This is a genomic window from Paenibacillus glufosinatiresistens, from assembly GCF_031470375.1.
GTDB classification, from domain to species: Bacteria; Bacillota; Bacilli; order Paenibacillales; family Paenibacillaceae; genus Paenibacillus_AQ; species Paenibacillus_AQ glufosinatiresistens.
The window spans coordinates 1-115,343 of sequence record NZ_JAVFHT010000006.1 but is presented as its reverse complement, the minus strand read 5'-3'; the positions used below and the strand labels follow the sequence as shown (position 1 = coordinate 115,343).

Below are 115,343 nucleotides of genomic sequence, written 5' to 3'. Positions count from 1 at the left end.
CCTATATCGTCAGCGGCAGTCTGGACAGCGGACAGATTGCGGTCAGCGCAGCCGATAAGGACAAGGTGCATCTAATCCTGAACGGCGCTTCCATTACGAACAAGAACAGCGCCCCGATCTATATTCAGCAAGCGGACAAGGTTACCCTGACGCTGGCGGAAGGCACGGAGAACACCTTGACCGACGGCGCCTCCTACATTCTGGCGGACGGTTCGGACGAACCGAGCGCAGCGCTGTTCAGCAAGGCGGATCTGACGATCAACGGTACGGGCGAACTGACGGTCAAGGCCAGCTACAACGACGGCATTGCGGGCAAGGACGATGTCAAAATCGTATCCGGCACGATCTCCGTGACGGCAAAGGATGACGGTATTGTCGGCAAGGACCTGGTGGCCGTCAAGGACGGAAGCATCTCGATTCAAGCCGGGGGCGACGGCATCAAATCGACCAATGACAAGGACGCGGACAAAGGACAGGTTGCCCTTGCTTCGGGCACCTTCGAGATTACGGCAGAGAAGGACGCGATCCAGAGCGAGACGCAGCTTGTCATCGACGGCGGGACGTATAAGCTGACAGCCGGTGGAGGCAGCGCGAACGCGCCGGCAAGGGCGCAGGAGGAAGGCTTCGGCGGCAAAGGCGGATTCCCGGGAGGCATGCCAAACGGCGAACTCCCGCAGGACGGTTCGATGCCGGCGCCTCCGGAGGGAGGCATGGGTCCCGGGCAAGACGGAGAGGCCATGTCCGGCGCTTCAGAGAAGGAATCCGCTGCGGGGGCGGACAAGACCACCGGCCAGGCGTCAACCGGCGAATCGGAAGAGACCGAGACGGCCAGCACGAAAGCTTTGAAATCCGGGGGCGATCTGAATATCAACGGCGGCACCTTCACCCTCGACTCCGCAGACGATGCCGTTCACAGCAACGGCAATGCGACGATCCGGGAAGGCAAGCTGGACATCGCTGCCGGCGACGACGGCATCCATGCCGACAATCTGGCAACGCTTGCGGGAGGAACCATCCGGGTCAGCAAGAGCTATGAAGCTATAGAAGGAGCCACCATTGACATTACCGGTGGAGATCTGGAGGTGAATGCTTCGGACGACGGCGTGAATGCCGGATCGCAGCTTAACATCAGCGGAGGGACACTGAAGGTCAACGCAGAAGGCGACGGTATGGATTCCAACGGTTCGGTGGCGATGAGCGGCGGTACCGTCATCGTGAACGGACCGACCGGAGACGGCAACGGATCGCTGGATTATGACCAGACCTTCAATATGACAGGCGGCTTCCTCGTGGCGGCGGGCAGCGCAGGCATGCTGCAGTCTGCATCGGACAGCTCCAGCCAGTATTCGATCGCCATGAGCTTCACCGAAACCCAGCAAGCCGGCCAGCTGGTTCATCTGGAGGATGCCGACGGCAATTCGGTCCTCACCTTCGCTCCGGCCAAGGCTTACCGCGCCGTAGTCATCAGTTCGCCGGAACTGAAGAAGGGCAGCTACACCCTGTATACCGGCGGAAGCGCGACAGGGACGGCGGTTGACGGCCTGTACCAGGACGGCACGTACAGCGGCGGAACCAAGGTGGTGGCGTTCGAAGTGACCGGCAGCGCTACCTGGGTCAATGAATCGGGAATTACAACGCCGAACCAGGGCTTTGGCGGAGGCGGAATGGGCCACGGCGGACGGCCGGGCAACCGTCAGGGCGGAATGACGCCTTCGGGGACTCAAGCGGCAGACAGCAGCAAACAGACACAGTAAGCAAATAAACCTTGTGAATGAAGACCTTCTAACCAAGACCAACCGGTCCGGGAATCCCCGGACCGGTTTTTTTTCGGAATTCGGCAGGTCTTTAGTCGCATTGTAAATTTTCATGAATTTTCATTCTCCATAAACTGCGGATAACTCCCTCGGGAGACGAGTCGAATTTAACCTTATGTAAAACGTTTGCCCTATGTAAAAAGGAAGGATTCGATACTTTGAAACGAAATGAATTGGTTGAAAATATAATTTAATCCCTTTTGACGACATGAAAAGTAAAAAAATATAAATCAATCATCATATTCGACAAAGTTCCCCTTACATTTTGGGGAACAGGTGGTAGTATTTTGAATTGTAATTCAGACAAACGTTTGCACAAATCCTTTGGGGAGAGGAAGATGTCGAGATGGAAGCAGCGACTAGCCGGCCGGAGACAGGTCGGCGGATGAGCGCGCTCGTCTGGAATGGCGACCGTCTGGAAGAGCAGGGGATGCCGGAGCCCGAGATCAAGAACCCGCACGAAGTGAAGGTCAGCATCAAGCTGTCGGGGATCTGCGGCACCGATCTGGCGGTGGTCGCCGGCAAGGAGCCGGGGGAAGCCGGCATTATTCGGGGACATGAAGCGGTAGGAATCGTAAGCGAGGTAGGCGAGGCGGTCCGGTCGCTTGCGCCCGGGGACCGGGTAGTCGTCGATCCCAACCAGAGCTGCGGACTTTGCCGGTTCTGCCGGTCAGGCAAAGTTCATCTGTGCATCGGCGAAGATAAAGCCGGCATGCCGATTGCCGGGCTGAACCGTCACGGAACGTTTGCCCCTTCGTTCGTTACGGAGGAGCGTTTCCTCCACCGTCTGAAGCCGGAGGTCAGCTGGGAAGCGGCCGTTCTGACAGAGCCGCTTGCCTGCGTGCTGCATCATTTCCGCGAAGCGGGCATCGGCGAGGGCGAGTCGGTGCTGATTCTCGGTTCGGGTCCGATGGGGCTTCTCTGCCAGTTCGCCGCCCGCCGCCTGGGCTGCTTCACGGTATCCACCGAGCTGCGCCAAGGCCGCCTCGCCGCAGCCCGGAGATATTCGGACTGCGCGCTGACACCGGAGGAGCTGACGGCAGAGCGGGTGCGGGAGCTGCTGGGCGACCGGGGCTTCGATACGGTAATCGACACGGTAGGGACGCAAATGGCGACGGCGGAACGCTGGGTGGACCGGGGCGGCACAATCGTGCCGATGGCGATCAACGGCGCCTACCGCTACCCGCTGTCGCCTACGATGTATGCGCAGCAGGCCATCCGGCTGATCGGTGCAGGCGAATACCTGAACACGTTCGGAGAAGCGCTGCGCCTTGTCGAAGAGGCGCCGGAGCTTGCAGGGCTGGTCAACCGCCGCTGCGCGCTCGGCGAGGCTCCTGCCGCGATAGCCGAACTGCTGGACGGAACGGCTTCTCCGGACGGAACGGAAGCGATCAAGACGGTATTTGCCTTCTCGTAAGACACGGAACCCATTTAAAGGAGGTTGCCGCATGGCTGGACAACACGCACGCGTCATGCGCATGCTGGAGTATTTCGCGAGCCGCCCCGCCGGGCAGGAAGAGCCGCTCTGGCTGCCGGAGTTATGGAATGAATGCGGATATGAAGACGTTCTGGAACGGAAGGAGGGAGAGATTCGGGTTGATCCGGCGGATTTCTTGCAGAAACATCTCCGTTATCTGCTGGAGCTGTCCCTGCAGCACGGTCCCGCCAGGGAGACCGATCTGGACAAGAGCATGATCTACTGCGCCCTGCCCCGCTATTCCGCCGCCTGGGATTATGACCACAGCGGGGGCATTCAATCCGGGACTTTTCTTCGCTTCATGATTCTGCTTCCTCTGCTGAAACGGATGGATGTGAATATCCTGTACCTGCTGCCGGTAACCCGGCCAAGCGATCTGAACCGCAAAGGGGATCTTGGTTCTCCCTATGCCGTCTACTCGCTCTATGAGCTGGACCCGAAGCTGCATGATCCGCTGCTCGACGAGATGAACGGCCTCACGCTGGATGAAGAGCTGGCTACGCTTGTAGAGGCCTGCCACCTGCTGGGGATGAAAGTGGTGTTCGACTTTATTCCGCGTGTCAGCGCCCGGGACAACAGCTTTCTTGCCGAGCACCCGGAATGGTTCTACTGGATCGATACCCGGGCGCTGGAAGGCTTTCGCCCGCCGGAGATTGAGGGTCTGGACTTCTTCACGGAGTGCACGCCGGACAAGCTGGAGACCGTCTATGCAAGCCCGGAGACCCGGCGGTTCCTGACCTTCTTCCGCAGACCGCCCCATGAGCTGAATCCGGATCTCTGGAACGAACTGAAAGAAAGGTCCCGCCTGACGGGTGAGCCGCTCCTGCGGCTGGCGGAAGCGGAGATGGGCGTTACAACGGCTCCCGCCCACTCGGACTGGATCAACGATGTGCAGCCGATCTGGACGGATGTCGCTTTTTTCCGGCTCTTTGAAGACCCTTCTCCCCTGGTGCTGCCGTATCTGAGCGAGGACCAAGCCCCGTATGCGCTGTTCGATACGATCAAATGCAATCTGTATCCCGGCAGCAAGCCGAACGAATCGCTGTGGGAAATGCTGACCGAAGCGGCCGCTTTTCAGATGCGGACCTACGGAATCGACGGATTCCGGATCGATATCGGGCATACGCTTCCGGTTCCGCTGCTTCAGGATATCTTCCGCACGATCCGCGGGCATGCCCCGGATGCGATTCTGATCAGCGAGGATCTGTTCAACCGCAACCACCGGGAAGCCGCGCGGACAGGCTATAACGTCATGCTGGGCAGCGGATGGAATGTCATGAGCGACATCCGGATTGAACGGCTGCGCGATTATGTGCAGGAGCTTCCCGAGCTTCAGCTTCATGTGTTCGCCTGCTCCGAGACGGCGGATACGCCGCGGATCACAAGCCGGGGCGGCAAGCCGCTCTCCCGGTTGATGACGGTATTCAATTATTTTCTGCCGAACGGGATTCCGTACCTGACGACCGGGATGGAAGTGTTCGAGGAGCAGCCCCTCAACTGCGGACTGGCGGACAACACGGACGGGGCGGATATTCCGCGCGCCTTCTTCAATACCATGAAGATCAACTGGCTGAGCCCGGCAACGCTGCTCCCCCTTCTGGAAGAGCTGGGACAGATCAAACGGCGCTACGTAAGCCTGCTGCAGCCCGCCAACTTCTACATGCCGGATGCGCAGGACCAGATTCTGATCTATTCCTATTACGCGGGAGACGAGCTGTTCTGCGCCTGCTTTAATCTGAATCCCGAGGAAGAGAGCATTCTGCGAACGCGCCGGATCGGCCCGGGACTCTCCCGAACCGAGCTGCTGCTGGAGAGCGATGCCGGCGAGCTGCGGACGGACGGGGACGGCGAAGAAATTTATGTGATGAGACCGTATCAGGCGGCGCTGCTGATGATCCGGCTGGTGCCCAAGATTAGAGAAGAGGGAGAGGAATCCATTGAACAGTTCCAAGAATACCGGCACGAAGCCGATCGTTGTCTGGCATGAATTTGACGGCAAAGGGGATACCTCGATCGAGGTGCTGGAGAGCATTTGCCGGGATTACTCGGCCGAGCGGGGGCTGTCCGTTGTTCCCGAGGTCATGAATATAACGGAGCTGGGCATCCGTCTGCGGGCGATCAGCGACGGCGGCCCGTCGCCGATGGCGGCGCTCGTTCCCGCCGATCTGGCCGGATACGGCGGCAGAGCCCAATATTCGCAGGTACCGGACTCCTTCTGGGAGCGGGCCGGAATTACCGATGACGAGGTGATCGCCTCGATGCGGCCTCACGGCTGCCAGTACGGGGTGCCGATTCTGCGCGGGAACCACCTGGTCCTCTATTTCAACCGGGAGATCTACCCGGAGGCGCCCGGTTCGTGGGAAGAGCTCACAGCCGCGGCAGAGGGACTCCGGGCCCGGGGAGTGGTTCCGCTGGGAGCAGACCTCAAGGACCCCTACTGCTTCATTCCGTTCCTGACGGCTTGCGGCGGCTGGCCGCTGAAGAACGGAGAGCCGGATTTGGCTTCCCCGGAAATGGCGAAGGCGCTGGAGCTGGTCCGCAGCGGCCTGGAGCAGGGGGTGGTGGAGAGTCTGCACGGTCCGACGGCGCTCCTGGACCGCTTCATCGCCGGGGAAGTCGGAGCAATCATCTGCGGCGAATGGATCTTCAACTATCTTCACCAGCACATGGAGAATCGGCTGGATGTTGCCTCGCTGCCTTCCATCGGCGGAAACCGGGCGCTCTCGATGACCTCCTCCATCGGGCTGGTCTTCCCGGGAGAGGCGCTGGCCTCGGAGCAGGGGGAGGAACTGCTGGAGCTGGCCGCTTATATGCTGAGCGAGGAGAAGCAGCGAGAATGGGCGACGCGCGTACAGCGTATTCCGGTCCATCCGGGCGTGCGGGCTGCCATGGAAGCCGAGGCGCCGCCGGTTCGCGCCCGGCTGATCCGGCAGATGGCGAATACGCGCAGCATGCCGGTGGAGCCGGTGATGGAGGCCGTCTGGGAGGCCATGAGAGAAGGCCTGCTGGGAATCGAAGAGCAGGAAGGGGTGGTGACGGCCCGGTTCATGCAGGAGCAAGCGGAAGGGAGACGGATTTCGGCGGCGGGGAACCGGGCACGCTGATGCCGGAGCGGTTCGGCGGCGAATAGACAAGGAAGAGATCAGGGGAGACCAGGGAACCAGAAGGGGAGAGGGATAATGAGAACGACAATATTCAGCCAAGTATCCATCGACGGCAAGATGACTCTGGGCGCGGGGCAATCCAGCAAGCCGCTGTTCAGTATGTTTGAACCGGAGGATGTGGAGTTCATTCACCGTTTTCGCGGGCAGGTTGACGGCATTATGGTCGGCAAAAATACGATTGTAACGGACAATCCGATGCTGACGAACCGTTACGAAGACAACCGCAATCCGCTGCGGATTATCCCGACCACCAGCCTGAACCTGTCGATGGACAGCCACGTGCTGTCCGACGGCGGACGGACGCTTATTGTCACCACCGAGCAGGGGCGGGATGAGGAGAAGATCGCGCAGCTGAAGGAACGGAATAAGGAAGTCATCGTCTGCGGGCAGGAGAAGGTCGATTTTGTAGAGCTGTTCCGGCGGCTGGAGTCGGAGTATGGGGTGCACAGTCTGATGATTGAGGGCGGCGGATTCCTGAACTGGAATGTGTTCGATCTGGATCTTGTCGATGAGATCATTCTGATGCAGCTTCCCGTCATTATCGGGGGAGGAACCAACATTACGCTCGTGGACGGCAAGGGATACAGTGACCTGGACTCGGCCAAGCGGTTCAGCGTAGCCGAGGTGCTCCCCAAGAAGAATTACACATTGCTGCACTATCGCAAAGCAGTCTAGCCGGGGGGAATGGAAATCAATGAAAGAGGCAAGGACGGATTTTTACCGGGATATCTATAAAATCGCCATACCGGTGACGCTGCAAAGTCTGATCATGGCGATTCTGACGCTGACCGACCAATTGATGGTCGGCCAGCTCGGAGATGTGGCGATCGCCTCGGTCGGCATCTCGAACAAAATTTATGCCGTGGTATCCGTGTCGCTGGCGGGTCTGGCAACCGGGGTCTCAATTTATGCCGCCCAGTTCTGGGGCAAAGGGGACAAGAAGAGCATCTCGGGACTGCTTGGGCTCGGACTGATGATCGGCCTGGGACTGTCTCTGCTGTTCACGGTACCGATTCACCTGTTCCCGGAAGCGGGCTTCCGCCTGTTCACTACAGACGAAGCGCTCGTGACGGAAGGGGCAGTGTTCCTGGGCATCGTCTCGCTCAGTTACATACCGGCGATGCTGACTATGATCTATTCGTCCATTCTGCGGGCTACCGGGTATGTGAAGCTGCCTTTGTTCGCCAGCACCGGCGCGGTCATCGTGAACGTCGTTCTGAATTACGGCCTGATCTTCGGCCACTTCGGCTTCCCGGAGCTGGGACTGAAGGGTTCGGCCGTCGCCACACTGATTGCCCGGCTGCTGGAATGCGGGTTCATCATCGGGGCTTCCTTCTGGCTGCGTCTGCCGGGAACGACCGATGTCCGGGGCTGGTTCACCGCTTCGGGCCCGTTCATCCGCCGTTTTCTCGGCACGACCTATCCGATCGTACTCAACGAGCTGATCTGGGTACTCGGCGAAACGGTCTATGCCGTCATTTACAGCCGGATGGGGACGGCGGAGATTACCGCCATGACCATTACGTATCCGCTGCAGGGCTTGAGCATCGGTCTCCTGTCCGGTCTGTCGAGCGCGGCCGGCATTATCATCGGCAACAAGCTCGGAGCCGATGAGCCGGACACGGCGCTGGATTATTCCAAGCGGTTCATCCGGCTCGGCATATCCGTCTCCATTGCGACGGGCGTGCTGATCGCCGTGCTGTCGCCGCTCTATGTCTCGCTCTTCAAAGTATCGGACGAGGCGCATACGCTCGGCATCCGTCTGGTCTGGGTGTTCGCCTTCTTCCTGTGGGTGAAGGTGTCGAATATGATCCTTGCCGGCGGCATTCTGAACAGCGGCGGAGACAGCCGCTTCGTGTTCGCGATGGAGTCCGCCGCCACCTGGCTGATTGGCGTTCCGTCCGGACTGTTGATGTCGCTGGTCTGGAAGCAGCCGATCTTCTGGGTCTATATGGTCCTGTCGGTGGAAGAGCTGGTCCGCTTCTTTATCGGGCTGGCGCGCATCTACTCGCGCAAATGGATGAAGAATCTGGTTGCCGACGTCTCGGCTTAACGGGAATATGTCCGTTAAGCGGAGACTGTGAAGGAATACGTGAATTCAGGCGCCGGCCGCCTCTAACACAAACAGCCCGCTCCCGTCGATGGCGACATCGACCGGGGCGGGCTGTCTGTGCTGCTTGTGCGATGGCGGAAGAAGGCGGTTCCTATTCCTCCAGGAAAATCAAACCGATAAAGTCCTCCGGCTCCACCCGGCCGAAGTAATGCTTCAGGTCGAGCGCGGACAACGCTTCGCGCACTTCCGCCTCTTCATAGCGCTTGCCGCGCAGCGCGTTCTCGACGTCCTCCACATCGCCGACGCCGAAGAAGTCGCCGTAGATTTTGATCTCCTCGATCCGGGCGTCCTTGATCTCCATTCGGATATCGACAATGCCGCCGGCGAACTTGCGGGCATGCTTCACATTGCTCTTCGGCGATTGTCCGTAGTTCCAGTCCCAGTTCCGGTAGCGTTCCTGCGAAATCTCGTTGATCTTCGCCCAGTCGGCGTCGCCGAGCTTGTACTGCGGCACTTCCTCCGGCTCCATGCCGAAGATGGAGCGCAGCAGTCCCGAGCGGAACTCTTCAATCGTCATTTCGGGATTGCCGAGCAGGTCCTTGATGTTGGCGACCCGGCTCCGTACCGACTTCGTGCTCTTGGATTTGAACTTCTCCGGGTTCGCGTTGAGCGAAGCCTGGACATCGTCCAGGTTGAGGTCGAACATGAGGGTGCCGTGGCTGAACATCCGGCCCCGCGTCGAGAACTGGGCATTGCCGGAGATCTTCTGTTCGCCGACCTGGAGATCGTTGCGGCCGCTCAGCTCGGCGTTGACGCCCATGCTGCGCAGGTAATCAATGACCGGCTGGGTGAACTTCAGGAAGTTGTGGAACGACTCGCCGTCGTCCTTGGTAATGAAGCTGAAATTGAGGTTCCCCAGATCGTGATAGACCGCTCCGCCCCCGGAGAGACGGCGAACGACCTTGATGTTGTGCTCCTTGACATATTCCTGGTTGATCTCTTCAATCGTATTCTGGTGCTTGCCGATGATGATGGACGGAGCGTTGATGTAGAAGAGCAGATAGCTGTCGTCCATGGGAAGATGCTTCAGGGCGTATTCCTCGATGGCGAGGTTGATGGACGCGTCCGTAATGCCCGCGTTGTCGATGAACAGCATGGATATTCCTCCATTATGTAACGAATTGATGTACGGTTATAATTGTAACCGAAAAGGCAATTCGGCACAAAAGCCCGGATGCGCCAAGGCCGGGAAGATGCCGTTGTCCCGCAACCGGGCGAAATGCCCGGCTGACGCAAGGGTACGGCACCGGACCGCGCCCGCCGGAAATCGGGCCGGCCGCGGTTCTGTCGCCAACGCCGCATTCATGGCAAGATAAGGATCAGAAACAGGAGGCATTTCATGTTCAACGATTTCGAGCTGTCGGCAGACCGTCCGGTCTATCAGCAGATCAAGGATTATATCAGAGGGCTTATTCTCCAGGGAGCGCTGCGCGGAGGGGAGCGGCTCCCGGCCACCCGGGAGCTGGCCGGACTGCTCGGGGTCAGCCGGGGCTCGGTCATCGCTGCCTTCGAGGCGCTGGAGGACGACGGCTTCGCCTATACGGTCAAGGGCCAAGGCACCTATGTGGCGCTTGATCTCGCAGACCGGGCAAATGACCGCGGCGAAGCGGCCTGGACGACCGACTGGAGCGGACGGCTGAGCCGGTACGCAGTCAGCGCCCGCGAGCTTGATCTCATGAAGCGCGGCATCCGGGCGGGCAAAGAGGTCATTTCGTTCACCAGCATCGCCCCCGACGAGCGGCTGTTCGGGATGAATGAAGTGAAGCGCGCCTTTCTCGACCGGATGGCGCTGGAAGGCGAAGTGCTGCTGAATTACGGCTATGCCAAAGGGTACCGGCCGCTGATCCGGTATTTGCTCGGCTATATGGCCCGCAAGGGCGTGGATACCGCCAATCAGGATCTGCTGATTACAAGCGGCTTCACGGAAGGGTTCGACATCGTGCTGTCGGCGATTGACCGCAAGGAAGGCGCCATTCTGTGCGAGAATCCCACGCATCATACGGCGATCAAGAACATGAAGCTGCACGGCTTCGACATCGAGGGCATTCCGATGGAGGACGACGGGTTATCGCTGGAAGCGCTGGAGGAGACGCTGGCGCGCCGAAGATTCGACTGCGCTTATCTTGTGCCGTCTTACCATAATCCCACGGGAATCGTCATGTCTTCGCACAAGCGGACCGAGGCGATGCGGCTGCTTGGACGGCACGGAGTGCCGGTCATCGAGGACGGCTTCAACGAGGAGCTGCGCTACTCCGGCGCGCATGTGGCGCCGCTGGCGGCGGTGGCGGGAAGCGGCAACGGCGTGGTGTACATCGGCAGCTTCTCCAAAATCCTTTTCCCCGGCATCCGGGTCGGCTGGGTGCTTGGAGACCGCGCGCTGATCGACACGCTGGAGAGCGTCAAGCGCGCCCGCAGCATTCATACCTCGACGCTGGACCAGTCGCTGCTCTATCAGTATCTGGCCACAGGCAATCTGGATAAATATCTGCGCAAGGCAAGAGCCGAATACCGGCGCAAATACGAGTGGACCTTGGACTGCTGCCGGGAGTTCATTCCGTACAGCCGGCTTACCGGCGACGGGGGGCTGCATCTGTTCCTGACTTTTCCGGATGGCTTCGGGACGCGGAAGCTGCTGGAGGCGACGCTGGCCCGGGGCGTGATCTTCACGCCGGGCGACCAGTTCTTCACGGACGGCGGGGGCGGCAACACGCTCCGGCTCGGCTTCTCCCGGGTGGACGATGAGCGGATCAGGGAAGGCATACGGATTATCGGAGAGGAAGCGGCCCGCCTGCTTGGCGGGACTTAGAGCAGCGGAACGGACGCTCCGCAGGGAGACGGACGCATGGACGAACGCATTCACTAACGCATTCACTAACGCATACAGGGAGAGGATCAGGATGAGAGTTGGCGTCATTATGGGCGGAGTGTCGGGAGAGCGGGAGGTCTCGCTGAAGACGGGGGCGGAAATGCTGGCAGCGCTGGACCCGCGCCGGTACGAGGCCGTGCCGGTCGTCATTGACCGCAAGGAGGAACTCGCGGAGAAGGTGAAGGGACTGGATGCGGCGTTGCTGGCGCTGCACGGCGCTTTTGGCGAGGACGGCACGGTGCAGGGGGCGCTGGAAGCGCTGGGGATTCCGTATACCGGCTGCGGCGTGCTGCCGAGCGCGCTCTGCATGGACAAAGACCTGTCCAAGACGCTGCTCCGCGCCGCCGGCGTGCCGACGCCCGATTGGGTGGTGTGGAGACGTCCCGGCGACGTCCGGGAAGAGTCGGTTCAGGAGCTTGGCGGGTATCCCGTCGTCGTCAAGCCGGTCTCGGGCGGCTCCAGCATCGGCACCTTCATTGTCCGGGGAGCGGAGGAACTTCGCGCAGCGGCGGCGGAAGCGTTCGCCTGCGGCGGACCGGTGATGGCGGAGCGCTGGATCAAGGGCGAGGAGATCACCTGCTCCGTCCTGGACGGCCGGCTGCTGCCGGTGATCGCCATCCGGCCGAAGTCGTCGGACTGGTTCGATTACCGGGCGAAGTATGAAGCGGGAGGGGCGGAGGAGCTGGCCGTGGAACTGCCGGAGCCCCTGGCCGGAAGCGTCGAGCGGACAGCGCTCGCCTGCTGGAAGACGCTGCGCTGTTCGGTCTACGGACGCATCGACATGATGATTGCCGGGGACGGAACGCCTTATGTGCTGGAGCTGAACACCCTGCCGGGCATGACCAAAGCCAGCCTGCTGCCCAAGAGCGCGGCGGCTGCGGGCATCCCCTTCCCGGAACTGCTGAACCGTATTCTTGACCTGTCGCTGGCAGAGAGAGGGGGACAGACCCATGCGGAGCCGATTGGACAACAATGAGGCCGCCCGTGCCGAAGGCGGCGTGATCTCCGGGCACACCCGGACGGCGGCGGACCCCGCAGACTCGGTCCGCCTCGCCAAGCGGGTCCGGGACCTTCCGCCCTCGGGCATCCGGGCGTTCTTCGAGGCCGGCTCGGGGAAGGATGTCGTCTCGCTCGGCGTTGGCGAGCCCGCGTTCCCGATGCCGGAGCCGGTGCGGAAGGCGGTCTGCGAATCGCTGGCCCGCGGCGAGACCGCCTATACGTCCAATGCCGGAATGCCGGAGCTTCGCGGCGAAATTGCCTCTTATCTGCGCCGCGGCTTCGGACTGGATTACGAACCGGGCAGCGAGCTGCTGGTAACGGTTGGCAGCAGCGAAGCGCTGGACCTGGCGCTGCGCTCGCTGCTGGAGCCGGGCGATGAAGTCGTCGTTCCCTCCCCCGGCTATGTCGCCTACGCCCCGCTGATCGAACTGGCCGGCGGAGTTGCCGTAGAAGCTTCCGGCTCGGCGGCGGATGGCTTCAAGCTGACGGAAGCGGCATTGGAGGCGGCTATTGGCCCGCGGACGCGGGCGATTCTGCTCAATTATCCAAGTAATCCGACCGGAGCAATCATGCGAGCCGAGGACCTGATGCCGATTGCCCGGCTGGTGCAGCGGCACGGTCTGGCGGTGCTCTCCGACGAGGTGTATGCCGAGCTGACCTATGAAGGGCGGCATGTCAGCATCGCTTCGCTGCCGGGAATGAAGGAGCGCACCGTGGTCGTCAGCGGCTTCTCCAAGGCATTCGCCATGACCGGCTGGCGGATCGGGTACGCCTGCGGTCCCCGGACGCTCATCGCCGCCATGCTGAAGGTGCACCAGTACACGGCGATGTGCGCGCCGACGACCGGGCAGGTTGCGGCGCTTGCCAGCCTCCGCCTGGGGCTGGAAGCGAAGGAGGCGATGCGGGAAGAGCTGGCCCGGCGGCGGACGTTCTTCGTCGAGGGGCTGCGGCGCATCGGGCTGCCGTGCCGGATGCCGGAAGGCGCCTTCTATGCCTTCCCGTCGATTGCCAGCACGGGGCTGACGTCGGCGGAATTCGCCCGCCGGCTGATGGAAGAGGGCGGCGTCGCGGCCGTTCCGGGCAGCGTATTCGGGGAAGGCGGCGAAGGCCATATCCGCTGTTCGTACGCCGCATCGCCGGAACAGCTGGCCGAAGCCCTGCGGCGGATGGAGCAGTTTCTGAGCCGTCTGCGGGAGGAACGAAAGGCAGAGACCAAGCAGACGGAGAGACGCCCGAGAGGTGCGGCGGAACGCGCCGCCTCCGGCTCCGCCGGCGGCCGTCCGCTTGTGATCTGAAGGCGCGCAAGGGAAGAGCTGCGCAGAAAGGCATGACACAAAAAGGATATCCCGTCAGAGCCGGTAACCGGTCTGGCGGGATATCCTTTTTGGCTTTGTGTAAACCGGCAACTCTGTGCCTTAAATCTTGAACTGCCGGACCGCTTCCTGAAGATGAAGCGCCTGTTCGTAGAGCTGGCTAACCGTCTGGGCGTTCGCCAGAAGCTCGCTGTTCTGCTGCTTGTAGGTCTCTTCCAGCATTTCCGAGCCTTCGAGGGAGTTGGACGTAATCTTGGCGGTCTCCTCTACGGAGGCGGTCACCTCCTCGGTCCCGGCGGAAATCTCCTGCGTCGCGGCGGATACGGACTGGATGCTGTGCGTCACGCTCTCCGTCAGGACTGCCAGATTGCCGAACGCTTCGCTGGCCGTCTTCGTCATATTTACGCCTTCGAGAATTCGCTCATTCGTCTGCATGACCTCCTCGACCGATTGCTGCATGCCGGATTGAAGACCGAAGAGGAACTCGCGGATCTTCTCCGTCGCTGAGCTGGACAATTCGGACAGCTTGCGGACTTCGCCGGCCACGACGGCGAAGCCGCGTCCATGCTCACCGGCGCGGGCCGCTTCGATCGAGGCGTTCAGCGACAGCATTTGAATCTGCTTGCCGATCTCGGCGATGCTCTGGACGATCTCGCCGATATGCTCGGAGCTCTGGTTCATGTGGCGGAACTGTTCCAGCGAGCGCTGGGACGCTTCGGCGAGCTGCTGCATCTGTTGCAGCGCATTCCGGGCCATTTCGTTGCCGCTGTTCGCTTCCTCTGCGGCGCGTCCGACCTGCTCGGTGACTTCGCCCGCCGCCGAAGCGATATGCTGGATGCCGTGGCTGATCTCTTCCATCGCCCGGGCGTTGTCGGCGGCGGCTTCGGCGATCGCCTGGCTGCCGAACCCGATCTCGGTCACGCAGGCTGCGGAGAGCTGGGCCATTTCCTTCAATCCGTCAACCCGCTGCTTCAAATCATTGGAGCTGCTCATGACGGTATCGGCCGTCTCCAGCACCTGGCCGATCGTCATCCGCAGACGGCTGGTCATATCGTCGAAGCTCTGGGCCAGACGGGAGATTTCATCATGGCCTTTGACTGGAATCGAGACCGTGAAGTCCCCTTCCGCCACACGGTTGCTAAATTCGGCCAGCTGGCGGATCGGCTTGGTGATCCGGCGGCTGATCAGGTAGCCGGCGGCCATGCTGAGGGCGAGCGCAATGAGGGTCGTGCCGATGCTGGTCCAGAGAATCCGGTTCATTTTATCCTTGACGAAATCCAGATCCGAACTCACGCCGAGGACAAGTCCCGTGCCCGGTATGCCAACAAAAGCGGTCTTATGTATGCCATGGCTGTCCGTGTACATGTCGCTGACCGAAGGCTTGCCGCCTGCGGCTTCCGCCAGAGCGGCCGAGATCGGGAAGCTCTCCTTGGCCTTATAGGCCGATTCCTGGTCCCCGGTGACGACAACCGGCTTGCCGTTCTGATAATCAATGAGGAGGATCGTCTCGGCGTCATGCGTCTTGGCCTGTTCCTGAAAGTAGAATTTCAAATTGGTCTTTGATTGGTCGTTGCCGACCGCCTGCTGGGCATTCGTGGTGTTCAAGCTTTTGAGAACATCCTGGGAAGCGATTTTCAGTGTTCTGTCGATCTGGGGAAGGACGTTGTCCTCGATCGTGTTGATCGAGATTTGGTAGAAGCTGATGCTCAGAGTGAGGGAGGTCAGGAGCAAGGCTACAAAGAGCAGAAACATAATCCTCCGTCCAACCGATCGCGTAATCATCCGAAACATGGGATTTCTCTCCTTTGGGAGCCGCCCTGCCGGGGGCCGCGAGAGGCAGTATCCAAGCCGCGGTGAAGGCGGAGAAACGAGGCTTGCGAACTAGAATCAGGGACCCGGCGGACAGGCAATACGGCCGATATGTATACTATTTCCTTCGGAGGGAGGCTGAAAAAAATGAAGAGTTTCGCGAAATTTTCAGAATTAATTCAGGACTTTTTGACCACTTTCTGTAACATAAAACGAATCTTCCATTAAAAAGAGATGGCCCTCGGGGTCCGCTTGTGATAAAGTGATACTGTTTTGCAGAATTGCCGCGGTTCGAAACCATCCCGCGTAACCAAAACTAGGAGGCTATTTGTGATGTTCAATTTGTTGTGGGGCGTCCTGTTCGTCGTCGTCCACTTCGGCCTGTTCCTGCTCTGCTACCGGCTGTTCGGTAAGAAGGGACTGTATGCCTGGGTGGGGGTCGCGACCGTTATCGCCAATATTCAGGTCGTCAAGACCATCGAGATGCCGCTGGGCATCGTGATGACACTGGGCAATACCATGTACGTTACGCTCTACATGACCAGTGATCTGCTGAATGAAAAATACGGCCGCGCCGAAGCGCGCCGCGCGGTCTGGTTCGGGTTCTTCACGCTGCTCATGACCACCGTGATTATGCAGATGGCTCTCGTCTTCGAGCCGCAGGGCGAGCAGATTGCGCTTGACGCGCAGGAATCGCTGAAGGCGATCTTCGGGCTTATGCCCCGTCTTGCGCTGGGCAGCCTTCTGGCCTATTTCATCAGCCAGTTCCTCGACGTTCGGCTGTACACGTGGATTCGCGGTTATTTCGGCTCCTACCGCCAGATGTGGATTCGCTCCAACGGGAGCACGATGATCAGTTCTTTTGTAGATACGCTGATCTTCTGCACCATCGCATTCGCGGGGCTCTACAGCATGGAGGTATGGATCGAAATTCTGCTGACGACGTATGTCGTCAAGTTCCTGCTCACGGCAGCGGGTACGCCGGTGCTGTACCTGGCCCGAAGCTTCCGGTTCCCGGAGGAGGAGACCTCTGCGGCGCCGGACAAGCGGTCTGACGCGGCTGCTTCGCCGATGGAACGATCCGTACAGAGCAGCGGCCGGGATTAAATAGATACGGGGTTAACCCAAAAAAGCAGCCACCTCGCAGGTGGCTGCTTTTTTGGGGTTGCTTGGCTTGCAGGAAGGGGACTTCCGGCTGCTGTCAGCCCAGCGTCAGCGCAGTCAGTTCCTTCGGGAAGGAAGTCAGCGTTACGCCGCGTCCGTTCTCGATGAAGACTTCGTCTTCGATCCGGACGCCGCCTATGCCCGGCACATAGATGCCCGGCTCGACGGTGAACACGTTGCCTTCGCCGATCCGGTCTTCGTTCATGCCGTGCAGCGACGGGTACTCGTGGGTATCCATGCCGAGCCCGTGCCCGACGCGGTGCATGAAGTACGGGCCGTATCCGGCTTCCTCGATGACCTGCCGCGCTGCCCGGTCCACGGAACCGTAGGCGGCTCCCGCCAGGGATGCCGCGATCCCGGCTTCATTGGCCGCCAGAACGGCGCCGTAGATGTCTCTCAGCTTGCCGTCAATCTCGCCGACCGCGAACGTTCGGGTAATGTCGGAAGCGTAGCCTTCGGCGAATACGCCGAGGTCGAACATCAGCAGATCGCCGGGCTGGATAACCCGGCTTCCCGGTACACCGTGCGGCAGCGCCGTATTGGGACCGGACAGCACCATCGTGTCGAAGGAAGGACCTTCCGCGCCGAGCTTCTTCATCAGATATTCCAGCTCGGCGACCAGATCGACCTCGGTTGTGCCGGGCGCAAGCTTGGCGAGGCCGCCGCGCAGCACCTCCTCGACCAGTTCCGCCGCGCGGCGCATCCGGCTGACCTCCTCCGGCGTCTTGACGGCGCGCATCGCCCGAAGAGCGGGTCCGATGTCTGCGGCGTCGAAGCCGGGCGCGGCGGCCTGTAGCCGTTCATACCGGGCCAGCGTAAGCTGCTCCTTCTCGATGCCGAGCCGGCCCCGGAACGTTCCGAGGCGCGCGGCAAGGAGCGCATAGGGATCGTCGGTATCGGCATGGGTGACGATATTGCCGACGGAAGAAGCCGCATGAGCCGCTTCGGCGTCCAGGGCGGGAACGATCAGCGCCGGCTTCTCGCCGCGGATCAGCAGCAGGCCGAGAAAGCGCTCGTGGGGATTGCTGGCAAAGCCGGTCAAATAATAGACATGCTTCGGATCGGTGACAAGCAGGGCATCCAGGCCGTCGCCGGCCATCCGGGATTCCAGTTGGTGCAGGGGGGTACTCATGAACGAACTCCATCTCCTTATTAAATAAATCGCCGGCTATCCGTTTATTATAGCCGATTGAACCGGCCGCAGCCTTCCGAATGCTCCGGTCTGCCGGGATACTCCGGTCAGGCGACCGGCGTTCCGTTCGGCACGGACGCGTCGGGACGCAGCAGGACGACATCGCCCTCTTCCGGGACGCCGCCGAGTATCAGCACCTCCGACCGGAAGCCGGCGATGCGGCGGGGCGGGAAGTTGACGACAGCGACCACCTGCCGCCCGATCAGGTCCTCTGCCGCATACCGCTGCGTGATCTGGGCGCTCGAAGCTTTGACGCCAAGCTCGCCGAAGTCTATTCCAAGCTTGATTGCCGGTCTGCGAGCTTCGGGAAACGGCTCGGCCGTAACAATCGTGCCGACTCTCAAGTCCAGCTGCATGAAATCGTCAATCGTTGCCATGGCTATCTCCTCCTTCTTAGCAGGCGGCGAGCGCTTCCCGAATCTGGGCGAGATGGCGTTCTTCGTGGACGCCGATAAAATCAACCCACTGGGCCACATCCATCGGTCCGAAGACCGGATGGGGATAGACCCGGTGCGCCCACAGGCTGGAGTCGCTCGCTTCCAGCAGCGCTCTGAGCTCGGCGCGCGACTGGTCCAGCCGGGCGCGGACGTCGGCCGGCAGCAGCAGCTCTTCGGTCGGCACGAACGCGGCCGGGGCGTCGATATACCGGCTGCGGTCCAGCGTCAGCCGGTAGGGCTTCGGGTCGGCCGCAGCTTCGCCGGATTTCAAGGCCGCCGCGATGCCGGCCGTAATGCCCCGTTCCATCAGGTATAAATGCTCCATGACCTGAATGGGAGACCATTTGCCTTCGGCCGGCTTCCGGTTCAGCGTCTCGGCCGACAGTCCGGCTACCGTCTTGTAGATTTCTTCCCGTATGGCATCATTGTGTTCCATCATCTGCATTCATTCTCCTCATAAGGGGATTTGACGAAAAGGCCGTGAATGGATTACGTTGTCCTATACAGAGTATCACCGCCTGCCGGGTTCATGCAAAGCGGGCGGCCAAATCGGGGGGATTGTCAATGAAATGGAAGCATGCGGCAATTGAAGACGCGCGGCTGGAGGATCTGCCGGCGATTGTGGATATTTATAATTCGACCGTGGCGGGCCGAATGGTGACCGCCGATCTGGAGCCGGTCTCGGTGGAGGGCCGGCTGAACTGGTTCCGGGAGCATAACAGCGACCACCGGCCGCTGTGGGTGCTGCGCCAGGACGGGGAAGTCGCCGCCTGGCTGAGCTTCCAGTCGTTCTACGGCCGTCCGGCCTATAACGGAACCGCTGAACTTAGCATCTATGTAGGCGAAGCGTGGCGGGGGACGGGAGCGGGCACGCTGCTGCTGGAGCGGGCGATCCAGGAATGCCCCCGGCTCGGGCTGACCAATCTGGTCGGCTTCGTCTTCGGCCACAACGGACCGAGCCTGGCGCTGCTTAAGCGGTTCGGCTTCGAGCGCTGGGGTCTGCTGCCCGAAGTCGCGGAGCTGGACGGGGTGAAGCGCGATCTCGTCATTATGGGACGCAAGGTGGGGCCGGAGAACCGGACGGCATCCTGACTTCTGATTCTTGACAGAAGCGGCAAGAACACGAATTTTGGTTCAGGGAGGAACTTAGACGATGGCGAAGAAGAAGACAGCCCCGGCTCCGAAGAAGCCGGGGGCGGATGCGGGTCCGGCAACACTGAAGGACCTGCTGAACCCGGAAGTGCTCGGCAAGCTGAAAGCGCAGGCCGACAGTCTCAAGGAGGAAGAGCGCAGCCGCCGCGAGGCGGAGCGGGAGCAGGCGGAAGCGGCGCGCCGGGCAGAGCAGAAGCGGCTTGACAATGACTTCGGGCACCTGCTGGAGAACAGCAAGCAGGACTGGCGCAATTTCAAATAGCCGGGAGGGAATGACGTTTTTGTTACCCTCGGCAGCTGCCTGAGTTCTATCATGAGGAGGATAACGCATTTGTAGGGAGGCGTTCCTCTTGAGAAGAATAGGGTTGGCGGTCCTGGCGGCCGCAGTGATCTTCATCCTGGTTCAGAGCCTGATGGACGGCTGGGGTCCGGAGCCGTACCGGTTCATCCGGGACGGGCGGCCGGTTGCTGCCGAAGGGCCTGTGCTCAGCCGGCACGGAGAGCTGATGGTCAGCCTGCCGTTCGCGGAGCGCCTGCTCCACTCCGACATCTCCTGGGCCAGTGACCGGAAGCTCCCGCCCGGCGTGTATTATCGGAATGAAGTCGCCGTTCTGATGTATCATCATCTCTCGGAAGGCTCGCAGCCCCGGCTGCCGGGAGTTCTGCCGGCGGACCGGTTCAAGGCGCAGATGGCCTTGCTGAAGTCGGAGGGCTACCGGGTAATCACCATGAAGCAGTACGAGCGCTTCATGCAGGGCGAAGGAGCCGTGCCGGATAACGCGGTGCTTCTGACTTTTGACGACGGGTATGAGAGCTTCTACAAGCTGGCCTATCCGGTTCTGCGCCGGTATGGCTACAGCGCGGTTAATTTTGTCATTGTCTCCGACGTCGACCATCCCTCCCGGGGGGGAGTACCGAAGCTGACCTGGGCGCAGATGCGGGAGATGAAGAAGCATGGCATGGGCTTCTATGACCATACGTATGATCTGCACCGCTATGAGCCGGTGGACGGCGACGGAGATCTGCGGCCGGCGTTGAGTTCGCTGCTGTATATCCAGGGCGAAGACCGGAACGAGACGAATGAAGAATATTACCAGAGGGTAGAAAAGGATCTGTCTCACGCCGAATCCCGGCTGAGACAGGAGCTGGGCAATACGGATTCGGCGATTGCCTATCCGTACGGATCGGCGGCAGCCCGGACGCTGCAAGCCGCAGAGGCGGTCGGCATCCGGCTGCATTTCACCATTCGGGAAGGTATGGCAACGCGGGGCGCAGTTAACGCTCCCCGCATCAATGCCGGCAGCGACCGCCGCTCCGCGCAGGAGGCCATCGACCGCATTCGCCGCTTGGTGCCGCAGAAGCAGCTGGAGGTCAACGGCTGGCCGGTTGCTCTCCCCGGCGCGCAGCCGGAGCTTAGGAAGGGGCAGTGGATGGTTCCGCTGCCGGAGCTCTGCCAGGCGCTGGGCTTCGCTCTGGACTATAGCCAAGGCGGCGGCGCCGTAACGCTGCGGACCGTGACGGATGGCCGTACTGCCACCCGATCAGGATAAGGAGGACAGGAATGAGGATCGGTGTTGTATCAGACACGCATATCAGCCGGACCGGACGGAAGCTGCCGGAGACGCTGATCCGCTCTCTGGAGGGAGCGGATCTGATTCTCCACCTCGGAGACTGGGTCATTCCCGAAGTGTACGACATGCTGGCGGAACTGGCTCCGGTGGAAGGGATCGCGGGCAACAATGACGGGCCCGGGATCGTGAGCCGGTTCGGAGAACGCAAGATTCTGGAGTTGGACGGGCTGCGTTTCGGGCTTGTTCACGGCCATTATCCCTACTCGGGTCAAGGCACGCCGGGCAATGCGCTGCTGGCCTTTCGGGGGGAGCCGCTGGACTGCATTCTGTTCGGTCATTCGCATCAGCCGCTGCTGCGGCGGGAGAACGGTCTGCTGCTGTTCAACCCCGGTTCTCCGACGGACAAGCGGAGGGAGAAAAGCTACTCCTTCGGTCTCCTGGAGACAGGCGGGAGAGAGATCAGGGCCGAGCATATCTTCTATGATTCCAGAGATTAGAAGGGGCCGGCCCGGGAAAGGAAGTCACGCTGTGGGAGAAGAGAGAAGAACCGCTGTATTCTGGGATTTGGACGATACCCTGTACGACCAGATGATTCCCTTTCGCAAGGCGATGGAGGAGGCCGGGGGACTGCGCGCCGGGGAGCAGGAGTGGATTCACCGGTTCCGGCGTTTCCGCTATTTCAGCGACCTGCTGTGGCCCGATTATCTCTCGGGTAGACTGGAGCTGACCCGTACCCGGGAGCTGCGCTGGGAACGGATGCTGGAGGAAGCCGGACTGCCGGGAGGCCCCGGGCTGGCGGCCCTTCTGCAGCAGGCCTACATCGACAGGCAGTACGATATCGAGCCGAACCCGGGCGCGATGGAGCTGCTGGAACGGCTGATCGAAGAGGGCCGGACCGTCGGGATTATTACGAATGGCCCCGAGACCCATCAGATGAAGAAGATTCGGGCTCTCGGTCTGGACCGGCTCCTGCCGGAGCGCCGGTTCTTCATCTCCGATGCCGTCGGTCTGGCGAAGCCGGACCCCAGGCTGTTCCGCCATGTCAATGCCGCTACGGGAACGGAAGCGGCGGATTCGGTGTATATCGGGGACAGCTGGGAGAATGACGTGGCGGGGGCGCTCGCAGCCGGCTGGAACGTCTGCTGGTACAATCCGCGCGGACGCAGACCCGAGCCCGGACCGGGCCCGACGCTGGCTTTTGCCGACTTCGGCGAGCTGGTTCCCCTGCTGCTTGGCTCTTCCGGCAGCGACGAATAGCGCTAGAGACGAATAACGCAGAGACGAATAACGCAGAGACAACAAGAGAGCAGCCGCTGGGTACGGCTGCTCTCTTGTCTTGCGCCTGACGGGTAAGCGGGGCGCGATAAGTTCAGTTCGCGAGGGAGTACGTGGAATCGGTCAGCACCAGCCGGTCGCGAATGCCCGGGGTTGCATAGATCCGGTTGTCCTCCGTAATGAAGAAGGCGTCGATCTTCTCGGGAAGCGACTGCAGGTACTTCATGCCTTCCTCGGCCCCCATCAGAAATACGCCGGTGGACAGAGCGTCGGCATCCGTAGCGTTCGGGCTCATGATGGTCAGGCTCTTGAGTCCGACCTGTCCCGGGTAGCCTGTCTGGGGGTCGAGGATGTGATGGTAGCGTACGCCGTCCTGCATGAAGAAGCGTTCATAGACGCCCGAGGCGTCGATGACTTCGCCGTTGCTGATCTTGATCGTGCCAAGCTGGGTGCCGCGGCTCTTGTCCGGGTCCTGAAGACCGATGTTCCACTCCGAGCCGTTCGGCTTGACGCCGAGCGCGATAATGCTGCTGCCTCCAAGATTAATCATGGCGCTGTCCAGACCTTCGCCGCGCAGATAGTCGGCGATCCGGTCGGCGGCGTAGCCTTTGCCGATACCGCCAAGATCAAGCACCATACCTTCGCGGGCGAGCTTGACGGTATTGGCCGCTTCGTCGATGATAACGTCCTTGTAGTTCGTCAGCGCTCGGGCCTTGTCGATCTCTTGCTTGGGCGGCACGCTCTCGCCGCCGCTGCCGATATTCCAGAGATCGACCAGCGGACCGATGGTCGGATCGAACAGCCCGTCCATCTCCCGGGCATACTTCACGGAGAGCTTCACGACGTCAAGCGTCTCGTCGGAGACTTTGACGGCTTCCTTGCCGGCGGCTTCGTTGATCTTGTACACATCGCCGTCCTTCTTCGTCCGGCTGAACTCCATATCCATCCGTTCCATCATCTCCTGGATATGGTCCATGTTCGCCTGCTGGACCTTGTCTCCGAACACCTTGATATTCACAACGGTGTCGTAGATGTAATAGGTCTGTGCCATCGCCCGGGCTCCGTTCTCTTCGGTCACCTCCGCATTGCCCGCGGCAGCCGAAGCGGCCGGAGCCCCGCCGTTGTTCTCCTTGCCGCAGCCTCCCAGCAGGGAAGCGCTCATCAGGACGGCGAGGGAGAGAAGCGCCGCCTTTCTTGTAATAGCCATAATTCACCTTCCATAAGCCTGGATTCATTCGTCACATCCATACTATCACACCGCAGGACACGGGACCAGAGAGGGCGGCGGTCCGGGCTGATCCCGCAGAAGTTGTGTGAACGTTTCATGAGAAATAGGGCGTCTACCCCTTTCGTCTACTGCGTCTTCCCCGCAAAGAACTATATAATACTGGAAAAGGATTGAAAATAATGGAGAAGGGATGTGATGCTGAATGCATGTAGGGATTTTTCTGTCGACCAATTGCTTCGAGGATTTCTATGTGCGGGGACTGGGGCTGACTGAAGAAGAGTACGCCGAGAGGTATTCCAATGATTTCTCGTTCGAATACGCGGCGATGTGGCAGCGCCAGGGTCACCGGGTTACGATCTATAACTTCACCGAGAAGGGCCGCTCGGTGCGTACAGCCGTTCACAGCCTTACCGGCTGCATCCTGAAGTTTATTCCGGCAGGCCGCTGGTCCCGGCTGTATGCCTCTCTTCCGCTGGCGGACCGGACGCCCTTCGGACGCTTTCTCTCCCAGTACACGGCAACGGTGCATCCCTTGCTGGACGAGCTTCTCCGGCAGGACGGTGTGGAGCTGATCTACGCCCAGGAGTATGCGTACGGCCGGTTCGAACGGCTCTCGCAATCGGCCCGGCGGCTGGGCATCCCGATTATTGCCGCCCATCACGGAGGGAGCATTCATCCCTGGCTTCTGCCGCTTAAGAGACGGACGCTGCGAAGGGCGGCTTATCTGACCGTGCTGAACGGAGAAGAGCTCGCCCGGATGCAGCGGGAGCTTCCGCATTTGCGGGACCGCATCCGCCTTGTTCCGAACTTTGTTCGTACCGGCATCTTCCGGCCGCAGGACCGCAGAGAAGCCATCCGGGAGCTCGGGCTGGACGAGAGTTGCCGCTATGTCATGACGGCCGGCCGCCTGTTCGAGCGGCAGAAAGGACATACCCTGCTGATCCGTGCTGCGGCGCTGCTGCGCCCGGAAATGCCGGAACTGCGTGTGCTGATCGCCGGAGGCGGGCCGGATGAGGAACTGCTGCGGCGGTGCATCGCGGAGAACGGGGCCGAGGACAGCGTTGCGCTGCTTGGAGCGGTTGCCGACAAGGAACGGCTCGCCCATTACTACGCGGCTTCGGAGCTGTTCGTTCTGCCTTCCCGCTATGAAGGCCTCCCGCTGGTGCTGCTGGAGGCGGGCGCCTGCGGCCTGCCCGCAGCGGGATTCGACGTGCCGGGGGTGAGGGGCCTTCTAAGGCACGGCGAGAATGGTCTGCTTGCGGGAGAGCCGGACGCCGAGGCGCTGGCCGGAGCCATGCGCACTCTTCTGAACGACGAGGTGCTGCGTGCGGCCATGGGCCGTGAAGCGCGGGAGCAGGTGCTGGCCCGCTACACGGAAGAGGCGGTTGCCGGGCAGCTCGGCGAACTGCTCCGCACGGCCGGGCGCCCGCTATCCGGCCGGCCGGACCTGCCGGGAACGGCGGCCGGCACGGCCGGACCGGAGCCGGAGAGGGCCATAGGCGAGTAAAGAAGCGGACCAGGGAGATTCCATTGTGTTTTGCGGCAAGTAACTATATAATAGTAAGCGTAATAGGCCTTAGAGCTGCACAAGCAAGAGGCGCACAAGCAAGAGCCGCACAAGCACATTGAACCTGGGAGGAAACGGCAATGAAGATAGATGTATGGTCGGACTATGCCTGTCCGTTCTGTTATATCGGCAAGCGAAGACTGGAGAGCGCGATGGAGCAGCTGGGGATGCAGACTGCTCCGGGTACGGAGACAGAAGTGGTCTACCGCAGCTTCCAGCTTGATCCGAAGGCGCCGGCGGAAGGAACCGTCGGCATTCATAAGGTGCTGGCCCGCAAGTACGGGATTGCCGAGGAGGAAGCGCTCCGGATGAACGAGAGCCTTGCCGAGCAGGCGAGAGGAGTCGGGCTGGACTTTCATTTTGAGCGGGTCGTCCACACGAATACGTATGACGCCCACCGGCTTGGCCAATATGCGGCGGAGCAGGGACGAGGGGCGGAGATGAACGAGCGTCTGCTTCGGGCCTACTTCACCGACGGGCTGAATCTCGGCGACCGCGGGGTGCTGGTCGGGCTGGCGGAAGAAACCGGTCTGGAGGCTGCGCCGGTCGCCGCGATACTGGAATCCGGCGCTTACGGCGACCGGGTGGAAGAGGACATCGCCAAGGCGGGAGCGCTCGGCGTGACCGGGGTGCCGTTCTTTGTCTTCAACGACAAGTATGCGATCTCCGGCGCTCAGCCGGGTCCTGTGTTCCTCGAGGTGCTGGAAATGGTTCGGGCGGAGGAGAAAGAAGCGCCTTCTCTCCGGATCGTGGGCAGCGGGGAGACCCGGGAAGCCGGGGGAGACGCCGATTGCTCGGACGGTTCCTGCCGCGTATAGAGCACGGCAAATGCCAATGAAGAAACGCCCCGCAGGCCAATTACGGCCGCGGGGCGTTTCCGGTTGCTTCGGGCCATTCGGATGAATGGCAGAGAGAGCGTGCAGAACGCAGCAGCAGAGCGCTGCGGACGGCAGCTCCGCCGCTGCCCGGCTCGCCGTGACGCTCTCAGCTCCGGGCAGCGCTGTCCGGAGCGGAATACTTCAGAAATGCCTTCGGGACGGGACTCTCGAAGGTCAGCAGTTCCCCGCTTGACGGGTGGACAAAGGACAGCGCCCGGGCGTGCAGGCCGAGGCGGCCGGCCGTCTTGGTAACGGCCCCGTATTTCTTGTCGCCGGCCACCGGATGCCCGATATCCGACATGTGAACGCGGATCTGGTTCTTGCGTCCGGTCTCCAGGTTGACCTGCAACAGCGAGAAATGGCGGTTGCTCTGCAGCAGCTTGTAATGGGTTACGGCATGCTGGCCGTCGCCCTGATGCGGAACGGAATACATCTTCAGCGTCGAGGTCTCCTTCAGCCAGGATTCGATCCGTCCTTCAGGTCTCTTGACCGCGCCTTCCACGAGCGCGACGTAGGTGCGTTCCTTGACCGATTCCTTCCAGCTATTCTGAAGCAGCTGCTGCACGCGCTCGCTCTTGGCGAACATCATGACGCCGGAGGTATCGCGGTCCAGCCGATGGACGATGAAGATCCGGGCTTTAGGATTCGACGCCCGGACGTGCTCCGTCAGCAGCCGGTATGCGGTAGGCTCGGTGTCGTCTCCGGCGGACATGGACAATAGTCCGGCTTCTTTGTCGATGACGATGATATCGTCGTCTTCATGCAGAATCGACAGACCGCTCAGCACCGGGGCGGGTTCCTGCTTCTCCCGGTCTACGGTTACGGTATCACCGCTCCGCAGCGGATGGTTATAGGCGGTAACGGCTCGTCCGTTCACGGACACCTGGCCCCGGGCCAGAATGCCCTTGACGGCATTGCGGCCTTTGCCTGTCAGGTTGGCCAGCAGAAAGGGCAGCAGCTCGTCCGCAGCGCCGCAGGTATAGACGAGCGGCGCAGCCGGACGGAAGGCGCCTGGCGCAGGGGGGCGCTTCTTGGGACCGGCAGGAGCCGGGCTGGTTCGGGCCGGCTTTTTGCGTTGCGGCCTGGAATCGGATGGTCCGGTACGCTTGCCGGCGGCCGGTTGGGAAGAGCGATGATTGGATTTGGTCATGGGAATTCTCCGTTCTTGTCCTTCGGTGGTTTCGCACTCCCCAATATAGCACAACGGAGGTTCGGAAGGTAGAACCGGCTGTCCTTAGGAACGCAGAATCAGGAAGGTGACGCAGCCCGCGAAGAGCGCCGCCAGACCCCAGCCGAACAGCCGGGCAACCCGGTATTCCCGTCTGCGCCCGCTGACCCGGTAGATCCGGCAGTCTACCGTGAGCAGGAGCAGGGCCGAGAAGAGACAGGAGAGGGCCATATAAGCATACGTATGGATCACCGCTTCATTCCTCCCTCGCTTCAGCGTTCCTTGAGTCCGACGCGCTTCATGGTTATCTGTATCCGGAAGGAGACCTTCACCTTCGGGAACTCCTCGTTCCACTTGTCTCTTCCGTCAATCTTCGTTCCCCAATAACCGGGATGGTGGGCGCGGATGAACTCCCCGGTTCCCCAGATATCGGAACGCTTCTTCTGGGTCTCCTCCATCAGAAGGGCAGCGCTTTCCAGGGCGTATTTCTCGAAGCAGGACTCGATCTTGTTCAGCGTCCCGGTATTGTTAATAAAAACCTCTTCGCTGTAGTGTTCGTCCACATTGCCCTCAAGATGAATATCGTAAGCGATATGGGGGACGCCGTTCACAATCTCCGATGTTCTCCGGCTGAACCGGCTGGTGACCCGGACCATGACGACGCCGACGCCGGGGACTTCCTGAAGAACCGAATAGCCTCCGGGATCCATCCCCATCACGGCCATGTAGATGCCGATGTCCAGCGGGGTCGTCGCCCCGACCATTTTTCCTTTGCGAAAATAAGCCAACCCCTTGATCAGAATATTCTCGTTCCGCCGCAGCGAAATATATGGCAGGATGCCGTCCTGTCCCTGGTGGGAAAGGGAAGACCAGAATTCGCCGCAATAGGCCGGCGGCAATTTGCCGGTGGCTACCGCCTTCTCCATCATGGAGAGGATATAGAGCGTGGGCACGCGCTGAAGGGGCGGATTGACGTCCATATATTTGGAGGCCCGGCCGTCGGAAGCGACGAGCAGCCAGGTGCTTCGCCGGATTTCCGGATTGCGTCTCAGGTAATCGTTTAAATCCTGAATGCCCTGCTTCGCAATGCTCTGGCTGATGACGATGACCCGCAGATGGATCAGATAACGGGGATCGGCTACCTGCTGCTGCAAGTTGTTCATGGCGTCATCGAGCGTCTTGCCCTCTACTTCCACGACCCAGACCGGGCTTTCCTTGCTTCCGCTGCCGGTGCCGGGACCGAGCGGGACGCGGCCCGGGACGGCGATCTGGGCCGTCACATGAATTCTCCGGGTAGGCAGCTTCTCTTCCGCCCGGTGGGTGACTCCTTCATCGGGGTGTTGATCTTTGCCGTCCGCCAGATCAATAGCCAGGCCGAGCACAAGCGCCCGGTCCTCGATTTCGACCTCGTCCCAGCAGCCGGACAGGAACAGCGAAGCCAGCACACCGGCGAGCAGCAGAGCGATGATCCGTACAGCCGGTGTTCTTTTTGCTGCGGCGCTGCTCATACGGAGTCCCCCTTTACTCGGCGAAGAAGAGCAAGAGCAAGCAGAAGAAGGGGATAACCGGTCAGCACGGCCAGGCCGGCGATAGCCAGGCGATTGGCGGCTGTATAGCTGATAAAGATGTTCTCCGGAACCATGGCCAGTGCGAACATGAACGGCAGCAGCGCGCTGGAAGCCAGCCGCTGGTCCTGGAGATGCAGCAGATGGCGAAGCAGATAGGAGCAGATATAATAAGTCGTGTAGACCGTCGTATAGACAGAGATCACCCAGATAATGATGAACAGCGCATCGAGCCGTTCCAGCAGACCTTCGCCCGCGGAGATCGATCGGGCTACCTCAAGGGTGGGGTAGAAGAGGAGTTTGACCTCCTCTACGCCTAGCATGCCGATGGCAGCCGCCGTGATCGAGAGATAGATCAGCCCGGTTATTCCGATTCCGAGCAGCCCGGCGCGCATTGCCTTCCCGGGCTTCTCCATGAACGGCACAATCAGCGTGAGCACGAACGAGCGGTCGAACAGGGCGGACGTTTCCAGCATCCCCTTCATAAATTTGCTGGCGGAGACATTGACGCCTCCCGGAGGCATAAGGTGAATAACGCTGATTTTGCGGATCGAGAACAACAGGATAAACGCAATAGAACCTATAATCAGAGGAAAGTAGAAGTAATGGATATAGGAGAATTTGACGATTCCCCGCCGGGAAGACAGGGTGGCCAGCACCAGCATAAGCAGAATAACCGCTTCAATGGGCGTCCGCTGGAACAGCACGGTTGAGGCCACTTCCCCGAACTGCCGGACGGTGAGCGAGGTCAGCATCAGGAAGAAGAACATCAATACGAGATTCATGACCCAGGCGGCGCGGCGGCCCAGCAGCCGGGAACTGAACTGGAACAGGTTTTCCCGGGGGAACCGGGCCGAGAGCAGGGCGACGATAACCAGATCAACCAGGGCCACACCTACTCCGGCCAGCGTTACCAGCGGAGCGGCGGTATTGCCGGCGTCTGCCATGTAGCGGGGGAAGCTGAGGATACCGACACCCGCGACGGCGCTAGCGATGACCGTGGTGGCCCGGATCGTCGAGATCTGCTGTGTCTTCATACAGTTCTCCCCTTTCCTCGAACAGATGATCAATGCTGCGCTGTGTCAGCGAAGGCAGGACCCGCACCCGGTTCTCGGGATGCAGGAAGCTTGGCCGCTTGCGCATCCACCATAACGGCACCCGAATCAGCGTATCCTTGAGGTCCCGCGCCTTGCCCGAGATGAACGGGGACATATACGGAACGCCGAATGACTCCAGCATCAGCAGGTGATTGCAGATCAGAATACTGCCGACCATCACCCCGTACAGGCCGAACAGTCCTGCCAGCAGCACCAGCGGGAACCTCAGCATCCGCAGGGCAATGGCCGCATTATAGGCGGGGGTGGCAAAAGAGCCGATTGTGGTCAGCGCCACAATCACGACCGTGATGGGACTGGCCAGCCCGGCCGATACGGCTGCTTCCCCGATGACCAGCACGCCGACAATCGAGAGCGCGCCGCCGATCATCTGCGGCATCCGAATCGTGGCCTCCCGGAGCACCTCCATAGCCACTTCCATAATCAGCACTTCAATGGCCGCCGGAAAAGGCACCCCGGCGCGCCCGCCCGAGATGGCCACGGCGAATTCAGTCGGAATCAGCTCCGGGTTGAAAGAGATGATCGACACGTACAGCGCCGGAAAGAACAGCGAGAAGAACAGGGCGATCAAGCGCACGAGCCGGATGAGGCTGCCCATCAGGAACCGCTCCGAATAATCGTCGATGGTCTGGAAGAACTGGTTGAAGAGCGCGGGAACAATCAGCGCAAAAGGGGAGCCGTCAACCAGGAGGGCGACCCTTCCTTCCAGAAGCGAAGCCGCCGTCTTGTCGGGACGCTCCGTAGACTGTACCTGGGGAAAAGGCGAGAGCGGCTGATCCTCGATGAACTGCTCGATATAGCCGGCGTCGATGATACCGTCCGTGGCGATCAGCGACAGGCGGCGCATGACTTCTTCGACCAGACCGGCATCCGTGAGCCCGTCGAGATAACAGACAGCCACCACCGAGGCGCTCCGGGTGCCGACAGGCGCGGTCTCGATCCGGAGCTCGCTTGTCTGTAGGCGGCTTCGGAGCAGAGTCAGGTTCGGCTCCAGCTTCTCGACAAAGCCCTCCCGCGCTCCCCGGATCACCTGCTCCGTCTGCGGCTGCTCAATCGAGCGGTATTCGATCCGCCGGATATCGAAGGCCAGCGCTTCCTCATGCCCGTCGATCAGCAGGGCGAGCCGGCCCTGCACGATTTCATTGGGGAGCTTGGCCAGATTGCCGGTCCGCACTCCTTGGCCGATATGGACGGTCCGGTTCCAGATCAGACCGATCAGCCCGTCGCCCCGGGCTGATTTCTCTTCCGCTCCTTCGGACAGCTCGGCCATCAGCGGCTTCAGGACATGATCCTGAAGCTGGTCGGTCTCGATCATGGAGGAGAAGAATACCGCAGCGGCCCGGCAGCGGCCGAAGAGATGGAATCGTCGAATCACCAGATCTCCGTTCATGCCGAGCATATCCGACATTTGGTCCAGATTCGCCTCCAGATCGGCCTTCACGGGCAGGCGGTCCGGCAGCGGGTTCGGCGAGCCGTCGCTTGGGTCGGAAGAGGCCGTCTTGCTGCCGGGGGAAGCAGCCTCGCCGCGCTCTCCGTCCGGTACGCTCCTGTCTGCGTTCTGTGCACTCCGTTCTTCGGTCTGCGGCTTCTCTTCCCTGCCGTCCAGATCCTCCTCGCTGCTGCCGCGGCCCGAATTCCGCCGTGACTTGAACGTGTCGTACCGCTGCTTCCAGTCCGGCGTAGACATGCCGACCCTCCTCCTTCTTCCGCGTTGCCGGGCAGGCGGTTTCCGCCGGCCCCGGCACAGCCCAAGCCCGGTCAAGGGCGAATATTCACGCTTAAGTGTTGGCCTTGGGGCTGGTTTTTATGTAAACTAAAGGTTGTATATTCGAGCGAGAGGTTAGGAGCAATTATGATCCATACACAAGGTCTCACGATGGAGCGGGCCCAGGCCGAACTGCAGAAGTATTACGGCTATCCCGACTTCCGCGAAGGACAAAAACATATCGTCGCCAGCCTTCTGCAAGGCGGCGACACCCTGGGCATCATGCCGACCGGCGGCGGCAAGTCGATCTGCTATCAGGTGCCGGCGCTGCTGCTGCCGGGTCTGACGCTGGTGGTCTCGCCGCTCATCTCCCTGATGAAGGATCAGGTGGACGCGCTGACAACCGCGGGCATCCCGGCAGCCTACATCAACAGCACCCTGAGCGGCAAGGAAGCGAACGACCGCCTCCGGGCTGCGCGGCGCGGCGAGCTCAAGCTGCTCTATGTCGCGCCGGAGCGGCTGGAACTGGACTGGTTCCGCATGGAAATGGCGGAGCTTCCGATTTCCCTGGTCGCCGTGGACGAAGCCCACTGCGTCTCGCAGTGGGGGCACGACTTCCGGACGAGCTATCTGTCGGTCTCGCCGTTCGTGGACGGACTGCCCGAGCGTCCGATCGTGGCGGCTTTTACCGCCACGGCGACGCCCGAAGTCATGGAAGACATCGTCCGGCTGCTTCGCCTGCGCGATCCCGGCGTCTTCGTGACCGGCCTTGGCCGGGACAACCTGGCCATGTCTGTGCTGCGCGGGGAGAACAAGCGGGAATTTGTGCTGGACTACGCCGCCAGCCACAGCCAGGAGCCGGGCATTATCTACGCGGCGACCCGCAAGGAAGTGGACGATCTGTACCAGCGGCTCAGCGCCGCCGGGGTGCCGGCGGGCCGGTACCATGCCGGCATGAGCGACGAGGACCGGGCGGCGAACCAGGAAGCTTTTCTGTACGACGACATCCGCGTCATCGCCGCCACCAACGCCTTCGGCATGGGGATCGACAAGTCGAATGTGAGGTACGTCATTCACTACAACATGCCGAAGAACATGGAAGCCTATGTCCAGGAAGCCGGCCGCGCGGGACGCGACGGCGAGCCGAGCAGCTGCATCCTGCTGTTCAGCGCCCAGGACATTATGACCCAGAAGTTCCTGATCGAGCAGAACCCGCAGGATTCCGAACGCAAGCAGAACGACTACCGCAAGCTGCAGCAGATGATTGACTACTGCTACACGACCCGCTGCCTGCGCAGCGCCATGCTGGATTATTTCGGCGAAGAACATGACGATGCGCCCTGCGGCAAATGCAGCTCCTGCACCGACGACCGGGAGCTGGTCGATATTACGGTGGAAGCGCAGAAGATCTTCTCCTGCATCCACCGGATGCGCGAACGCTTCGGCGTCGCCCTGGTGGCTTCCGTCCTGAAGGGGTCGCGGAGCCAGAAGGTGCTGCAATACGGCTTCGACAAGCTGCCGACGCACGGCGCGCTGTCTGCGAAGACGGAGAAGGAGATCACCGAGATCATCAATGTGCTGATCTCTGAAGGCTATCTGGCCTTGTCCGAAGGCCAATACCCGATTGTCCGGCTCCAGCTTCCGGCGGCCGATGTGCTGAAGGGCCAGGCGCAGGTCGTCCAGCGCGTCGCCCGGGCGGCGAAGAGCGGCGGATCGTCCCGGAGCCGGGGCTCGCGCGACGTTCATCCGTCGGCGGTCAACGAGACGGTGTTCGAGCAGCTGCGGCTGATCCGCCGCGAGCTGGCCGAGCGCGAGCATGTGCCGTCCTACATTATCTTCAACGACGCGACGCTGCGCGAGATGAGTGTGGCGCAGCCGCAGACCGAACGCGAGATGATGAACGTCAAGGGGGTCGGAGAGGTCAAATACCGGAAATACGGCCGGGCGTTTCTGGAGTTTTTTCAGCGGGACGGCGATCATGCGGATTACGACTGACAAGAGAGGAAGACAACGATGAAAGTCATTCTGGCGACACTGAACGCCAAGTATATTCACACCTCGCTGGCCATCCGGCTGCTCAAAGCCTACAGCGGGCGCGAGTTCGACATCGAACTGGCCGAATACACCATCAAGGACCCGGCGATGAATATCGTCTCCGACCTGTTCGCCCGGCGGCCTGACGTGATCGGCTTCTCCTGCTACATCTGGAACATTGAGGAGACCCTGAAGCTGGTCGCCATTCTCAAGAAGATTATGCCGGAGACGGCCATTGTGCTTGGCGGTCCCGAGGTCACGTACGAGCCGGTGGTCTTCATGGAGCGGGAGCCGGGCATCGACTTCATCGTCTGCGGCGACGGGGAGGAGACGTTCCATCATCTGCTGCAGGAGCTGCGGGACGGACGGAAGTTTCACTTCGTGTTCGGAGCGGCCTACCGGCGCGAAGGCGCGGTTGTCGTCAACCCGCCCAGGCCGAAGAGCGATCTGAATACCCTGCCTTCGCCGCACCGTTTTCCCGAGGATCTGCCTTCCCTGGGCAAGCGCATTGTCTACTTCGAGACCAGCCGGGGCTGCCCGTTCAACTGCCAGTTCTGTCTCTCAAGCATCGAGGTGGGCGTCCGCTATTACGATATTGAGCGGGTGAAGTCGGACCTGCTGTACCTCATCCAGAACGGCGCGAAGACGATCAAATTCCTGGACCGCACCTTTAACATCAACCGCGAGTACGCCCTCGAAATGTTCCGGTTCCTGATCGACAATCACGGCGGCTGCGTGTTCCAGTTCGAAATTACGGCGGACATCATGCGGCCCGAGGTGCTGGCGTTTCTCGCGGAGCATGCGCCGCCCGGCATCTTCCGGTTCGAGATCGGAGTGCAGTCCACGAACGACGAGACGAACGAGCTGGTGAAGCGGCGCCAGAATTTTGCGAAATTGTCGCGCACGGTCATGACCATCAAGCGCAGCGGCAATATCGACCAGCATCTGGATCTGATCGCCGGCCTGCCGATGGAGGATTATGCGACGTTCCGCAAGACCTTCAACGACGTGTTCGCGATGGAGCCGGAGGAGCTGCAGCTCGGATTTCTGAAAATGCTGCGCGGCACAGGCCTCCGGGCCCAGGCCGCCAAATACGATTACGTCTACATGGACACCGCGCCGTATGAAATTCTGAGCAGCCATATGCTGAGCTTCGGAGACATCGTCCGGCTGAAGCGGCTGGAGGATGTACTGGAGAAATACTGGAACGACCACCGGATGGATTACACCGTTAAATATTTGATCCGGAAGGTCTTTGCAACGCCGTTCGATTTCTTCCAGGAGTTCGGGGATTACTGGGAGGCGCAGGGCTGGTCGAAGATCGGCCACCAGCTTGAAGATCTGTTCATCCGTCTGCGGTCTTTTCTGACCGGACGGGGCACGCCGGGCATGGCGGTCATCGAGGGGCTGATGCAGCTCGATTATTTCCTGGGCCACCGGTACAAGCCGCGCAAAATCTGGTGGGAACCGGCCTTGGACAAAGCCGGCTGGCAGGATGCCATGCGGGCGCTTGCGGCCGCGCCGGAACACTATTCGCCGGAGCTGGCGGCGCTCGGCCTGTCCGAGCGCGAGCTGCACAAGTCCGGCGCGCTGTCGCTGCTGCCGTTCCCGCTGGCCGCTGTGCTGGATTCGCTGACCGGCGTTCCGTTCGATGCGCCGGAAGGCGAAGCCGGAGAGGCTGGAGAAGAGGCCACCTCCCGCAGCGCCGAAGACGCCGATGCAGCTACCCTCCTGCTCGTGCTGTACGGTCAGGAGGGGGAGAACGGCGCGGGTCCCCATGCAGGCGGGGGACCCCGGTTTCTGGCACTGCCTTGGCCGGCTGTGCCGGTACCGGCAGAATAGAGAGGGAGCGAGCGGCTGCAAGGTTATCATTCGGAAGCGGGAGACCGGAGAGGCTTGGGACTGCCGCTGCTGCAGGCGGCAATGACGGATATGCCCTAACACCAAGACAGACCTTTCGCCGGAGCGAAAGGTCTGTCTTTTGCTGTCTTCTAAAGCGTGCTTCTAGTACTGGCATACCTTCTATTGGTGACCGTCCGGGTGCATTGAAATTGAACCGGCGGCCGTGCTCGATGTCTGTAGTCAACTCGGCGTTCCAATGGTCAGGGATGGTTATGCGGGCAGGGACTTTCCGGCAGGTGCCGCTGCAGCCAGTCCAGCACATCGGCGGTCACTTCCGCCCGGTTGGTCTCGTGCAGCAGTTCATGCCGTCCTCCCGGATACAGCTTCAGCTCCACGTCGCGGATACCGCGGGACCGGTAGAGGTCCGCCAGCGCGATCATGCCTTTGCCGGCGAGGCCGACCGGGTCCTTGTCTCCCGAGAACAGGAAGACCGGCTTGTCCGGCGAGAGCCCGGCCAGCGTCTCCTCCGTATGCAGCTCCCGCAGCAGCCGGAAGAAATCGCGGAAGAACCGGGTCGTGCAGATGGCGCCGCAGTACGGGTCGGCAATGTACCGGTCCACCTCTTCCGGATCGCGGCTCAGCCAGTCGAACGCCGTCCGGACCGGCGAGAAGGAACGGTTGTAGGTGCCGAAGACAACGGTGTTGAGCAGAACGCTCCGATGAAGATCCCCGCGGAGCCAGTTCTGCGAACGGGCCATCCATTCGCCCAGCGCAAGCAGGCGGCGCGGTCCGTTGCTTCCCGTCAGCAGGAAGCCGTCGTAGAGCTCCGGCCCGTCCTCGCCCATCAGCTTCTGAACCAGGAAGGAGCCCATGCTGTGTCCCATTAAAAAGAGCGGCAGCTCCGGATGCCGCTCCCGGATGATCCCGGCGATGCCGGTCAGATCGCGCCGCATCCAGTAGAAGCCGTCTTCGCCGGCGTCGCCGAGCAGGTTGACGGCGCCGGCGGTTCGGCCGTGTCCCCGGTGGTCGCCGGCATAGACGGCGAATCCGGCTGTATTCAGCGCTTCGGCGAATTCGGCGTACCGTCCGGCCGTCTCGCACATGCCGTGCGCAATTTGGACGGCGCCGCGCAGCGGCTGTCCCGCATCCGGCAGCCAGGAATAGATGTGAATGTCAACGCCGACCGGGTCCGTCATCCAGAAGCACTGCTCGCTCATGGAGTTCCTCGCCTTACGGCAGGTACGCGCGCAGCAGCGTGGACTGGCCTTCAATGGCGTAGCTGCTCAGGCTGGCCGGGATGAGGTAGCATTCGCCTGCGGCATACGGCTGGGAGCCGCCTTCCCAGGTGAGGTGACCGCTGCCCTCGCAGATAACCAGAATGGTGAAGCTGTCCGGTGCGGCCGACAGGTCCCACTTCTCGCCCACCAGGCCTTTTTCCACGATAAAATAAGGAGAATGGGCCAGACGCAGCCACTCGCCGGGCTTCGCTCCGTCCGTCTTCATCGACGTTGCGCCCGCGCCTTCGTAGGCGGTCACGTTCAGGGAATGCTCGATGTGCAGCTCGCGCGGCTTGCCGTCCAGACCGGGACGGTTGTAGTCGTAGATGCGGTAGGTCGTGTCCGAATTCTGCTGGATCTCGGCCACCAGCACGCCGGCGCAGAGGGCATGAACAGTACCCGCCGGGATATAGAACGTATCTCCCGCCGATACCGGAACTTCCTGCAGCGTGTCCATGACGTTCCCGGACTCCAGCGCTTCGCGAAGCTGTTCACGGTCCACGCCTTCTTTCAGGCCGTAGATGATCTTAGCGCCCGGTTTGGCGTCCAGCACGTACCACATTTCGGTCTTGCCGAGCTCGCCTTGGGGAAGCCCTTCGTAGTCATCGGTCGGATGAACCTGCACGGACAGATCGTCGTTGCAGTCCAGAAGCTTCACCAGCAGCGGGAACCGGGCGTCCTCCTTGTAGCCTTTTGAGCCGAACCAATCGCGGCCCAGCTTCTCGCGGACGGCATCCAGGCCCAGTCCGGCCAGCTCGCCGTTCACGACAGTCGATACGCCGTTCGGATGATCGGCGATCATCCAGCCTTCGCCGATGACGCCGTCCGGGAGATCCAGGCCGAACCGCTCCAGCGCGCGGCCTCCCCAGACCCGTTCCTGAAAATCGGGTTGAAATTTCAATGGATATGGCTGTGTCATGAATTCCATTCCTCTCCGTATTCTTTATTTATATCAATTGGACCCGGAGGGCCAATTCATATCATGATGTTACGGCGGTGGGAGGCTTCGCTAGAGCGGAAGCCTGCTTCGTTCCACGGCAATCAAATAAGGCGCTTCCGGGCGCTGAAGCTGACGATAGACGATCGACTGGCCGTCCTTGGGAGACAGCGCTTCCGCCCAGGCCCGGACCGCGGTGGCTTCGGCTTCGCCGCCTTCGTGGCCGGGATAGACCACGGCGGTCAGCACGCCGCGCGGCGCGAGCAGCGACAGGGCCGCGTTCAGCGCAGCCAGCGTGCTGGACGCTTCGGTGATGATCGTCTTGTCGGCGCTTCCGTCTGGAAGATAGCCGAGGTTGAACATCACCGCGTCCACGGCGCCGCGCCAATCAGCCGGCACGGCCTCGGCCATTTCGGCGTGGCTGGCCAGCAGCAGCGTCGTCTCGCCGAGCCGTTCGCCCGCCAGGCGGGCCTGGTCCAGGCGCTCCCGGGCGAGCCGGAGCGCCTGCTCCTGCACATCGAAGCCGAAGACCCGGCCCCGTCTGCCGGCGGTCCGGGCAAGGAACAGCGTGTCGGCCCCCGTGCCCACGGTGGCGTCGACCGCCCGCCCGCCGGGCTGCAGCCGCCGGGATACCAGCTGCTGGGCCATGCCGAGCACCGAGAGGAAGCCCATCTAGCGCTTCCTCCAGTATTTGCCCTGCCAGCTGTCCCGGGCGGTCAGCTCGTCGTCGATGGCATTGAGCACTTCCCATTTCTTCAGGCTCCACATCGGACCGATCAGCAGATCGCGCGGCGCGTCGCCGGTCAGCCGATGCACAATCATCTCCGGAGGCAGGATCTCGAGCGAATCGGCAATGAGCTTGACGTACTCGTCCTGCTCCAGGAAGCGCAGCAGTCCGGCTTCGTACTGCTTCACCATCGGCGTCTTGCGCATCAGATGCAGCAGATGGATCTTGATGCCCTGGACATCCATCCGGGAGACGGCTTCCACCGTCTCGAGCATCATTTCATGCGTCTCCTGCGGCAATCCGTGGATAATGTGCGTGCATACGCGGATTCCGTGCTTGCGAAGCTTCTCCACCGCTTCGATGTAACAGCGGGTATCATGAGCCCGGTTAATGAGGTTCGAAGTGGATTCATGAATGGTCTGAAGCCCCATTTCGACCCACAGATAGGTCCGCTTGTTGATGTCGGCCAGATATTCGACCACATCGTCAGGCAGACAGTCGGGGCGGGTGGCGATGGACAGGCCGACGACGCCGGGCTGCTCCAGAATCACTTCGTAATACTCGCGCAGCTCTTCGACAGGGGCGTAAGTATTGGTATAGGCCTGGAAATATCCAATATATTTGGCATTCGGCCACTTCTGGTGCTGGCGGTCCCGGATCGTGTTGAACTGGGTCACCAGGTCATCCCGCCGGCGGCCGGCAAAATCCCCGGAGCCGCGCGCGCTGCAGAAGGTGCAGCCGCCCTTGGCGATCGAACCGTCGCGGTTCGGGCAGGTAAAGCCCGCGTCCAGCATGACTTTGAACACTTTGGTATCGAATTGCTCGCGCATTTCGTGATTCCAGGTATGAAAACGTTTATCTCCCCACAGCGGAGCGGAGGAGGAAGATTGCAATATAGACATAATTTCTCCTTCTTCAATCGTGTAAATAGGCCAGTCCCGTACATTGTACCAAATTGGGCCTGCAAAGTGGAGCGGAGAAGCCGCCGCCCATCCTTTATGGTCACAAAAATTTTACATAAAATAGTGTTGAAAACGCTTTAAAATGTCTTGAAGTTACTTACACGCCGTGTTATATTTGAACTGTAAGAAGGCACTGTTTTTTATCACCGTTTCCCGATTCCGGTATTCATAAATTTCAGTCTCTGTGCCCAACCTAAACCCGAGAGGTGATAACGATGAACATGCAGATGGCGAATCCGACGGCCAAAGGCCCGATCGATGTCCAGCTGACTCCCGACGAAGCGCTCGCGCTGACCGGAGTGGAATTCAAAGGCAACCCCCGCATTAAGATTGAAGCGCAGCGGAAGATCCGCAACGCCTTCGAGAAGACATTTGATTTTAACGCCGAGTCGCGTTAAACGTTATAGCCTGCAGAAGGGAATCTCCGGCGCCTGACGGCGCAGGCGGTTCCTTTTTTTTGTATCTGGGCCGAATTGAATTTCTCTTTACTTTTGGCGGCAAGTTCGGCAGAATATACTATCGGCAACCTTTAGAGCAAAGCGAGGAGAAAGCATGCGTCTACGCGGAAGAAAAGGAATACGTGAAAGCCTGGAACGCCAGACCGATCTGGTCGTACTGGAGCCGCGCAATTATAAAGGCAAATGGCATGAGCTGTTCGGCAATGACCGTCCCATTCATGTGGAATTCGGCATGGGCAAGGGTCAGTTCATCAGCCAAATGAGCGTGAAATACCCGGATATCAACTTTATTGGCGTGGATATGTACGACGAACTGCTCCGCCGCGGCGCGGAGAAGGCCAGAGCGGCGCATGAAACGCTCGGGAAAGAGAACCCGGCGAACCTGCGTCTTGCGCTGGCCAATATCGAATACGCAGAGGAAGTCTTTGCTCCCGGAGAGCTGGAGCGGATCTATCTCAATTTCAGCGACCCGTGGCCCAAGAGCAAGCACGCGCGCCGTCGGCTGACCCATCCGCGGTTTCTCGACAAGTACCGCGGTCTGCTGAACGGCTGGGGCGAAATCCATCTGAAGACGGACTCGGTCAGCCTGTTTGAATTCTCGCTGAACGCCTTCGCCGATTACGGTCTCCAGATGACGAACCTATCGCTGGATCTGCATGCCGGCGGCATCAATGAAGAGCATGTGATGACCGAATATGAAACCAAGTTTGTCGGCCAGGGCATGCGCATCCACCGCTGCGAGGCCATCGTGGGCGAAGAAGCGCTTGAAGCCTACCGGGCCGGACGTCTGTCGAAATATCGGCTGTAGCCTTTTGTCCGCCCATCCTATTCCAATAATACGCCCCCGCGTCTGCCGATAACGACAGGCGCGGGGGCGTATTTTTGCGATAGAGCAGATAGGTCTGCGGATCGTATTTATTTATTTATTTATTTATTTATTTATTTATCTCGGCGGCTGGTTCAGAGAACTTTCTTCCTGGCCCCGGAGAAGCTCCAGAATGCTCTGGGCGCTCTGAAGCGGATGGTAGCGGGCGATGCCGGCGAGCTGTTCCTGGCGGGCGGACCGGACGTTGTCCGTATCTTCGGCTACCCGCTTCATCCAGGCCCCGACCACCTCCAGGGAAGTAATCGGTTCTCCGAGTCCGGCGGCGGTGAAATACCGGCAGTTCTCTTCTTCCTGTCCCGGAAGCGGATGGTGAAACAGCATCGGGATGCCTTTGGCCAGTCCTTCGCTGCAGGTCATTCCACCCGGTTTGGTAATCAGCAGGTCCGATATTTCCATCAGCTTGTCGATTTCTTTGGTGAACCCGATCAGCGAAATGTTGGGCCGGTTGAACCGGGGGTCAGCCTTCATCTCGTGGAGCAGCTGCTGGTTGTGTCCGAGGCAGAAAAGAATCTGCACCCGTTCTCCCCAGTCGGCCAGATAATTGTTGACGACTTCGTCGTTCATCATTCCCCAGCCTCCGCCCATGACCATGACGGTCGGCATATCCCGGAGTCCGAAGCGTTCCCGGATTTCCTCTTTGCCGGGATGCTCCCAGAAGTTAGGATGGACGGGAATTCCCGTCACCCGGATTTTGGAAGCCGAAATGCCCCGAAGCCGCAGCTTGGCCTTGACCTCCGGGGTCGAGACCAGATAGCGGTCAACCTCCCGGCTGATCCAGGTGGCGTGGGCGTCGTAATCGGTAATAACCGTGCACAGCGGCGTCTTGAGCGACGGGTCCAGGCGCTTGAGCCGGGAAATCACGGCGCTCGGTATAAAATGGGTGCAGACAATTACGTCGGGACGAAGCTGCTGCACGATATTTTTGGCATGCGTATAAAAAATCCGGTGCAGGGCAAGCGTGGTAAGACGATTGAACGATTTTTGGTGTCTGTATACATAACCCATCAGCTTGGGCTGCGTCATGACCGTTTTGCGGTAGGCCGAAATAATCAGCGGAGCCACTTTCGGATTCAGAAAGTTTCCGAGCTCCAGCACCCGGGTCTGCAGGTTCGGCGAAAGCCGGCGCAGGCTGCTGGACAGGGCGTAAGCCGCTTGGGTATGGCCGGCTCCAAAGCCTTCCGAAAATATAAGAATACGTTGTTTGCGCAATGGGTTCCACCTGTTTCCAAGTAATCAAATCAAGTTCTGACGGTACCCTCATCATACGTTTTTCAGCCCTGGGATTTCAAGGAGAAGGTCGATTTTGGGCGAAGATTGACAGTTTTGACTTAAGGAACGTTAGGTCTTACAATGATTCAAGCGGCGCGGAGGCGTTTATAGGAGAATGAGTAAAATGGCTGACGACCGCCGAGAATATCAGGAACGGGTCATGATTACAACTGCCGGTTCAGGCGACACACAAACAGAAGCCTGAAGGCAACCAAAAGGGGGCATTAACCAACCATGCTAGACGCAGTATTCGTAACGCTACAAATCCTCTTGGCCTTGATTGCCGTGTACCAGTTTGCCTTCTCCCTGTTCGGCCTGCGCAAAATAGAGAAACAAGCGCTTGCTGCTCCGGAGAAGTCGTTTGCGGTGCTTGTAGCCGCCCATAACGAAGAGCAGGTGGTCGGGGCGCTCATGGAGAATCTGAAACAGCTCAATTATCCTGCGGAACTCTACGATGTATTCGTGATCTGCGATAATTGTACGGACGGCACGGCGCGTATTGTCCGGGAGCATGGAATGAACGCCTGTGTCCGGACGAACCCCCATCAGCGGGGCAAAGGCTATGCAATCGAGTGGATGCTCAAGGAGCTGTGGGCGATGCCTCGCCAGTATGACGCCGTCGTTATGTTCGACGCCGACAATCTGGCGCACCCGGACTTTCTGCTGGAGATGAACAACGATCTCTGCGGAGGAGCGAAGGTCATTCAGGGCTATATCGACACCAAGAATCCGGAGGATTCCTGGATCACGGCTGCTTACGGCATCTCTTATTGGTATATCAACCGTCTGTGGCAACTCTCCCGCCACAACCTCGGAATGGCGAACTTCCTGGGCGGGACGGGCATGTGTTTTGAGACCAACCTTCTGAAGGAAATGGGCTGGGGAGCGACCAGTCTCGTGGAGGACCTGGAGTTCACCATGCGCAGCGCCTCCAAGGGCGTCTATCCGAAGTTCAATTACGATGCCAAAGTATTCGATGAGAAGCCGCTCACCTTCAAGGCTTCTTCCCGGCAGCGGCTCCGCTGGATGCAGGGGCACTTTACCGTTGCCCGCCGCTATTTCTTCCCGCTGATCTGGCAGAGCATCAAGCAGCGCAGCCTGACCAAGTTCGATCTGGCGCTGTACGGGCTGAACGTGTACATCGTTCTGTTCACATTTCTGCTGACTGCGGTGATCTGGATCGACAATGCGCTGCTGGGCGGTCCGCATATCGCCAACCTGTACGGCCATCTGCCGCTGTGGCTCAGCTACGTGGCGATTATCGCCAATGTCTTTACCTTCTTCGTGTCGATGATTCTGGAGAAGGTGAAATCGCGCAAAGTATATGCCTACATGCTGCTGTTCCCGATTTATCTGCTGTCCTGGTACCCGATTACGTTCTATGCTTTCTTCACCCAGAACAACAAGCAGTGGAGCCATACGAAGCATACCCGCGTCGTCCGGCTGGAAGAAGTGCAGAGCAAGCAGGGCTAAATGAATCGGTGCTTAATTGGATTTCAGGGTTGACATAGACCGCCGATTTGCTGTATATTATTTAAGTGTGCTAAATGCAAGAGATTGCAAGCAGAAGCAACCGGCTTCTCACCTGATCGGCGCTGCCGACTGGTTTTGATCTCAATGCTTATGAATGTCCAATTCATGAACGTTGATCAAACGGGGTGTCGGGGATTTCCGGCACCCCGTTTTTAATGATGAAGATTCAGACAGAACCCGGAGGTGGAGAGTTATTAGTAAGGAACACATGATCAATGACGAGATTCGTGCGAAGGAAGTTCGTTTGGTTGGGGCGGAAGGCGAGCAGATCGGCATTAAGCCGATTCGTGAAGCGCTGCAGATGGCCGCTGATCTCAACCTGGATCTGGTCAATGTTGCCCCGCAGGCCAAGCCGCCTGTATGCCGTATCATGGACTACGGAAAGTTCCGCTATGAACAGCAGAAGAAGGACAAGGAAGCCCGCAAGAATCAGAAGATCGTGGACATCAAGGAAGTATGGTTCCGTTCCAACATTGAGGAACATGATTTTCAGACCAAATTCCGCAATGTCATCAAGTTCCTGGGTGAGGGCGATAAGGTTAAATGTTCCGTCCGCTTCCGCGGCCGTGAAATTGCCCATGCCAACATCGGCCAGAAGATTCTGGAGCGTGTGAAGGCAGAGACCGCCGAAATCTCCACGGTAGAGCGTCAGCCGAAGCTGGAAGGACGCAGCATGATTATGATTTTGGCCCCCAAGGCTTAAATTAATTAGCATTACAGGAATCTGAATACAGGTTCACACATTTTTAAGGAGGAAACACCATGCCTAAGATGAAAACGCACAGCAGCCTGAAAGGCCGCTTCAAGATTACCGGAACCGGTAAAGTGACCCGCTACAAAGCTTACAAGAACCACCTGTTGTCCCATAAGTCGAAGCGTGCCAAGCGCGTTCTGGGAACGAACCCTGAAATGGCTCCGGGGGATGTAAGACGTCTGAAACAGGGTCTCGCTAACCTGAAATAGCGCATTCGCTGACTAACACAACTTATTGGGAGGTTTATTATAATGGCAAGAGTTAAAGGCGGCGTAGTAGTTCGTCGTAAACATAAAAAAGTACTGAAACTGGCAAAGGGTTACTTCGGTTCCAAACATCGTCTCTTCAAGACCGCAAAAGAACAGGTCATGAAGTCCAGACTGTATGCTTACCGCGATCGTCGTCAGACGAAGCGCAACTTCCGCAAGCTCTGGATCGTCCGCATCAATGCGGCCGCCCGCCAGAACGGTCTGTCCTACAGCAAGATGGTTCATGGCCTGAAGCTGGCCGGAGTGGATATCAACCGCAAGATGCTGGCCGACCTGGCCGTTAACGACATCGGCGCATTCAACTCCCTGGCTACGGTAGCCAAAGAGAAGATTAACGCCTAATCAGCACGTGTGAATTGAAAAGCACCGCCTGCGGGTAATCCGCGATGCGGTGCTTTTTTGCTGGGTGGATATATTAGATGAAGCGATGGAACTCGAACCTATTCCCAGTACTTGGTGGCGGAGAGCTTCGCGGCAAGGGCTTTGCTAGCCGAACGCCGGACCCGGCGAAGTTCATTGCGTTCCTTGGCGGATTCGCTGATGAGCTTCTCTTCTTCTGTCTCCGGTACAACGGGCGGAACGGCAACAGGGGTGCCATCGGGGGACACGGCGACAAAGGTCAGAAACGCGGTGGCCGCAACCGCCCGTTCGCCGGTATAGAGATGCTCCGAAATTACCTTGACGAAGACTTCGATGCTGGTGCGCCCGGTGGAGGAGACAAAGGACTCGAAGCAGACGGAATCGCTGGGACGGATCGGAAGCAGAAAATCAACCGAGTCGGTTGAAGCGGTGACCACATTGTGCCGGCAGTGCCGCATGGCTGAAATGGAGGCCACTTCATCCATGTTGCTCATCAGTTTGCCTCCGAACAGTGTTTTATGGTTATTGACGTCATTGGGAAAGACGCGCCCGGTCTTGAACACCCGGGATTCGCGGCAGAACTTGGGCTGAGGCGTCTCCGACATGGATTGCGCTTCGTTCATATACAGTCATTTCCTTTCGTGATTCGCTCAATAATAAGCCTATATTTTAATAGAACGCGGGCGGATGTGCAATACTAACACCGTTCACGGGCTCCGATGGCGGAGGAGACCAATCGGCAACAAAACGCATTATTGACAATGCTCGGAATGAAAAATGACGCATTATGACAGGTTAAGCGTTTTCTCGAGCGAAAATACAAATTTTTATTAACCTCAGGTCATTTACAGGCTGGATTTTACCTAGGGTTGAAGGTATAATTTGTTGCAATGGCATGTCCAAAGTATATAACAGATGACATCCAAATTTGTTAGGGGGATTCCGATCAATGAAAAAAGTATCCAAGCTGTCTCTCGTTATGCTGCTTGCGTTCGTTGTGATTCTGGCCGGTTGCGGCAACAACAATAACAACGCGAATAACGGCGGCAAAAACGCAAGCGCAAGCACGGCGCCAAGCGCTGGAGCTTCTGCGGCTCCGGCCACGGACAGCGGTGCTCCGGCTGCATCCGACGTCAAAGTCGGCATGGTAACGGACGTGGGCGGCGTTAACGACAAGTCGTTCAATCAGTCTGCATGGGAAGCGCTGCAAGCGCTGGAGAAAGAGAAGGGCGTCAAGGTTCAGTACCTGCAGAGTAAGTCGAATGCCGACTACGAGCCGAATCTGAGCCAGTTCGTAAGAGATAAATACAGCCTGACTTGGGGCATCGGCTTCGACCTTGGCGACGCGCTGAAGAAGGTTGCCGACGCCAACCCGGACTCCAAGCTGGCGATCATCGACAGCGTCGTTGACGCTCCGAACGTGGAATCCGTAACCTTCGCCGAGAACGAAGGCTCGTTCCTGGTAGGCGTGGTTGCCGGTCTGACGACAAAGACCAATAAGGTCGGATTCATCGGCGGCATGGAGAGCCCGGTAATCAAGCGTTTTGAAGTAGGCTTCAAAGCGGGTGTACAGGCGGTTAACCCTAGCGCAACTGTGAAAGTGATGTATGCCGGCGCGTATGACAAGCCGGATATCGGCAAGTCCATCGCTGCTACCCTGTATGATGCAGGCAACGACATTATCTTCCCGGCTGCCGGCGCAACCGGCAACGGCGTGTTCAACGAAGCCAAAGCCCGCAACAAAGCAGGCGGCAGCACGAAGCTGTGGGTTATCGGCGTGGACAAGGACCAATCGCTGGAATTCGGCGATGACGTAACGCTGACTTCCATGATGAAACGCGTAGACGTAGCGGTGAAGAATGTATCCCAGCAGGTAATTGACGGTACGTTCAAGGGCGGTACGACTACGGTTCTCGGTCTGAAAGATGACGGCGTAGGTCTGCCGGAAACCTCGAAAGCCAATGTGTCGGAAGACATTCTGAAGAAGGTTGACGAGTACAAGCAGAAGATTGTGGACGGCTCCATCACAGTGCCGACGGAATAATCCCAGGAACTGCTGTCAGAATCAACAAATAAATACGGATTTAACAGAACTAAGGCCGGTTATATAGCTGGCCTTGTTCTTGGTTCAAGCCGGATTCAGGCAACGACTGCCGTCCTTATCGGGGACGGTAGATCGCTGTCTGTGTCTGCCGGTTCAGATTTATTATTCTGTAATGAGGGTGATTCCATGAGTGCTGCGGCTCCTGTCGTAGAGTTGAAGCAAATCACAAAACGCTTTCCCGGTATCGTCGCGAACGACTCCATCAGCCTGACTCTGGAGAAAGGGGAGATTCATGCCCTTTTGGGGGAGAATGGCGCTGGCAAATCAACCCTGATGAATATCGTGTTCGGGCTCTATCAACCCGACGAAGGCAGCATCGAAATCGACGGGAAACCGGTTGTTATCGACAGCCCTAATAAGGCAATAGAACTCGGCATCGGCATGGTTCACCAGCATTTCAAGCTTGTAGAACCGTTCACGGTCACCGAGAACATCATTCTTGGAATGGAACCGAGGAACGGCATTAAAATCGACTATAAATCCGCCGCCGAACAGGTAAGGAAGCTATCCGAACAGTATGGTCTTCAAGTGGACCCTCACGCCCGGATTCACGATATATCGGTGGGCATGCAGCAGCGTGTGGAGATTATGAAGACGCTGTACCGCGGCGCGGATATCCTTATATTTGACGAGCCAACCGCCGTGTTGACTCCGCAGGAAATCAGCGAGCTGATGGCGATTATGAAGCGGCTCGTAGCCGAAGGCAAATCCATCATCCTAATTACGCACAAACTCAAAGAAATCATGACAATTTCCGACCGCGTGACGATCATCCGCCGCGGCAAGGTTATCGATACGGTCACGACCTCCGAGACCAATCCGAATGAGCTGGCCGAGAAGATGGTCGGACGCGGAGTTACGTTCAAGGTGGACAAGAAGCCGCCGGTAATCGGGGAGACGATTCTGAAGGTGGAGAATGTCAACAGCAAGAACAAGGATGGCATCTCCGTACTCAACAACCTGACCTTTGAAGTCAAGGCGGGAGAAATTCTGGGGATTGCCGGCGTAGATGGGAACGGACAGAGCGAACTCATTCAGGCGATCACCGGTCTGCGCAAAATTGATTCCGGCTCCATTCAGGTCTCGGGCACCGAAATCTCCAACCTGCCGCCGCGCAAGGTAACCGAGATGAATGTGTCGCATATTCCGGAAGACCGGCACAAGCACGGTCTGGTCCTCGACTTCTCAATCAGCGAGAATATGGTGCTGGAGACGTATTATAAGCGTCCGTACAACAAGAACGGCTTCCTGGACAAGAACGTAATTGACGAATATGCGGAGAAACTTGTCAAGGGTTTTGACGTTCGTACGCCATCCATTGAGACGAAGGCCCGCTCCTTGTCGGGGGGGAACCAGCAGAAGGCGATTATTGCTCGGGAAATAGACAAAGACCCGATTCTGTTGATTGCCGCCCAGCCGACCCGCGGCCTGGACGTGGGAGCTATCGAATTCGTCCAGAAGCAGCTCATCGCCCAACGCGACAAAGGCAAGGCGGTGCTGCTCATTTCGTTCGAACTGGATGAGATTATGAACGTATCGGACCGGATCGCCGTCATCTATGAGGGACAGATTGTCGGCGATGTGCTTCCGCAGGATACGAACGATCAGGAGCTCGGTCTGATGATGGCGGGCAGCCTGAAGCGGGGAGGAACAACGGGTGTATAAGCTTAAGAAAATATTTGCAAGCGACAGCTATATCGTGCCGCTGGTTGCCATTATTATGGGCCTCCTGGTAGGCGCCATCGTCATGCTGATCGGCGGCTATAATCCGATTACGGCATACGGAGCGCTTATCAAGCACGATTTTGGCAGCGCCTATAACTTTGGCGAAGCGATTCGTGAAATGACGCCGCTGATGCTGACCGGCTTGTCCGTCGCATTCGCTTTTCGCTCCGGGCTGTTCAACATCGGTGCGGATGGCCAGGTTCTGATCGGCATGACCGCCGCATCGCTAATCGGCATCAAGTTCGGTGGTCTGCCGTCCTTCCTGCTGGTTCCCCTGGCTATTATCGGCGCCGGTCTCTTCGGAGGCCTCTGGGCAGGAGTCGCAGGCTTCCTGAAAGCCAAACGGGGCATCAACGAAGTTATCACGACGATTATGATGAACTGGATTGCACTCTTCCTGTCGAATTACCTGATCCGAACCTTTGTGCTTCTGAAGGGACAGAACCGGTCCGAGGACATTCCGGCCTCGATGTCGATGTCATTCCTGAATGACCTGTTTGACAATGCGCGTCTGCATTGGGGAACGGTCCTTGCTCTGGGCTGTGCCGTATTCTTCTACGTGTACCTCTGGAAGTCGAAGCAGGGCTACGAAATGCGCGCGGTCGGTTTCAACCCGCATGCCGCCGAGTATGCCGGCATGAACGTAGGCCGGAACGTGATGAAGTCGATGTTCATCGCGGGCGTGTTCGCCGGGCTTGCCGGCGCAGGCGAGGTACTGGGCGTATTCCACTACCAGTCGGTATTTGCAGCTTCGCCGGGCTATGGCTTTGACGGCATTGCCGTTGCGCTGCTGGGACTGACACATCCGTTCGGCGTTATCCTGGCTGCCATCCTGTACGGCTCCCTGACCTACGGCTCGGCGGGCATGAGCTTTGACGCCAACGTGCCGCCAGAGCTGATCCGGATCGTAATCGGTTCGATTATTTTCTTCATTGCCGCCCAAGGTATTGTGCGCTGGGTGCTCAAGCCGTTCTATTTCAAGCGCAAGAAAGAGAAGGTGCTCTAGATGGATCTTACGACACTGGGTCAAATGCTCAATTCGACGCTGGTATTCTCTACGGCGCTCATATTTGCCGCACTTGGCGGCATCTTCTCGGAACGCTCCGGTGTGGTCAACATCGGAATTGAAGGCTTGATGACATTCGGCGCCTTCGCCGCAGCCATTGGAGGTTACTATGCGCAGGATGCAGGTTACGGTTCCTGGGCTCCATGGATCGGTCTGCTGTGCGCCATGCTGGTCGGTATGATCGGCTCCCTCATTCACGCGGTAGCGTCGATTACCTTCAAGGCGGACCAGACGATAAGCGGTACGGTTATCAATTTCCTGGCCGCCGGCAGCACGTTGTATATGGTCAAGCTGCTTTTTGACGGCGCCGGCGAGACGCCTTATCTGGACGAAGGGTTCATCAAGCTCCAGATTCCCTGGTTGTCGGATATTCCGGTAATCGGCAACGGGATCTTCAATGCCTACCCGACAACGTATATTGCGATTGTCCTGGTCATCGTCGTCTATCTGGTGCTCTTCAAGACGCCGTTCGGCCTGCGTCTCCGCGCCGTGGGCGAACATCCGAGCGCTGCGGATACCCTGGGTGTGAATGTGAACCGGATGCGATATGTCGGCGTGATGCTCAGCGGCATACTTGCCGGCATGGGCGGAGCGACGATTACCCTGACGACTACAGGGACGTTCTCCCACAACACCATTTCCGGTCAAGGCTTTATTGCCATTGCGGCGATGATCTTCGGCAAATGGAACCCGATCGGCGCCTTCGGCGCAGCGGCCTTCTTCGGCTTCTCTCAGGCCATCCGCAACTATGTGGGCCTGTTCGAATGGTCCAAGGACATTCCGCAGGAATTCATTTACATGATCCCTTATGTGCTGACGATTATCGTACTGGTCAGCGCGGTCGGCCGTTCCGCAGCGCCCAAGGCGCTGGGTCAGCCTTACGATCCGGGCAAACGTTAAAGAACGACCCTTTTTCCCAAGGTCCTGCCTCCGCTTCGGCGGAGAGCGGGGCCTTTTTGGCATATCCCTCTTCTGATGCGGGCATCCGCGCAGTCGGCGGCCGTGACGGCTGCATATTCTGCTTTATCGGTGAACCACATTTTGAGGAGGTCAACGACATGGCACATCCGGTTACCAAGCAGCAAGTAAGACAACTCATCGGCAAGCACATCGTCGCCGTTACCAAAGATGGAACCCGCGTTGCGGGCAAGCTGGTGCGCATATCGGGCAATCGTCTCGTTCTGAAGCCTTCCCCAGGCAAAAAGGTGCAAACGAAGGCGCTTATTCCGCTGGTGCTGTTCGACCTGCTGGCGGTCGGCGTTTCGCCCTATGCTTACGGCTATGGCGGCTACGGCCACGGGTACGGCCCGGGTCCCGGCTACGGCGGCTATGGTCCCGGGCATGGCGGATACGGACCCGGCTACGGCGGAGGGCCATACCCGTACGGCTTTTTTTAAGACGGCTTAGATCAAGCGCTTCTCCATCTCATAGCTGAGGGACTGGGGAGAGTAGCGGGCGACGGCATAGCCGAGCTTGCGGTAAAAGGCAACCCCGCCCTCATTCCCTTCGTCGACGGCGACCTTGGAGCGCAGGCATCCGCGGGAGAATGCGAACCGTTCGGCCCGGTCCATGAGCAGATTGCCCCACCGGCGCCGCTGGGCGTACGGGGCGATAGCCAGCATATCGATATAGAGCAGCTCGCCGTGAAGCAGAAAATGGACAAAACCGAACGGATCGCTCTCGTAATCGGTGCAAGCGACGAGCGTAACGCCCCGGCTCAGCCGTCCGGGCAGGTCTTTACGGATCTGGGCGAGGGTCTTCGGAGGCAGATTGGACAGGGGAACCAGTTGATTCTCAATCAGACTATAGATTACCCGGTCATCCTGTCTGGGTCTGCGATAACGGATCATGCGGTCTTCCCCCTTAATAGGCCTTATGGTTCCATCATATGTCGGGCGGGGAGAAGCGTGTTTCTCACGAAGCGGCGCTGCGGATGCAGATGTCAAATTCGGTATTGACTAACCGTGTAAGGAAATCATATAATGTGTCTAAACATTTTCACGATATTCCTTAACGGCAATGAAGAGGACGAAGTTTAAAGGGCTCTTGAGACCAGAGAGCGGGAGGAACTGCTGAAACCTCCGCCTTAACCCCTTTTATACGAGCTCACCTCGGAGCTGTTTCCCTGAAAAGTCCGCGCAGCAAGGATGGCGGAGTGATTAGGGGAAATCGTAGGGTTCACGTTACGAACCTGGGTAACCATAATCGGGCATTTGCCCTCATCGATGGATTATGGATTGACCTGCCGAGGCGCTGCATTGCGAAATGCGACGCAAATTGGGGTGGTACCACGGAAGCGCAAGCCTTTCGTCCCTCACAGTCAGAACGATTGTGGGCGACGGAAGGCTTTTTTGTATGCGAATGCGGGTTGGACAGAATTTCGGAGCTTTGAGAGGAGGACAACTGATGAGCGCGCAAATACCGGAAGTGCGATCGACAGAACAGTTGAAAGAGAAGTGGATGGAGCCGGAAGTCATTACGGGATCGGAAATTCTGCTTCGCAGCCTGGTGCTGGAAGGTGTAGACACTGTATTCGGATATCCGGGCGGCGCGGTTTTGTATATCTATGATGCGCTGTACGGCTTTGACGACTTCAAGCATGTGCTGACCCGTCATGAACAAGGCGCCATTCACGCCGCCGACGGATACGCAAGGGCAAGCGGCAAGACCGGCGTCTGTATTGCCACCTCGGGCCCGGGCGCAACGAACCTGGTCACCGGGATCGCTACAGCCTATATGGACTCTGTACCGCTGGTTGTCATCACAGGGAATGTCTTCTCCAGCCTGATCGGTACGGACGCCTTTCAGGAAGCCGATATTACCGGCATCACCATGCCGATCACAAAGCACAGTTACCTGGTGCGCAGCGTTGAGGATCTTCCCCGGGTAATCCATGAAGCGTTCCACATTGCTTCAACCGGCCGCAAAGGCCCGGTGCTGATCGACATCCCGAAGGATGTGTCGGCGGCGAAGACGCTGTTCACTCCGGTTACGAGTGTCAGTCTGCGGGGCTATAATCCGCGGTCGGTTCCGAATAAGCTTCAGCTTGACAAGCTGGTGCGGGCCATAAGCGAAGCTGAGCGGCCGATCATTATCGCAGGCGGCGGCGTTATCTACTCCGGAGCCCATGAAGAAATGCTGGAATTCGTCAAGCGGACGGAGATTCCGATCACGACCACATTGCTGGGCCTGGGAGCATTTCCAAGCGCCGAGGAGCTCTGGATGGGAATGCCGGGCATGCACGGCACCTATACGGCGAACAACGCCATTCAGAACTGTGACCTTCTCATTAATATCGGAGCCCGGTTCGATGACCGCGTAACGGGCAAGCTGGACGGCTTCGCGCCGAAGGCCAAGATTGTGCACATTGATATTGATCCTGCTGAAATCGGCAAGAACGTCGCTCCCGACATTCCGATCGTCGGCGACGTCAAGACAGTGCTGGAACTGCTGAACCGCGAAGTCGGGCGGGCCGGGCAAGCGGATGCCTGGCGGGTCCAGATTGCGCAGTGGAAGCAGGATTATCCGCTTCGCTACCGCGATTCGGACCATGTGCTGAAGCCCCAATGGGTCATTGAGATGATCAATGATACGACCCGCGGGGAAGCCATCGTTACGACGGATGTAGGCCAGCACCAGATGTGGGCCGCTCAGTACTACAAGTTCAATCATCCGCGTTCCTGGATCACCTCGGGCGGGCTGGGAACGATGGGCTTTGGCTTCCCGTCGGCGATCGGCGCCCAGATGGCGCATCCCGAGCGGCTCGTAGTCTCCATCAACGGAGACGGAGGCATGCAAATGTGTTCCCAGGAACTTGCGATCTGTGCGATTCATAACATCCCGGTAAAGATCGTAGTCATCAATAACGAAGTGCTTGGCATGGTACGCCAGTGGCAGAACCTGATTTATGAGAAGCGTTACAGCTATACCGACCTGGCCGGCAGTCCGAACTTTGTGAAGCTGGCAGAAGCATACGGCGTCAAGGGGCTTCGGGCTACAACCAAAGAAGAAGCGCAGGCGGCGTGGCAGGAAGCCATGGAGACGCCGGGACCGGTGCTGGTAGAATTCGTCGTTTCGAAGGACGAGAACGTCTACCCGATGGTTACCCAGGGTTCGACCATCGATCAAATGCTGATGGGGGATGAATAGACAGTGACGAAGCAGACCATATCCATTCTGGTAAATGACCAACCGGGTGTGCTGCAGCGGGTGGCCGGTCTGTTCGGCCGGCGCGGCTTCAATATCGAGAGCATTACGGTGGGCCAGTCGGAAGAGACCGGACTCTCCCGGATGGTCATCGTAACCATCGGCGACGAACACACGTTGGAACAGATCGAGAAGCAGCTCTACAAGCTGATTGACGTAATCAAAGTCGTGGATCTTAGCATCAAACCGATGGTAGCGCGAGAGCTGGCGCTGATCAAGGTCAAAGCAGAGCCTCCGCAGCGTCCGGAGATCATGGGCGTCGTCGAGACCTTCCGGGCATCAGTCATCGACATCGGCAGTATGAGCCTGCTCGTCCAGGTCGTGGGGGATACCCAGAAGATTGACGCTATGATCGAGCTGCTGAAGCCCTACGGCATCAAGGAGCTGTCGCGGACCGGGGTTACGGCCATGATGAGAGGCAACGGCTGAGTGTCGCTGTCTGCGGCTTTAGCGTATTGCTGCTGTGCGGCATTGCAAGGAAGAGGTAAGGCATCATTTCATTCCTAAATATATACGGCTTCTGGTCAAAGAGCGGGAGCTTGAGGGCCGAGAGCCCAAGTCGCCGGGGACACGGCGATGAAGCAGGAACGCGGACTTCGGCGGGTTCCGGACGGGCGAGGCCCGGCTCTGAAGCGCCCGCTCTTTACCAGGGTTCCAAATCAAAGGAGGATTTTGACAATGGCAGTTACGACGTACTATGAACAGGATGCAGATCTGAGCGTATTGAAAGGCAAGACGATTGCGGTTATCGGCTATGGCAGCCAGGGCCACGCCCAGGCGCAGAACCTGCGCGACAGCGGACTCAAGGTTATCATCGGCCTGCGTGAAGGCAAATCCTTCCAGACCGCCAAGAACGACGGATTCGAAGTACTGCCGGTGTCCGAAGCGGTATCCCGCGCCGACGTTGTCCAAATCCTGATGCCTGACGAAACCCAGGCCGCTGTGTACAAGAACGAAATTGAACCGAATCTGAAGAACGGCGCCGCCCTCATGTTCTCGCACGGCTTCAACGTGCATTTCGGCCAGATTATCGCGCCGAAGGATGCGGACGTCCTGCTGGTCGCTCCGAAGTCGCCGGGCCACATGGTGCGCCGCACTTATGAGGAAGGTTTTGGCGTTCCCGGACTGATTGCCATCGAGCAGGACGCTACGGGCAATGCAAAGGCCATCGGTCTTGCTTATGCCAAGGGCATCGGCTGTACCCGCGCCGGCGTTATCGAGACTTCCTTCCGCGAAGAGACCGAGACGGATCTGTTCGGCGAGCAGGCCGTACTGTGCGGCGGCGTAACCGCCCTGATCAAAGCGGGCTTCGAGACGCTGGTGGAAGCCGGCTATGCGCCCGAGATGGCTTACTTTGAGTGCCTGCATGAAATGAAACTGATTGTAGACCTGATTTATGAAGGCGGCATGGCGAAGATGCGCGATTCCATCAGCAACACGGCGGAATACGGCGACTATGTAACCGGCCCGCGCATTGTAACCGACGAGACGAAGAAAGCCATGAAGGCCGTTCTGAGCGATATTCAGCAGGGCAAGTTCGCTCGCGACTTCATTCTGGAGAACCAGTCGGGCCGCGCCTTCCTGACGGCAACCCGCCGCAACGAAGCCGCTCATCCGATCGAAGTAACCGGCGGACAGCTTCGCGAAATGATGGCCTGGATCAAGAAGTAAGAGGCCGCCATGCGGAAGATCTATGTGTTTGACACGACGCTGCGCGACGGAGAGCAGTCGCCCGGAGTCAACCTGAATACACGCGAGAAGCTCGAAATCGCTTATCAGCTGGAGAAGCTGGGAGTAGACCGGATGGAGGCGGGCTTTCCCGCCGCCTCCCCGGGCGATCTCGCCGCAGTCAACGCGGTGGCCCGGGCTGTCAAGAATGTGACGGTTATCGGGCTGTCCCGTTCCCGGGAGAGCGATATCGATGCCGTCCGGGAAGCGCTGAAAGGTGCGCAGGACCCGTGCATCCACCTGTTCCTGGCCACTTCGCCGATCCATCGGCAGCATAAGCTGCGGATGGAGAAGGCGCAGGTGCTGGAGACTGCGCAGGCGGCGATCCGCTACGCCAAGAAGTATTTCGGGAAGCTGGAGTTCTCCCTGGAGGACGCCGGGCGCACCGAGCTTGACTTCATGGCAGAGGTCGTCAGCATGGCGGTGCGCGAAGGCGCCAATGTAGTGAATATCCCCGACACGGTCGGGTATCTGTACCCTTCCGAGTACGGCGCTATCTTCAAGTATTTGAAGGAACAGGTGCCCGGTATCGAGAAGGTGCAGCTCAGCGCCCATTGTCATAATGACCTGGGCATGGCGACAGCCAACACGCTGGCCGCCATCCAGAACGGCGCCGATCAGATCGAAGGAACGATCAACGGCATCGGCGAACGGGCGGGCAACACGGCGATCGAAGAAGTAGCGATGGCGCTGGAGACGCGGAGTCTTTTGTTCGAGGCGAAGACCTCCCTGAAGCTGTCGGAGATTTCCCGCACGAGCCGGCTGGTCAGCAAGCTGACCGGGATGGCTGTCCCGGGCAACAAGGCCATCGTCGGCGCGAATGCTTTTGCCCATGAGTCGGGCATCCATCAGGACGGCATGCTCAAGGAGAAATCGACCTATGAGATTATGACGCCGGAGACGATCGGACTCAAGGAGAGCAAGCTCGTGCTCGGCAAGCATTCCGGACGCCACGCCTTCCGCGACAAGCTGGAGGATCTCGGCTACACGCCTGCGGAAGAGGAGCTGAATGCGGCGTTCGCCCGCTTCAAGGACTTGGCCGATAAGAAGAAGGAAGTGTCCGACGAGGATATTTTGGCGCTCCTGGAAGACCGGCTGATCGACACGCCGGAGGTCTTCCGCCTGAAGACGATCTATGTCACTTACGGCAACGAAGCGACGCCGACGGCGAAGGTTGTTCTGAAGGGCCCGCAGGAAGAGCCGGTTACCGTCTCCGCCGAAGGGAACGGTTCGGTCGATGCCATTTACAATGCCATCGACGGAGCAACCGGGGAAGCTGTCAACCTCGATGATTACTCCATCAAGTCGGTCAGTCACGGCAAGGATGCCCAGGGCGAAGTGCATGTCGTGCTCTCGCAGGGACCAATAGCGGCCCAGGGCCGCGGGCTCAGCGTCGATATTCTGGAAGCCAGCGCCCGCGCTTACCTGGATGCGCTGAACAAGCTGATCGAGAAGCGAAAGACCTATACAGAACGGGAACGCGCACAGTCCTGAAGACGGTGCGCCCCGACTATATAGCGTTATTTCGCCCGGTTTCAACAGACAACGGCTGTCTTTCCGCAAGGGGAGACAGCCGTTGTCTGTTGAACGGCTTGACCCCCGGCCCAATGTCCGGCAGGAACGGGTCCGAATTTTCAATAAAGTGCAGGGTTCCTCCCGGAAACGGCGTCCAACGATATAGAGAGAAGGAGGGGAGTAAGCTGGAAGAGGCACAGTGGATCACCGCGGTTCTGGAAGGAGACACGCAGGCCTTCGGTCACCTGGTGGCGCGTTACCAGGGAATGGTGTACCGGGTCTGCGTGAAGATTACAGGCGAAGCGGAGTCGGCCAAGGACATGGCCCAGGAAGTGTTCATTAAAGCCTACAAGGCGCTCCCCTCCTTCCGGGGACAGTCAACCTTCTCAACCTGGTTATACCGGATTGCATACCGGACCTGTCTGGATTACAAACGCGCCAATGACAGGGAATGGAAGCACCGGTCCTCCTCGGAGATTCAGGAGAGCGACTATGTCACCTCGCAGACGCCGGAGCTTGCCGCCATACGCCGGGAAGCTTCGGAAGAACTCGGCCAACAGGTGAACAGCTTAGCCGAACCGTACCGGTCGGTCGTGCAGCTGTACTACTTCAATCGTCAGTCCTATCAGGAGATTGCGGACGCCAAGGGCGTCTCGGTCAAGACCGTAGAATCCCAGCTGTACCGCGCCAGACAGATCATGCGAAGAAACGGGGAGAGATGGCAATGAAATGTTGGGACGTGATGGAAGCAATCCCCTTCTATTTGGACGGTCTTCTGTCTCCGGCTCAGGAGCAGGAACTTCGTCACCACCTGGAGAGCTGTCCGGAGTGCGCCGATTGGCTGGATGAAGCGCGAGAAATGCGTGAGCTGTGGACCGGACTGGAGAACCGGCCGGATGCGTTCGAGCCGGGCGCTGTGCCCGATTTGGTCGCAGGCGTGCTGGAAGAGATCGGCAGGCTGAAGACAGAACGTCATTCGCGGGCCGAAGAAACGCCGGCTGTCCCCAAACGAAGCATTCGCCGGGCTTCATGGCTGCATTACGCGCTGGCAGCTTGTCTCGCTTTTACATTGATGCAATTCGGGGTGTTCGAACAGCTCGGGTACGGCTTGACCACGTTCAGCGGGCAAATGTCGGACTCGGTCGTTCAATTGTTCGGAGATGCCGGAACACGATAGATCGAGCTGAAGCAGGAACAATCATTCGGGAGGAATGGGCAATGTTGTTAAAAAAAAGACGCTGGCTCACCTTTATGCTGGCCATGGTGCCGGGTGTGGGCCATCTGTACCTCGGATTCAAAAAATTAGGCATGCAGTTCATGGTCGGAGCCTTTCTCTGCATTATCTTCATTCCGTCGATGCCGAGCGTCTTCTCCTTTGCGCTGGCCGCGCTCTGGTTCTACCAGCTGTTCGACGCGCTTCAGAAGGCTACCTGGAACAAGCTGATGTTCAAGGAACGCGAGCGGACGATGTTTTATCAGCAGCAGGACCCTTTCTACCAGCCGGATCCGTATGCCGGTACTTGGGGACTGAATCCGTCCGGGATGCCCGATTACCCGCAGGACCCGATCAGTCCGGTCTGGGTAGGCGGAGGCTGCATCCTGGCCGGGACCATGCTGCTGATCATTACGGTGTTCCCGGGACTGTGGGAATTCCTGACGGATATCAATATCGGAACCATTTTGCTGGCATCGGGACTGATTGGGTATGGATTCTATATGCTGCGGAAGAACGCTCGCTTCTAAGAGCAAGGCTTGGCGTAACAGAGACGGGAGTGGAATTATGGGGAAATGGAGAACGGGCAGTCTGACGGCGGCGCTGGGATGCATCGCACTCGGCGTGCTGTTGGTGCTGATCCAGCTGGGAACGCTTGATGACCAGGCGCTGGGATATGTATGGCCGGCCCTGTTGATTGCGCTGGGACTGGAGACGCTGTTCCGGCTGCTGTTCCGCACTGGCGGCGGCCGAACGAACGGTTGGGCGATCGTGCTGATCATTGCGATCGGGCTCGGCAGCGCGGTGCCTTCCGTACTGGGGGACGGGACGCTGAAGGAATGGTTCGGGAAGAAATATTTGAGTCAGGTACAGGGTGAGAAAGAGATCGGGGCGCAGATCCGGCAGGTCCGCATTTCGATCACCACGGGCAAAATCCGTCTCACCGGAACGGAGAACGAGACAGTAACCTATGAAGGCAAGCTGCGCTCGCCGGGAACCAGCCAGAGCGAGAGCGACGCGGCGCTGAACAAGAATTGGAGCGTCCGCGAGGAAGGGGACACTCTGATTCTGGAGCAGAAGGCGCCGTCCAAGTGGTCAACGCTGATCTTCGGATTTAGTAAGGGACCGTACCTCAATGTGACGCTTCCGTCGCGGCTTGCCGCGACCCTGAGCACAAGCGACGGAACCCTGGATGTGACCGGCATGGAGAATGGGCTGAACGCCGACACCAGCAACGGCAAAGTCGTCATTCAGGACGTCAGAGGCAAGGTCCATGCCGATACAAGCAACGGTTCGCTTGTGCTGCGGCGGATTGACGGCGGGGTCGAGGCTTCGAGCTCGAACGGCTCCATTACCCTGGAACAGCTTGGGGGAGAAGTGTCGGCCAGCAGCAGCAACGGCAAGATCGTCATTGATTCCGCGATTGGCGGCGACTGGGACTGCGAGACGAGCAACGGCAGCATTCATCTCACTGTGCCGCAGGAGACGGATGCTCTGATCAAGGCGGATACTTCAAGCGGCTCGCTGGAGGGAAACGCAGACTGGAACAAGAAGGACAATGACAGTACGAGCGGCGATGTGAAGCTGGGCGGAGGCAGCCATACGGTTCAGCTCTCGACCACCAACGGCGATGTAGAGGCGAATGTGGAATAAGAGGGCTCCAACCTCTTGGTTCCTCCCCCCAAAAAAAACCTTCCGGTTCTGCCCGATAATGGGGCAGGCCGGAAGGTCTTCGTGCGTTCTGCGGATCTGCCGGGCGGATGCTCCGCCGGCCACGGCAAGACAGAGTCGCGCCCGGCGCGCCGGGCGTCTTTACCAGGCGTAGGCTTTGGGGGCGGCGCCGCCGGGCCCCGGGAAGATCTCGTCCAGTCGCTGCAGCGTCGGCCCGTCCAGCGTCACTTCGAGCGCGCGAAGCGAGCTCTCGAACTGCTCCAGCGTCCGCGGCCCGATGATCGGCGCGGTAACGGCCGGGTTGGCCAGCAGCCAGGCCAAGGCCACCGTATCCTGCGGCTCGCCGAGTTCCTGGCAGAGCGAGGCGAACTGCTCGAGCTGCGCCTTGTGCTGCTCAATCCGGTCGGTGTCGCCGCCGCTGCGGCTGCCTTTGATCTTCAGCAGCGCATTGCGGCCGAGCAGACCGCCGTCCAGCGGGCTCCACGGGATAACGCCGAGGCCCAGGCTCTGGGCCGCCGGAAGCACCTCAAGCTCCGGCAAGCGGCAGGTAAGGCTGTATTTGTGCTGTTCCGAGACCAGCCCGAAGAAGCCGCGGGCTTTCGCTTCGCCTTGAGCGACCGCAATATCCCAGCCGGCAAAATTGCTGGAGCCGACGTAGCCGATTTTCCCCTGGCTGACCGCAAGCTCGAACGCTCCCCACAGCTCGTTCCAGGACACGCCGCGATCCACGTGGTGCATCTGGTACAGCTCGATGTGGTCCGTCTGCAGCCGCTTCAGGGAAGCGTCGAGATGGCGGCGGATGATATAGGAGGACAGTCCTTGCTCGTCATTCGGTCCATCCAGCTTGTCATTCATTTGGCCGTAGACTTTCGTCGCCAGCACGACCCGTTCCCGGCGGCCTCCGCCCTGCTGGAACCAGCGTCCGATAATGCTCTCCGTCAGGCCGCTGTTCTCGCCCCAGCCGTACACATTGGCGGTATCAAAGAAGTTGATGCCCGCATCCAGAGCGGTATCCATAATGCGAAAAGCTTCCTTCTCGTCCGTAATCGGACCGAAATTCATCGTGCCCAGACACAGACGGCTGACGTTCATCCCCGATTTCCCCAGCTTGGCATACTGCACGATTGGATCACTCTCCCGCTTCATAATGAGATGCTTGTTCCATTGAAACGCTTACTTAATAATTGTAAAGGACTTAAGATTCAATAGCAAATAAGAGCGCAATCTGAAGCTTTGTCCAGAATTCTGGGCAAAGAAAAAACCTCTGCCGGCCGCGAGGCTGACAGAGGTTCCGGGTTTCTATTGAATTTTCTGGATGGTTGAGATTGTAAGCAGAGTAGCGTTGGTCGTTCCGCCGCTCACATTATCGAAGGAATAGGAGGCAGTCGGCACGCCGCGAAGCCGGACGAGATCATCTTCCAGAATATCGCCGGTCGATCCGGCATAAATGCCTGTAATCGAGTTGAAATTGTCGTCTACAATGTGGACATAAGCTACTGTTCCGATGTCAGTCTCCGTTTCCTCGATGCTGATGACATCTCCGGTTATGGAAATCATTTTTCCGAGGTAAGGTGTAATGTTTTTCTGGAGGTGCTTGGAGGTTACGTTAGGATCGGCAGAGGTCTGCGCAGCCTGTTTGGCTTCTGGAGTTACGGCCGGGAACAAGTCGGAGTGATCAAAGATATATTGGTAGGTTTGTACATCCAGTTCAGCCATATCATCGGTAATCGAAGGCACGATAGTTAACATATAATCCGCAAATTTCGATTTCTCTGCTGTCGCCTGCGCTTCCTCCGCCTCCTTTTGTTGCTGCTCGGCTGCGATTCTGGCTTCCTCGATTTCTTTAGCTTTCTTATCCGCTTCCTCTTTTTTTACGAGTTCTGCCTGGGCCTTCTCATCTTCTGTCGGCTGGGAGACTGCCGGAGACGGGGCGGCCGTTTCAGCAGCGGTTGCCGCCGGAGCGGCGCTTGGAGTACCAGCGGCTTCCGTGTCTTTCGTATCGGTACTGGCGGCGCCGATGATCATAATGACAAAAGCGGCGGCCGCAATAATAAAGTTTCTTTTTGCCGTTCCATGCTTACGAATCACGGAGACGAGACCTAGGATTAAAAAGACGACCGTCCCGACAAATCCGATGACTGCAAGAGCTGTCCACATACCAAATCCCCCTGTAATGTAATAAAAATCCCTGCTCTTCTATTATCAGGTTTTACCGAGAGAAATGAAGTGACGTTTTTAACCCTGGATCGATCAAATTCGACGTTATTTTACAGATGGTTTGAATCTTTGAAAGCGTTGCTTCAATAAATAAAAAAATGGAATGGCTAGTTGGCTGACTTTATTGTTCTAGGAAGCTACCTTATAGGCTTTCCCTATTAACTTGATAGATTCTATATCTTTGTCGTATGGGTGAAGGTATGATACAACAATAGAAGATGAATAGGCCGCCGAGGTGGCGGGATCCCCCCTGAGGAGTGACGACGAAATGAGCGAAGTGAAGAAGATTGCAGTGATAGCCGGAGACGGAATCGGACCGGAAGTAGTGGCCGAAGCGGAGAAAATCTTAAAGGTAACCGAGGAGGTGTTCGGCTACCGGTTCGAGACCGAGCATGCCTTGTTCGGCGGCATCGCGATTGACGAGCGGGGAACGCCGCTGCCGGAGGATACGCTTGCGGTCTGCCGCAGCGCCGACGCGGTGCTGCTGGGCGCCGTCGGCGGCCCGAAGTGGGACAGCAATCCGAAGGAATTGCGGCCGGAGACGGGCCTGCTCGGCATCCGCAAGGCGCTCGGGCTGTTCTCCAACCTGCGTCCTGCCGTTGTCTTTGACTGCTTGAAGGACGCTTCCACACTGAAGCCCGAAGTGCTGGAAGGAACGGACCTCATGGTCGTGCGTGAACTGACCGGCGGCATCTACTTCGGCGAGAAGCTTCGCCGGCAGGGCGAGCAGGGCGAGGAAGCGGTCGATACCTGCGTCTACAACGTGACCGAAGTGGAGCGCATTGTCCGGCAGGCGTTCGAGATCGCCGGCAAGCGCCGGAACAAGCTGGCTTCCGTGGATAAAGCCAATGTGCTGGAGACCTCCCGCCTGTGGCGCGAAGTTGTCAACCGGGTGGCGGCCGATTACCCGCAGGTGGAGCTGGAGCATGTGCTGGTCGATAACTGCGCCATGCAGCTTCTGCGCCGCCCATCGAGCTTCGATGTCATCGTAACGGAGAATATGTTCGGCGACATTCTCAGCGATGAAGCGGCAATGCTGACCGGATCAATCGGCATGCTGGCTTCGGCTTCGCTCGGCGAAGGCAGCTACGGGCTGTACGAGCCGGTTCACGGCTCCGCGCCGGATATTGCCGGTCAGGGGCTGGCGAATCCGATTGCGACCATCCTCTCGCTGGCCTTGATGTTCCGCTTGACCTTCGGATTTGAAGAAGCCGCAGCGGCGATTGAGTCGGCGGTAGCGGAAGTACTGAACGCCGGACACCGGACCAGCGATATTGCGGTGGACAAGAGCCGGGCAATCTCGACGGCCGCTATGGGCGATCTGATTGCCGAAGCGGTCCGCAAGGCGCGGCATTGACTTTGATTTTCCCGAGTGATACGATTTGTTCAGCTATGGGAGGAGTACTCTCTTTCTCGCTAAATTGAAGGAGGATTACTTGCAATGGCTGAACGCATGGTAGGCAGATCGGCACCGGATTTCAAGCTGGAGACCGTTTCGGGCGACGGCAGGGAGTTCAAATGGGTCAGCCTCTCCGATTACCGGGAGAAGTGGCTGGTGCTGTTCTTTTATCCGCTCGATTTCACCTATGTATGTCCGACCGAAATCCGGGCGCTGAGCGAAGCGGCCGGGCAATTCTCCGATTTGGACACCGAGCTTCTGGCCGTCAGCGTGGACTCGGTTCATTGTCACCGGGCGTGGATACAGACGCCGGAAGAGCGCGGGGGCCTCGGGCCGATCCGCTTCCCGCTTGCTTCTGACATTACGAAGAAGACGGTATCTGACTACAACATTCTTCTGGAAGAAGAAGGGGTGGCCCTACGGGGATTGTATATCATTGATCCGGACGGCATTCTGAAATATGAACTGGTTCATCATAATGATGTCGGCCGAAGCGTAGAAGAGACGCTCCGTGTGCTCCAGGCTCTCCAAGCCGGCGGGCTGTGTCCCATGGACTGGCGGCCGGGAGACGCCCTGCTCTGAACGGCCGCTCTGACGGGCCGAATCCGTATCTATTTCTTGCATTTCCAGCCTCCTTCACAGCCGGCAAGACGGAAGGAGGCTTTTTGCATCCGGAAGATCCTCTTTTCGTTTGAAATTGGGCAGGGCGGTTGATATAATCCTTACAAGCCATCAGGAATCTCTGACTAACGGGCATAATACACTAATACGAAACCATCGAATTTGACCAAGGAGGGTGAACAAGCATGAGTTATTGCTGTGGAGCGAGTATGGTAGGTACCAAAGGGACGCTGAAGCATTATCGTACGCATGTCCATAATGTTCCCCTGCTTTTTTGCCCGGTCTGCCACCGGGTGGAGGTTCATTACAAGGTGGAGAACGAATATGAGATTCTGGCTGAATATGCGCATGGCGACGGCGTTACCGACGTCGACTTCCAGGACTATGTCATGGAAGATGAAGAATCGATCTTCGAGAATGTGGTGAACATGGAGAGCGAGGATGCTCTGGCCATTATTCAGAACCAGATCGATATGGCGCTGGATCTGCTGGGCGTTGCCAAGCAGCTGGAGGATGCCAAATGGGAGCGCGAGCTTAAGAAGAGACTGGCCGTTATGAGCCAGCGGAAGCTCCGTCTCCAGCAGAAAGCCTGACCCGGGCCGTCAAGCCTCTTCCGATATAATTTCAGGTCTCCGCAGCAAGTGCGGAGGCCTTATTTGTTAGGGAAGCATAACCCGACAAAGGAGGGAGAACCCTCCTGTCTGAAATCGAACTAAAGAATCATTTTATAAGCGGATGTGTCATTCGACAGTTTCTCCGGTTGCGAAATTCGATTTGATTGGATATGATTGGAATATAGTTGGAAGGGTTGGATAAAATAAATCCTGTGCGGCGTTTGTCCCGGCTTCATCATATGCTTAACGGTCTCAAGGGAACAACATCGTTTGATGCGGCTGAACTGCTTACTGATCAGTAGTCCTGCTTCGTCAAATTCAGTTGAAGGGGGAACTTGCATCGTGTTTCACGAAATTCAGGAGAGTCAGCTAACATCGCTTCGAATGTTCCAATTCGGGTCCATGAACAGTATATACAAGAATATTCTGGAGCAAATAGACAGCGGCGTTATGTTGTTTGATGAGGAAGGCACCCTTGCATTTATGAATGCGCAGATGTACGGTATGCTCGAAATGCAGCGCTACGACTTGACCGGGTATTCCTGTGTGCAGATGTTGAATCACACCTCGTTCAGCCGCTATAAGAAGAAGCAGCTTCTTCGACTCTACCGTGAGACGGTCTACAAAGGGAAAACTTCGCATGAATTTATGGACGAGTACGGCCGCTACTGGAAAGTCACGGCTTCGTACGGCGAGAAGATGAACGGATACTATTTGTTTGTGGCTAAGGAAATCTCCGATTATAAGCAGATCGAACAGACGGCCTATCAGAATGACAACCTGGCTATGCTGGGCAAGCTGTCTGCGTCCATAGCCCATGAAATCCGAAATCCGCTGACGGCGATCAGAGGGTTTATTCAACTGCTCCGTCCCCACCTTCAAGGATTGGGCAAAGAAGAGTATGCCAAGATTATTCTGTCCGAGATTGATCGGGCCAATGATATTATCCATGAATTCCTGAGTTCCTCCAAACCTACTCCTCCCCAGGTAGCCATCATTCCGGTGTCGGCGCTGTTGAAAGAAGTCGTGCTGTTAACCGAAAGCGAAGCCCTGATGACCGGCTGCCAAATCAACCTCCACGCGCCCCATGCCGATCTGACTGTATCCGTTGATGTGAAACAAATGAAGCAGGTTCTTCTCAATATGATTAGAAATGCAATGGAAGCGGTTTCAGATAAGGAAAGCCATACTGGCGGACGAATCGAGCTGGGAGCGCGCCGCGATGGAACCAGTGTCCGCATCTTTGTTTCGGACAATGGCAAGGGGATGGACAGCTGCACGATGGACCGTCTGTTCAATCCCTTCTTCACGACCAAGGATACCGGAACGGGACTGGGATTATCGGTAAGCGAGCGGATTGTCAAGAATCACGGGGGAACGATTTCAGTTACCAGTCAATTAAATGAAGGAACGAGCTTTGTCATTTCGCTGCCGCTGATCCAGTAGCGCATGGCTAAGCCTGACATGAAGAAACCGGAGACTCCGAGAGGAGCTCCGGTTTCTTTTGCATCTGATGTCAAACGTTGCTGCGTTTCGATTTAACCTGATCCATAAAAGACTGGAAGCCGCCCATTACTTTGCTGCGGGCATCCTTGTTCTTCAGCAGGTAGGCCGCTCCCAGGGCGGCGGTCGTCAGAAGCGTTTTTCTCGTGTTCATGATGAATTCCTCCTTGGAATGATAGGCTCGTTGCTTATCCTTTACATAACCTTGTCCCGGAGAATTCAAACATCGGAAGCTACGCCTCGCGTCCGGAAGGACTTCCCGGTGCAGGCCCGGATCCGGACGGTCCGCAGCAGGAGAGGGAGGATGAAGAGGCGGCAGGACAAGTCTTGCTCTTGTCGCAGCCGGCACAGGCTCCCTTCTTGCTCTTCTGAATATGGCGGTAGAGTACCCAGGCTGTATAGCCGAAGATAGCTGCAACAATCAATAGATTCACGAACATGCGGTTGCCTCGCTTTCTGTAGAGAGAGACCTCAGGCGGCCCCGAAGACTAGACCCAGCCCAGCAGCCGGCCCCCTTGATAAATGACCAGCGACACCAGATAGGCCAGAATCAGCGAATACCCCATAGCGAAGAAGGTCCACTTCCAGGAGGCGGTCTCCTTCTTGATTACGCCGACGGTGGCCAGACAAGGAACATAGAGCAGGATGAATGCCATGAAGCTGACGGCGCTGAGCGGAGTGAAGATCTGAGCGAGCTGTCCTTGAAGGCCGGCATCATCCGCCGTGTGATAAATAATGCTCATGGTCGATACGACCACTTCCTTGGCGAGGAAGCCCGGAACGAGCGTGGAACCTGCCTGCCAAGTGCCGAAGCCCAGCGGCTGAAGCAGCGGGGCAATCCAGCCTCCGAATTTGGCCAGATAGCTGTGATCCATATCTACATTCAGACCGCCAGGTCCGGTGTAGGACATGACCCAGATCAGAACCGAACCGGCCAGAATGATTGTTCCGGCTTTCTTCAGAAAGCCTTTTCCCTTGTCCCAAGTGCTGCGCGACAGCGTCTTGGCCTGCGGAAGCCGGTAAGGAGGAAGCTCGATGACGAATACCGAGCTCTCATTCTGGAACAGGAGCTTGGAGAACAGCTTGCAGAGCAGCAGTGCCAGCGCGATGCCCAGACCGTACATGGCAAAGATGGCGGCCGCTTGGCGTTCCGGGAAGAACACGGCAGCGAACAGAACATAGACCGGCAGGCGCGCCGAGCAGGACATCAGCGGAAGCAGGAGCGTCGTCAGCATCCGGTCCTTCGGCTGCTCGATGCTGCGGGCCGCCATAATGGCCGGAACATTGCAGCCGAAACCGATGATGAACGGAATGAACGCTTTGCCGTTCAGTCCCATGCGTTCCATGATGCTGTCCATCAGCAGGCAGACGCGCGCCATGTACCCGGAATCCTCGATGAATGAAATAATCAGAAAGAGAATGAACATTTGCGGGATAAAGACGACCACTCCGCCGACACCGCCGATAATTCCGTCAATAATCAGGTCATGGGTAAAAGAAGAAGCCGAAACGGCGGTCAGCGCGGAATCGGCCCAGCCGCTCAGCGTTCCGCCGATGAACCCGTCCACCAGATCGGACAGGGGAGCGCCGATCCAGTCGAAGGTGCTTTTGAACAGCACATACATGAATACCAGGAACAGCGGCAATCCGAGATAACGGTGCGTGAGCAGCGCGTCGAGCTTCTCCGTCAGGTTGGACGGCTTGGCATGGGACAGATCCACGGCTTCCTGGACGACGGAGCGGATGAACTCCATCCGGGTCGAACGAATCCACTGGGGAAGCGTAAGAGCGAGACTGCTCCGCTGAAGCTCGCGCTGGCACTGGTCCACGATTCCCCGGATCTTCCCAAGGTCCGTCTGACGGGCTAGATGCTGAGTAATCACCGGATTCTGCTCCAACAGTTGAAGGGCGGTCCACCGGAGATTCGGCAGCCGGTGCTGGGAACGAAGCTCCTGCTCAATCGCGGCAATGGCTTGTTCGACTAGAGCGCCATAGTCCAGCCGGAAGGCGACCGCGGGAATGGCAGCGGATTGCTCCAGCGTCGCCAACACCTGGCTGGCGCCTTTGCCTGTGCGCGCCACGAGCGGAAATACCGGAACACCGAGCCTGCGATGCAGGACGCCCGTATCAATCTCGATTCCCCGGGCTGCGGCCACATCGACCATATTTAGTCCGAGAACGGCCGGCTTGCCGTATTCCAGCAGCTGAACGGTCAACAGCAGATTGCGTTCCAGCTGAGAGGCGTCCACGATATTGATCAGTGCCTTCGGCGACTCCTCCATTAAATACCGGGCGGCCACGCCTTCGTCCTTGGAGAGCGGATGGAGCGAATAAATGCCGGGAAGGTCAATGAGCTGTCCGGCGCCGTTCTTGAGACTGCCGATCTTCTTCTCGACCGTGACGCCGGACCAGTTGCCGACGTATTCGTAGGAAGAAGTCAGGGTGTTGAAGAGCGAAGTTTTGCCTGTATTGGGATTGCCGACAAGAGCAATTGAACTCATGATACCTTCACCTCAATTAAGGAAGCTTCTCTCCGGCGGATCGCGAACAGCTGACCGTTGCATTCCAGAGTCACCGGCCCGTGAAAAGGCCCCATCCCCTTCATCCGAACCTGCGCGCCTTCCATAATTCCAAGATCCTCCAGCCTGCGGCGAAGCACGGGATTCATTCCTTTGATCGTATGAATGGAACCGGCGGAACCCGGATGCAAGTGCAGCAGGGAGCAGACAGAAGATCTCAAGATAATCCCTCCGATAGAGATTGATAATCAATCTCAATGATTTGTTTGTAACTTAGCATAATTTAAAATTTTAAGCAGTGATATATATCACAGTAAATAACCGGAGAGGAGCGGCAGATTTGCATTTTTAAGAGTCAGGTGTAACGGTTCGGGGGGCTCTGTCCGATATTGTACATAGGCATTAGAGATCGTGGACCTACTATACCATCATACGATGAACGTGAGGGGCTTATGAAATCGGAGAAAAGAAAGATCGTTCAAGCCATGGCCGGAGGCGTTCTGCTGTATGCAATCATCCAGACTATGCATTCCGCTCTGGCCCGGAATATAAATAAGGAAGTGTTGCTCACCCTGCTTCAGATTGGAAGCTGGTGCACGGTAGCCTTCGCCTTTGCCGTGTTCGTACAGGGAAGGCTGCTGGTATCACGGCGCATGACAAGAGAGAGAACGGGATTATCAGCCTTGTTCTTCGGACTGTTCCTGCTTGACTTTGCGTACACGCTGAGTCTGTCCGGAAGTCCGAACCGGAGCGTCATTTCAGCCGATGCGGGATCTTGGCTGCTGCCGGTATCCCGGCTTACGGCAACGGGAGGGCTGTTCCTCCTCTATAGCAGAAGAAAAGCGGGGGCCGTACATAAAGAAGCAGTTCCGGCATTCGTACGCGCCTCGGCCGGCGCGGCCGCAGCCATTGCGCTGTGTCTGCTTCTGGCGGTTCAGGAGGTTGCCTGGGGGAACGGGGTAAAACTTGGTCTCCATACGCTTGCCCTATTGGCGGCGGCCCCCGCAATTCTCGCCATTCTTCGTTCGGACAGCATGGAACCCGGGAGCCTGGGGGCTATGCTGCCCCGCTCGCTCTTCCTGCTGGGAAGCGGACAATTGTTCCTGCTCCGTTCTACGGGAGAACAGGACCTCAATCTCCTGGTGGGGCTTCTTCTGGGGATGGCCGGCTATGCCGCCATTCTTGTCGGTGTCTTCCGGAAGCTGGATGAGGAAGAACCGAAGCGGGAGCGGGAAGAGATCGAAGCCCAATTGAACTACCTCGTCTACCACGACGAGCTGACCGGTCTCGCTAACCGCCGCAAGCTTCTGCAGCGGCTCAGTTATATGATCGGCCTGCACCAGAAGAATGAAATCGAGGGTTTCTCGGCTCTTGCTATCCTGAATATCAATCACTTCAAGAATATCAACGATTCTCTGGGACACCAGATGGGAGACCGGCTGCTTCAGCTGGTGGCCGAACGGCTGGGAACAAGCCTGGTGCTTGGAGAAGAACTGTTCAGCATGGGAGGCGACGAGTTCGCGCTCCTGATGATGGATTGCCCCAATCTGAACGAATGCACCGACCGGGCCCAGGAGCTGCGGCGGCTGTTCGATAAGCCTCTGGAGCTGGATGCGGGCGAGTATCATATCTCGCTGAGCGTCGGACTTGCGATCTATCCGGGAGACGGAGAGACCGCTGAACAGCTGGTGCAGAGCGCGGATACAGCTGTGCACCATGCCAAGGAACAGGGCAAGGAATGCACCCGGTTCACGCCTTCCATGCAGATGAAGGCTTCCGAGAAGCTGAAGATGGAGAACGATCTGCGGCGGGCTCTGGAGCGGAACGAATTCTATCTGCTCTACCAGCCGCAGGTACGTCTGGAGACGCAGGAGATCGTTGGCATGGAGGCCCTTCTGCGTTGGAATCATCCGAAGCGGGGATTGGTGTCGCCGGTTGAGTTCATTCCCGTCGCAGAGGAGAGCGGCCTGATTGTTCCGATCGGCGAGTGGGTGCTGCAGACGGCCTGCTTGCAGAACAAGGAATGGCAGAAGGCCGGGTACAAGCCGATCTGCGTGTCGGTGAACCTGTCGATGCGGCAGTTTCTTCAACCCAATCTGGCGGGGAAAATCGGGAGGTATCTGGAGGAGATCGAACTGGACCCGAAATTCGTCGATCTGGAAATTACCGAGAGCATGACGCTTGACCGCGAGATGGCGTTCGATCAGCTCCAGCGGCTGAAGGCGCTGGGAGTCGGCATCAGCATCGACGATTTCGGAACCGGCTACAGCTCCCTCCATTACCTGAAGAACATGCCGATTGACCGTCTGAAGATCGACCGCTCCTTCGTCTCCGAGGTAATGGAGGACAGCAACAACGCGGCGATCGTCTCCACGATCACCTCAATGGCGCATCATTTGAAGCTGAAGGTGACGGCCGAAGGCGTGGAGAACGAGGAACAGATGAACTTCCTGAACGAGCAGCAGTGCCACGAGGCGCAGGGCTACTTGTTCAGCAGACCGATTCCGGCCGAGGAATTCGAGGCTTCCTTTCTGCAGCGGAATCTAATGCCGCTGCCGCTGTAGTTCATTGCCTTTTACGGATTCCGGTGGTACAATGAGTCTTGAACTTGAGTACCCGCGGGTGTAGTTCAATGGTAGAACTCCAGCTTCCCAAGCTGGTAGCGTGGGTTCGATTCCCATCACCCGCTTTGCATCAATTTTTTGCCTAAACCCTTGCCCTACAAGGGTTTTTTCTTTGTTCATTTTTCGACATACGTCTGACCTCTTTTCGCCTCTGGGGCAGATTTTGGGGCAGGATCGAGAATTTCGAGTTTGCGGACGACTTCCTGGTTGATCGTTGTAGACTCATGCGTATAGGCAGCGCTCATTGTCCAACTTGGCGTGACGGAGCCGTTCCTGGATCGTCTTCAAATCAGAACCTGATTCGCGGAGCAGCATGCCAGCAGTATGTCGGAGGCCGTGAAGCTTGACGTGAGGTAGCTCGTTGCGCTGGAGAAACTTCCTCCAAGTTGCCGTTGCTGTTCCCGGATAGTAGGGCTTGCCTGTTCCGCCATGAAATACATATTGTTTGTCCCCACCTTCCCAGTTCTTACACTGAAGTTTTTCCTTCCGCCATTCCCGTTCATATTTCCGGAGCTCCTCCATATACCAGCCCGGCATACTGACCCATCCTTCGCTGCTTTCTGTCTTGACCTCCCCTTCAGTTATTCGCCCTTCCTCATCAAGCGTAATCTGTTTCTCAACCCAGACGGCTTGACGATCGAAAGAAACGTCTTGCCACTCTACAGCCAACAGTTCGCCGCGACGGAAGCCCCCAACATGCAGCCGGCAAAGTACAGTCTCCAATGGATAGGCAAAGCATAAAGGGCTGTCAGCAGCGCTTCGACTTCATTCCAATAATAATGCTGCTTCCGGCTGCGAATCTGCATACGCTCTTTTTTGCTCTGACTGGGCCGGGGAACGCCGTCCATTGGATTGCTGCTGATAATCTTCCACTCGGTAGCACAGTCGAAGATGGACTTCGCCGCTTTAAAAATATTCAATTTGGAATTAGTGGCCAACGGGTCGCCTGTCTTCTTTTTAGTAAGCCCGGCGAAAAAGCTCACGAAGTGAAGCGTAGTGATCTTATCCATCCTCATATCCCCGAAGGGTTCCATAAGCCGATCGTTGACCACATCCATGGTGTTTTTGATTGTGTAGCCGCCTAAATGCTGATCCGTATAGCCCTTTTTCCAGACCGGCACAAACTTCCGGAACGTCATTTTGCTTGGTCGCGAAATCTCTCCGGATCGGACAGCCTGCTCAAATTTTTCGCACTCCAAGAGCAGCCATGATTCTGGAATCATATCATCATGAACTGTCGCACAATATGTCGCACAATCTAAAGTGCTATAAGTCTGTCCATAAGTAAGAGCCCGCCAATTCGCGGGCTCTTTTTTGAGTTACGGGGAGTCGGTATGTATGCTGTTGCATATTATTATTTTTGTATTTATCACGCCTTCCGGAGAAGCTCCTAAACTTAGGAACCTCTCAGGAAGTGTGCCTAGCGGTCCCGAATGATGATGACTAGGACTCTGGTGTTTTTAATTAAAAACAGAACAAGTAGTGAAATCGTTCCGAGCATTGTGGCATCCCTCCTTTCTAGGCTATTGAGGGGCATAATAAGTTTGTGGATTTAGCGCACAGAATATTCAAAATAACCCAACCTTCGGAGGTGGTGGCCGTGTAGATGACCGAGATATCAAAACAAAGTAAGCTGGATTATCTAGCGGGTATTAAATCAGAAATATCGCCGACAAATATGGCGTTGCTCCCAACGCGGTAAAGTGTAGTGTAGAGATAACTGCACGATTGGAATAGGGAAGCTAGAAAAGGTTGTACAGATCCAAAATACTAGAGAGGTACAGCATCCTGCCCCCAAACGGAAAGTAGGTAATGTCTGTGACCAGCTTTTACAAAGGGAGCTGACGCATGAATTTGCCGATGGGGCAGATGCTCCGCAGGTTGTGCGGGTTGCCCTGGCGTCTTTCGTTTCTTCACTCTTGCGCGGCATTGTAGTCCCTCACCCTGCATAATCCGCTGAACCCGCTTGTGATTTTACAGGTGCTTCCGTCTGGAGGAGCGCCGTGATTTTCCGATAGCCATACCGAAAATTGTGCTGCGCAAAAACACCTCTAAGATGATCTCCCTATCTTACGACAGGCTTCTATACTCTTGAAGGTGTTTTAATTTGTCTCACGTTACGGGGTCAGTACCGGATTGACCAATGGCCCGGTGGGGTCTTTTTATTTTACCTTAAGAGATTTACTACAAAATGTCGAAGAATATAATAGATTATATCGACATGGGGGATTGAAATGTCCTGAGGAAAGTCAAAAGCGAAGCCGATCATACTCGGAGTAGTTATGTTCTTGTTTTCGTTACCATTTTTGCATGTTGTGCAGCATCAGTACCCTACTGATTGGAAAGGGAGAATGATTGGAATACTTTTATGCTATATGATTGGGGCAATTCCAGCTGGCGCACATTTTATAAATCGTTTAAAAGAACGTATTAGAAAGTGGACCCAGCCTCAAGAGTCTATAGAAGAAATAATGATAGATGCAATTTATGATGCGCACTCCAGAGATAGAGGTGATGTTATTAGCGGTTTGTTCGCCCTTACTGCTAAAGTAATCAAACTCTCATTTTCATTTCTCATAGGATTTATATTTTTCCCACTTCTGGTAATTCAATTGGTCAAAGAAATTAGAAGAGTATTTAATTAAGTCGGGTTTTTACGCCCGATGTTCTCGCCTTACATAATCGAGAAGAATCCTTTGTTCCAAAGTTCGGAAACTACATATTCGCGGATTTCCCTAAGCTTACTCTTCACTTCGGCGGTGGTACTTTCGTTTAAAACTTCGACCGGGCCAACTCGTAGCGGGTTCCCGCGACCTGCCCGCCAATATGACGGGGAGGTTTCGGCCGATTCCCATCCGGCCATCTTCAGGCGGGTTACTGCGCTCGATCCACCCCGAGCGCTTCTTTGATTGCACTTTGCAGTAGTTGTGAGTAGTTCAGCCCTGCGGCGTCTCCGGCATCCCGCATCCATTTAGGTATCGTGCAATTCTTCGTCACAGCTTTGTTTGCGGCTGAATCCCGGTATGGTGGCAAGAAAACATCCACGAAGACGATACGGTCAGAAGCATCTTCTAGCTCGATGCGATCCGGAACAGATGGCTGCGGGAAGGCCTCACCGTCTTCCTCCAGCTCCAGCAAGCGGAATGCCAGCATCTCTTTTGCGCGCCAGATACCGTCCGGCAGGTCCTTAGGGATGATCGCTGTGCCCGGAAAATCTGGAAAGTACATGCCGATACTGCCGTCCTCTGTCTGTTCTATGACCACCGGATATACATAAGTGTTCAAATTATCACGCTCCTCGTTGAGTAGGGAGGCAAGCTTAAGGGAAAGCCGGGGTTAGAATTTAACCCCGGAAGTCCGTTCGATGTTTTTGAGTGTTCCCTTCGGTATCGTCCGCCCGCTTGCATGGGCGCTGATGTCGGCGTATCGGGTCGGGTCTGTCTGATGTATGTACCGTTGATGACTGGTTCCGTTCCCGTGGTTCGGTGAAGGGCTGAACCCGGCCGCCCGAAGGGCTTGTATGACTTCTCGAACTGTTTTTTGTTTCCCCATCGCTTACCTCCTTTCTATACTCTTATTATAACACGCATTATTGTGCGTGTCAATAATTATATGCGTGTATTTACGCGTGTCAATCATAGGGCATATTCCGCCCAACCCGACGGCATCGGCTCTTCTGGCGCTAGCTCCAGATGCTCCGGCAGCTCATGGATCAGCAGCGGCTCGCCGATGTCCACCAGGACGCCGATCTGCATCGGACCGCCCTCGAATGTGCCGACGGCAACGATGCTGCCGGTGCGGCCGGTCCAGTGGCCGGCGGTGATCCGGACACGCAGCCCCGGGGTGATGTGGTTTAGGTTCATAGTCTTGTCCCCCCTTTTGTGGGGCAAAAATGGGGCAAAGGGGCTCGGGGTTACTGGCGAGAATAGTCTTTAGTAGTCTAGTCTGGATATCGCAGACCCCTATGGGAAGGTGGGGTTTCTGACATTGGACTATTCTAGTCAAAGGCCATTTTCAGCTTCCCAAGCTGGTAGCGTGGGTTCGATTCCCATCACCCGCTTTGCTCAGAAACATGTATAGCCCTTGCTGCGCAAGGGTTTTTCTATATCTTCCGGCAAGAATCGCAGAGTGTGTCGGTCAGGCGAAACGTAAGCTTCCCGATGCCGTATAAGAGGGTGTAGGGCATGATTCCTCCGAAGGACAGGTGATCCTCGTGTCAGCGATTCTGGAGTTTGTTCTGGACCTCATATTGGACACCGTTTGGGAGAATCGCAGAAAGAAGAAGAAGTGAAGACAATCGTACAGACGGTTAAGAAGAAGCTGACCCCATCGGGGGTCAGCTTCTTCTGGTATTAAAGGCCGGAGTGATACTTCATTCAGCGTTTGTCGGCTTTGGAAGATGAAGGTGGCATACATTCGCCGCCCTCTATTGGAAAATTCATTCGCCTCGTTTATCCTTAGAGCAGAAAGCTTGAAGAGGGGACGAAGAAGCATGAAGATCCGAGTGCTGATCGCGGACGACAATTCCTTCATCCGGGAAGGGATGAAGATTATTTTATCGAGCTTCGGCGAGTTTGAAGTGGTCGGCACCGTGGAGGACGGGGAAGCGGCGGTCCGATACTGCCGGGACCACCCCGGCGGAGTGGATATAGCGCTCCTGGACGTGCGGATGCCCGGCATGAGCGGCGTGGAGGCGGCAGGGATTCTTACCCGGGAGACCGAAGTGAAGCCGCTGATGCTGACAACGTTCGACGACGATGCGTTCATTCTGGAGGCGGTCAAATCGGGGGCGTGCGGCTACCTGTTGAAGAACAATGAGCCGGAGCGGATTCGCGACGCGCTGAGAAGCGTCTACCACGGACATCATGTGCTCCAGGATGTAGCGCTCGACAAAATCAAGGCGGCCCTCGAGCCGGCCCGCGAAGGAATGACCGCTTCGGCTCTGCCGCCGATTGACCGCAGTCTGTTCACGGAGCGGGAGCTGGAGATTATGGCGCAGATCGCCATGGGTCAATCCAACAAAGGCATCTCGCGCAAGCTGTTCATCTCCGAGGGGACGACGGCCAATTATATCACGTCGATTCTCAACAAGACGGGGCTGCAGCACCGGACCCAAATCGCCATCTACTACCTGACGGGAGAGGCGCGGCTGTCCGATGAATAAGGCGCTGAACCGGGAGTCGGAGCCTTGGATGATGGGCGGCAAGGCGGCGGTGCTGCTGTATGTCATCTCGGAGACGTACTTCGGAACGGAGACGCCGGGAAGAAGCTGGCTGTTGCTGGCTTATCTGATCTATCTGGCGCTGAATATCGCCATACCGTGTATTCCGTATCTGCCTGCCCGCCTCCTGCTGTCGGGCTTCTCGGCTGCGGCGTCGGCCATGGCCGCCCTGCGGCTGGACCCGCTCTTTGCCCTGCTGATTCCCTTCAACCTGCTGGAGCTGGCCGCTGCCTCCAGGCGGCCGGTTCTGGGTGCCGTTGTTCTGACCGCTGTGCCTGTGTTCCTGCTTCCCGCCGGCCCAAGACCGCTCGTTCTCCTGACGGGAGCGCTGGCGCTGCTGCTGGAGCAGGGGCTGCGTTCGCTCTCGTTCCGCCTCATGCGGCTGGAGGAGCGGGAAGGCCGGCTGAAGCGCGATCTTGAGCGGGTAACGCGTTCCCTGCATGAGAACCGGGAGCATCTCCGCCAATCGGAGTATACCTTCAAGCTGGAGGAACGCAACCGGCTGTCCCAGCAGATCCACGATGAGCTCGGACATGCCATGGCGGGAGCCCTGATTCAAATGGAGGCCGCCCGCAGTCTGCTGCAGTCCAATCCTGCGAAGTCGGGCGAACTGCTGGGCAATGCCATTGCCATTTCTCGCGAGGGTCTGGAGCAGATTCGGCTGACGCTGAGAAGCAACAAGCCGCAGCCCGAAGAGATCGGCATTCACCGGCTCCGCCTGCTGCTGGAGGAGCTGTCGTTCAATCAGGATATCTCGGCAACGCTGTCCCATTCCGGCGATCTGGAGATGGTAACGTCCCTTCAATGGAATGTGATCGCTCAGAATACGACCGAGGCGGTAACCAACGCGCTGAAATACAGCGGGGCGTCTTCCCTGCATCTGGAGATACAGGTGCTCAACCGCTTCGTCAAAGCGGTGGTGACCGACAACGGCCGGGGAGCCGGAACGATTGCCAAGGGGCTAGGCATTCGGGGAATGGAAGAGCGCGCCGCCCGGTGCGGCGGCACGGTTATCGCAGACGGCTCCCGGGGCTTCCGGGTGACGACGCTGCTTCCCATCGGCCAGGATGCGGCACTGTGAATATTCTCATGAGCCCGGCATGAAGAATCTCATGCGACAGAGATGAACTTATACACTGATATAAGTTCATCTTTTTTTTGTACAATGAGAGCGTGAACTTACATCCGAACGGAGTGAAGGCAATGAACGTGCTGGAAATCAGGAATCTGACGAAGAAATTCGGCGAAGTGACCGCGGTCGACAACCTCAGCCTGAATGTGCGGGAAGGTGAAATATTCGGCTTCCTGGGCGCGAATGGAGCGGGGAAAAGCACGGTCATCCATATGGTCGCCTCGCTGCTGCGGGCGACGCAGGGCGGCATCGAAGTTCTGGGCAAGGACCTGGCGAAGCATCGGCGTTTCGCCAAGCTGAACATCGGCATTGTTCCGCAGGACATCGCCATCTACGAGGAGATGACCGCTTACGAGAACGTCTCATTTTTTGCCGGATTATACGGCCTGCGGGGAAATGAGCTGAGAGAGCGGAGCGAAGAAGCGCTGGAGTTCGTCGGTCTGGGCGACAAGCGGAAGGAGTTCCCGAAGAATTTCTCGGGCGGGATGAAGCGTCGGCTGAATATTGCCTGTGCCATTGCCCACCGGCCGAAGCTGATTATCATGGATGAACCGACCGTCGGCATTGATCCGCACTCGCGCAATTATATTCTGGAGTCGGTCCGCAAGCTGAACGCCATGGGCTGCACAATTATATACACGAGTCATTACATGGAAGAGGTAGAGGAAATCTGCACCCGCATTGTCATCCTGGATCATGGCAAAATCATTGCAGAAGGCACCAAGGATCAGCTCAAGTCGATCATTACCGACACCAAAGAAATCTGGATCGGCGTCAGAAATGCAGAAGAGCTGAATCTGGAGCCTTACCGGCAGCTCCCCGGCATTATGACCGTCAAAATGGCGGACGGCATACTTCAAATTGTCTCCCGGGCCGAAATCGGCAACCTCAATCTGATCTTGCAGCGGCTGCTCCAGGACCGCGCGGAGATCCGCTCGGTCGATGAACAGGCGCCCAATCTGGAGACGGTGTTCCTGACGCTCACCGGCCGCAATCTGCGGGACTAGGAGGAAGGCATGAATATACTAGCGATAGCCTGGAGACAAATCAGAGCGACCCTGCGGGACCGGACCGCCTTTGTGTTTATGCTCGCTTTTCCCATCGTGCTGATGCTGATTCTGGGTACGGCGCTGAGCAATGCATTCAGCAGCGGCATCGAGATGGATACCGTGTCGCTGACCTACAGCAGAACGGCGCAGAATCCCGGACTGGTGAAGGCCTGGGACCAGTTCGAAAGCCAGCTTCGGAAGCAGAAGGTGAAGCTGACGGCAGCCGCGGATCCCGAGCAGGCGCGAAAGGCCGTACAGGAAGGCCGCTACAGCGCCTATGCGGAAATCGGCGACAAGGGAATCCGGTTCTATGGAGAGAATTCCATCGAGTCCACCGTTGCCCAGGGGATGCTGACCGTGTTCGCGGATAAATACAATCTGGCGGCCGCCGTCATGAAGAACAAGCCGGAGCGCGCAGAGGCGATTCTGGCAGGCGCCGGCGGGGAAGCAAGCTTCATCCAGGAGACTTCGATCGCCTCGGACAAGAAGCCGGACTCGCTCGATTATTATGCGATGGCGATGTCCACCATGACGGCCTTCTATGCCTGCATGTCTGCCAGCAATCTGCTGAGCGGGGAGCGGTCCCGCCGGACCTCGATCCGTTTGATGGCGGCGCCGGTATCGCGGGCGGAGATTTTTACCGGCAAAGTGCTCGGCAATACGCTGATTAACTGCATCTTTGTCCTGACCGTATTTGCAATCAGTAAATGGGGCTTCGGCGCGGATTGGGGACAGCGGACCGGTATGGTTCTGGGAGTGCTGTTCACCGAGGTGCTGCTGGCCGTCAGCATCGGGCTGGGCTGCAGCTTTCTCTTCAAAGACAATACCGGAACGACGGTAGCGCTGATTCTGACCCAGTTCATTTCCTTCTTCGGCGGCGCCTATTTCCCGCTGGGGCAGATGGGCGGCTGGATGAACATCGTCTCCGGGCTGTCGCCCCTGCGATGGGCGAATCAGGCTCTGACCGGCTTGATCTATGAGCACAGCGCTTCGGAAGCGGTGCAGGCGATGGGTCTGAATATCGGAATTGCGTTCCTGCTGCTGCTCTTAGCCGCCGGTTCGCTGCAGAGAAGGGAGGAACTGTGAGATGAGAGAGACGTTATGGCTGCTTCGCCGCAGCTTCCTGAATACCTTCCGGAATCCCCGGAAATGGATGATCTATGTGCTGATTCCGCTGGCGGCTTCGCTGCTGTCCATGTCCCTCTACAGCAGCAGCGGCGAGACCGTCCGAATTGGTGTCGTCAACCAGGACGGAAGCGGCAGAATTGCCCGGGATACGGTGAACTTCCTGAGAGGACTTCAGCAGGTCAAAGTAACCGAGAACACCTCGGCGGATGCGGCGAGAAAAGATCTGGCAGCCGCCCGTCTGGATGCGGTGCTGGTTCTGAAATCCGGCTTCTCCGCAGACGTCCGCGCCGGAGAGCCGCAGGGCATCGAGCTAATGTCGGTCAAGGGGGCGGAGGCTACCCTGTTCGTGAAGTCGATGCTGGAGAGTTATCTCGCGAGCGCCGCTTCCATCGGCCGCTCGGTGCAGGGAGACGATGCCGCCTTTGAAGCCGTCTATGGCGATTACAGCAGCCAGAGTTACCGGCTTGAGGCCGCGAAGCTCAAGGATAAATCGCATTACAAGGATATAACGAACCAGGCGCTTGGTTTCATCATCATGCTGATGATGTTCTCGGCGGTCAGCATGTCGGAACTGCTGCTGAAGGAGAAGGAGGAGCGGACCTTCCTGCGGCTCATGGCCTCGCCCGTCAGCTCCCGGAATTATGTGCTGGCGAACATTCTGGTCAGCATTTCGGTTCTACTGGTTCAGGCGACGGCCACGCTGCTGTTCCTGAAGGGCGTGCTGAAGATCGACTCCGGCGTGCCGTTCTTCCAGATGCTGGCCGTGCTGATGCTGTTCGCTCTCAGTGCCATCGGCCTGTCCTTGGCAATTGTCTCTTTCTCCAAGAACCGCAACGTCTCGGGTGCGCTGCAGAATATCATTGTTACCCCGACCTGCCTGCTCGCCGGCTGCTTCTTCCCGATCGAGGTGATGCCGGATACGATCCGCAGGATCGGCAGCTTCGTGCCCCAGCGCTGGCTGCTGACGACCATCGAGCAGCTTCAGAAGGGACATTCGCTCGGAAGCCTCTGGCTGAATCTGGCGATTCTGCTGGCGTTCGCCGCCGTCTTCTCGCTGATTGCCGTCTACCGGTTCGGAAGAAACAACGATACGCGGATGTTCGTATAAGCGAAGGCTCGTCTAAAAGAAAACGGCAAGCTCAAGGACAACACCTTGAGCTTGCCGTATTTTGGCGTGAGGGGAATTTACAGGGCCCGGATGAACTCGACGAGCGTCAGCAGCCCTTTGTCGAAGTTCTCCAGATTGAAATGTTCGTCCGGCGCATGCAAATTCTCGTCGCCCAGACCGAAGCCCATGAGAACGACCGGCGCCTGAAGCACCCGGGAGAAGCTGGCCATAATCGGAATCGAGCCGCCGTCCTTGGTGAACAGCGCGCGAGTGCCGTAGACTTTGCCGTAAGCGTCGGCAGCGATCTGAAGGAATTCGTTGGACGGGTCGATATTGAAGGCGGTCGCCTTCTCCATCTGCTTGACGGCGACCTCCGCTCCTGTCTGGATATTCGCCTTCAAGTGCTTCTCGATGGCGTCGAGGACATGCTGCGGGTTCTGCTCGCCGACCAGCCGGCAGGTGATCTTGGCGTGGGCTTCCTTCGGAATCACCGTCTTGCTGCCCTCGCCCTGGAAGCCGCCGTATACGCCGTTCAGCTCCAGCGTCGGCCGGGCGCCGATGCGCTCAACGAACGAATAGCCCTCTTCTCCGTAGAGTGCGCCCAGTCCGAGACTCTCGCGGATCTGCTCTTCGTTCACGCCCTGCTTCGCAAATTCTTCGCGCATGAGCGGGGACAGCTCCGGCACGCCTTCGTAGAAGCCGTCAACCGCAACGCGTCCCTTGTCGTCATGAAGCGTGGCGAGCAGCGAGACGATGGCGTGCAGCGCATTCGGAACGCCGCCGCCGTAAGAGCCGGAGTGCAGATCCGTGTTGGCTGTGCTGACAGTGACTTCCATGGAAGCCAGCCCGCGCAGACCGGTGCAGATGGCCGGACGCCCGCGTTCAAGAAGAGCGGTGTCGGAGACCACGACCGCGTCGGCGGCCAGCTTGTCCCGGTTGGCTTCAAGGAAGGCCGTCAGGTGCGGACTGCCGATCTCTTCTTCGCCTTCGATGCAGAGCTTGACGTTCACCGGCAGAGCGCCCTCCTGCTTGAGAAACGCTTCGAGCGCCTTGATATGCAGGAAGACCTGGCCTTTGTCGTCAGTTGCGCCGCGCGCGTACAGCTTGCCGTCCCGGATGTCCGGCTCGAACGGCGGCGTTGTCCACAGGTTCAGCGGATCGACGGGCTGCACATCGTAATGGCCGTAGATGAGCAGCGTCGGCTTGCCGGGCGCATGCAGATAGTCGGCGTAGACGACCGGATGGCCGCTTGTAGGATGGAGTTCGATATGCTCAAGGCCGGCGCGCTCCAGGGCTCCCATCAGCCAGTCGGCGGCGCGGCGGATATCCGCCTTATGCTCGGACAGGGCAGAGATGCTGGGGATCGACAGCCAATCCTTCAGTTCGTTCAGATGCTCGTCCCGGCGGGACGAGAAATATTCGGCGTATGACATAACGATAGGACCTCCCTGGATTGTGAGAAAGCCGCAGCCGTCTCTCGGTGCGGCGTTACAGGAACATTATACCGGAAGCGGCACAAGGGAGCAAAAAGGGAATTGCGTCCTGCACGCGCAGAGTGATAGACTCGGATTCAATTACATACCGGCTGGAAGCAGCCGCAGGAGGGGATAGAGCGATGGAAGAGAACTGGCTGAGATGGGCCAAGCAGATCCAGGCGATCGGGCAGACCGGTCTGGAATATGCCCGCGATGTATACGATATCGAGCGTTATCAGGCGCTGCGTGAGCTGAGCGTCGAAATACTGGCGAACTATACGACAACTTCCCGCGAGAAAATTGAACTGGCATTCGCCGCAGACAAGGGGTATACCACGCCCAAGGTGGACATTCGGGGGGTGGTCTTCCGGGAGGGGCGGATTCTGATGGTCCGCGAAAAAAGCGACGGCGGCTGGTCGCTGCCGGGCGGCTGGGCCGACATCGGCCTCTCGCCCAAGGAGGTCGCCGTGAAGGAGATCCGGGAAGAGTCCGGCTTCGAGACCCGGGCTGTCCGCCTGCTGGCCGTGATGGACAAGAAGTTCCACGGTCATCCGCCGGAGCCTTACCATATCTATAAGCTGTTCATTCTCTGCGAAATTACCGGAGGAGCCGCTGCCGGAAGCGTCGAGACGAGCGAAACCGGCTTCTTCGCGGAAGAAGCGCTCCCCCCGCTGTCCTTGCAGCGAAATACAGAGCGGCAGATCCGGACAATGTTTGATTTTTGGCGGAACCCCGGCCTTCCGGTCATTCTGGATTAACCGTCTGCATAGGATGAAGGGAGTATCCTGCAGAAAATGGTTTTAAAAAGACGGCATAACGGGTAAAATAGAAATATGAAAGTGCTTACAATGGTTGCAAGCCGCTGAGCCGATCGTTCCAATTGCATTTCCCCGGGAAAATTTGCAGAAGTGGAGTCCGGCGGTCTACAATTTGTCCTCTTTATTGTCGATATGAAGATCAGGAGGGGATCGCATGGAACAGGAAGAACTGAGATTGCCGCTGCAGCCGGAGGCTGTTCAGCGCCCGTATGACGGCAACATCGCCACTGGAATGGCATGGGGAGTCCTCATCAGCATTCCGCTGTGGATGTCTGTGATTGGCTGGGTTACGGGGTTCGCTCATTAGAACTGCCCCTGATATAGAAGGATGAACGATAAGAATAAAGCCCGGAAGGCTGCGCTCTGTACGAAGCAGAGCCCCTTCCGGGCTTTTTTGGCGTTTCGCGGCAAGCTCTTGAAGGCACGGCCGGCCCGCCGCCCGTCCGCTAACGGGAAGCCGTCACCCAGGCATCATAAAGGGTGTCCAGCCCGGCCTGCACTTCTTCGCGTTCGGCGTGCAGAGTGCTCAGCCGCTCCGCATCGCTGGCGAACTCGGGGCTTGCCATCTGCCGGTCCAGCTCTTCCAGCCTGGCCTCGGCCGCAGCGATATCCGCTTCCATCCGGGCGGTATCCGCCTTCGGCTGTCGGGCGCCGCCGCGAGCGGGCGGCTCCGCTTCTGCGCCGGAAGCAACGGGCCGGGCAGCGGCTTCCCGTTCGTTCTGCCGAGGGCTCCCGCTCTCTGTGGCAGCAGCTCTGGCGGCGAGCTCGGCGGATTTCTCCTTGTAATAGGCGTAGCTGCCGCCGTATACGGCGAACCGGCCATCGCCGATGGTCCAGATCCGGTCGAAGCAGCGGTTGATGAAGTAGCGGTCATGGGATACCGCCAGCACCGTTCCGGTATATTCCTCGAGCGCCTCTTCCAGCGCTTCGCGGGAGTCGATATCCAGATGATTGGTCGGCTCATCCAGGAGGAGGAGGTTCGGCTTCGTATACATCAGCACCGCGAAGCGCAGACGGGTCCATTCCCCTCCCGAGAGCTGCGAGACGCGCTTGAAGACATCGGGTCCGAAGAACAGGAACCGGGCCAGCCGTCCCCGGGCTTCGCCTTCCTCGATCCCGGCCTGTTCCCGGAAGAAGCCGAGCACCGTCTGGCGGCCGTCGTCCGGCACCGCTTCCTGGGCGAGATAGCCGATCTCGATCCGGGACCCGATCCGGCAGCGGCCGCTGTCCGGCGTATCTTCGCCGAGCAGAATGCGCAGCAGCGTGCTCTTGCCGGCTCCGTTGCCGCCGAGCAGCGCGACGCGCTCGCCGTACCGGATGCCGCCGCTTGCTTCCGCGAACAAGAGGCGTCCGCCCAGCGATTTGCCGAGCCGCTCCAGCGTCAGCGCGCGTTCCCCCGACCGGCTCTCCGGGCTGAGCTTGAGGTCCATGGCCCGACGCTCCAGCTGCGGACGCTTCACCCGGACCATCCGGTCCAGCGCCTTCTGCATGGAGGCGGCCCGGCGGTGGAAGGAGGGATTCGGCGGATTGGCATTATTGCCCCACTCGATCAGCCGCTTGATGCTCTCCTGCATCTTCTTGATGCGCTTCTGCTGTTCCTGGTAGTCGGCGAACTGCTGGAGCAGCCGTTCCTCCTTCTCTTGCTGATAGCCGCTGTAGTTCGTGTGGTAGACCGCGGCTTCGCCGTCCTCAAGCTCGACCACACGGCCGATGACGGCGTCGAGAAAATACCGGTCATGGGACACGACAACGACCGTTCCGGCATATTCCTGAAGGAAGCGCTCCAGCCATTCGATGGCGGCCATATCCAGATGGTTGGTCGGCTCGTCGAGCAGCAGCAGATCCGGCCGCTTCAAGAGCAGCGCCGCCAGCGCCGCTTTGGTCTTCTCGCCGCCGGAGAGGGAAGCGAAGGGGCGCTCGTAATCCTCCGCGCCGATGCCGAGCCCGCCGGCGACGCGGTTGATCTCGGCTTCGATTTCGTAGCCGCCGGCAGCCTCGAACCGGTCCTGAAGGGCGCCGTATTCCTTCAGCAGCGCATTCCAGGCGGCATCACCGTCTCCGGGGACGCCGGCGGCCATCTCGGCTTCGATGGCCCGCATCCGTTCCTGCCAGGAGAGCGGCTCGGCGAAGGAGCCGCGAAGCATCTCCAGGACAGAGCCGCTCTCGTCCTGGATCTGGGCGAGCATGCCGACGACTGCTCCCCGGCGGACGGCGAGCAGTCCGGAGTCCGGCTTGTCGTGGCCGCCGAGCAGGCGGAACAGCGTGCTTTTGCCGGCTCCGTTGCGGCCGATCAGGCCGATCTTGTCGCCCTCGCGAACCTCGAAGCTTACGTCGGCCAGCACCAATTGGGCGCCGTGGTATTTCTGAACATGCTGGCATTGAATCATCATGGGACATTCTCCTTTGACCAATGGGTTATTGGCGGGGAGGAGTTCCCTGCGGGCAGGCTGCTGCGAACCAGGGCCGGGCGGTTCCCCCGGCGGCGTCCTCCGGTTGTACCGAAGAACTGCCGGCCGGGGCAGTCCGCTTGGCGGCAGCGCAAAAAAGACCGCAGGGAAACGTTCCCCGCGGCCTTGTCTCGCGCCCGCTTACAGCATAGCGGCGGTTACGAAGGCAGGAAAGACATTTCACAGTGGGCATTCGCTATGAGATTGGCAGAAAAGGACAGACTTCTCCCGTCCTGGCCAAACGCATGAACGATGCCGGCCGTTGCCATGGGCAGGCGGCCAACGATACTGCCAAGTCCACTGTGATTCATCTTTCCACACCTCCTTCTTTGAACAAAGTTATTGTCATTATAAGGGAAGCCCCCCGCCGGGCGCAAGGGGCGAATGCTAGACGCTGTAGCGTAGCACCAGTCCGCCGTAGAGAAAGGCGGCGAGAATGACCAGCGCCGGATGAATTTTGCGGCGCTCCATAGCCCAGTAGGCGATGGCGGCGATAATGAGCGTCTGCCAGATGCCGATGCTGCGGGCCGGGTCTTTGGCCATCTGCCAGGTCAGAACGACCATCATGACTGCGATGACCGGCTGCACCAGCAGCGTCATTCCCTTGACGACAAGGGACTGGCGGTGCCGGGCCAGCACCCGCAGCAGCACAATAAGGGCAACCGCCGACGGGACGACCGTGGCAGCCAGAGCGAGCAGAATGCCGATCCAGCCGGCAACGTCATAGCCGACATAAGCGGCGATCTTGGTGGCGATCGGGCCGGGCAGGGCGTTGCCGAGCGCGAGCATCTTGGAGAATTCGCTGTCGGTCAGCCAGCCGTAATGAGGCACGATCTCTTCGTACATGAGCGGGATGGAAGAGGGACCGCCGCCGTAGCCCAGAACATTGGCAAGGAAGAACCCGATCAGAAGGCGCAGCCATTCCCCGTTCATTCCGGCGTTCCTCCCTTGCGGCTGCGGCCTCGGACTGCCGCGAGCGCGCGGAAATGAACGGCCCCGTAAGCAAGGAACAGCACGATTACAACCGCCGGATGGACCTCAAGAATCTCCATCAGCAGAAAAGCGAGCGCCATCAGGGCCAGGCCGAACGGCCACCCCAGCCCGGCGATGCCTTTTTTGGCAAATTCATAGGCCATCACGCCGAGCATGACGGCGATCACCGGCGAGACGGCGGCGATCATGCCCGCTACCACCTTGGAGCCGCTCAGATAATCGACCGCCGACAGCAGCAGGACCATTGCCAGCACGCTGGGCAGAATGTGCAGAACGACGGCGTAGGCGGCGCCCCGGGCCCCCTTCACTTTGTAGCCGATATAGGCGGCCATCTTGGTGGCGATGGGACCGGGCAGCGCGTTGGCGATGGCCAGCGTCTCGCCGAATTCCTCGTCGTTCATCCAGCCGAAGCGGACGACCGCCTCATGCCGGATCAGCGGAATCACGGACGGACCTCCTCCGTACCCGAGGATACCGGTGCGCAGCATGGCGTCCGCAAGCCGGACGTATACATTGTCTTTGGTTCTCACGCGCTCTCCCCCTCTTTATAGGTCATTGTATAGAAATTGTACCGCAAGGGCCAGCAGGCATCCGGGCTTCTGCCGTCTCCGCCGCCCGCTTTGTGCACAGGTCACAAATTCAAAGTGCAGTCCATTCCGAATGTTCCCGGTCCGGTTGCGCCTGCTGCCGGGTACTTGGTTAAATGGCAATACCGCAGCGCAGCACGGCGCGCTGTCATTTCCCCCAGCGAAGGAGTCCTGACCATGAGAGTAGCTCCGGTAGTCGGCACACGAACGATGGTCGTAAGCCCGCATTATCTGGCGTCGGCAGCGGGCGCCCGGGTGCTGGAGCGCGGCGGCAACGCCTTTGACGCGGCGGTGGCCGTCAGCGCCGCCCTGGCCGTCGTCTATCCGCATATGACCGGACTGGGCGGCGATGCCTTCTGGCTGACCTTCGCTCCCGGCGAGGGCCGGGTCCGGGTCTACAACGGCAGCGGCCGGTCGGGATCGGCGGTGCACCGCGGCCGCTATGCCGGTCTGGAAGCCATACCGCGCCGGGGACTAAGGGCGGCCGTCACGGTTCCCGGCATGGCCGACAGCTGGGCGGCGGTGCTGGCGGAATACGGACGGCTGCCGCTGGCCGAGGTGCTGGAGCCGGCCATCCGTTATGCGGCGGACGGCTTCCCGCTCTCCTCCGACCAGCATCAGGGCACGCTGCTGGCCGGAGGGGCGCTCTGCCCGGAAGCGGCCGCCATCTATATGCCGGGCGGACGCATTCCGGAGCCGGGCGAGCGCTTCCGGCAGAAGGAGCTGGCGCGCAGCCTGTCGGCGATCGCAAGCGGCGGGCGGGACGCCTTCTACAAGGGCGAAATCGCCCGGTCCATCGCGGAGGGCATGGCGCGCTCCGGCGGCCTGCTGACGGCCGAGGATCTGGCGGATCACGCGGGCGAATGGACGGAGCCGGTATTTACAGACTACCACGGCCTCAGAGTGTACCAGGCGCCGCCGAACTCCCAGGGCTTCGCCGCCCTGGAGACGCTGAACATACTGGAGAATTTTGATTTCCGAAGCATCGGGCACGGCACTTATGAGTATTACCATTTGATTGCGGAAGCGATCAAGCTGAGCTTCAGGGACCGGGATGCCTTCTTGACCGATCCGGCTTTCTCGCCGGTACCGCTGGAACGCCTCCTGGATAAATCCTACGCGGCCGGGCTGGCGGCCGCCATCATGCCGGACCGGGCGGCGAGCCTTGCGAGCGCCCCGACGGGACGCGATACCGCTTACGCGGCGGTCGTGGACGGCGACGGCAATGCCGTGTCTTTTATCCAGAGCCTCTACTTCGAGTTCGGCTCGGGCGCCGCTCCGGGCGGGACCGGCATTCTGCTGCAGAACCGGGGCTCCTTCTTCTCGCTGGACCCGGGAGCGGCCAATACGCTGGAGCCGGGCAAACGGACCTTCCATACTCTGATGCCCGCCATCGCCTGCCGCGACGGGCGCCCGGTCTATCTGTACGGCACGCAAGGCGGGGAAGGCCAGCCCCAGACGCAGACGCTGCTGCTGACCCGGATGCTGCATTACGGCATGGATGCGCAGCAGGCGGTGGCGGAGCCGCGGTTCGTCTGGGGGCGCACCTGGGGCGAGCCGACCGAGGCGCTGACGGTGGAGAGCCGCGTGCCGGAAGAGGTCCGCCTCCGCCTCGCAGCGGCGGGCCATCAGGTGCGCACCGTCCGGGCGTACGACGGACTGGCCGGGCATGCTCACGCCATCGCCATAGATGGCGAGGGCTTCCGCAGCGGGGGAGCCGACCCCCGCAGCGACGGAGCAGCTATCGGCTGGTAACGCCCGGGACTTAAGGCCGCCGGGCAGCGAGAGAAGGGTTACGATGAGGAGGGGAAGACATGGGTCTGGACAACCGGTACTGCGCCTTTATGGATCCGCAGCTTCAGGTTCCTCCGACCGGGACGGGAGCGCTGGACGGTCTGAGCTTTGCGGTAAAAGATGTATTCGCCGTTGCCGGTCATTCTTCATCCGCCGGCAACCCCGACTGGCTGCGCACCCACGGGCCGAGCCTGCGCCATGCAGCGGCGGTCGAGAAGCTGCTGCGGCACGGTGCGGAGCTCAGGGGAGCGGCGCATACGGATGAGCTGATGTACAGTGTCGGCGGAGAGAACGCGCATTACGGCACGCCGGTGAACCCGAACGGGCCGGGCCGAATCCCCGGCGGGTCGTCAAGCGGCTCCGCCGTTGCCGTAGCGTCGGGAGCTGTAGACGCGGCTCTCGGAACGGATACCGGCGGGTCGATCCGGGTGCCCGCCGCCTACTGCGGCGTGTTCGGCTTCCGGCCGACGCACGGCGCGGTGGAGATGGACGGGGTGATTCCGCTGGCCCCGTCGTTTGATACGGTCGGCTGGCTGGCCCGCACGCCGGAGCTGCTGCTCCGCATCGGCCGGACGCTGCTGCCCGAACCGGCGGAGGCGGAGGGCCGGACCGGAGCCGCAGATCCGCCGTTCTGGCCGGACCGGATCATTCTGCCGGCCGAGGCCTGGGCGCTGGCGGAGCCGTCTGCGGCTGCCGCGCTCCGGCTGGCGGCCGGCCGGCTGATGCAGACGGCTGGCCCCGCCGCCGTGTCCGGCATCCGTCCTGCGGCGGAGGAGATCGCGGTCACAACCGGCGGGCTGGCGGCTTGGATGGAGATCTTCCGCGAGCTTCAGGGGTATGAGATCTGGCAGACCCACGGGGAATGGATCAGCGCCGAGCAGCCGGTATTCGGGCCGGACATCGCCGCCCGGTTCCGGTGGGCGGCATCGCTGCCGGAATCGGGCCAGGCGGCGGCGCGGACGGCGCGGGCTGCCATCGCCGGCCATATTCGCAGCCTGCTCGGGCCATCGGGCTGTCTGGCGCTTCCGACGGTGCCGGGGCCCGCTCCGCTGCTTGGCGGCGATGCCGGGCAGCTGGAGCGCAACCGCAGCGGAGCCCTCTCGCTCTGCTGCATCGCAGGCCTGACCGGACTGCCGCAGGTGACCCTGCCCGTCGAGGGGCCGGACGGTCTTCCGGTCGGATTGTCCGTCATTGCCGGTCCGGGCAGGGACCTCGATCTGCTGGCCTGGGCCATGTCGCTGCCGGCGCTCTGCCCCTTCTGATCCGAATTGCCGGCATCGGCCCTGCTAAGGACGGCTGCCGGAAGTCAGCGCTTCGCCATCTGGCGGAGCTTTTTTGTGTTAATTAATTTTACATATAGACACGAAAAAATGAATTTTTATCTTTTCAAAGCTGCAAACCCTCTCTATAATGTTATATAAAGTAACACAGGAAGAGAGCGGACGCCCGCAGCCAGGGACGGATCGCCGACAGAAATGGAGGAGGGCGTCATGCATCTGACGGTAGAAGAAGCGTTGTCCATCTACCCTTTGTCCGAAGCCAAGCTGATCGCGGGGGCCAAAGGCAAGAGCCGGATTGTCAAGTCGATCAATGTCATGGACGCGCCGGATATTGTGGACTGGATTAAAGAAGGAGAGATGCTGCTGACCACAGCCTATCTCATCAAGGACGACCCCGAGCAGGCGCATGCGCTGCTCCACAAGCTGAACCGGGTCGGCTCGGCCGGTCTTGGGATCAAGCTCGGCCGGTTCTGGGACCGGGTGCCGGAGGAGCTGATCGAGAAGGCGGAGGCGCTGAATTTTCCGCTGATTGAACTGCCCTATCAGTTCACGTTCTCGGACCAGATGAACGGGCTGTTCCGGGCGGAGCTCAGCCGCCATACGGGCCTGCTCCAGACGGTGATGGAGAAGCAGCGCGAGTTGATGCGCTTTGCCCTGCATTCGGTCCGGACCCGGCCGCTGCTGGAATCCGTGTCGGAGGTGATCGGCTATCCGCTGGCGATTATCAGCCCCCGCGGGGAAGTGCTCTTCAACAACTCATCCTTCGACAGCGCCCGGCTGCTAAGCGGCTGGCCGTGGGGGAACCGCAGCCGGAAGATGCGGCTCGGAGAACAGAGCGGGTACCTGCTCCCGCTGCTTCAGGGCGAGAGCTTCGCGGGCCATGTGCTCTTTTGCGGCGTGAATCCGTTGTTCCTGGCTGCGGAGGAAAGTCTGTTCGTGCAGGGCGCCGAATTGATTGCCTACCATATGTACGCCGGTCTGGAGGACTGCTTCGACCGGGAGATGCACCGGGACTTCTGCCGGCTGCTGCGCCGCTGCCTAAGCGGCGAACTGTCCGGGGCCGAGCTGGCCCAGGCGGCGTCCGTGATGGAGGTCGGTCTGCTGGATGCGCCGTATCTGCTCGTGCTGACCGAGGTTCCCGCTGCGGGCGAACGGCGGACCGGGGAATTGTACCGGCTGAAGGAGGAGTACCTGCAGCATCCCGTTCTTGGCAAGACGCGGGCGATTCATCTGATTGTCGATGAAGGGCTGCTGTCGATCTACCCGGCGGTGCGGCAGGACGCGGAGGAATTGAAGGGACTGCTGGAATCCTGCTTCCTCAAGACGGGACCGGCCGGTCCGTGCGAGCCGAAGGCGGCGATCAGCGGCTGCAAGAGCGGAGCCGGCGAACTGCGTGAAGCTTTTGCCGAAGCGAAGGAATGTCTGCGCCTGTCGGCTTACTGGGCCCAGGGGCGGCAGAGCGGCCGCTACCGGGAAGTCGAGCTGGCGGTGCTCATGCAGCAGGTGCCTGCGGACTCGATGCGGCGCTACTATACCCGGACGCTGGCCGGCCTGCTCTCGCGGGAGCCGGAATATGCGAAGGAAATGCTGCATACGCTTGAAGTTTATCTGGAGTGCGACGGCCATATCAACGAGACCGCCAAGAAGCTGTTCATTCACCGCAATACCGCCACGTACCGGATGGAGAAGTTAAGCGAAATTCTGGAGGTCGATTTCAAAAAAACGAATGATTTGCTTCGCCTGAAGCTTGCGTTCCTGTTCCGGCGGATGCAGGAGCAAGATACCGTGGTCCGCCTGCCCGGGACCGGGGGGAGGGCGGGAGCATGAGCATCGCCGCTGTCGTCAAACGTTTGCACCGCGCTGCGGAGCCTGCCATGCTCGCCACGCTGATCGCTACAGAAGGGCATTCGTACCGCAAGGCCGGGGCGGTCATGCTGTTCCAGGGAGAGGAGAGCGTCGGCACGCTGAGTCCGGGCTGCCTGGAGAGCGATCTGAAGCTTCGCCTTCCGGCGCTATGGGCCAGCGGGCTCCCCGAGACGGTGGAGTACAACATGACCTCGCCGGATGATTTCTCCTGGGGAGAAGCGACGGGCTGCGGAGGGAAAATTCGGATTGTACTGGAGCCGGTAAGCGGGACGCTTCGGGAGCTGCTGCTGGAGGCGGGAGAAGCCTTGGAGGCTGGCAAAAGCGCCACGCTTCTGCGGACCCGGTCCGGCCGCGGCTACAGCTACCGCCTGGACGTATCCGAACCGGGCGGCGAAGCGGAGAGACCGCTTCGAGGAAGGCTGGACGAAGAGCGGTTCGCCACGGTCTTTGAGCCGGAGCCGCGGTTGGTTCTCTTCGGCGCCGGGCATGATGCGGGGCCGATTGCGGAGCTGGCCGTCCGCTCGGGCTTCCGGCTCGCCGTCGCCGACTGGCGGGAAGGCAGTCTGCAGAGCCCGTTCCCGGCGGAGCAGCGCATCATCTGTCCGCCGCGGGAAGCCGCCCGAAGGCTGGACATCGGTCCCGGGGATTATGTGCTGATCTGCAGCCATCAGTTCCAGCGCGACCGCGAGTTCCTGGAGCGGCTGCTTCCGCTCGAACCGGCGTATATCGGCATCATCGGTTCGCAGGCGCGAATCGGTCTGCTGACCGAAGGGCTGCCGGTGCCGTCTTCGCTGCACGCGCCCGCAGGCCTGGCCATCGGGAGCGAGGGGCCGGAAGAGATTGCTGTCAGCATCGCCGCCGAGCTGATCGCCGTCCGCAGGCGGAACGGACGCCGGACGGGCGGGAGGCTGCGGGCGGCGCAGATGTAGTCCGCGAGTTTTGCGAAGAATAATCAAGCAGCTTATGCTAACAAAACTTTGATTATGCTTCCGAAGCGAGTTTTGCGAAGAATAATCAAGCAGCTTATGCTATCAAAACTTTGAGGAGGGTGACCAGTGAAAGTAGCAGGGATTTATTTGGCGGCCGGGCAAAGCCGGCGCATGGGAACGTCGAAGGTGTCGCTGCCGCTGTCGCCGAACGTCGCCCTGGGCGCGGCGGCCCTGCGCGAGCTCGACCGCTGCGGGCTGGAGCCTCTTGTAGTAGTGGTCCGGGCGGACGACCGGCTGGATTGGCTGCCGGACCCGCCGGAACGCAGGCGCTGGACGGAGACCTGTCTGACCGCCCATCTCGGATTGTCGTTCTCGCTTCGCTGCGGGCTGAACGCCGTGCTGCCGACGGAACCGGATGCGGTTCTGGTGGCGCTGGCGGACCAGCCGTTCATAACCGCGGGACTGGTCCGGCGGCTGATCGAGACGCTGGGATGCCGGCCTGATCTGGATTATGTCGCCGGCGCCCGGGAGGGCGGAGGCGGTATGCCGCCCGCCCTGTTCTCCAGGAAGATGTTCCCGGCACTGCAGGAGCTGGACGGGGACGCGGGCGCCGCCGCGCTCATGCGCTCGCCCGGCTTCAAGGGCGCGGTGCTGGAAGGAGATTCCCCGTTCTGGCGAATGGACGCCGATACCGACGGCGATTACCGGGACGTAGCCCGGCACTGGCAGGAGAGCGGAATCTAAGGAGTCCGCAAGACCTTGTGTCAGTTATACGGACACGATTGTCGCGAGTTAATTTTGAATACGTGCAGAAGGCACAAATTCAATGCCCCTTTTCATCAAATTAACCAAAGCTGTGTCAACTAAATTTACGCACTGCCTCCGCATCCGTATAGTAAAGCTAAATCAGAGAAGGAGGAGAGGAAAGATGAAAAGGGGTCAGGGCATGAAATGGGGGGGAACCCTTCTGGTGGCATTGGCGCTCATTCTGCCGGGCTGCGGCAACAACAATAACTCGGCGTCAGGCAGCGGCAGTTCTCCGGCGCCGGCGGCATCGGCCGCAGCGGGGGGAGAGGCATCCGCCGGAGCATCGGCAGCGCCTGCAACAGCTTCGGGCAAGACGCCCAAGGTTGCCTTTGTGTATATCGGACCTCCAGGGGACGGAGGGTATACGTACCAGCATGATCTGGGCCGCAAGTACATGGAAGAGAAGCTTGGCCTGAAGGCCGACACGGTGGAGAACATCCCCGAAGGGCCGGATGCCGAACGGACGATTACCGAGCTGGCCCAGAACCACGACATCGTCTTTACCACGAGCTTCGGCTACATGGACTACACGCTGAATGTGGCCGGCAAGTTCCCGGACGTCAAGTTCGACCATGCCTCCGGCTACAAGACAGCGGCCAACATGGGCACTTATTTCGGCAAAAACTATGAAGCCAGCTACCTGACGGGCATCGCGGCAGGCAAGATGACGAAGAAGAATCATCTCGGTTATGTCGGCGCTTTTCCAATCAGCGAAGTGATCTATAATCTGAACGCGTTCACGCTGGGCGCGCAGAGCGTCAATCCCGATGTGAAGGTCGATGTCGTCTGGACGAACACCTGGTACGATCCGACGACGGAGCGCCAGGCGGCGATCAGCCTGCTCGACAAGGGAGCCGACGTGCTGCTGGCCTACCAGGATTCCCCCGCAACGCTTCAGGCTGCGAAGGAGCGCGGCGCTCTGGCCGGAGGCAATGACTCCGACATGAAGAAATACGCCCCCGACAACTATCTCACCAATCCCGTCTGGAACTGGGGCCCCTACTACGAGAAGACGGTTCAATCTGTGAAGGACGGCACCTGGAAGAGCGAATCGTTCGTCGGCTCGATGGCCGACGGCATGATTGATCTCGCCCCGTTCGGCGACCGAATCCCGCTGGAGGTTCAGGATCTCGTTGCGGCAGCCAAAGCAAAGATCATCAGCGGCGAGCTGAATGTCTTCACCGGTCCGATCAGCGACAATCAGGGTGCGGTCAAGGTGGCGGAAGGCCAGAGCCTGACCCATGAGGAAGTGCTGAAGATGGATTGGCTGGCGAAGGGCGTGGAAGGGAAGCTCCCGAAATAAAGCGGCGGACAGTCGTTATAGCCGCGGCTTAAATAGGAGATTGCGATACGGGTGGGGCGGATTCGGCCAACGAATCTTCCCCGCCCGTCCTATAAAGAGGGGAAGCGAAAGGGGAGGCGAGCAGATGGCGGGACATGCGGTTGAAATGCGGGGCATTGTCAAACGGTTCGGGCCGGTGACTGCCAGCGATCAAGTCGATTTTTCGGCGGATGCGGGAGAGATTCACGCGCTGCTCGGGGAGAACGGAGCGGGCAAAAGCACCATCATGAGCATGCTGTCCGGCGTCTACCGGGCGGATGAGGGCGAGATTTGGGTCCACGGGCGCCCGGCGAGAATCCGTTCCCCGAAGGATGCGGCCCAGCTTGGAATCGGAATGGTCTTTCAGAATTTCCGGCTGGTGCAGACGCTGACGGCGGCGGAGAATATCGTGCTCGGCGAAAAATCGTCTTTCTGGCGCGGCAGCCGCTGGGTTCAGGACAAACACAAGGAGATCGAAGCGCTCGCGGAGCACTTCGGTCTGGCTTTTCCGGTCGATCGTCCGATCTGGCAGCTCTCCGTCGGCGAACAGCAGCGGGTGGAGATTGTCAAAACCCTCTACCGCGGAGCGGACATCATCATTCTGGATGAACCGACCTCGGTGCTGACGCCCGGGGAGGCCGAGCAGCTCTTCGAGACGCTGCGCCGGATGCGCAGCGAAGGCAAGACGGTTATCCTGACGACGCATAAAATGAAGGAAGTTCTGGCTTCCGCAGACCGGATCTCCGTGATGCGCAAAGGCCGGATGATCGCCGCGCTGAACACCCGGGAGACCGATGAGCGCGAGCTGGCCCGGCTGATGGTCGGACGCGAGGTCGTCATTGAGCGGCGGGAGCGCGAAGAATCGGCGGGCGGCGACCTGCTGGTGGTGAAGAATCTCCAGGTGAACGCCGACCACGGGCGGCGGGCGCTGCGGGGCCTGTCGCTGAAGGTGCGGGAGGGAGAGATCGTCGGCGTGGCCGGCGTGGCCGGCAACGGCCAGAAGGAGCTGGCGGAGGTGCTGACCGGGCTGCGGAGCTGGAGAGAAGGCGAGATCGAATTCGGCGGCCGCCCGGTCCGGACCGCTTCGGTCCGGGCCGCGATCGAAGCCGGCATTTCCCACGTGCCGGAGAACCGGATGAAGAGCGGCCTGGCGGGTACGCTGGGAGCAGTCGACAATCTGCTGTTCAAATCGTACCGCTCCGGCGAGCATTCGGTGATGGGCTTCCTGCGGTCGGCGAAGAACCGGGCGTGGTCCGAAGGACTGGTGCGGCGGTTCAATGTGCGGACGCCGGAGCTGGATACGCCGGTTCAGCAGCTCTCCGGGGGGAATCAGCAGAAGCTGTTGTTCGCCCGGGAAGTGAGCCATCGGCCGAAGCTGATGGTCGCCGTTCACCCCACCCAGGGCCTGGACGTCGGAGCGACGGCGGGCGTGCATGAGCTGCTGATGGAGCTGAGAGCGGCGGGCAGCGGCGTTCTGCTGATCTCCGAGGACCTGGACGAATTGCTGCAGCTGTCGGACCGGGTTCTGGTCATCTATGACGGCAAGATTATCGGAGAGCAGAGCCATGAGGAAGCGGACCGGGAGTCCATCGGTCTGATGATGGCGGGCATCCGCAGCAGAGAGGAGAATCCGGCATGAGTCACGAAAAAGCGGGCGCGCCCGCCCTCGCCGGCCCTGCGGACCGAGCCCCGGAGCGCAGAGCCCCCTTGCGGCTTGAATTCGATGCCGCCCGGGTCCGGACTCCCTGGTGGACGCCGGTCTTCTCGGTTCTTCTCGCATTGGCGCTGTGCGCGGTCTTCATCTATGCCAACGGCATGAACCCCTGGACAGTCTATTCCAAAATGTTCCGGGGCGCCTTCGGCACCTCGTACGGCATGACCGAAACGCTCGTCAAGGCGATCCCGCTGCTGCTCTGCGGGCTCGGGATTGCCGTCGCTTACCGGATCTCGGTCTGGAACATCGGGGCGGAAGGCCAGTTCACGCTGGGAGCGATTGCCGCAACGGCGGTCACGATCTACTGGCCGAATCTTCCGGCCTTCTGGACGATCTCCCTGATGCTGGTTCTGGGCATCGCCGCCGGGGCGTTCTGGGGTCTGCTGACGGCGCTGCCGAAGACGCATTTCGGCGTCAACGAGCTGATTACTTCGCTGATGCTGAATTACGTGGCGCTTCAACTGCTGGATTACGTGACCTACGGGCCGTGGAAAGACCCGGAGGGCTTCAATTTTCCGGGAACGCCGGTGTTCACCGCCTGGCAGTCGCTCCCCGTTCTCGGCGGAACCCGGCTGCACATCGGCCTGATTCTGGCGCTCGCCGCGGTAACGGTCTACTATCTCATGGTGCGCTTCACCCGCTGGGGCTACGAGCTTCGCCTGATCGGAGCGAACCCGTCGGCGGCGCGGTATGCGGGCATTTCCGTCAAACGCCATATCCTCATTGTCATGCTGATCAGCGGCGGGCTTGCCGGAATCGCCGGGATGGCGGAGGTATCCGGGGTCAGCCACAAACTGATGCAGGGCATTTCGCCGGGATACGGCTATACAGCCATCATCGTCGCCTGGCTGGCGAAGCTGAATCCGCTCGGCCTCATTGTCACCTCCGTGCTGTTCGGCGGCCTGATTGTCGGCGGCTACAGCGTGCAGACCATCGGGCTGCCGTCCTCTATATCGGAGATGCTCCAGGGCGCCATTCTGTTCAGTCTGATCGCCGGTGAAATGATCGCCCGCTTCCGCCTCCGGCGGAGCGTGTAGGAGGGGAAGACAATGGACTTTATTGCACAACTGCTGGTGGCCGCCGTTGCGGCCGGAACTCCCCTGCTGCTGGCCACGCTGGGCGGCATCCTGAACGAACGGGCGGGCATCATCCAGCTCGGCGCGGAAGGGCTCATGCTGATGGGGGCGGTGACGACCTGTCTCGTCTACCTGCGAACCGGAAGCCTGGCGGCCGCGCTGCTGGCCACGCTGGCGGTGACCGCTCTTCTCGGGCTGCTGCACGGCTTTCTCTGCGTGACGCTTCGGGCCAATCAGCCGATGGCGGGTCTGGCCTTGACGCTGTTCGGCAGCGGCCTGAGCGCGTATCTCGGCAAGCCGATCAGCGGGAATCCGCTGCCGGGCGGACTCCCCCGGCTGGAGCTGCCGTGGCTGAAGCCGGTGCCGGTAATCGGCGACCTGCTGGGCAATCTGGATCTGCTGACCTGGTTCAGCTTCGCCCTGGCGGCGGCGCTGCATCTGCTGATTCACCGCACTTCCTGGGGCCTGCATCTTCGGGCTGTAGGAGACCATCCCGCCACCGCCGACGTTATGGGCGTCCATGTCCGGCTGATCCGCTACGGCTGCACGGCGGCGGGAGCAATGCTGATTGGCCTGGCCGGCGCGGATATGGTGCTGACGGTCGCTCCGACCTGGAACGAAGGATTGACGGGCGGCCGCGGCTGGATCGCGGTCGGGCTTGTCATCTTCGCCCGCTGGAATCCGCTGCGGGCCCTGCTGACCGCTTATTTCTTCGGGGCGCTCGATTCCATCGGATTCCGGATGCAGCTTCTGGGAAGCGCCGTACCGCCCTATTTTCTGAAGATGATTCCTTATGTGGTGACGATACTGGTGCTGATGTATCTCGGGTACCGCAACCGCAACAAGCCTTCCGGAACGCCGGAGGCGCTGGGCGTTCCGTATGCGAGAGAGCAGCGGTTCTGACCGGCGGGCAAAAGAAGGCGGCAGAACGCACAGGACAGAGAGGTGAAGGCGAATGGACAACATAACGGATTCTCCGTTACCGGCGGTCCGCCGTCCCCGGAGCCTGCACGAAGCCTGCGGGCTGAAGCGGGATCTGGGCAGCGCAGCCGTCTATATTGCCGGAGGCACCTTGCTGCGGACGCAGTGGGAGAACGGCACCTCCGCCCTGCCGGCAACGCTGATCGACCTGAGGGGTGTACCGGAGCTGACCGGGATTGCAAGGGGCGAATACGGCCTGGCGATCGGGGCGCTGACGACGCTCTCGGCCTGCCGCGCGAGCGGGCTGCTGGCCGAGGCGGCTCCGGCGGTGAAGGAAGCGGCGCGCTGCATCGCGGCTCCGTCCGTTCGCAACCTCGGCACCGCCGGAGGGAACATCGCTTCGGGAACGGGCGATCTGCTGCCCGCCCTGCTGGCGGCCTCCGCCGAAGTCGAGCTGTTCGACGGCACGTTCCGCTCCAGGCTCGGCCTGGAGGGATGGCTGGACGGCCGGGCGGAGGGAGTACACCGGCCGGAGCAGCTGCTGACCGGCGTTATTCTGCCGCCGGCCGCGAAGGCAGCCGGCGAGCGCCGCTTCCAATGGTTCCGCAAGGTGGGGCGGCGCGAGGCGTTCACGCCTTCGCTCGTGACCGCCGCCGCCGCCGGAACCATCCTTGCGGACGGCCGGCTCGAAGGCGTAAGGATCGCGGCGGGCGGCGGGTCCGGCCGTCCGCACCGGCTGAAGGAAGCCGAGGCGCTGCTGGAGGGCGCCGTGTTCAGCGAGGCGCTGCTGGCGCCGCTCTATGACGCGGCGCGGTCCGGGTTCCGGACGTACGCCGATCCGTTCGCATCGGAGGATTACAAGAAGAAGACGGCGGCCAATCTGATTGCCGCCGGGCTGTGGCAGGAGCTCGGCAGCGGGTAGTCCCCGCTGGCCGGGAATTTCATCGACCAGGCCGCCATCACGGGGCGCGAAGAGAGGAGCGGCGCAATGCGACTTGACCGGCAGACCAGCGGACCGCGCTGGCGCACACGGCCCGACGGCCGGGAGAAGGTAACGGGAAGCCTGAAATACTTGACGGACATGAACGCGGAAGGCATGCTGGTCGGACGCGTTCTGCGCAGCGCCCATGCTTACGCCCGAATCCGGAAGATCTCGACGGAACGGGCGCTGCAGGTTCCCGGCGTCCATGCCGTTCTCACGCATGAAGATGTGCCCGGGCTGAACGGATTCGGCATTGCCCTGCCGCATCAGCCCGTGTTCTGCGATACGTTCGTCCGGTACACCGGAGATGCGATCGCCGCCGTCGCCGCCGACAGCGACGAGGCGGCGGAGCTGGCGCTCGCGCGGATCGAGGTCGACTACGAGCCGCTGTCTCCGCTCACCGACCCGGAGGAAGCGATGGCGCCGGATGCGCCGCTGCTGCATCCGGAAGGCAATGTGCTCCACCATACGGAATATCGGTCCGGCGATCCGGATGCCGCTTTTGCGGAATGCGCCTATGTGGCCGAGGAGACTTATTGGACGCCCCGTCAGATGCATACCTATATGGAGACCGAGGGCGGGCTGTTCATCCCTGAACGCAGCGGGCGGCTGACCGTCTATTCGGCCACCCAGCACGGCCTGATGGACCGCCGCCAGCTCTCCCGCATTCTGGCGCTGCCGGAGGAGCGCATCCGCGTGGTCTCCAGCCCGATCGGCGGTTCTTTCGGCGGCAAGGATGAACTGAATGTGCAGGCTTACGGCTCGCTGCTGGCCCTTCGGACCGGGCGGCCGGTCCGGGTGCACAACTCCCGCGCGGAATCGGTTCGCGCCGGTCTCAAGCGGCATCCGATGAAGATCGCGATGAAGACCGGCTGCGACCGGGAAGGAAGGCTGATCGCCCACCGGGTCCGCATCGTCTCCGACACCGGAGCATATGCGACGCTCGGCGCGGAAGTGCTGAATTTCGCCACCGAGCATGTGGTTGGGCCGTACCGGTTCGGCCATGTGGAAATTGAAGGCTTCTGCGTCTATACGAACAACGGCGTCTCCGGCGAATTCCGGGGGTTCGGCGGCAACCAGGCGATCTTCGCGCTGGAGGGGCAGATCGACCGGCTGGCGGAGCTGGCCGGAATCGACCCCTGGCTGTTCCGGCGGCTCAATCTGCGCCAGTACGGCGATCCCGGACCGTTCGGGCAGGCTATTGCCCAGACGGACGGCGCCGTTCAGGTGTGGGAAGCGCTGGCGGCCTGCCCGCTGATGAAGGAAGCTGCGGAGAAGGGCTCCGCAGAGAAAGAATCAGCGGAGAAGGAATCGGAGAAGAAGGGAGCAGAGGAGAAGGGACCGGATGAGAAGGGACCGGATGAGAAGAAATCGGCGGCGGAACCTGGCCGGAAGGAGCCCTGGATCGTCAGCGGCACCGGAGCGGCGATCGCCATGCACGGCGCGGGGCTCGGCTACGGCATCCCCGATCCGGCCGGAGGGAGACTTGTGCTGGCGCTGGACGGCATGATTGAAGCGGTATTCGGTTACGAGGAGTTCGGCCAGGGGCTGATCGCCACCATGGAACAAATGCTGGTGGAACAGTTCGGGTTCGCCGCCGAGGATCTGCGGATTATTATCGGCGACACGGATGTGGTGCCCGACAGCGGCTCCAGCACGGCTTCCCGGGCGACGAGCATGATGTGGATGGCGCTGCGCCGGCTGCGTCCCGAGTTCACCGCCGGGCTGATTGAAGCGGCGGCGGATGCCCTCTACGCGAGCGGCGGAGAGCGGATCGGCATCGGCTCGCTGCAACTGGGGCCCGGCGGCATATACCGGGAAGGAGAGCGGCTGCTCACTTACGCGGAACTGGCCCGCAGCCGGAAGGAGCCGCTGGTGTGCGAGACGGCGTTCAGTTACCCTACCACCCCGCTGGAACGGGTGGGGGCGCATTTTCTGTATACCTATTCCGCCATTGCCGTGCGGGTCGAGGTCAACCGGCTGACCGGCCGGGTGCGCATTACCGACCAGTACCACGCCATCGCCGCCGGTCCGGTCGTGAACCCGCAGGGCTACCTGGGACAGATTGAAGGCGGCAGCGGCATGGCGGTCGGCTTTACGCTCTCGGAAGACGCGCTCATGTCTGACGGCTTGTATCTGACCAGGAATCTGGATACGTACATCATTCCGGGAATCGCAGATATGGGCGGTTCCATTACGGTGGAGCCGATAGAGGACCTTCCCGCGCACGACACGTACGGTCCCCGCGGCATCGGCGAGATCGGCTCGGTCAACCTGGCGCCTGCGGTAGCCGCTGCGGTTCACCAGGCTACCGGCATTCGGGTGACCCGGCTGCCGATTGAGCCCGAGCTGCTGCAGGATACGCCCTTTAAATCGAGAAAGGCGGTGAGCGCGAATGGAGAATAAAGCGAACTTGCCCGCTTCCGCCCCTCTTCGGCCGGGCGAGCCGGGCCCCGTGGAAGCTGTGCTGGAAGCCAAGGGATCTGCCGAGAGAGGGCCTTGCGGAACTGAGAAGGAATTCACAGGGCAGGAATTAGCGGGACAGGAATTAGCAGGACAGGAATTAGCAGGACAGGAATTAGCAGGACAGGTGTTAGCGGGACAGGAGGAGGCGGAACAAGGCGAAGCCTATGTCCTGGCCTGCACGGTCAACGGCAAGCCGGTAGAGATTCGGGTGCCGGCGTCCCGCCGCCTGCTTCAGGTGCTGCGGGACGATCTCGGGCTGACCGGAACGAAGCGTTCCTGCGAGCTGGGCCGCTGCGGAGCCTGTATGGTGCTGATCGGCGGAGTGCCGATTAATGCCTGTCTGACCATGGCGTACCAGTGCGAGGGCTCGAGCATCGTTACCATTGAAGGGCTGAGCGAGAGCGCCCCGGAGGGAACGGGGAGCCTGCACCCGGTGCAGGAAGCTTTTCTGGAAGAGGGCGGGTTCCAGTGCGGATACTGCACGCCGGGCATGGTGCTGTCGACGGTGGCTCTGCTGGAGAACAATCCCCGGCCCACGCAGGAGGAAGTGGAAGAAGCGCTGTCCGGCAATCTCTGCCGGTGCACCGGGTACGGAGGCATCTGGCGGGCAGTCAGCCGGGCCGCCCTCAGAGGGGCGGCGAAGTCATGAAGGCACAGACGCTGACGCTGGATGCGGTCAATAAGATGGACCGGGAGGCGTTTGTCTCGGCGCTCGGCGGCATCTATGAGCATTCGCCCTGGGTAGCGGAGGCAGCGTGGCCGGAACGTCCTTTTGCCGATGTGGAGGACCTGCATGAGGCGATGGAACAAGCGGTCCGAAGTGCCGGAGAGGAGCGGTCGCTCGCGCTGCTGCGAAGCCATCCCGACCTGGCGACGCGCATGCAGGTCACGCCGCTGTCGGCGGCGGAGCAGCGGGGAGCCGGGCTTGACCGGCTGAGCCCTGAACAGTTCGGCGAGATGGGCGGCATGAACCGGCGGTATACGGAGAAGTTCGGTTTCCCGTTCATCCTGGCGGTGCGCGGCCGGACGGCTGATGAGATTCTCGCTTCCCTCCGGGAGCGGCTTCCGGGAGAGCGGGAGACCGAGCTGGCCCGGGCGCTGCAGGAAGTCGGCCGCATTGCCGGCTTCCGGCTCCGGGATCTGATTACGGAGGGAGAACCGGAGCAGGCGGAGGATGCGGCTTTCCCGCTCTCCGCCGGCCAATCGGGCGGAAGCGGCAGGCTGACCACCCATGTGCTGGACCTGTCCCGGGGAACTCCGGCGCCCGGTCTTGCAGTGGAGCTTAGGCTCCGGGAAGAGGACGGCGGCTGGAGGCTGCTGAAGACAGCCGTCACGAATGCGGACGGAAGACTGGAGAAGCCGCTGCTCGAAGGCGGAGAACTGGCGGGCGGAAGCTATGAGCTGCTGTTCCGGGCCGGGGATTACTGGAGAAGGAGCGCCGGAACGGAGTCAGAAGCGTTTCTGGAAGAAATTCCGATCCGCTTCCGGGTTGCCGAACCGGATGCGCATTACCATGTTCCGCTGCTGCTCGCCCCCGGCGGATACAGCACGTACCGGGGGAGCTGACGCCGGAGTGAAGGGCGCATGCGAATGAAGGGGAAGAGGGCTTTCTACCCGAACCGAAGGAGGGCGTCAGGATGAAGAAGAGATTCGACTGGGTCATTACGGGCGGTCTGGCCGTCCTTCCGGGCGGTGTGCGCCGTCTGGACATCGGCATCAAGGACGGCATGATCGCCGCGCTGGAAGAGACGCTGGACCCGCAGGAAGCGGAGAACCGGCTGGATGCGGAGGGGCAGTATGTGTTCCCCGGCGTCATCGACGCCCATGTGCATTTCAATGAACCGTCCTTCGGCCATTGGGAAGGCTTCAGCTCCGGCTCGGCCGCGCTGGCGGCCGGCGGCTGCACGACCTATGCCGATATGCCGCTGAACGGCAATCCGCCCACGGTGAACCTGGAGGCGCTCCGGTTGAAGAACGGATTGGCGGAGGGGAACTCCGCCGTCGATTATATGCTCTGGGGCGGCCTTGTTCCCGGCAATCTGGAGGAGCTGGAACGTCTGGCCGAAGCGGGGGTCGCGGGATTCAAGGCGTTCATCTCCAATCCCGGCGGAGAAGGCGAAGGCCGGTTCCGCGAGGTGGACGACGATACGCTCTACCGGGGGATGGAGACGATCGCCTCGTTCGGCGGCCTTCTCGCTCTCCATGCCGAGAGCGAAGCCTTGACGAAGACGCTCTCGGATGCCGCCGTAAGGGCAGGGCGGACCGGTCCGCTGGACTTTGCGGCTTCCCGTCCGCCGGAAGCGGAACTGGAGGCGGTCGCCCGGGCGCTGCTCTACAGCGAGCGGACGGGGTGCCGCCTGCATTTTGTCCATATCAGCACGGCGGCGGCGCTGGAGCTGATCGGGGAGGCCAAGCGCCGCGGGGTGGATGTGACGGCCGAGACCTGCCCGCATTACCTGATTCTGAGCGAACAGGATCTGCTGCGTCTCGGTCCTCTCGCCAAATGCGCGCCGCCGCTGCGAAGCGGGGAGGAGCAGGAGAAGCTCTGGCAGGCGCTGAAAGACGGGCTGATCGACTTCATCGCCTCCGATCATTCGCCCTGTCCGCCGGAATTGAAGCTGGACCCGTCCCTCGGTTTCTTCGAAGCCTGGGGCGGCATTTCCGGCGCGCAGAGCAGCCTGGAGCTTATGTTCCACGAAGGCGTGAACCGCCGGAAGCTGCCGGCGGCGCTGATCGCCAGTCTGCTGGCCGAAGGGCCGGCCCGCCGATTCGGGCTGTCGGACCGCAAGGGGCGGATCGCCGTAGGCCTCGAGGCCGATCTGGCGATTCTCGACCCGGGGGCTTCCTACACGCTGCAGCCGGAGCATCTGCTGTACCGGCACAAGATCAGCCCGTATGTAGGCATGGAGCTGTCCTGCCGGGTAACCGCCACTCTGCTGCGGGGACAGCCGGTCTACACGGCGGCGGACGGATTGCTTCGCCCCGGCGGCGGCAGACGGGTCCGTGCGGGACGGGGGCTGCGCGTATGAGCGGGCCGGGGACCGAAGCTTCGCGGCACGCCCGGGCCGCCGAAGAGATGCTGGAGCTGCTGGAGGAGCTGGCCGCGTTCAGCGCCCCGGGCGAAGGAATCACCCGGCTGCTGTACACGCCGGAATGGAGCCGGGCCCAGTCGTTCCTGAAGGAGCGGATGGAGACGCTCGGCTTGTCGGCCTATGCGGACGGAGTCGGCAACGTCTTCGGTCGGCTTCCGGGGACGGAAGAGGACGGGCGCGTTATTCTGACCGGGTCGCATATCGACACGGTCGTCTCCGGCGGGCGGTACGACGGCGCTTACGGCGTTGCCTCCGGCATCGCGGCGCTGGCGCATCTGCGCCGGACATACGGGCCGCCGAGACGGACGCTGGAGGCCGTGTCTTTTGCCGAAGAGGAAGGCAGCCGTTTTCCGCTGACCTTCTGGGGATCGGGGCATGTCGCGGGGCGCTACGCCGGTCCGGAGGCCGCTGCTGTCTCCGACGCCTCCGGCATTGCCCTGAAGCATGCCATGGAAGACTGCGGCTTCGGCGGCTATTCGCCGGGAAGCCTGAAGCGGTCCGATATCGCAGCTTATATCGAACTGCATATTGAACAGGGAATTACGCTGGAGCGGACCGGGACGGAGATCGGAATCGTCACGGCGATTGCCGGACAGCGCCGCTATGAGGTCCGGCTGACCGGCAGCGCCAACCATGCCGGAACGACGCCGATGGGATTGCGGCGGGATGGCCTCGCCGGTGCGGCGGAGATGCTGGCGCATCTGGAACACTGCGCGCTGGAAGCCGGAGATCCGCTGGTTGCCACAGCGGGCCGGCTGGACGTGAAGCCGAACACCTCCAATGTCATTCCCGGCGAAGTGTCTTTCAGTCTGGATATCCGCCACAGCGATGAGGCGGAACTGGAGCGCTTCTGCGCCGCGGTGGCCGCAGACTTCGGCCAGATCGCCGCCCGGCGGGGCCTTGGGCTGGAGCTGATTCCCCGGCTCCGGGCGCAGCCTGCGCCGATGGACGCGCCGCTGTGCGCCTCCATCGAGGCCGTCTGCGGGAGACAGGGCCGCCCGAGCCGAAGGATGGTCAGCGGAGCCGGGCATGACGCCCAGCTGCTGGCGCCCCGCTGCCGGGCGGCCATGATTTTTGTGCCGAGCCGGGACGGCATCAGTCACTCTCCGCTGGAGCATACGCCGCCGGAGGAGCTGGCGGCCGGGCTGGATGTGCTGATCGGGCTTTTGTACGAACTGGCTTACCGCTAACCCGCAGGGCCATATACAGAACAGCAAGGCAGCAGAACGGCGGATAATGAACAGAAGAATACAGAACAGAAGTAGAGAACAGAAGTACAGAACACAGGGATACTACGCAGCAGGGTGCCGGACAACGAGGGTACAGAACAGCAGGGTGCCGGACAACGAGGGTACTGAACAGCACGTACTGAAAGAGAAGCATACAGAACACAAGCATAAGGAACAAGGACACAAAACAGCAGAGTACAGAACAGCATCACACAGAACAGAAGGGTACAGAACATCAGCAGACAGAACAGAAGGACCGCAGGCGGCCCGGTGAATCCGGCTCCGCCCGGCGGACGGGGGGAGATCAGGATGAGGCGGTATGAGGATTTGGCGCCGTCCCAGCGGTGCATTATGACGCCGGGGCCGGTGGAAGTGGACCCGCGGGTGCTTCGGGCGCTGTCGATGCCGGTGCTGGGGCAGTTCGACCCCGAGTTCACGGGCATTATGAATGAGACGATGGGCATGCTCCGGGAGTTGTTCGCGACCGGCAACCGCTGGGCTTATCCGGTGGACGGCACTTCGCGGTCGGGCCTGGAAGCGGCCATGATCAGCCTGATCCGGCCCGGAGACCGGGTGCTGGTGCCGATCTATGGCCGGTTCGGCCATCTGCTGCATGAGATTGCCGAGCGCTGCGGTGCCGAGGTATCCGTCATGCACAGGGCGTGGGGAACTGTCTTCGATCCCGAGGAAATCATTGCGGAGATCCGGCGTGTGCGTCCGCAGCTTGTCGCCATGGTCCACGGCGAGACCTCGACCGGCCGGATGCAGCCGCTGGAAGGCATCGGGGAGGTGTGCCGGGAGCTGGACGCGCTGCTGGTCGTCGATGCGGTGGCGACGATCGGCGGCGTGCCGGTGAAGACGGATGAATGGAAACTTGACGTGGTGATCGGCGGAACCCAGAAATGCCTGTCCGTCCCTTCGGGCATGTCGCCGCTGACGTACAACGAGCGGGCGGAGGCCCGGATTCTGGCCCGCAAGCGGGTCGAACGCGGCATTCGCAGCGACGACGACGCCTTTGGCGAAGATATTGTGTATGTGCGCAGCAATTACTTCGATCTCGGCATGCTCCAGGATTACTGGAGCGAGAAGCGGCTCAATCATCATACGGAAATGACGTCGATGCTGTACGGCCTCCGCGAAGGGCTCCGGCTCGCGCTGGAAGAAGGGCTGGAAGCCCGCTATGCCCGGCACCGGCTGCATGAGCGGGCGCTGGCGGAAGGGCTGGAGGCCATGGGACTGCGTCTGTACGGCGATCCGGCCTGCAAGCTGCCGGTTGTCGCCTGCGCCGAAATTCCCGAAGGCGTCGACGGGGAGGCCGTCCGTTCGATGCTGCTGGACCGGTTCGGCGTCGAAATCGCCAGCTCCTTCGGCCCGCTCAAGGGCCGGATCTGGCGGATCGGCACGATGGGCTACAGCTGCCGGGAGAACAATGTGCTGCGCGTGCTGGGCGCGCTGGAGGCGGCGCTGCTTCGCCAGGGATTCGCGGCTTCGCCGGGCGCGGCCGTTCAGGCCGCCCTTGACGTATACGAGCGGGTGTAAGATAATCATTTCAATTTGCACAAGAAGCTCGTGCTTCGGTAAGGAAGGGGAGGGGGACAATCATGGGATATCCGCGAATACCGCTGGCGGACTGCGTGCCGGACCTTGTGGCGACGTCGCGCGGCGACCTGCCGGCAACGCTGGTCATTACCGGCGGGAGACTGGTGAATGTCGTCTCGGGCGAGATTCTGGAGAACATGTCCGTCGGCATCCGGGAGGGCCGGATCGCTTATGTCGGAAAGGATGTCTCCCATATGATCGGGGAGGATACCCGGGTCATCGATGCCGGAGGCCGGTATATGGCGCCGGGTCTGCTTGACGGGCACTGCCATATCGAGAGCACCCAGCTGACCGCAACCGAATTTGCCCGGGCGGTGCTGCCGCTGGGAACGACGGGTGGCTTCTTCGACGCCCATGAAATCGCGAACGTCTTCGGCTTGAAGGGAATCCGGCTGATGCTGGATGAACTGCGGGCGACGCCGCTGGCCGGGTATATGCAGGTCGCTTCCTGCGTGCCCGCCGCAGGGGCTGCGATTGAGACTACAGGCTCGGAGATCGGTCCGAAAGAAGTGGCGGAAGCCTTCACCTGGGGAGCGGACGTTATCGCGCTGGGCGAAGTGATGAACTTTCCCGGTGTCGTATACGGAGACGCCAAAATGCTCGGAGAGATCCAGGCCACTCTCCGCGCCGGACGTCAGGTGGACGGCCATTTCACCTGGCCGTCGGGGGATTGGCGGCTGCCGGTCTATGCCGCCGCCGGCGTCACCGGCGACCATGAATGCGTCACCGCCGACGACGTGATCGAGCGCGTCCGGCTCGGCATGTACGCGAAGATGCGCCGCGGCTCGGCCTGGCACGATGTCGCCGAGACGATCAAGGCGCATACCGAGCGGGGCTTGGACCCGCGCCGGATGATGCTTGTCACCGACGACCGCAGCTCGGAATCGCTGCGCGACGAAGGCCACATGGACTTCGTGCTGCGGCATGCGATCGCCCAGGGCGTCAAGCCGGTCACTGCGTTCCAGATGGCCACGATCAATACGGCCGAACGGTTCGGCGTCGCCCGCGACATCGGAGCCATCGTGCCGGGAGCGTGCGCCGACATCATTCTGCTGGAGGGCGCCTTGGCCGATGTCAATGTGGTCATGACAATAGCTTCGGGCGCGGTAGTCGCCGAGAACGGAGTCATGACGGCGGAGCTGCCGCCCTTCCGTTATCCGGAAGAAGTGCTGTCTTCTGTTCATCTGAAGGAGCGTCCGCAGGCGGAGGACTTCATCATCCGAACGCCGCTGGAGTACGGAACCGTGAAGGCCCGTGTGATCGGCGTTATTGAGAACCATGTGGAGACCGAGGAACGGATGCGGGAGCTGCAGGCGGAAGGCGGCAGACTCCGTCTGACGGAGGAACTCTGCAAAATCGCCGTGCTGGAGCGCCACAAGGCAACCGGAGGCAAGGCGGTCGGACTCGTCGACGGCATCGGCTTCCGGGAGCCGGCCGCCATCGCCATGACGGTGGCGCATGACTGCCACAACCTGCTCGTCATCGGCAATGACGACGAGCTGATGGCCGAGGCGGCGAATGCAGTCGCCGACGCGAACGGCGGCGTGGCGGTAATCACCCGCCGCGGCCGGACGCTGTTCCCGCTGGCCATCGCCGGTCTTCTGTCGGCAGAGCCGTTCGAGACGGCGGCGGCGCAGTCGGCCGCAATCAGCCGGGCGCTGGCTGAAGCCGGCTGCGGGCTGAACTATGCGTTCATGACCTTGTCGTTGCTGGCGCTCTCCGTTATTCCGGCTCTGCGCATCTCTGACAAGGGGCTGGTGCGGATCACGCCGGAGGACGGCATCCGGCTCGTTCCGCTCTTCTGTGAAGCGGAGGATGCGGCCGCCGCGGAGGCGGTATAGCCAAGCCCCGCCGCTGCCCAAGAAGGGCTGCCGCGGTGTGATAAGATGAATAAGCCTTCAGGCCGGAAGAACCTCTTCCGTCCGAAGGCTTTTTTGCGTACAATAACGTATAACAGACCGGTTCGCCGGGACAAACTATATTATTAAACGCATAACGGGGAGATGAACCGGGTTTTTGTGAAAAAAACCGGAATACTATTAAGAAACGTCGCAAAACCGACGATAGATTATATAACTTAGTTTAAATTGTATGAATTCCACAGGTGAATTCAAGAGATGGGGTGCCACAGAGATGATCCGATTGGAGACGCAGGATATAGTCAACATTGCCAAGAAGCAGATTGCCGCCATATTCAAAATGCAGCCGCTCGAGCTCCGGTTCGTCAACGATTTTCAGGGTGAAAAATATCTCTTGACGGGTGACAAGCTGCATCTCAACAACCAGCACTACTGGGCCAAGGTAATGGAGTGCGTGTTCGAGAATCAGGTCCGGCCGGTTCTGCTGTGCGAGGTTCTGTATTTCCTGCGCAGCGAATTCATGGAGAGCGATATTTCGGTAGAGTTCTGTTATGATTTTGCCGGAGGCGTGCAGGGCGAAGCAACGGCCAGAGCCGACATTTCGTTCAATGATACGGCTGAACTCGGCGCGGTTGAGATTGCCGAATTGATCGACCTTGCGCTGACTATGCAGGACAAGCAGTGGTTCGAGGAATTGACGCAGAAATACAAGCAGCTGATCGCCTAAGACGATCTTCTTTCTTCATATGAATACCGCCCATGTCAAAAGGACGGAAGCTCACGGGCTTCCGTCCTTTTGCTCGTACAGGAGCCGGCCGCCGCTGCCGGCTTAACCGCCGCCCCCGGATTCTCGGGGCCGGCCCGCAGCTTCACCCGGACTTCCGGCCTCAAGTTTCTGCCGGTCTCTGCCGGAGCCGGCATCCTCAAGTCCGGCTCCCCCGGCAACGCCTTCACAAGGGACGCGGTCTTCGATCCAGCCGAGCGTCTCGCTGCGGATCCGGTCGGCGAGACTGTCCAGCCATTCGGGACAGTCGTTCAGACACGGAGCTACCGTCAGGGCCTGCGGATCGCCGCCTCCGGAAGCGAATTGCTCCGCTCCTTCCGCCGCAAGCTCATGCAGCGTCTCCAGACAATCCGTCACCAGACCGGGCGAGAAGACGAGCGGGCGGCGGAAGCCGCGCTTCGGAAGCCCGGCGAGCGTCTCTGCGGTGGAGGGGCCAAGCCAGGCCTCCGGCCCGAAGCGGGACTGATAGCTGAGCTGCCAGCGTCCGGGTTCCCAGCCCATGCGCCCGGCCAGCAGGCGCGAAGTCAGCTCGCACTGCCCGGGATACGGATCGCCTGATTCGGCATACCGCTTCGGGATGCCGTGGAAGGTCAGCAGGTAGAAGTCGGGCTCTTCCTTCAGGGAAGCGATCGTCCGCTTCAGAGAAGCTTCCATAGCCGCGAGATAGCCGGGGTCCGAAGGGTAGGCTTCAGCCAGCCGGAGAGCGGGAATGAAGCGTTTGGCCGCCGGGCTGCGGCGGCCGCTTCGGCCGAGCGCTGCGAAGCAGGCGGCGTCATACACCGAAGCCGTTGTAGTAGAAGAATACTGCGGAAAAAGCGGCATCACCAGAATCCGCCGGACACCGGCCTCCTCCAGCTTCGCCATGGCTTCCTCCATTCCCGGGCTGCTGTATGCAAGGCCGAGCACTACCCGGTAGCCGGGTCCGAGCCGCTGCTGCAGGCCGCTGCGCTGGGCTTCGGAGTGAATCAGCAGGGGAGAGCCCGCTTCCGTCCAGATGGAGCGGTACAGGCGGGCGGAGCGGCGCGGCCGGGTCCGGAGAATAATGCCGCGCAGAAGCGGCTGCCACAATAGCGGCGAATAATCAATGATCCGCCGGTCGGACAGGAAGCGCCGCAGATAGGCTCGCACCGACGCCGCGTCGGGAGCCGCCGGGGTACCGATCTGGGCGAGGACGATGCCGACCGGAGCGGACGTAAGGGTGGAAGGGATAGGACATTCTCCTCTCAGGTTTATGGTCCGTACCCTATCACGGCCGAAGTCCCCCGCGCAGCTATTCCGGTCACACGAAGGAAAGAGCGCCTCGGGCTTACAGGTATTTACGGTTAATCCCACAAACAAGGAATTAGTGATTTATATTATATAGGGTGTGATATAATTCACAGTAGAGGATTGGAATGGTTTGGTATCATCAACCCAGAAATACATACTTGTGCACATCTTGCTATGTGAAAACATTCACCTTATCGGGATGATGATGTGAGTCTTTTCACCCATTTCCGTGTTGACGCCCGGATAGGAAGATCGGAAACTTGCGGCGGCAGCCGTTTAATCGGAAGTAGGGGGGATAAGGGGCCGGAAAGAGGCACGGGGAGAGCCTTTTTCACTCTGCAAGATCAGGTAAGTTACTACAGGTGATAGGCAAAGGAGAATTTCGATTGAAAAAGTTAATTTCGCTTACTGTAAGCGCCGCGCTGCTCTTGTCGCCGCTGGCCTTCACAATGAACGCTCCGGCTCTGAATCTGAAAGTGGACGCCGTATCCGCGGCCTCCGAAGAAGCTCCGGCCGCTACGGCCAAACCGGCTGCTGCGCCGAAGGCAACGAAGAAGCCGGCCGCCACGCCAAAAGCAACGAAGAAGCCGGCCGCAACGCCTAAGGCAACGAAGAAACCGGCCGCCACGCCAAAAGCGACGGCTAAACCGGCAGTGAAAGCTACCGCCAAACCGGCAGTGAAAGCCACCGCTAAGCCAGCTGTGAAAGCTACGGCCAAACCGGCCGCCACGCCAAAAGCGACGGCTAAACCGGTAGTGAAAGCCACCGCCAAACCGGCTGTGAAGAATGTCTATAATGACGGTGTATACGTCGCCTACGGCGATGCCTACTCCAAGGGCACCGAAGGCGCCAAGGTTACGATCAAGAACGGCAAGATCGCCGATATCGAACTGATGCGCACCAGCCCGAAGATCATTGACCGCAACGCCAGCGAGAACTACAGCGGCGTGTGGCAGGCTTACGGGCTGATGAAGAGCCGTCTGATGGGCCAGACGCGCGAAAGCGCCGCGAAGGTGGACGCTGTATCGGGCGCCACACGCACCAGCACGGGCTGGAAGCTGTCCGTGGACCGCGCCTTCGAACGCGCCCTTGCCGTTAAGCCGGCGGGCGAGAAGTATTTTGCAGGCGAGCATATGGGCGTTGACCCTGAAGGCAAATACGCCGTATTCGCAACCTACGACGCGAAGAAGCTGACAGCAGTCAAAGTATTCCCGATGACCGCAACCGGCGATATCGTCGACGAGAAGGCTTTCACGCCGGAACAAGCGGCCGCTGTAGCTGCCATCGCTCCGGTGCTGCTGGCGAAGGGAACCGCCGGAACCGCTCCGGCCGGTTATGAAGCCGACTTCAAGGCGGCTGCCAATGCGATGTGGGATGCCGAGCAGAACGCTCTTATCAACAATACGTCCAAATATATCGACGGCTTCTACTCCGCTTACGGCACGGCCAGAAGCGTAGGCGTTGAAAGAGCCGACATCGTAATCCGCAACGGCAAACTGGTCGACGTGAAGCTGTACAGACTGGGAGCGAACCTGCTGGACCGCGGCAACACCGCGTATGCCAAAGTGGTTGAAGCAAACGCGCCGATGACCGCCAAGCTGCTGGCGAACGGTTCCTTTATTGCGAACTACGATGAGAAGGTAGACGGAATTTCCGGCGCCACCGAGAGCAGCCACGGCTGGAATCAGTCGGTCGAGCGCGCATTCGAGAAAGCCCTGAAGGTTCCTGCGAAGGGCAAGTATTTTGACGGCAAATTCGCCGGTGTAGACAATCAGTCCAAGCTGCTGCTGCTGGTGGATACCGCTTCCGACCAAGTTACAGGCATTACGCTCAGCCTGTTCGGGGCAGACGGCAAGCTGGTTGCCGCCGACAAAATGACGGAAGAGCAGAAGACGTTGGTTGCCCAGCTGACGAAGGGTCTGCTGGACAAGGGCGTGAACATGGCCGACATCGCCGGCCAGGAAGAGCTGTCCAAGGCGGCCCGCGCGGCTCTGGCCGACGCTCTGGCCAATGCCTCCAAGGTGCAGGGCGCCTATAAGGACGGCACGTTCACCGCTTACGGCGACGCCTACGACAAGGGAACTAACCGGGCCGACGTAACGCTCCGCAACGGCGTAATCGTCAACCTGAACCTGTACCGCGTCGGCATGGACCTTGTTGACAAGGGAGACAAGGCTTACAAGGAAGTCATCAAAGCGCTGCCGATTCTGAAATCCGAGCTGCTGACCGCAGGTACGCGCGAAGCGGCCCAGCAGGTAGACGCCGTATCCGGCGCTACAAGCAGCAGCAATGCCCTGAAGCTTGCGGTTGACCGCGCTTACGGCCAAGCCGAAATTATCGAATCGGAGAAAGCGGCTTACTTCAACGGAATCTTCATCGGCGTGAGCGCCGACAAGTCCGTGAACGTGATGGTCGAAACCAAGTACCATATTCCGGTCAAAATGACGGTCTACTATCTGGATGCAGCCGGCAACGTCAAGACGAACGATAAGCTGACTGCCGATGAACTGGCGGTGAAGTACGAGATCGAAACGCCGACCAACGACAGTCTGCATAAGTACGGATACCGTCCGGCAGCCTTTGGCGCGAACGACGCGCAGAAGGCAATCTCCGCCAAGGCCGTTGAAGCGATCAAGTCTGCGCTGGCAACAGCCGTTCAGTAATCAAGCCGATCCCGTTACGGGATGCGCTAATCCGAAGAAGTCCCTCTCCATCTGAACTGTGACCCGGATTGTGGACGGTAAATGTAAAGGGCCGGCAATCTTAACTGGCAAGCAGATGACTTCTGAATT

105 protein-coding genes and 1 tRNA gene (1 of these 106 running past the window's edge) are annotated in these 115,343 nt (G+C 59.7%); 71 read left to right on the top strand and 35 right to left on the bottom strand.

Going from position 1 to position 115,343, the window contains the following annotated elements:
• From RBI05_RS09310 to RBI05_RS09285, 6 genes are all read left to right on the top strand, one after another.
• Positions 1 to 1,754, top strand: partial view of a carbohydrate-binding domain-containing protein gene (locus tag RBI05_RS09310; protein ID WP_310550883.1) — the 3' portion only. Its footprint begins 343 nt before the window's first position; the window shows 1,754 of its 2,097 coding nt (coding positions 344–2,097); the start codon falls outside the window, past its left edge; it ends in the stop codon at positions 1,752 to 1,754.
• 406 nt (positions 1,755 to 2,160) lie between these two features.
• Entirely contained in the window at positions 2,161 to 3,231 is a 1,071-nt protein-coding gene (locus RBI05_RS09305; protein WP_310550882.1) for a zinc-dependent alcohol dehydrogenase, read from the top strand.
• Positions 3,232 to 3,262: 31 nt separating this feature from the next.
• Positions 3,263 to 5,278, top strand: coding sequence for an alpha-amylase family protein (locus RBI05_RS09300; RefSeq protein ID WP_150456396.1), 2,016 nt, complete (start codon positions 3,263 to 3,265; stop codon positions 5,276 to 5,278).
• Positions 5,229 to 6,395 carry a sugar ABC transporter substrate-binding protein gene (locus RBI05_RS09295; RefSeq protein WP_310550881.1) on the top strand — a complete coding sequence of 389 codons (1,167 nt, stop codon included), beginning with the start codon at positions 5,229 to 5,231 and terminating at the stop codon, positions 6,393 to 6,395. Before RBI05_RS09300 ends, RBI05_RS09295 begins: the two co-directional genes overlap by 50 nt.
• A 75-nt stretch (positions 6,396 to 6,470) precedes the next feature.
• Entirely contained in the window at positions 6,471 to 7,130 is a 660-nt protein-coding gene (locus RBI05_RS09290; RefSeq protein WP_150456394.1) for a RibD family protein, read from the top strand.
• 19 nt (positions 7,131 to 7,149) lie between these two features.
• Positions 7,150 to 8,508 (top strand): MATE family efflux transporter, encoded by a 1,359-nt coding sequence (locus RBI05_RS09285; protein WP_310550880.1) that lies wholly within the window; start codon positions 7,150 to 7,152, stop codon positions 8,506 to 8,508.
• A 151-nt stretch (positions 8,509 to 8,659) separates the two neighbouring features.
• On the opposite strand, the gene RBI05_RS09280 is transcribed toward RBI05_RS09285, so the two are convergent.
• Positions 8,660 to 9,664 (bottom strand): lipoate--protein ligase, encoded by a 1,005-nt coding sequence (locus tag RBI05_RS09280; RefSeq protein ID WP_150456392.1) that lies wholly within the window; start codon positions 9,662 to 9,664, stop codon positions 8,660 to 8,662.
• Between the two features lie 243 nt (positions 9,665 to 9,907).
• On the opposite strand from RBI05_RS09280, the gene RBI05_RS09275 reads away from it, so the two are divergent.
• From RBI05_RS09275 to RBI05_RS09265, 3 genes are all read left to right on the top strand, one after another.
• Positions 9,908 to 11,374 (top strand): aminotransferase-like domain-containing protein, encoded by a 1,467-nt coding sequence (locus tag RBI05_RS09275; protein WP_310550879.1) that lies wholly within the window; start codon positions 9,908 to 9,910, stop codon positions 11,372 to 11,374.
• 91 nt (positions 11,375 to 11,465) lie between these two features.
• Complete coding sequence (locus tag RBI05_RS09270; RefSeq protein WP_150456390.1) at positions 11,466 to 12,410, top strand: D-alanine--D-alanine ligase; 945 nt, start codon at positions 11,466 to 11,468, stop codon at positions 12,408 to 12,410.
• Positions 12,385 to 13,728, top strand: coding sequence for a pyridoxal phosphate-dependent aminotransferase (locus RBI05_RS09265; protein WP_310550878.1), 1,344 nt, complete (start codon positions 12,385 to 12,387; stop codon positions 13,726 to 13,728). Before RBI05_RS09270 ends, RBI05_RS09265 begins: the two co-directional genes overlap by 26 nt.
• Before the next feature lie 120 nt (positions 13,729 to 13,848).
• On the opposite strand, the gene RBI05_RS09260 is transcribed toward RBI05_RS09265, so the two are convergent.
• Entirely contained in the window at positions 13,849 to 15,537 is a 1,689-nt protein-coding gene (locus RBI05_RS09260) for a methyl-accepting chemotaxis protein (RefSeq protein ID WP_310550877.1), read from the bottom strand.
• Between the two features lie 351 nt (positions 15,538 to 15,888).
• Here RBI05_RS09260 and RBI05_RS09255 point away from each other — a divergent pair, with 351 nt between their 5' ends.
• Entirely contained in the window at positions 15,889 to 16,662 is a 774-nt protein-coding gene (locus RBI05_RS09255; protein WP_310550876.1) for a queuosine precursor transporter, read from the top strand.
• Between the two features lie 94 nt (positions 16,663 to 16,756).
• Here the strand turns inward: RBI05_RS09255 and RBI05_RS09250 are convergent, their stop codons facing one another.
• From RBI05_RS09250 to RBI05_RS09240, 3 genes are all read right to left on the bottom strand, one after another.
• Positions 16,757 to 17,851 (bottom strand): M24 family metallopeptidase, encoded by a 1,095-nt coding sequence (locus tag RBI05_RS09250; RefSeq protein WP_310550875.1) that lies wholly within the window; start codon positions 17,849 to 17,851, stop codon positions 16,757 to 16,759.
• Between the two features lie 107 nt (positions 17,852 to 17,958).
• Positions 17,959 to 18,288 (bottom strand): chaperone CsaA, encoded by a 330-nt coding sequence (csaA, locus tag RBI05_RS09245; RefSeq protein WP_310550874.1) that lies wholly within the window; start codon positions 18,286 to 18,288, stop codon positions 17,959 to 17,961.
• A 16-nt stretch (positions 18,289 to 18,304) separates the two neighbouring features.
• The gene (locus RBI05_RS09240) at positions 18,305 to 18,787 is read right to left on the bottom strand and encodes a DinB family protein (protein ID WP_310550873.1); all 483 of its coding nucleotides are present in this window, start codon (positions 18,785 to 18,787) and stop codon (positions 18,305 to 18,307) included.
• A gap of 125 nt (positions 18,788 to 18,912) precedes the next feature.
• Here RBI05_RS09240 and RBI05_RS09235 point away from each other — a divergent pair, with 125 nt between their 5' ends.
• From RBI05_RS09235 to RBI05_RS09215, 5 genes are all read left to right on the top strand, one after another.
• Positions 18,913 to 19,440: a GNAT family N-acetyltransferase gene (locus RBI05_RS09235; RefSeq protein WP_310550872.1), complete on the top strand. Its 528-nt coding sequence runs from the start codon at positions 18,913 to 18,915 to the stop codon at positions 19,438 to 19,440.
• 61 nt (positions 19,441 to 19,501) lie between these two features.
• Positions 19,502 to 19,762 carry a YqkE family protein gene (locus RBI05_RS09230; RefSeq protein WP_310550871.1) on the top strand — a complete coding sequence of 87 codons (261 nt, stop codon included), beginning with the start codon at positions 19,502 to 19,504 and terminating at the stop codon, positions 19,760 to 19,762.
• Positions 19,763 to 19,850: 88 nt separating this feature from the next.
• Positions 19,851 to 21,050: a polysaccharide deacetylase family protein gene (locus RBI05_RS09225; RefSeq protein WP_310550870.1), complete on the top strand. Its 1,200-nt coding sequence runs from the start codon at positions 19,851 to 19,853 to the stop codon at positions 21,048 to 21,050.
• An 11-nt stretch (positions 21,051 to 21,061) separates the two neighbouring features.
• Positions 21,062 to 21,568, top strand: a complete 507-nt coding sequence (locus RBI05_RS09220) for a metallophosphoesterase family protein (protein ID WP_310550869.1) — start codon at positions 21,062 to 21,064, stop codon at positions 21,566 to 21,568.
• 31 nt (positions 21,569 to 21,599) lie between these two features.
• Positions 21,600 to 22,328, top strand: coding sequence for an HAD family hydrolase (locus tag RBI05_RS09215; RefSeq protein ID WP_310550868.1), 729 nt, complete (start codon positions 21,600 to 21,602; stop codon positions 22,326 to 22,328).
• Positions 22,329 to 22,440: 112 nt separating this feature from the next.
• Here RBI05_RS09215 and RBI05_RS09210 read toward each other — a convergent pair whose 3' ends face one another.
• Positions 22,441 to 23,553 (bottom strand): FAD:protein FMN transferase, encoded by a 1,113-nt coding sequence (locus tag RBI05_RS09210; RefSeq protein ID WP_310550867.1) that lies wholly within the window; start codon positions 23,551 to 23,553, stop codon positions 22,441 to 22,443.
• A gap of 223 nt (positions 23,554 to 23,776) precedes the next feature.
• Between RBI05_RS09210 and RBI05_RS09205 the strand changes: the two genes are divergently transcribed.
• Positions 23,777 to 25,081, top strand: a complete 1,305-nt coding sequence (locus tag RBI05_RS09205; protein ID WP_310550866.1) for a glycosyltransferase family 4 protein — start codon at positions 23,777 to 23,779, stop codon at positions 25,079 to 25,081.
• Between the two features lie 140 nt (positions 25,082 to 25,221).
• Positions 25,222 to 25,959, top strand: a complete 738-nt coding sequence (locus RBI05_RS09200) for a DsbA family oxidoreductase (protein ID WP_310550865.1) — start codon at positions 25,222 to 25,224, stop codon at positions 25,957 to 25,959.
• 166 nt (positions 25,960 to 26,125) lie between these two features.
• Here RBI05_RS09200 and RBI05_RS09195 read toward each other — a convergent pair whose 3' ends face one another.
• From RBI05_RS09195 to RBI05_RS09175, 5 genes are all read right to left on the bottom strand, one after another.
• On the bottom strand, positions 26,126 to 27,169 hold the full coding sequence (locus RBI05_RS09195; RefSeq protein ID WP_310550864.1) for an RluA family pseudouridine synthase: 1,044 nt from the start codon (positions 27,167 to 27,169) through the stop codon (positions 26,126 to 26,128).
• An 84-nt stretch (positions 27,170 to 27,253) separates the two neighbouring features.
• On the bottom strand, positions 27,254 to 27,439 hold the full coding sequence (locus RBI05_RS09190) for a CLC_0170 family protein (protein WP_150456372.1): 186 nt from the start codon (positions 27,437 to 27,439) through the stop codon (positions 27,254 to 27,256).
• Positions 27,440 to 27,459: 20 nt separating this feature from the next.
• Positions 27,460 to 28,695, bottom strand: coding sequence for a Ger(x)C family spore germination protein (locus tag RBI05_RS09185; protein WP_150456368.1), 1,236 nt, complete (start codon positions 28,693 to 28,695; stop codon positions 27,460 to 27,462).
• Positions 28,692 to 29,789: a GerAB/ArcD/ProY family transporter gene (locus RBI05_RS09180; RefSeq protein ID WP_150456367.1), complete on the bottom strand. Its 1,098-nt coding sequence runs from the start codon at positions 29,787 to 29,789 to the stop codon at positions 28,692 to 28,694. Before RBI05_RS09180 ends, RBI05_RS09185 begins: the two co-directional genes overlap by 4 nt.
• A complete protein-coding gene (locus tag RBI05_RS09175) occupies positions 29,740 to 31,554 on the bottom strand; it encodes a spore germination protein (protein WP_310550863.1) in 1,815 nt (604 codons plus the stop codon). Before RBI05_RS09175 ends, RBI05_RS09180 begins: the two co-directional genes overlap by 50 nt.
• 165 nt (positions 31,555 to 31,719) lie before the next feature.
• Between RBI05_RS09175 and recQ the strand changes: the two genes are divergently transcribed.
• Both recQ and RBI05_RS09165 read left to right on the top strand, forming a co-directional pair.
• Positions 31,720 to 33,567, top strand: coding sequence for a DNA helicase RecQ (gene recQ, locus RBI05_RS09170; protein ID WP_150456365.1), 1,848 nt, complete (start codon positions 31,720 to 31,722; stop codon positions 33,565 to 33,567).
• Between the two features lie 18 nt (positions 33,568 to 33,585).
• Positions 33,586 to 35,448 (top strand): B12-binding domain-containing radical SAM protein, encoded by a 1,863-nt coding sequence (locus tag RBI05_RS09165; RefSeq protein ID WP_310550862.1) that lies wholly within the window; start codon positions 33,586 to 33,588, stop codon positions 35,446 to 35,448.
• 260 nt (positions 35,449 to 35,708) lie between these two features.
• Here RBI05_RS09165 and RBI05_RS09160 read toward each other — a convergent pair whose 3' ends face one another.
• The 4 genes from RBI05_RS09160 to RBI05_RS09145 all read right to left on the bottom strand — a co-directional run bounded on the left by RBI05_RS09160 (position 35,709) and on the right by RBI05_RS09145 (position 39,291).
• Complete coding sequence (locus RBI05_RS09160; RefSeq protein ID WP_310550861.1) at positions 35,709 to 36,665, bottom strand: alpha/beta hydrolase; 957 nt, start codon at positions 36,663 to 36,665, stop codon at positions 35,709 to 35,711.
• A gap of 13 nt (positions 36,666 to 36,678) precedes the next feature.
• Positions 36,679 to 37,644, bottom strand: a complete 966-nt coding sequence (locus tag RBI05_RS09155; protein WP_310550860.1) for a type I phosphomannose isomerase catalytic subunit — start codon at positions 37,642 to 37,644, stop codon at positions 36,679 to 36,681.
• Positions 37,645 to 37,734: 90 nt separating this feature from the next.
• Positions 37,735 to 38,334 (bottom strand): class I SAM-dependent methyltransferase, encoded by a 600-nt coding sequence (locus RBI05_RS09150; protein WP_310550859.1) that lies wholly within the window; start codon positions 38,332 to 38,334, stop codon positions 37,735 to 37,737.
• The gene (locus tag RBI05_RS09145) at positions 38,335 to 39,291 is read right to left on the bottom strand and encodes a TIGR01212 family radical SAM protein (protein WP_310550858.1); all 957 of its coding nucleotides are present in this window, start codon (positions 39,289 to 39,291) and stop codon (positions 38,335 to 38,337) included.
• 275 nt (positions 39,292 to 39,566) lie between these two features.
• On the opposite strand from RBI05_RS09145, the gene RBI05_RS09140 reads away from it, so the two are divergent.
• A complete protein-coding gene (locus RBI05_RS09140; RefSeq protein WP_150456359.1) occupies positions 39,567 to 39,749 on the top strand; it encodes a hypothetical protein in 183 nt (60 codons plus the stop codon).
• Positions 39,750 to 39,903: 154 nt separating this feature from the next.
• Positions 39,904 to 40,617 (top strand): tRNA (guanosine(46)-N7)-methyltransferase TrmB, encoded by a 714-nt coding sequence (gene trmB, locus RBI05_RS09135; RefSeq protein WP_310550857.1) that lies wholly within the window; start codon positions 39,904 to 39,906, stop codon positions 40,615 to 40,617.
• A gap of 135 nt (positions 40,618 to 40,752) precedes the next feature.
• Here trmB and RBI05_RS09130 read toward each other — a convergent pair whose 3' ends face one another.
• Complete coding sequence (locus tag RBI05_RS09130) at positions 40,753 to 41,904, bottom strand: MGDG synthase family glycosyltransferase (RefSeq protein ID WP_310550856.1); 1,152 nt, start codon at positions 41,902 to 41,904, stop codon at positions 40,753 to 40,755.
• A gap of 294 nt (positions 41,905 to 42,198) precedes the next feature.
• Between RBI05_RS09130 and RBI05_RS09125 the strand changes: the two genes are divergently transcribed.
• The 4 genes from RBI05_RS09125 to rplT all read left to right on the top strand — a co-directional run bounded on the left by RBI05_RS09125 (position 42,199) and on the right by rplT (position 44,862).
• Positions 42,199 to 43,437, top strand: coding sequence for a glycosyltransferase family 2 protein (locus RBI05_RS09125; RefSeq protein ID WP_310550855.1), 1,239 nt, complete (start codon positions 42,199 to 42,201; stop codon positions 43,435 to 43,437).
• Positions 43,438 to 43,705: 268 nt separating this feature from the next.
• Positions 43,706 to 44,200, top strand: coding sequence for a translation initiation factor IF-3 (gene infC, locus RBI05_RS09120; protein ID WP_150456354.1), 495 nt, complete (start codon positions 43,706 to 43,708; stop codon positions 44,198 to 44,200).
• Positions 44,201 to 44,259: 59 nt separating this feature from the next.
• Positions 44,260 to 44,460 (top strand): 50S ribosomal protein L35, encoded by a 201-nt coding sequence (gene rpmI, locus RBI05_RS09115; protein WP_025692214.1) that lies wholly within the window; start codon positions 44,260 to 44,262, stop codon positions 44,458 to 44,460.
• A gap of 42 nt (positions 44,461 to 44,502) precedes the next feature.
• Positions 44,503 to 44,862 (top strand): 50S ribosomal protein L20, encoded by a 360-nt coding sequence (rplT, locus tag RBI05_RS09110; RefSeq protein ID WP_150456353.1) that lies wholly within the window; start codon positions 44,503 to 44,505, stop codon positions 44,860 to 44,862.
• 98 nt (positions 44,863 to 44,960) lie between these two features.
• Here the strand turns inward: rplT and RBI05_RS09105 are convergent, their stop codons facing one another.
• Positions 44,961 to 45,503, bottom strand: a complete 543-nt coding sequence (locus RBI05_RS09105; RefSeq protein WP_310550854.1) for an acyl-CoA thioesterase — start codon at positions 45,501 to 45,503, stop codon at positions 44,961 to 44,963.
• Between the two features lie 326 nt (positions 45,504 to 45,829).
• On the opposite strand from RBI05_RS09105, the gene RBI05_RS09100 reads away from it, so the two are divergent.
• The 5 genes from RBI05_RS09100 (at position 45,830) to RBI05_RS09080 (ending at position 51,172) form a co-directional block, all read left to right on the top strand.
• Positions 45,830 to 46,924, top strand: a complete 1,095-nt coding sequence (locus tag RBI05_RS09100) for a BMP family lipoprotein (protein WP_150456352.1) — start codon at positions 45,830 to 45,832, stop codon at positions 46,922 to 46,924.
• A gap of 186 nt (positions 46,925 to 47,110) precedes the next feature.
• The gene (locus tag RBI05_RS09095) at positions 47,111 to 48,649 is read left to right on the top strand and encodes an ABC transporter ATP-binding protein (RefSeq protein ID WP_310550853.1); all 1,539 of its coding nucleotides are present in this window, start codon (positions 47,111 to 47,113) and stop codon (positions 48,647 to 48,649) included.
• Positions 48,642 to 49,715, top strand: a complete 1,074-nt coding sequence (locus tag RBI05_RS09090; RefSeq protein ID WP_310550852.1) for an ABC transporter permease — start codon at positions 48,642 to 48,644, stop codon at positions 49,713 to 49,715. Before RBI05_RS09095 ends, RBI05_RS09090 begins: the two co-directional genes overlap by 8 nt.
• Positions 49,716 to 50,675 carry an ABC transporter permease gene (locus tag RBI05_RS09085; protein WP_150456349.1) on the top strand — a complete coding sequence of 320 codons (960 nt, stop codon included), beginning with the start codon at positions 49,716 to 49,718 and terminating at the stop codon, positions 50,673 to 50,675.
• 158 nt (positions 50,676 to 50,833) lie between these two features.
• Positions 50,834 to 51,172, top strand: a complete 339-nt coding sequence (locus tag RBI05_RS09080; RefSeq protein WP_310550851.1) for a hypothetical protein — start codon at positions 50,834 to 50,836, stop codon at positions 51,170 to 51,172.
• Positions 51,173 to 51,178: 6 nt separating this feature from the next.
• Here the strand turns inward: RBI05_RS09080 and RBI05_RS09075 are convergent, their stop codons facing one another.
• A complete protein-coding gene (locus RBI05_RS09075; protein ID WP_310550850.1) occupies positions 51,179 to 51,625 on the bottom strand; it encodes a GNAT family N-acetyltransferase in 447 nt (148 codons plus the stop codon).
• A gap of 556 nt (positions 51,626 to 52,181) precedes the next feature.
• On the opposite strand from RBI05_RS09075, the gene ilvB reads away from it, so the two are divergent.
• The 8 genes from ilvB (at position 52,182) to RBI05_RS09035 (ending at position 60,090) form a co-directional block, all read left to right on the top strand.
• A complete protein-coding gene (ilvB, locus tag RBI05_RS09070; RefSeq protein WP_310550849.1) occupies positions 52,182 to 53,924 on the top strand; it encodes a biosynthetic-type acetolactate synthase large subunit in 1,743 nt (580 codons plus the stop codon).
• Between the two features lie 3 nt (positions 53,925 to 53,927).
• Complete coding sequence (gene ilvN, locus RBI05_RS09065) at positions 53,928 to 54,410, top strand: acetolactate synthase small subunit (RefSeq protein ID WP_310550848.1); 483 nt, start codon at positions 53,928 to 53,930, stop codon at positions 54,408 to 54,410.
• Positions 54,411 to 54,659: 249 nt separating this feature from the next.
• Positions 54,660 to 55,652, top strand: a complete 993-nt coding sequence (ilvC, locus tag RBI05_RS09060) for a ketol-acid reductoisomerase (protein WP_310550847.1) — start codon at positions 54,660 to 54,662, stop codon at positions 55,650 to 55,652.
• A 9-nt stretch (positions 55,653 to 55,661) separates the two neighbouring features.
• A complete protein-coding gene (locus tag RBI05_RS09055) occupies positions 55,662 to 57,203 on the top strand; it encodes a 2-isopropylmalate synthase (RefSeq protein WP_310550846.1) in 1,542 nt (513 codons plus the stop codon).
• A gap of 113 nt (positions 57,204 to 57,316) precedes the next feature.
• Positions 57,317 to 57,952, top strand: a complete 636-nt coding sequence (locus RBI05_RS09050; protein WP_223879735.1) for an RNA polymerase sigma factor — start codon at positions 57,317 to 57,319, stop codon at positions 57,950 to 57,952.
• Entirely contained in the window at positions 57,949 to 58,401 is a 453-nt protein-coding gene (locus RBI05_RS09045) for a zf-HC2 domain-containing protein (protein ID WP_191089419.1), read from the top strand. Before RBI05_RS09050 ends, RBI05_RS09045 begins: the two co-directional genes overlap by 4 nt.
• Before the next feature lie 41 nt (positions 58,402 to 58,442).
• The gene (locus RBI05_RS09040; protein WP_310550845.1) at positions 58,443 to 58,967 is read left to right on the top strand and encodes a hypothetical protein; all 525 of its coding nucleotides are present in this window, start codon (positions 58,443 to 58,445) and stop codon (positions 58,965 to 58,967) included.
• A 37-nt stretch (positions 58,968 to 59,004) separates the two neighbouring features.
• The gene (locus RBI05_RS09035) at positions 59,005 to 60,090 is read left to right on the top strand and encodes a DUF4097 family beta strand repeat-containing protein (protein ID WP_310550844.1); all 1,086 of its coding nucleotides are present in this window, start codon (positions 59,005 to 59,007) and stop codon (positions 60,088 to 60,090) included.
• 159 nt (positions 60,091 to 60,249) lie between these two features.
• Here the strand turns inward: RBI05_RS09035 and RBI05_RS09030 are convergent, their stop codons facing one another.
• Together RBI05_RS09030 and RBI05_RS09025 are read right to left on the bottom strand one after the other, a co-directional pair.
• Positions 60,250 to 61,230, bottom strand: coding sequence for an aldo/keto reductase (locus tag RBI05_RS09030; RefSeq protein WP_150456402.1), 981 nt, complete (start codon positions 61,228 to 61,230; stop codon positions 60,250 to 60,252).
• A 177-nt stretch (positions 61,231 to 61,407) separates the two neighbouring features.
• A complete protein-coding gene (locus tag RBI05_RS09025; protein ID WP_150456338.1) occupies positions 61,408 to 62,265 on the bottom strand; it encodes a hypothetical protein in 858 nt (285 codons plus the stop codon).
• 328 nt (positions 62,266 to 62,593) lie between these two features.
• Between RBI05_RS09025 and leuB the strand changes: the two genes are divergently transcribed.
• From leuB to RBI05_RS09005, 4 genes are all read left to right on the top strand, one after another.
• Positions 62,594 to 63,682, top strand: coding sequence for a 3-isopropylmalate dehydrogenase (gene leuB, locus RBI05_RS09020; protein ID WP_310550843.1), 1,089 nt, complete (start codon positions 62,594 to 62,596; stop codon positions 63,680 to 63,682).
• A gap of 84 nt (positions 63,683 to 63,766) precedes the next feature.
• Complete coding sequence (locus RBI05_RS09015) at positions 63,767 to 64,306, top strand: peroxiredoxin (RefSeq protein WP_310550842.1); 540 nt, start codon at positions 63,767 to 63,769, stop codon at positions 64,304 to 64,306.
• A gap of 224 nt (positions 64,307 to 64,530) precedes the next feature.
• Entirely contained in the window at positions 64,531 to 64,938 is a 408-nt protein-coding gene (locus tag RBI05_RS09010; RefSeq protein WP_150456335.1) for a hypothetical protein, read from the top strand.
• Between the two features lie 363 nt (positions 64,939 to 65,301).
• A complete protein-coding gene (locus tag RBI05_RS09005) occupies positions 65,302 to 66,405 on the top strand; it encodes an ATP-binding protein (protein WP_408638319.1) in 1,104 nt (367 codons plus the stop codon).
• A gap of 70 nt (positions 66,406 to 66,475) precedes the next feature.
• Here RBI05_RS09005 and RBI05_RS09000 read toward each other — a convergent pair whose 3' ends face one another.
• From RBI05_RS09000 to RBI05_RS08985, 4 genes are all read right to left on the bottom strand, one after another.
• Positions 66,476 to 66,616, bottom strand: a complete 141-nt coding sequence (locus RBI05_RS09000; protein WP_191089418.1) for a hypothetical protein — start codon at positions 66,614 to 66,616, stop codon at positions 66,476 to 66,478.
• A 79-nt stretch (positions 66,617 to 66,695) separates the two neighbouring features.
• Entirely contained in the window at positions 66,696 to 66,902 is a 207-nt protein-coding gene (locus tag RBI05_RS08995; RefSeq protein ID WP_310550841.1) for a FeoB-associated Cys-rich membrane protein, read from the bottom strand.
• A 48-nt stretch (positions 66,903 to 66,950) separates the two neighbouring features.
• The gene (gene feoB / locus RBI05_RS08990) at positions 66,951 to 68,963 is read right to left on the bottom strand and encodes a ferrous iron transport protein B (RefSeq protein ID WP_310550840.1); all 2,013 of its coding nucleotides are present in this window, start codon (positions 68,961 to 68,963) and stop codon (positions 66,951 to 66,953) included.
• Positions 68,960 to 69,202: a FeoA family protein gene (locus RBI05_RS08985; protein ID WP_310550839.1), complete on the bottom strand. Its 243-nt coding sequence runs from the start codon at positions 69,200 to 69,202 to the stop codon at positions 68,960 to 68,962. Before RBI05_RS08985 ends, feoB begins: the two co-directional genes overlap by 4 nt.
• 231 nt (positions 69,203 to 69,433) lie before the next feature.
• Between RBI05_RS08985 and RBI05_RS08980 the strand changes: the two genes are divergently transcribed.
• Positions 69,434 to 71,545, top strand: a complete 2,112-nt coding sequence (locus RBI05_RS08980) for a putative bifunctional diguanylate cyclase/phosphodiesterase (protein WP_310550838.1) — start codon at positions 69,434 to 69,436, stop codon at positions 71,543 to 71,545.
• Positions 71,546 to 71,599: 54 nt separating this feature from the next.
• A tRNA-Gly gene (locus RBI05_RS08975) sits at positions 71,600 to 71,670 on the top strand.
• A 157-nt stretch (positions 71,671 to 71,827) separates the two neighbouring features.
• On the opposite strand, the gene RBI05_RS08970 is transcribed toward RBI05_RS08975, so the two are convergent.
• Both RBI05_RS08970 and RBI05_RS08965 read right to left on the bottom strand, forming a co-directional pair.
• Positions 71,828 to 72,274 carry a tyrosine-type recombinase/integrase gene (locus tag RBI05_RS08970; RefSeq protein WP_310550837.1) on the bottom strand — a complete coding sequence of 149 codons (447 nt, stop codon included), beginning with the start codon at positions 72,272 to 72,274 and terminating at the stop codon, positions 71,828 to 71,830.
• Positions 72,265 to 72,828, bottom strand: a complete 564-nt coding sequence (locus RBI05_RS08965; RefSeq protein ID WP_310550836.1) for a tyrosine-type recombinase/integrase — start codon at positions 72,826 to 72,828, stop codon at positions 72,265 to 72,267. The genes RBI05_RS08970 and RBI05_RS08965 overlap by 10 nt, the downstream gene beginning before the upstream one ends.
• Positions 72,829 to 73,893: 1,065 nt before the next feature.
• On the opposite strand from RBI05_RS08965, the gene RBI05_RS08960 reads away from it, so the two are divergent.
• Positions 73,894 to 74,250 (top strand): hypothetical protein, encoded by a 357-nt coding sequence (locus RBI05_RS08960; protein ID WP_310550835.1) that lies wholly within the window; start codon positions 73,894 to 73,896, stop codon positions 74,248 to 74,250.
• 229 nt (positions 74,251 to 74,479) lie between these two features.
• Here RBI05_RS08960 and RBI05_RS08955 read toward each other — a convergent pair whose 3' ends face one another.
• The 3 genes from RBI05_RS08955 to RBI05_RS08945 form a co-directional block, all read right to left on the bottom strand.
• Positions 74,480 to 74,890 (bottom strand): type II toxin-antitoxin system HicB family antitoxin, encoded by a 411-nt coding sequence (locus RBI05_RS08955; RefSeq protein ID WP_310550834.1) that lies wholly within the window; start codon positions 74,888 to 74,890, stop codon positions 74,480 to 74,482.
• 51 nt (positions 74,891 to 74,941) lie between these two features.
• Complete coding sequence (locus RBI05_RS08950; protein ID WP_310550833.1) at positions 74,942 to 75,157, bottom strand: type II toxin-antitoxin system HicA family toxin; 216 nt, start codon at positions 75,155 to 75,157, stop codon at positions 74,942 to 74,944.
• 83 nt (positions 75,158 to 75,240) lie between these two features.
• Entirely contained in the window at positions 75,241 to 75,468 is a 228-nt protein-coding gene (locus tag RBI05_RS08945; RefSeq protein ID WP_310550832.1) for a hypothetical protein, read from the bottom strand.
• 629 nt (positions 75,469 to 76,097) lie between these two features.
• Here RBI05_RS08945 and RBI05_RS08940 point away from each other — a divergent pair.
• From RBI05_RS08940 to RBI05_RS08920, 5 genes are all read left to right on the top strand, one after another.
• Positions 76,098 to 76,769: a response regulator transcription factor gene (locus RBI05_RS08940; RefSeq protein ID WP_150456331.1), complete on the top strand. Its 672-nt coding sequence runs from the start codon at positions 76,098 to 76,100 to the stop codon at positions 76,767 to 76,769.
• Positions 76,762 to 77,907 (top strand): sensor histidine kinase, encoded by a 1,146-nt coding sequence (locus RBI05_RS08935; protein ID WP_310550831.1) that lies wholly within the window; start codon positions 76,762 to 76,764, stop codon positions 77,905 to 77,907. Before RBI05_RS08940 ends, RBI05_RS08935 begins: the two co-directional genes overlap by 8 nt.
• 122 nt (positions 77,908 to 78,029) lie before the next feature.
• Positions 78,030 to 78,965: an ABC transporter ATP-binding protein gene (locus RBI05_RS08930; RefSeq protein WP_310550830.1), complete on the top strand. Its 936-nt coding sequence runs from the start codon at positions 78,030 to 78,032 to the stop codon at positions 78,963 to 78,965.
• A gap of 9 nt (positions 78,966 to 78,974) precedes the next feature.
• A complete protein-coding gene (locus RBI05_RS08925) occupies positions 78,975 to 80,093 on the top strand; it encodes an ABC transporter permease (RefSeq protein ID WP_310550829.1) in 1,119 nt (372 codons plus the stop codon).
• A 1-nt stretch (position 80,094) separates the two neighbouring features.
• The gene (locus RBI05_RS08920) at positions 80,095 to 81,243 is read left to right on the top strand and encodes an ABC transporter permease (protein WP_310550828.1); all 1,149 of its coding nucleotides are present in this window, start codon (positions 80,095 to 80,097) and stop codon (positions 81,241 to 81,243) included.
• Between the two features lie 77 nt (positions 81,244 to 81,320).
• Here the strand turns inward: RBI05_RS08920 and RBI05_RS08915 are convergent, their stop codons facing one another.
• Positions 81,321 to 82,676, bottom strand: a complete 1,356-nt coding sequence (locus RBI05_RS08915) for a dipeptidase (RefSeq protein ID WP_310550827.1) — start codon at positions 82,674 to 82,676, stop codon at positions 81,321 to 81,323.
• Between the two features lie 182 nt (positions 82,677 to 82,858).
• On the opposite strand from RBI05_RS08915, the gene RBI05_RS08910 reads away from it, so the two are divergent.
• Both RBI05_RS08910 and RBI05_RS08905 read left to right on the top strand, forming a co-directional pair.
• Positions 82,859 to 83,476, top strand: coding sequence for an NUDIX hydrolase (locus RBI05_RS08910; protein WP_310550826.1), 618 nt, complete (start codon positions 82,859 to 82,861; stop codon positions 83,474 to 83,476).
• 214 nt (positions 83,477 to 83,690) lie between these two features.
• Entirely contained in the window at positions 83,691 to 83,843 is a 153-nt protein-coding gene (locus tag RBI05_RS08905; RefSeq protein WP_191089530.1) for a hypothetical protein, read from the top strand.
• Between the two features lie 139 nt (positions 83,844 to 83,982).
• On the opposite strand, the gene abc-f is transcribed toward RBI05_RS08905, so the two are convergent.
• The 4 genes from abc-f to RBI05_RS08885 form a co-directional block, all read right to left on the bottom strand.
• Positions 83,983 to 85,926 (bottom strand): ribosomal protection-like ABC-F family protein, encoded by a 1,944-nt coding sequence (abc-f, locus tag RBI05_RS08900; RefSeq protein ID WP_310550825.1) that lies wholly within the window; start codon positions 85,924 to 85,926, stop codon positions 83,983 to 83,985.
• A gap of 215 nt (positions 85,927 to 86,141) precedes the next feature.
• On the bottom strand, positions 86,142 to 86,294 hold the full coding sequence (locus tag RBI05_RS08895) for a hypothetical protein (RefSeq protein ID WP_191089526.1): 153 nt from the start codon (positions 86,292 to 86,294) through the stop codon (positions 86,142 to 86,144).
• A gap of 76 nt (positions 86,295 to 86,370) precedes the next feature.
• On the bottom strand, positions 86,371 to 86,916 hold the full coding sequence (locus RBI05_RS08890; protein WP_310550824.1) for a chromate transporter: 546 nt from the start codon (positions 86,914 to 86,916) through the stop codon (positions 86,371 to 86,373).
• On the bottom strand, positions 86,913 to 87,464 hold the full coding sequence (locus tag RBI05_RS08885; protein WP_310550942.1) for a chromate transporter: 552 nt from the start codon (positions 87,462 to 87,464) through the stop codon (positions 86,913 to 86,915). The genes RBI05_RS08890 and RBI05_RS08885 overlap by 4 nt, the downstream gene beginning before the upstream one ends.
• A 276-nt stretch (positions 87,465 to 87,740) precedes the next feature.
• On the opposite strand from RBI05_RS08885, the gene ggt reads away from it, so the two are divergent.
• From ggt to RBI05_RS08790, 18 genes are all read left to right on the top strand, one after another.
• Positions 87,741 to 89,318 carry a gamma-glutamyltransferase gene (gene ggt, locus RBI05_RS08880; RefSeq protein WP_310550823.1) on the top strand — a complete coding sequence of 526 codons (1,578 nt, stop codon included), beginning with the start codon at positions 87,741 to 87,743 and terminating at the stop codon, positions 89,316 to 89,318.
• Between the two features lie 59 nt (positions 89,319 to 89,377).
• Positions 89,378 to 90,619 (top strand): amidase, encoded by a 1,242-nt coding sequence (locus RBI05_RS08875; RefSeq protein ID WP_310550822.1) that lies wholly within the window; start codon positions 89,378 to 89,380, stop codon positions 90,617 to 90,619.
• 228 nt (positions 90,620 to 90,847) lie between these two features.
• On the top strand, positions 90,848 to 92,464 hold the full coding sequence (locus RBI05_RS08870; RefSeq protein ID WP_310550821.1) for a PucR family transcriptional regulator: 1,617 nt from the start codon (positions 90,848 to 90,850) through the stop codon (positions 92,462 to 92,464).
• Positions 92,461 to 93,432: an XdhC family protein gene (locus RBI05_RS08865; RefSeq protein ID WP_310550820.1), complete on the top strand. Its 972-nt coding sequence runs from the start codon at positions 92,461 to 92,463 to the stop codon at positions 93,430 to 93,432. Before RBI05_RS08870 ends, RBI05_RS08865 begins: the two co-directional genes overlap by 4 nt.
• A 126-nt stretch (positions 93,433 to 93,558) precedes the next feature.
• A complete protein-coding gene (locus RBI05_RS08860; RefSeq protein WP_310550819.1) occupies positions 93,559 to 94,176 on the top strand; it encodes an NTP transferase domain-containing protein in 618 nt (205 codons plus the stop codon).
• Positions 94,177 to 94,360: 184 nt separating this feature from the next.
• Complete coding sequence (locus RBI05_RS08855; RefSeq protein WP_310550818.1) at positions 94,361 to 95,542, top strand: BMP family ABC transporter substrate-binding protein; 1,182 nt, start codon at positions 94,361 to 94,363, stop codon at positions 95,540 to 95,542.
• Positions 95,543 to 95,666: 124 nt separating this feature from the next.
• Complete coding sequence (locus tag RBI05_RS08850; protein ID WP_310550817.1) at positions 95,667 to 97,199, top strand: ABC transporter ATP-binding protein; 1,533 nt, start codon at positions 95,667 to 95,669, stop codon at positions 97,197 to 97,199.
• Positions 97,196 to 98,311: an ABC transporter permease gene (locus tag RBI05_RS08845; RefSeq protein ID WP_310550816.1), complete on the top strand. Its 1,116-nt coding sequence runs from the start codon at positions 97,196 to 97,198 to the stop codon at positions 98,309 to 98,311. The genes RBI05_RS08850 and RBI05_RS08845 overlap by 4 nt, the downstream gene beginning before the upstream one ends.
• 12 nt (positions 98,312 to 98,323) lie before the next feature.
• A complete protein-coding gene (locus RBI05_RS08840; RefSeq protein WP_150457817.1) occupies positions 98,324 to 99,253 on the top strand; it encodes an ABC transporter permease in 930 nt (309 codons plus the stop codon).
• A gap of 52 nt (positions 99,254 to 99,305) precedes the next feature.
• Positions 99,306 to 100,193, top strand: a complete 888-nt coding sequence (locus RBI05_RS08835; protein ID WP_310550815.1) for an FAD binding domain-containing protein — start codon at positions 99,306 to 99,308, stop codon at positions 100,191 to 100,193.
• Between the two features lie 66 nt (positions 100,194 to 100,259).
• Complete coding sequence (pucD, locus tag RBI05_RS08830; protein ID WP_310550814.1) at positions 100,260 to 102,659, top strand: xanthine dehydrogenase subunit D; 2,400 nt, start codon at positions 100,260 to 100,262, stop codon at positions 102,657 to 102,659.
• 184 nt (positions 102,660 to 102,843) lie between these two features.
• The gene (locus RBI05_RS08825; protein ID WP_310550813.1) at positions 102,844 to 103,368 is read left to right on the top strand and encodes a (2Fe-2S)-binding protein; all 525 of its coding nucleotides are present in this window, start codon (positions 102,844 to 102,846) and stop codon (positions 103,366 to 103,368) included.
• Positions 103,365 to 104,285, top strand: a complete 921-nt coding sequence (gene uraD / locus RBI05_RS19300; RefSeq protein ID WP_408638318.1) for a 2-oxo-4-hydroxy-4-carboxy-5-ureidoimidazoline decarboxylase — start codon at positions 103,365 to 103,367, stop codon at positions 104,283 to 104,285. The genes RBI05_RS08825 and uraD overlap by 4 nt, the downstream gene beginning before the upstream one ends.
• Before the next feature lie 71 nt (positions 104,286 to 104,356).
• Positions 104,357 to 105,748, top strand: a complete 1,392-nt coding sequence (gene allB / locus RBI05_RS08810; RefSeq protein WP_310550812.1) for an allantoinase AllB — start codon at positions 104,357 to 104,359, stop codon at positions 105,746 to 105,748.
• Positions 105,745 to 107,001, top strand: coding sequence for a Zn-dependent hydrolase (locus tag RBI05_RS08805; protein ID WP_310550811.1), 1,257 nt, complete (start codon positions 105,745 to 105,747; stop codon positions 106,999 to 107,001). The genes allB and RBI05_RS08805 overlap by 4 nt, the downstream gene beginning before the upstream one ends.
• A 348-nt stretch (positions 107,002 to 107,349) precedes the next feature.
• Positions 107,350 to 108,579: a pyridoxal-phosphate-dependent aminotransferase family protein gene (locus tag RBI05_RS08800; protein WP_310550810.1), complete on the top strand. Its 1,230-nt coding sequence runs from the start codon at positions 107,350 to 107,352 to the stop codon at positions 108,577 to 108,579.
• A gap of 62 nt (positions 108,580 to 108,641) precedes the next feature.
• Complete coding sequence (locus tag RBI05_RS08795) at positions 108,642 to 110,480, top strand: adenine deaminase (RefSeq protein WP_150457809.1); 1,839 nt, start codon at positions 108,642 to 108,644, stop codon at positions 110,478 to 110,480.
• A 292-nt stretch (positions 110,481 to 110,772) separates the two neighbouring features.
• On the top strand, positions 110,773 to 111,225 hold the full coding sequence (locus tag RBI05_RS08790; RefSeq protein ID WP_150457808.1) for an IDEAL domain-containing protein: 453 nt from the start codon (positions 110,773 to 110,775) through the stop codon (positions 111,223 to 111,225).
• A 102-nt stretch (positions 111,226 to 111,327) separates the two neighbouring features.
• Here the strand turns inward: RBI05_RS08790 and hemH are convergent, their stop codons facing one another.
• Complete coding sequence (gene hemH / locus RBI05_RS08785; protein WP_310550940.1) at positions 111,328 to 112,614, bottom strand: ferrochelatase; 1,287 nt, start codon at positions 112,612 to 112,614, stop codon at positions 111,328 to 111,330.
• 323 nt (positions 112,615 to 112,937) lie between these two features.
• Between hemH and RBI05_RS08780 the strand changes: the two genes are divergently transcribed.
• Positions 112,938 to 115,214: an FMN-binding protein gene (locus tag RBI05_RS08780; RefSeq protein ID WP_310550809.1), complete on the top strand. Its 2,277-nt coding sequence runs from the start codon at positions 112,938 to 112,940 to the stop codon at positions 115,212 to 115,214.
• Positions 115,215 to 115,343: the final 129 nt, after the last annotated feature.

Coding starts and splice junctions, on each gene's coding strand:
- RBI05_RS09305 (WP_310550882.1), top strand. CDS start 2,161: ATGGAAGCAGCGACTAGCCGGCCGGAGACAGGTCGGCGGATGAGCGCG.
- RBI05_RS09300 (WP_150456396.1), top strand. CDS start 3,263: ATGGCTGGACAACACGCACGCGTCATGCGCATGCTGGAGTATTTCGCG.
- RBI05_RS09290 (WP_150456394.1), top strand. CDS start 6,471: ATGAGAACGACAATATTCAGCCAAGTATCCATCGACGGCAAGATGACT.
- RBI05_RS09285 (WP_310550880.1), top strand. CDS start 7,150: ATGAAAGAGGCAAGGACGGATTTTTACCGGGATATCTATAAAATCGCC.
- RBI05_RS09280 (WP_150456392.1), bottom strand. CDS start 9,664: ATGCTGTTCATCGACAACGCGGGCATTACGGACGCGTCCATCAACCTC.
- RBI05_RS09275 (WP_310550879.1), top strand. CDS start 9,908: ATGTTCAACGATTTCGAGCTGTCGGCAGACCGTCCGGTCTATCAGCAG.
- RBI05_RS09270 (WP_150456390.1), top strand. CDS start 11,466: ATGAGAGTTGGCGTCATTATGGGCGGAGTGTCGGGAGAGCGGGAGGTC.
- RBI05_RS09265 (WP_310550878.1), top strand. CDS start 12,385: ATGCGGAGCCGATTGGACAACAATGAGGCCGCCCGTGCCGAAGGCGGC.
- RBI05_RS09260 (WP_310550877.1), bottom strand. CDS start 15,537: ATGTTTCGGATGATTACGCGATCGGTTGGACGGAGGATTATGTTTCTG.
- RBI05_RS09255 (WP_310550876.1), top strand. CDS start 15,889: ATGTTCAATTTGTTGTGGGGCGTCCTGTTCGTCGTCGTCCACTTCGGC.
- RBI05_RS09250 (WP_310550875.1), bottom strand. CDS start 17,851: ATGAGTACCCCCCTGCACCAACTGGAATCCCGGATGGCCGGCGACGGC.
- csaA (WP_310550874.1), bottom strand. CDS start 18,288: ATGGCAACGATTGACGATTTCATGCAGCTGGACTTGAGAGTCGGCACG.
- RBI05_RS09240 (WP_310550873.1), bottom strand. CDS start 18,787: ATGATGGAACACAATGATGCCATACGGGAAGAAATCTACAAGACGGTA.
- RBI05_RS09235 (WP_310550872.1), top strand. CDS start 18,913: ATGAAATGGAAGCATGCGGCAATTGAAGACGCGCGGCTGGAGGATCTG.
- RBI05_RS09230 (WP_310550871.1), top strand. CDS start 19,502: ATGGCGAAGAAGAAGACAGCCCCGGCTCCGAAGAAGCCGGGGGCGGAT.
- RBI05_RS09220 (WP_310550869.1), top strand. CDS start 21,062: ATGAGGATCGGTGTTGTATCAGACACGCATATCAGCCGGACCGGACGG.
- RBI05_RS09210 (WP_310550867.1), bottom strand. CDS start 23,553: ATGGCTATTACAAGAAAGGCGGCGCTTCTCTCCCTCGCCGTCCTGATG.
- RBI05_RS09205 (WP_310550866.1), top strand. CDS start 23,777: ATGCATGTAGGGATTTTTCTGTCGACCAATTGCTTCGAGGATTTCTAT.
- RBI05_RS09200 (WP_310550865.1), top strand. CDS start 25,222: ATGAAGATAGATGTATGGTCGGACTATGCCTGTCCGTTCTGTTATATC.
- RBI05_RS09195 (WP_310550864.1), bottom strand. CDS start 27,169: ATGACCAAATCCAATCATCGCTCTTCCCAACCGGCCGCCGGCAAGCGT.
- RBI05_RS09185 (WP_150456368.1), bottom strand. CDS start 28,695: ATGAGCAGCGCCGCAGCAAAAAGAACACCGGCTGTACGGATCATCGCT.
- RBI05_RS09180 (WP_150456367.1), bottom strand. CDS start 29,789: ATGAAGACACAGCAGATCTCGACGATCCGGGCCACCACGGTCATCGCT.
- RBI05_RS09175 (WP_310550863.1), bottom strand. CDS start 31,554: ATGTCTACGCCGGACTGGAAGCAGCGGTACGACACGTTCAAGTCACGG.
- recQ (WP_150456365.1), top strand. CDS start 31,720: ATGATCCATACACAAGGTCTCACGATGGAGCGGGCCCAGGCCGAACTG.
- RBI05_RS09165 (WP_310550862.1), top strand. CDS start 33,586: ATGAAAGTCATTCTGGCGACACTGAACGCCAAGTATATTCACACCTCG.
- RBI05_RS09160 (WP_310550861.1), bottom strand. CDS start 36,665: ATGAGCGAGCAGTGCTTCTGGATGACGGACCCGGTCGGCGTTGACATT.
- RBI05_RS09155 (WP_310550860.1), bottom strand. CDS start 37,644: ATGACACAGCCATATCCATTGAAATTTCAACCCGATTTTCAGGAACGG.
- RBI05_RS09150 (WP_310550859.1), bottom strand. CDS start 38,334: ATGGGCTTCCTCTCGGTGCTCGGCATGGCCCAGCAGCTGGTATCCCGG.
- RBI05_RS09145 (WP_310550858.1), bottom strand. CDS start 39,291: ATGTCTATATTGCAATCTTCCTCCTCCGCTCCGCTGTGGGGAGATAAA.
- RBI05_RS09140 (WP_150456359.1), top strand. CDS start 39,567: ATGAACATGCAGATGGCGAATCCGACGGCCAAAGGCCCGATCGATGTC.
- trmB (WP_310550857.1), top strand. CDS start 39,904: ATGCGTCTACGCGGAAGAAAAGGAATACGTGAAAGCCTGGAACGCCAG.
- RBI05_RS09125 (WP_310550855.1), top strand. CDS start 42,199: ATGCTAGACGCAGTATTCGTAACGCTACAAATCCTCTTGGCCTTGATT.
- infC (WP_150456354.1), top strand. CDS start 43,706: ATGATCAATGACGAGATTCGTGCGAAGGAAGTTCGTTTGGTTGGGGCG.
- rpmI (WP_025692214.1), top strand. CDS start 44,260: ATGCCTAAGATGAAAACGCACAGCAGCCTGAAAGGCCGCTTCAAGATT.
- rplT (WP_150456353.1), top strand. CDS start 44,503: ATGGCAAGAGTTAAAGGCGGCGTAGTAGTTCGTCGTAAACATAAAAAA.
- RBI05_RS09105 (WP_310550854.1), bottom strand. CDS start 45,503: ATGAACGAAGCGCAATCCATGTCGGAGACGCCTCAGCCCAAGTTCTGC.
- RBI05_RS09100 (WP_150456352.1), top strand. CDS start 45,830: ATGAAAAAAGTATCCAAGCTGTCTCTCGTTATGCTGCTTGCGTTCGTT.
- RBI05_RS09095 (WP_310550853.1), top strand. CDS start 47,111: ATGAGTGCTGCGGCTCCTGTCGTAGAGTTGAAGCAAATCACAAAACGC.
- RBI05_RS09085 (WP_150456349.1), top strand. CDS start 49,716: ATGGATCTTACGACACTGGGTCAAATGCTCAATTCGACGCTGGTATTC.
- RBI05_RS09080 (WP_310550851.1), top strand. CDS start 50,834: ATGGCACATCCGGTTACCAAGCAGCAAGTAAGACAACTCATCGGCAAG.
- RBI05_RS09075 (WP_310550850.1), bottom strand. CDS start 51,625: ATGATCCGTTATCGCAGACCCAGACAGGATGACCGGGTAATCTATAGT.
- ilvB (WP_310550849.1), top strand. CDS start 52,182: ATGAGCGCGCAAATACCGGAAGTGCGATCGACAGAACAGTTGAAAGAG.
- ilvC (WP_310550847.1), top strand. CDS start 54,660: ATGGCAGTTACGACGTACTATGAACAGGATGCAGATCTGAGCGTATTG.
- RBI05_RS09055 (WP_310550846.1), top strand. CDS start 55,662: ATGCGGAAGATCTATGTGTTTGACACGACGCTGCGCGACGGAGAGCAG.
- RBI05_RS09050 (WP_223879735.1), top strand. CDS start 57,317: ATGTCCGGCAGGAACGGGTCCGAATTTTCAATAAAGTGCAGGGTTCCT.
- RBI05_RS09045 (WP_191089419.1), top strand. CDS start 57,949: ATGAAATGTTGGGACGTGATGGAAGCAATCCCCTTCTATTTGGACGGT.
- RBI05_RS09040 (WP_310550845.1), top strand. CDS start 58,443: ATGTTGTTAAAAAAAAGACGCTGGCTCACCTTTATGCTGGCCATGGTG.
- RBI05_RS09035 (WP_310550844.1), top strand. CDS start 59,005: ATGGGGAAATGGAGAACGGGCAGTCTGACGGCGGCGCTGGGATGCATC.
- RBI05_RS09025 (WP_150456338.1), bottom strand. CDS start 62,265: ATGTGGACAGCTCTTGCAGTCATCGGATTTGTCGGGACGGTCGTCTTT.
- leuB (WP_310550843.1), top strand. CDS start 62,594: ATGAGCGAAGTGAAGAAGATTGCAGTGATAGCCGGAGACGGAATCGGA.
- RBI05_RS09015 (WP_310550842.1), top strand. CDS start 63,767: ATGGCTGAACGCATGGTAGGCAGATCGGCACCGGATTTCAAGCTGGAG.
- RBI05_RS09010 (WP_150456335.1), top strand. CDS start 64,531: ATGAGTTATTGCTGTGGAGCGAGTATGGTAGGTACCAAAGGGACGCTG.
- RBI05_RS09000 (WP_191089418.1), bottom strand. CDS start 66,616: ATGAACACGAGAAAAACGCTTCTGACGACCGCCGCCCTGGGAGCGGCC.
- RBI05_RS08995 (WP_310550841.1), bottom strand. CDS start 66,902: ATGTTCGTGAATCTATTGATTGTTGCAGCTATCTTCGGCTATACAGCC.
- feoB (WP_310550840.1), bottom strand. CDS start 68,963: ATGAGTTCAATTGCTCTTGTCGGCAATCCCAATACAGGCAAAACTTCG.
- RBI05_RS08980 (WP_310550838.1), top strand. CDS start 69,434: ATGAAATCGGAGAAAAGAAAGATCGTTCAAGCCATGGCCGGAGGCGTT.
- RBI05_RS08965 (WP_310550836.1), bottom strand. CDS start 72,828: ATGATTCCAGAATCATGGCTGCTCTTGGAGTGCGAAAAATTTGAGCAG.
- RBI05_RS08950 (WP_310550833.1), bottom strand. CDS start 75,157: ATGGGGAAACAAAAAACAGTTCGAGAAGTCATACAAGCCCTTCGGGCG.
- RBI05_RS08945 (WP_310550832.1), bottom strand. CDS start 75,468: ATGAACCTAAACCACATCACCCCGGGGCTGCGTGTCCGGATCACCGCC.
- RBI05_RS08940 (WP_150456331.1), top strand. CDS start 76,098: ATGAAGATCCGAGTGCTGATCGCGGACGACAATTCCTTCATCCGGGAA.
- RBI05_RS08935 (WP_310550831.1), top strand. CDS start 76,762: ATGAATAAGGCGCTGAACCGGGAGTCGGAGCCTTGGATGATGGGCGGC.
- RBI05_RS08930 (WP_310550830.1), top strand. CDS start 78,030: ATGAACGTGCTGGAAATCAGGAATCTGACGAAGAAATTCGGCGAAGTG.
- RBI05_RS08925 (WP_310550829.1), top strand. CDS start 78,975: ATGAATATACTAGCGATAGCCTGGAGACAAATCAGAGCGACCCTGCGG.
- RBI05_RS08920 (WP_310550828.1), top strand. CDS start 80,095: ATGAGAGAGACGTTATGGCTGCTTCGCCGCAGCTTCCTGAATACCTTC.
- RBI05_RS08915 (WP_310550827.1), bottom strand. CDS start 82,676: ATGTCATACGCCGAATATTTCTCGTCCCGCCGGGACGAGCATCTGAAC.
- RBI05_RS08910 (WP_310550826.1), top strand. CDS start 82,859: ATGGAAGAGAACTGGCTGAGATGGGCCAAGCAGATCCAGGCGATCGGG.
- RBI05_RS08905 (WP_191089530.1), top strand. CDS start 83,691: ATGGAACAGGAAGAACTGAGATTGCCGCTGCAGCCGGAGGCTGTTCAG.
- abc-f (WP_310550825.1), bottom strand. CDS start 85,926: ATGATGATTCAATGCCAGCATGTTCAGAAATACCACGGCGCCCAATTG.
- RBI05_RS08895 (WP_191089526.1), bottom strand. CDS start 86,294: ATGAATCACAGTGGACTTGGCAGTATCGTTGGCCGCCTGCCCATGGCA.
- RBI05_RS08890 (WP_310550824.1), bottom strand. CDS start 86,916: ATGAACGGGGAATGGCTGCGCCTTCTGATCGGGTTCTTCCTTGCCAAT.
- RBI05_RS08885 (WP_310550942.1), bottom strand. CDS start 87,464: ATGCTGCGCACCGGTATCCTCGGGTACGGAGGAGGTCCGTCCGTGATT.
- ggt (WP_310550823.1), top strand. CDS start 87,741: ATGAGAGTAGCTCCGGTAGTCGGCACACGAACGATGGTCGTAAGCCCG.
- RBI05_RS08875 (WP_310550822.1), top strand. CDS start 89,378: ATGGGTCTGGACAACCGGTACTGCGCCTTTATGGATCCGCAGCTTCAG.
- RBI05_RS08870 (WP_310550821.1), top strand. CDS start 90,848: ATGCATCTGACGGTAGAAGAAGCGTTGTCCATCTACCCTTTGTCCGAA.
- RBI05_RS08865 (WP_310550820.1), top strand. CDS start 92,461: ATGAGCATCGCCGCTGTCGTCAAACGTTTGCACCGCGCTGCGGAGCCT.
- RBI05_RS08855 (WP_310550818.1), top strand. CDS start 94,361: ATGAAAAGGGGTCAGGGCATGAAATGGGGGGGAACCCTTCTGGTGGCA.
- RBI05_RS08850 (WP_310550817.1), top strand. CDS start 95,667: ATGGCGGGACATGCGGTTGAAATGCGGGGCATTGTCAAACGGTTCGGG.
- RBI05_RS08845 (WP_310550816.1), top strand. CDS start 97,196: ATGAGTCACGAAAAAGCGGGCGCGCCCGCCCTCGCCGGCCCTGCGGAC.
- RBI05_RS08840 (WP_150457817.1), top strand. CDS start 98,324: ATGGACTTTATTGCACAACTGCTGGTGGCCGCCGTTGCGGCCGGAACT.
- RBI05_RS08835 (WP_310550815.1), top strand. CDS start 99,306: ATGGACAACATAACGGATTCTCCGTTACCGGCGGTCCGCCGTCCCCGG.
- pucD (WP_310550814.1), top strand. CDS start 100,260: ATGCGACTTGACCGGCAGACCAGCGGACCGCGCTGGCGCACACGGCCC.
- uraD (WP_408638318.1), top strand. CDS start 103,365: ATGAAGGCACAGACGCTGACGCTGGATGCGGTCAATAAGATGGACCGG.
- allB (WP_310550812.1), top strand. CDS start 104,357: ATGAAGAAGAGATTCGACTGGGTCATTACGGGCGGTCTGGCCGTCCTT.
- RBI05_RS08805 (WP_310550811.1), top strand. CDS start 105,745: ATGAGCGGGCCGGGGACCGAAGCTTCGCGGCACGCCCGGGCCGCCGAA.
- RBI05_RS08800 (WP_310550810.1), top strand. CDS start 107,350: ATGAGGCGGTATGAGGATTTGGCGCCGTCCCAGCGGTGCATTATGACG.
- RBI05_RS08795 (WP_150457809.1), top strand. CDS start 108,642: ATGGGATATCCGCGAATACCGCTGGCGGACTGCGTGCCGGACCTTGTG.
- RBI05_RS08790 (WP_150457808.1), top strand. CDS start 110,773: ATGATCCGATTGGAGACGCAGGATATAGTCAACATTGCCAAGAAGCAG.